This window comes from Acidovorax sp. Root568 (assembly GCF_001427445.1).
GTDB lineage: Bacteria > Pseudomonadota > Gammaproteobacteria > Burkholderiales > Burkholderiaceae_C > Acidovorax > Acidovorax delafieldii.
Genome location: NZ_LMGP01000015.1, coordinates 1 through 112,262, shown reverse-complemented (window position 1 = coordinate 112,262; position 112,262 = coordinate 1). Strand labels below are relative to the sequence as shown.

Here is a 112,262-nt window from a genome sequence, read left to right as displayed (position 1 = left end):
GTCGCTGGTGTGGCTGCTGGGGATTGGGGCGGTGCTGTTCAGCCTGGCGCTGGCGCGGTTTCGCAGGACGATTGCGCGCATGGCCTGAATGTCAGGATGACTTTGTGCTATTGAATATATAGCTGCAAAGGCATGTTCCACTAGCGCTTGAGGCTAGTTGGACGCAAAATCAACGCTGCCGGGCCGCCCAGGAAGGTGCAGCTGCGCCACGGGCGCCGGGCTGCTGGCCACCCGCTGGCCACGCCGCCACACACCCAGGCGCGTGGCCCGCAGGCGGATGGCGTCCACCGGGTTGCGCGCATGCAGTAGCACCAAGTCGGCATGGCAGCCGGGGGCGATACCGTAGCCCTCCAGCCCCAGCAGCTTGGCGGGATTCACCGTCACCGCATCAAAACACTGCCGCATGGCGGCCTGGCTGGTCATCTGGCCCACATGAAGGCCCATGTGCGCGGCCTCCAGCATGTCGGCGCTGCCGCCGCTGTACCAGGGGTCGAGCACGCAGTCGTGGCCAAAAGCCACCGTCAGGCCCGCAGCCATCAGCTCGGGCACGCGGGTCATGCCACGGCGCTTGGGGTAGGTGTCGTGGCGGCCTTGCAGCGTGATGTTGATGAGCGGGTTGGCCACCACGCCCAGGTCGGCCTCGGCCATCAGCGCCATCAGCTTGCTCACGTAGTAGTTGTCCATGCTGTGCATGGAGGTGAGGTGCGAGCCCGTCACGCGGCCCTGCAGGCCCAGGCGCTGGGTTTCGTACGCCAAGGTTTCCACGTGGCGCGAATGCGGGTCATCGCTCTCGTCGCAGTGCATGTCCACGCGTTTGCCGCGTTCGGCCGCCAGTTCGCAAAGGATCTTCACGCTCTCGGCCCCTTGGGCCATGGTGCGCTCGAAGTGCGGAATGCCGCCCACCACGTCCACACCCATGTCCAGCGCGCGTTTCAGGTTGGCCAGCCCTCCGGGCGCGCGCAGCACGCCGTCTTGTGGGAAGGCCACCAGTTGCAAATCCAGGTACGGCGCCACGCGCTGCTTTACCTCCAGCAGCGCCTGCACCGGCAGCAGGCTGGGGTGGCTGGTGTCCACATGGCTGCGGATGGCCAGCAGCCCGCGCGCCACGGCCATGTCGCAGTACTGCAGCGCGCGCTGCACGATGGCGTCGTGGGTCAGCGTGGGCTTGAGTTCGCCCCACAGCGCAATGCCTTCGAGCAGGGTGCCGCTCTCGTTCACGCGCGGCTGGCCGTAGCTCAGGGTCGAATCCATGTGGAAATGCGCGTCCACAAACGGCGGGCTGACCAGCAGGCCGCCGGCGTCCACCGTCTCATGCGCGGGGGCTTGCAGGCCTTTGGTCACTTCGGTGATGCGGCCGCCTTGCACGGCGATGGACATGTTCTGGCGGCCGTCGGGCAGGCTGGCGTGGGTGATGAGCAGGTCGAGCATGGTGGGGAAGTGTAGATATTCGTCGGGACGTGCAGGCACACTGCGGGGTCTCAAGAAGAAAGGGTCATCCGATGAACGCACATGAAAAGCTGAACTACGTCGAATTTGCCGCGCGCGATGTGCCCGCCACCAAGTCGTTCTTTGAAAAGGCCTTTGCATGGACCTTTGTGGACTATGGGCCGGAGTACACGGCCTTCTCGGGTCAGGGGTTGGACGGCGGCTTCTTCCGCGCCAGCCTGTGTTCCACCCCAGCCACTGGCGGCGCCTTGCTGGTGTTCTACAGCGCAGACCTCGAAGCTACCTTGGCCAAGGTGGAGGCGGCGGGTGGCCATGTGGTCAAGCCGGTGTTCGACTTTCCGGGAGGACGGCGCTTTCATTTCACAGAGCCCAGCGGCAACGAGTTTGCGGTGTGGTCCGACCAGAGGGTGTGAATGAATCGGGCGTGGTGGGCTCATTCGCATCTTCTCACCGCTCCCCCTTGCGGTAAGGCTTCATCAGCGCCTGTGGATACGCCGCCTTGCGTGCCACCAGCACCAGCGCCAGGATGGACAGCAGGTACGGCAGCATCAAATACACCTGGTAGGGCAGCCACGCATCGCCCGCCTGCTGCAGCCGCAGCTGCAGCGCGTCGAAGAACGCAAACAGCAGCGCACCCAGCAGCGCCTTGCCAGGCCGCCACGAGGCAAACACCACCAGCGCCACGCAGATCCAGCCGCGCCCGTTGATCATGTTGAAGAAAAACGCGTTGAACGCCGACAGGGTGAGGAAGCTGCCCGCCACGCCCATCAGCGCCGAACCGGCCACGATGGCGCCGGTGCGCATGGCCGCCACCGAGATGCCCTGGCCCTCGGCCGCCTGCGGGTTCTCTCCCACCATGCGCACCGCCAGGCCCAGGGGGGTGCGCATCAGCACCCAGGCCAAAAGCGGCACCAGCAGCAGGGCCAGCAGCGTGAGTGGGGTTTGTGCCGACAGGATGGGAATGCCCAGCCACTCCATCGGTGCAAAGGGCTCGATGGTGGGTGGCGTGTTCACCTTGGGGAAACTCACCCGGTAGCCGTAGTAGCTGAGCGCCGTGGCCAGCAGCGTGATGCCCAGCCCGGACACATGCTGCGACAGCGCCAGCCCCACGGTGAGCCATGCGTGCAGCAATCCAAACACTGCGCCGGTGAGCGCAGCCACCAGCACCCCGGCCCACAGTCCATGGCCCGTGTACACCGCGAGCCAGCCGGTGAAGGCGCCTGCGACCATGATCCCTTCAATGCCCAGGTTGAGCACCCCGGCGCGTTCGCACAGCAAAACCCCCAGCGTGCCCAGAATGAGCGGGGTGGCGACCCGCAGGGTGGCAATCCAGAACGCGGGGTTGGCGAGGATGTCGAGCAGTTCGGTCATGCGGCTGCTCCGTGGAAATTTGCTTTCATTTCGATAGCATTCGGCGCATGATTCACTAGCGCTTGAGGCCTATTGGGCTTGAAATTGTGGTGTGTTTGGGTTGTCATGGCTGCTTCACTTCCACCGCACGCGGTACTGCGTCAGCAGCCCGGCCACCAGCACCGCAATCAGCGAAGTCGCCACGATCACATCCGCAATGTAGGTGGGCACGCCCACCGCGCGGCTCATGCTGTCAGCCCCTACCAGCACGCCCGCCACAAAGGTGCCCGCCGCAATCACGCCCAGCGGGTGCAGTCCGGCCAGCATGGCGATCACGATGCCGCTGTAGCCGTAGCCGGGCGACATGTCGAGCGTCACATAGCCAGTGCGACCGGCCACTTCGATGGCGCCAGCCAGACCTGCGAGCCCGCCGGAGAGCAGGGCGACCAGCACCACCGTGCGGGTGATAGGCACGCCCGCAAAGGCAGCAGCGCGTGCATTGGCCCCCGCAGCACGAATGTCAAACCCCGGCACCGTGCGTGCCAGCAGCGCCCACAGCATCACGGCCAGCGACACGGCCCACAGCAGGCCCGTGTGCAGCCGCGTCTGAGGCACCAGCTTGGAGAGTTCCAGATCGCCCTGTAATGCCACGCTCTGCGGCCATCCCATGGAGAGCGGGTCTTTCATCGGCCCATCGAGCAGGGCAGAGACGAGCAGCAGCATGATGAAGTTGAGCAGCAGTGTGGTGACCACCTCATCCACGCCCAGCCGCGCCTTCATCAGCGCCGGGCCCAGCAGCAGCGCCGCGCCTGCCAGCGCGGCCGCCAGCATCATCAGCGGAAAGAGCACATAGGGCGACCACTCCAGCCCCGTGCCCCCATGCATGCCGCCCACGGCCACGGCGGCCAGCGCCCCGGCGTAAAGCTGCCCCTCGGCCCCAATGTTGAACAGCCGCGCGCGGAAGGCCACGGCCGCTGCCAGCCCGGTCAGGATCAGTGGCGTGGCGCGGGTGAGGGTTTCTGTCAGTGCAAACACCGAGCCGAACGCGCCCTGCAGCAGCAGCGCATAGGTCTGCCCCACGGGCGCACCAGCCCATAGCACCAGCAAAGCGCTGACGATCAGTGTGAACACCACGGCACCCACCGGTGCCAGCACGTAGGCGGCGGGGGAGGTGTGGTTGCGTTTTTCAAGTCTCATGCTGGGTTGTTCTTGTAGTTGTCGCTCAATGGGCAGCGCCCGCCATGGCCAGGCCGATGGCTTCGCGTGTCCAGTCTTCGGCGCGTCGCGCCTCGCTCAGTTGTCCGTCGTGCATGACGGCCACACGGTCACCCAGCGCCAGCACTTCGTCCAGATCGTCCGAGATCAGCAGCACGGCCGCTCCCGCATCGCGCGCGTTGATGAGTTGCTGCTGCACAAACATCACCGCACCAATGTCCAACCCCCAGGTGGGCTGGTGGGCCACGATGAGCTGGGGTGCAGGCGCGGTGTAGCCCGCTGCGTCCTTCGGCGGCATCAGCGCCCGGCCCAGGATGAGCTTTTGCATGTTGCCGCCCGACAGCGACCGGGCGGGGGTGTCCGGCCCGCCGCCGCGCACGTCAAAGGTCTCGGCCACGCGCTGTGCATGCTGGCGCGCAGCGCGGCGTTTGACCCAGAAGGCTCGGAACCACGGGTGCGCAAACCAGGGGCCGCGCAGGCGTTCGGCCACCGCGTTCTCCCACACGGGCAGGTCGCCCACCACGCCCACGGCGTGGCGGTCTTCGGGGATGCGGGCCACGCCCTGGCTTACTAGCCAGGCAGGCCGCGCTTGCAACGGTGCGCCGCGCAGCGTGACCTGGCCGGTGGAGGCGTTGCGCACGCCGCACAAGACATCGGCCAGCGCCACCTGGCCGTTGCCGCTCACGCCCGCAATCGCCACGATCTCGCCTGCGCGCAAGCTGAGGGACACACCGTTCAGCCGGTCGCGCCCCGTGGGGCCGGTGCTGACGTTGGTCAGGGTGCAGATGGGCTCGCCCACATTCTTGGCGGGGCGGCGCTCTGCCGCCTCAATCGCATGGCCCACCATCCATTGCGCGAGCAGCCCCTGGGTGGTGCCCTGCGCAGGCGCCTCGGCCACCAGCTTGCCCTGGCGCAGCACGGCCACGCGGTGCGATACGCGCAGCACCTCGCCCAGCTTGTGGCTGATGAAGATGATGGACAGGCCCTGCGCCACCATCTGCGCCAGGGTGTCGAACAGCGCCTCGCTCTCCTGCGGGGTGAGCACGGCGGTGGGCTCGTCCAGGATGAGGATGCGGGCGCCCCGGTACAGTGCCTTGAGGATTTCGACGCGCTGGCGCTCGCCCACCGAGAGGCTGCCGACCTTTGCATCGGGGTTCACTGGCAGGCCGAACTGCTGCGACACCGCCAGCAGCTTGGCGCGGGCATCGCTGCGGCGCGAGAAGGGCTGCCACAGCGGCTCGCTGCCCAGCAGCACGTTGTCCAGCACCGTGAGGTTGTCGGCCAGCGTGAAGTGCTGGTGCACCATGCCAATGCCCGCCGCCAGCGCTGCACGCGGCTGGCCGGGCGCCAGGGGCTGGCCAAAGACTTCGATGCTGCCTTCGTCGGCCACGTAGTGCCCGAACAGGATGGACATCAGCGTGGACTTGCCTGCGCCGTTTTCGCCCAGCAGCGCCAGCACTTCGCCGCGTGCCAGAGTCAGGTTGATGCTGTCGTTGGCGACGAGCTTGCCAAAACGCTTGGTGATGCCCGACAGTTTCAGGACGGGGGCGTTGGTGGAGGCCATCTACTTCCACGCCGCCAGAAACGCCCGCAACACCTTGGCCGAGTTGGCGGCCGCCAGGCCCATGAAGGTGCCCATTTCGTTCTCGCCATCACCACCACCGGCGAGATCGCTCAGCGACCGGAAGGCGATGTAGGGCACGCCGTTGCTGTGCGCGACCATGGCGGTGGCGGCGGTTTCCATGTCGAGCACGTTGGCCTCGAAGGTCTTGAAGGCGTATTCGCGGAAGGCCTTGTTGTCCACAAAGGCTTGGCCCGATACGCCGTTGCCGCCCACCACCAGTTGTGGGCGCTGCTTGAGGCAGGTGGCGGCCAGGCAGTGCTCCAGGCCCACGTTCTGCAGGCTGCGGGCGGTGGCCAGCATCTTGGGGTCGGCTTCGAACCAGAACTTCTTGCTGAGCTGGGGGTTTGCAGCCGATCGCACCTCCACCGGGCGCGGGTGCATCATGCCGAAGGCGGGCATCGTCAGCTCGCTTTTCATCCACGCGGGGGCGCTGTACTGGCCGGGCTGCTCTTCACGCGCCATCAGCCATTCCATGTACTGGCCCCACTGTGCGGGCACTGTCACGTCGCCAATGTGCAGGCTAGGGTTCACGCCGCCCGCAATGCCGCTGAAGACCACGTGGCTCACGTGGAAGCGGTCCAGCACCAGCTGGGTGTTCATGGCCGCGTTGGTCATGCTGATGCCCGACAGGAACACCACCACGGGTTTGCCCTCCAGCGTGCCGGTGGTGAACTCCACGCCGTTGATGCTGTGCTTGGCAGGCTGCTGCACCTGGGGCAGCAGCACGGTCAGCTCGGGCGCAAAGGCGGAGATGACGGCGATGCGGGGCGTGTCGTTCAGCCGCACGGCTGTTTTGCCAGGTGAGGTGGCGGCACAGCCCGCGACCACGGCGGCCAGAGCCAGGGCGCCCAGCAGGCGGGTGCACCGCGTTGTCAGAGTCGGCTTGGTGGTGTGGTGCGAAAACATGGTGGGTGAGCCTTGTCGGGGTGCAATAGCGATGAGCATCAAAACAAACAGGCCACCGCTTTGCTGGGGTGGCCTGTGCACAGAAGTTGAGGACGCAGGCACGGCGCCCGCTGCACCGGTGCTTACTTGGCCGTGGACTTGGGCTGGCTGTCGTCCACCTTCACGGTGAACTTGCCGGCCAGGATGTCGGCCTCCTTGGCCTTGACCTTGGCGACGATGTCGGCCTGCACCTTCTTCTCGAATGTGCCCAGGGGCGCGAGTTCGGAGCCCTTGTGTTTCATCATCGAGTACGGGCCGTAGTCCTCGGCGGTGAACTTGCCGTCCTTGACCAGTTTGAGCGCGCGCTCGATGCTGGGCTCCATGTGCCACAGGGCCGATGCCACCACGGTGTCGGGGTACTGCTCTTGTGTGTTGATCACGTTGCCGATGGCGAGCTTGCCTTTTTCCTTGGCCGCGTCGCTCACGCCAAAGCGCTCGGCGTAGAGCACGTCGGCGCCCTTGTCGATCATGGCGAAGGTGGCTTCCTTGGCCTTGGGTGGGTCAAACCAGCTGTTGATGAAGGTAATGGTGAACTCGACCTTGGGGTTGGTCTCCTTGGCGCCCGCCATGAAGGCGTGCATCAGGCGGTTGACTTCGGGGATGGGGAATCCGCCCACCATGCCGATCTTGTTGGTCTTGGTCATGCCGCCAGCCACCATGCCGCTGAGGTACGCGGGCTCCTGGATGTAGTTGTCGAACACGCTGAAGTTGGGCGCCTGCGGCTTGCCGGAGGAGCCGAGCAGGAACGAAGTCTTGGGGAAGTCCTTGGCCACCTTGCGGGCGGCGGCTTCTACCGCAAAGGCCTCGCCCACGATGAGCTGGTTGCCGCCGGTGGCGTACTCGCGCATCACGCGCTCGTAGTCGGCGTTGCTCACGTTTTCGCTGGCCTTGTATTCGATCTCGCCACGTGCCTCGGCGGCCTTGAGGGCCTTGTGGATGCGGCTGACCCATTGCTGTTCAAAAGGCACCGTGTAGATCGCCGCGACCTTGATCTTGGACTGTGCGAAGGCCAAAGAGGGCGCCATCGCCATGGCGGCCGAGAGGGCCATGGAGGTGCAGAGCAGGCGTCCGGTGAAGATGCGGCGAGTGGTCATGGTGGGGTTCCTTCAGACAAGCAAACAAGGAGGTTGGGGGTGCTGTTACCAAGCAAGGAGCGCGCCAGTCGGTGGCTGTGTAACTGCAAACCAGCGGCAAGTCTGCCAGAGGAAAGCCACCAGTTGGTAAAAAAATGGTGCATGCGTGCAGCGCATCCGGAAACCAGGCTGGGGCACCCCACCAGAGTAGGGCTCCCAATGGGCTGTTACGCAACGCAGGGAAGCCCGGTGATGAAAAAAAAGCCACCGCTGGGCGGCAGGCCCTGCGGTGGCTGGTGCACGGGCGCTGCCGGTGTGCGCTTATTTGGTGCCAAAAATGCGGTCACCCGCATCGCCCAGGCCCGGCAGGATATAGCCGTGGTCGTTCAGCTCGCGGTCGATGGCGGCGGTGAAGATGGGCACGTTGGGGTGGGCCTTCTGCAGCGTGGCCACACCTTCAGGGGCGGCCAGCAGGCAGACGAACTTGATGGAGCGGGGGTTGAGCTTCTTGAGGCGGTCCACACAGGCCGCGGCTGAGTTGCCGGTGGCAAGCATCGGGTCCACCACGATGATGTCGCGCTCGTCCATCTCGGACGGCATCTTGAAGTAGTACTCCACGGGCTGCAGCGTGGCCGGGTCGCGGTACAGGCCGATGTGGCCGACGCGGGCGCCGGGCACCACGTTGAGCATGCCGTCCAGAAAGCCGTTGCCCGCGCGCAGGATGGAGACCAGCACCAGCTTCTTGCCATCGATCATCTTGCCGGTCATGGTCTCCAGCGGGGTTTCGATCTGCACATCCTGCAGCGGCATGTCGCGGGTCACTTCGTACGCCATCAGCGTGGACAGCTCGCCCAGCAGGCGGCGAAAGCTGTTGGTGCTGGCGTCTTTCTTGCGCATCAGCGTGAGCTTGTGCTGGACGAGGGGGTGGGTGATGACGGTGACGTTGCTCATGGGGAACCTGAAAGGAGAAGGGCAGAGGCCTTTGCGCTGACGAACAGGCGCGCTCTGCCGCGCGGTGAGTGAAAAAGTGGGGGCTAGTCTGCCAGAAACCGTGCCAGGCGCGACAAATCGACGTTGCCGCCGCTGATGAGGATGCCGACGCGCGCTCCGTGGATGTCGACGTTGCCATGCTGTGCCCCGGCGAAGGCCAGGGCGCCTGTGGGCTCGACCACGATCTTCATGCGTTCGGCAAAAAAGCGCAGGGACTCGACCAGTTGCTCGTCGGTGGCGGTGACCATGTCGTCGGCCAGGCGCTGGATGATGGGGAAGGTGAGCTGGCCCAGCGCCTGGGTTTGTGCGCCGTCGGCAATGGTGTGTGGCGTGGGGATCTGCACCACATGCCCGGCCTTGACCGACTGCTGGCCGTCGTTGCCCGCTGCGGGCTCCACCCCTACCACCCGGCATTGCGGCGCCAGGGCCTCGGCGGCCAGCAGGCTGCCCGCAAGCAGGCCGCCGCCGCCGACGCAGACGAACAGGTAGTCCAGGTCAGGCACTTCTTCAAAAAGCTCCTTGGCCGCCGTGCCCTGGCCCGCGATCACATGGGGGTGGTCAAACGGGGGGACCAGCGTCATGCCGCGCTCCAGCGCCAGGCGGCGGCTGATGGCCTCGCGGTCTTCGGTGTAGCGGTTGTAGGTGACGACCTGGGCGCCATAGTCGCGCGTGGCGGCCATCTTGGAGGCGGGGGCGTCCTCGGGCATGACGATGGCGGCAGGCATGTCCAGCAGCCGGGCCGACAGTGCAATGGCCTGGGCGTGGTTGCCGGCCGAGAAGGCGAGCACACCGCGTTCGCGCTGCTCATCGGTGAACTGGGCCAGGGTGTTGAACGCGCCCCGGAACTTGAACGCGCCGGTGCGCTGCAGGTTCTCGCACTTGAAGAACAGCTGCGCGCCCAGCCGCTCGTCGGCGGTGTTGGAGCGCAGCACGGGTGTGCGGTGCGCCATGCCCTTGAGCCGGTGCGCGGCAGCGGCCACATCGTCGTAGGTGGGTGGGGTCAGGCTGGGCAGCGTCATGGTGGCGGCATCCTTGTGGACAGGGCTGGAAGACGGCCATACCTGGCCCAGCCCTTGAAGCCTGATGATAGCCCTTTGCCTCACCATTTCAAGCAAAAGGGCTTGCAAGCGCTAGTGCTGCATGCCTGGGCAGCTATACATTTTGATGTGGCACATGCCCGTGCGCGCACCACAATCCGGGCCGCATGGCGCGGCCCGGCGGCGCTCAGCCCAGCTCGCTGAACCGTTGCAATGGTGTGAGCGCCGGGAACTCGCCCGCGCGTTTTTGCTTCATGGCCGTGACCGATTCGCGCACATGCTGGTTGCTCCAGATGGCGCCTTGCAGCCACCCCATCTGGCGCAGGCTGTCCTCCACGCTGTGGTCGCGCGCGTAGTTCACGGCCTGCTTGGTGCCCCAGATGGCCACCGGGGGTTTGGACGCGATCTCCTTGGCGCACTGAAGTGCAGCAGCCAGCATGGCCTCTTGCGTGTCGAACACCTCGTTGACCAGGCCGTAGTCCAGGGCCTTGGCGGCGCTCAGGCGGCGGCCGGTGTAGGCCAGTTCTTTGACCACGCCCAGCGGAATGAGCTTGGGCAGGCGCTGCAGCGTGCCCACGTCGGCCACCATGCCGATGTTGATCTCCTGGATGCAGAAGAATGCATCCTGCGTGGCGTAGCGGATGCAGCCTGCGGTGACCATGTCCACCGCGCCGCCGATGCAGCCGCCGTGGATGGCCATGATCACGGGGATGCGCAGGTTGTCGATGCGGGTGAAGGTGGCCTGCATGTCAGTCAGCAGGTCGAAGATGGCGGCCCGGCCTTCGGGGCTCTGGTCGTCCATCGTGATGGCGCCGCCAAAGGTCTCCAGCGCCATCCCGGCGCTGAAATGTTTGCCGGTGCTGCTGATGACCAGCGCCCGCGCCTCGCCCGCCTGGTGCAGCTGGGCCAGCACCGTGTCCAGCTCGCGCCAGAAGGTGGGATGCATGGTGTTCATGGCCTCGGGTTTGTTCAGAACCAGATGGGCCACGTGGTCAGTGATGCTGAGGGAAAAGCAGGTGAGGGTGTTCATGGGGTGCCACTGTAGACCGGTGGGTGCAGGCCCGGTCGTCGCCTGGGTGACTGGGCATGATTTCGGGCCATTTTGGCTGCATGCGCTAGTGCATCATGCCTGGGTAGCTATCAAAAAGAGAGTGATTGGGGCTGGCGTTGTGCCGCCAACGGGGGCAGTTGGGCCGGTGGACCAGGCGCTCAGTCCCCGCCGCCACCACAGCCGCCGCCGTCGCCCCCGCCATCCCCGCCGCCGTCACTGCCTGCATCCGAACTCTCGGCGCCGCCAAAGTCGCCCGAGCTGCCGCTGTAGCTGCCGTCCGAAAAGCTGGTGCCGCAGTAGCTGTCGCCGCCGCTGCCGCCCGCATCGCTCTTGCGGGCAATGTCGGAGCAGTCGGGCACGTAGCTGAAGCCTCCGGCAATCGCGAACTTGGCGTCCAGTGCAAACAGCAGGGGCAGGCGGCTGGGCGCCTTGGGGTCGATGGATTCTTCCTTGCACACCCAGTACCAGCAGCGGCGCAGTCCGTCGTTGTGGCGCGCCTTGTGGCCCAGCGCCTCGGCGGGTGTGTGGTGCAAAAAGAAACCCAGTGCGTTCTGGCACCACAGTTTGTACGCCTGGGTGTGCAGGATGAATTCATGCCACAGCGCATCGACCGCCTTGGAGGGCATGGCCACAAACTGCTGGTTGCTGCGCAGGCAGGCCATGAAGAACTGGCGCAGGCCGCGTTCCACCAGTTCACAGTCGCGGGCGCTCAGGTGGGGGTAGGTTTCGCGCAGCTTGCGCTGCAGAAAGCGGGGCAGGGGAGCCTCGCGGATATAGCGCTGGCGCACTGCGTTGGTCCACTGGATCACCAGCGCCGTGAATATCACGGTGGCAATGAAGTACAGGACCCAGGCCCAGCGCAGGCGCCAGGCGCCTGCAAAGATCCCGAGGATGGCTGCCACCCACACCCCAATGGCCAGCAGCATGACCTTGCCGCCCCAGCGCAGCAGAACGTTTTCAATGCGTGTCATCGTCCCTCCTTCTTTTTGTTGTTGTGTATGGCGATTTCACGGCGGTCATGTGACTGATTTGTGACGAATTGCGCAGTGTCGCCAAACAGTCACAGGCGCCTGGTGATGCGCTTTGGCAGGGGAGGCAAGCCGCCAGGGGCGCAGGCGTGTTGTGGCGCCGGTCTGGGACACCTGGCGCCGTATCACCGAGGTCAGCGGCGCTTGCTGCCGCCGCCAAAGATGCCGCCGAGCACACCCCGCAAAATCTCCTTGCCGATCGTGGTGCCCATGGTGCGCACGGCGGACTTGGCCATGGTCTGCGCCAGGCCGTCGCGTTTGCCGCCGCGCGGGCCGGTGCTGCCAAACAGCACGTCGTTCAGCCCACCCAGCAGGCCGCCGCCTTCCTCGGCGGGCGCACCGGTGGCCACCTTGCCGTTGCCCCCGCCCGCTGCGTTACCCGCCTGCCCGCCGGCTTCGGCGGCGCGGCCCTTGAGTTTTTCGTAGGCCGACTCGCGGTCCACCACCTTTTCATATACGCCCGCGACCAGAGAACTGGCCATCAGGGCCTGGCGCTGCTGCGGGGTGATGGGGCCCAACTGGCTGCCGGGAGGCAATACAAACACGCGCTCGGTCACGCTGGGGCGGCCCTTGCCGTCCAGAAAGCTCACCAGCGCCTCGCCCACGGCCAGCTCGGTGATGGCGGTTTCGATGTCCAGGCCCGGCTTTTGCCGCATGGTGGTGGCAGTGGCCTTCACGGCTTTCTGGTCACGCGGGGTGAAGGCGCGCAGCGCGTGCTGCACGCGGTTGCCCAGCTGGGCCAGCACGCTGTCGGGTATGTCGAGCGGATTCTGGGTGACGAAATACACACCCACGCCCTTGGACCGCACCAGTCGCACCACCAGCTCGATGCGCTCGATGAGCACTTTGGGCGCCTCGTTGAACAGCAGGTGGGCCTCGTCGAAGAAGAACACCAGTTTGGGCTGCTCGGGGTCGCCGATCTCAGGCAGCTGCTCGAACAGCTCGGACAGCATCCACAAGAGGAAGGTGGCATACAGGCGCGGCGAATTCATGAGCTTGTCGGCCGCCAGGATATTGACCACGCCGTGGCCGTCCACCGTCTGCATGAAGTCCTGGATGTTGAGCATGGGCTCGCCAAAGAACTGCGTGCCGCCCTGCTGCTCGATCTGCAGCAGGCCGCGCTGGATGGCGCCCACGCTGGCGGCACTCACGTTGCCGTACTCGGTGGTGAAGTCCTTGGCGTTGTCGCCCACATATTGCAGCATGGCGCGCAGGTCCTTCAGGTCCAGCAGCAGCATGCCGTTGTCGTCGGCAATCTTGAAGACCAGGTTGAGTACGCCCAGCTGTGTTTCGTTCAGGTTGAGCATGCGGCCCAGCAGCAGCGGGCCCATGTCCGACACAGTGGCGCGCACCGGGTGGCCCTGTTCGCCAAACACATCCCACAGCGTGGTGGGACAGGCCAGGGGCGTGGGCAGGTCCAGGCCCCGCTCCTTGAGTACGCCGGCCAGCTTGTCGCCAATCTTGCCGGGCTGGCTGGCGCCCGTGAGATCGCCCTTCACATCGGCCATGAATACTGGCACGCCGATGCGCGAGAAGTTCTCAGCCAGGGTCTGCAGGGTGACGGTCTTGCCCGTGCCGGTGGCTCCGGTGATGAGCCCGTGGCGGTTGGCCAGGCCGGGAAGCAGGTGGCATTCAATCGTGTCGTGCTTGGCAATCAGCAGGGGTTCGGCCATTTCGGGTTTCCTCGGGGGTACGGGTTCGGCAAAAAGTAAAATCCACCGACTAGATTAAATCAATACAAAAGGACTTCTCGTGGCAGGACACAGTAAATGGGCGAATATCCAGCACCGCAAAGGGCGCCAGGATGAAAAACGCGGCAAGATCTGGACCCGCATCATTCGTGAAATCACTGTAGCCGCCCGTGCCGGTGGCGGCGACCTGTCTGCCAACCCCCGCCTGCGCCTGGCGGTGGACAAGGCCAAGGCGGCCAACATGCCCGCCGACCGCATCAAGTACAACATCGACAAGGCCACGGGCAACGCCGAAGGCCTGACCTACGAAGAAATCCGCTACGAAGGCTACGGCATTGGCGGCGCAGCCATCATGATCGACACCATGACCGACAACCGCGTGCGCACCGTGGCCGAAGTGCGCCATGCGTTCAGCAAACACGGTGGCAACATGGGCACCGAAGGCTCGGTGGTGTTCCAGTTCAAGCACTGCGGCCAGCTGATTTTTGCCCCCGGCACCAGCGAAGACAAGGTGATGGAAGTGGCGCTGGAGGCAGGCGCTGAAGACGTGGTGACCGACGAAGACGGCGCGGTGGAGGTGCTGACCGCCCCAGCCGACTTTGAAGCGGTAAAGAACGCGCTGGAGGCCGTAGGCCTGACGGCCGAGGTGGCGGGCGTGACCATGCGGCCCGAAAACACCATCGAACTGACCGGCGAAGATGCCGCCAAGATGCAGAAGCTGCTGGATGTGCTGGAAGACCTGGACGACACGCAAGAGGTCTACCACAACGCGGCGCTGTGACTTTGCATCCGTTGATCACCGCTTTTTTCTTGCCCTGACCTGTTTTCCGACTGATATTCCCCCGAATCCCGCCCAGCAGCGCAGCGCTGTGGGCCGGATTCACAAAAGGTTCCTATGAAAGTACTTGTGATTGGTGGCGGCGGCCGTGAACACGCGATGGCGTGGAAACTGAGCCAGTCCCCTAAGGTGACCAAGGTGTTTGTGGCACCCGGCAACGGTGGCACGGCCCTGAACCCCAAGCTCGAAAACGTGGCGATCTCCGACGTGCGCGAACTGCGCACCTGGGCCCAGGCCGAGAAGATCGCGCTGACGGTGGTGGGCCCCGAAGCCCCACTGGCTGCTGGCGTGGTCGATGAGTTCCGTGCCAACGGCCTGCGCATCTTCGGCCCCACCAAGGCGGCAGCACAGCTCGAAAGCTCCAAGGCCTTCTCTAAGGCCTTCATGCGCCGCCATGGCATCCCCACGGCCGACTACGACACCTTTACCGACCCGGTCGCCGCCCACGCGTTTGTGGACCGGCTAGGTGCACCCATCGTCATCAAGGCCGACGGCCTGGCAGCGGGCAAGGGCGTGGTCGTGGCCATGACGCTGCAGGAAGCCCACGACGCGGTGGACTTCATGCTGGTGGACAACAAATACGGTGTGACGCACAACGAAGGCGGCGCGCGCGTGGTGATCGAGGAATTCCTCGAAGGCGAGGAAGCCAGTTTCATCGTGCTGTGCGACGGCAAGAACGTGTTGGCCCTGGCCACCAGCCAGGACCACAAGCGCCTGAAGGACGGCGACGAAGGCCCCAACACAGGCGGCATGGGCGCGTATTCGCCCGCCCCCGTGGTCACGGCCGACGTGCATGCGCGGGCCATGCGCGAGATCATCCTGCCCACGATCCGAGGCATGGAAAAAGACGGCATTCCCTACACCGGCTTCCTGTATGCGGGCCTGATGATCGACGCCAAGGGCCAGCCCAAGACGCTCGAATTCAATTGCCGCATGGGTGACCCCGAGACGCAGCCCATCCTGATGCGCCTGAAGAGTGACTTCAGCGACGTGATGGCCGCTGCTGCTGACGGCAAGCTCGACCAGATGGAACTGCAATGGGACCGCCGCACCGCGCTGGGCGTGGTCATGGCCGCCCATGGCTACCCGGAGAACCCGCGCAAGGGTGACCCCATCACTGGCCTGCCTGCTGAGGCGGACGATGCCGTGGTGTTCCATGCGGGCACGCAGCTGAAGGATGGTGTGGTCAGCGTGACCGGTGGCCGGGTGTTGTGTGTGACGGTGCTGGCCGACAGCGTCAAGCAGGCGCAGCAACGTGCGTATGACGTGGCACGCGGCATCCAGTTTGATGGCGCGCAGTACCGCCGCGACATCGGCTTCCGTGCCCTGAAGAGCTGATGGCAGACGCTCAGACCTTGAACCCAGCCGACACGGTGACCCGCGTGCGCGGCTACCTGGTGGGCCTTCAGGCCCGCATCACCGATGCGCTGGAAGCCGTGGAAGCCGCTGAAGGTGAGGGCGGCGCACGCTTTCTGGCCGATGCCTGGAGCAAGCCGCCCGGCGAGCCGCTGCAGGGTGACGGCATCACCAAGATCATGGAAGGCGGCCGCGTGTTCGAGCGCGCGGGTTGCGGCTTCAGCCACGTACGCGGCCCGCAGCTGCCACCTTCGGCCACGCAGCACCGGCCCGAGCTGGCGGGTGCGCCGTTCGAGGCGATGGGCGTGTCGCTGGTGTTCCACCCGCGCAACCCGTATGTGCCCACGGTGCACATGAACGTGCGCATGATCGCCGCCGGCCACCCCGGTCAAGCGCCCACCTGCTGGTTTGGCGGCGGCATGGACCTCACGCCGTACTACGGGTTTGAAGAAGATGCGGTGCACTTTCACCGCACCTGCCGCGATGCGCTCAGCGCCTTTGGCGACGACAAGTACCCCCGCTTCAAGCAATGGTGCGACGAGTACTTTTATCTCAAGCACCGCAGCGAGCAGCGCGGCGTGGGCGGCGTGTTCTATGACGATTTCTCGGAGCTGGGCTTTGAACAAAGCCTGGCGATGACGCAGTCGGTGGGCGATGCTTTCCTCGGCGCCTACCTGCCCATCGTCGAGAAACGTCGGGGCATGCCTCACGGCGAGCGCGAACGCGACTTCCAGCTTTATCGCAGGGGCCGCTATGTCGAGTTCAACCTGGTGTGGGATCGGGGTACACACTTTGGCCTGCAGTCGGGCGGGCGAACCGAGTCCATTTTGCTGTCCATGCCACCGCTTGTGTCTTGGTCTTACCAGCGCTCTGACGCAGCCGATTCGGCCGAAGCCGACCTCACGCAGCGCTTTTTGGTGCGGCGCGACTGGCTGGCTGAAGGCCTTGGCGCAGCGCAGTCAATGGCCTGAAAAACGCAAAAGCTATAATTTCAATAGCTGCCAGCGCTTTTCACATGAGCGCAAGAGGTCAAAAACACCTCGCATTGCTGCAGCGCCCCAGCACAACACCCGCGCAACACTCAAGGCCCAGCCCGCTGGCTGCGCGATGCGTTGCACGCTATATTGATTCCATTCCCTCTCTATTCACCGCCTGATGACCACCTCCACCAAATCGGAAACCGCTGCCAAAAAAGACGTCACCAAACTCCAGCGCGCCATCGTTGATGGCCTGGAAGACGTCAAGGCGCAAGACATCCAGGTCTTCAACACCGAGCATCTCTCGCCGCTGTTTGAACGGGTGATCGTGGCATCGGGCACCTCCAACCGCCAGACCAAGGCCCTGGCCGCCAGCGTACGCGACGCGGTCAAGGAAGCTGGGTTCTCCAAGCCCCGCATCGAAGGCGAAGACAACGGCGAATGGATCATCGTGGACTGCGGCGCGGCTGTGGCGCACATCATGCAACCGGCCATCCGCCAGTACTACCGCCTGGAAGAGCTGTGGGGCGACACCCCCGTGCGCCTGAAGCTTGGCGCAGCCAAGCCGGTGTCCAGCGCGGCCACGGAGTTGGCCGAGAAGAAGTCGGCCCAGAAGGCGGCCAAGTCGGACGCCAAGGCGGCAGGCAAGGCGCCCGCCAAGAAGGCGGCGGCCCCCACCGTAGCCGCCCGTTCGGGCAAGGCCACCGTCAAGGCGGTCGCCAAGACCGCTGCGAAGACCGCTGCCAAAACAGCCCCCAAGCCCGCTGCAAAAACTGCGGCCAAGGCTGCACCTGCCAAATCGGCTGCCAAGACAAGCACCGCCAAGCCAGCCAGCAAGACCACTGGCGCAGTTGCGACCAAGAAGCCCGCAGCCACCAAGACCCCTGTCAAGACGGTGGTGGTCAAGCCCGGTGGCGCCAAGAAGCCTGCGGCCAAAAAGTCGCCAGCTGCCAAGTCCCCTGCGCGCGCAGCTGCCAAGCCAGCCTCCGCATCGGGCTCCAAGCCCGCGGCCAAGAAGGCACCTGCTCGCAGCAAGGGCTGATCCGTTTCAGCTGCTGCGCGCTCCATCGCTTGCGCGCGGCAGCGGTGACTCCCTCACGCATCCAGGTTGATCCATGAAGCTGCTGATAGTGGCGGTCGGTCAGCGGGTGCCCGACTGGGCGCAGACCGCGTACGACGATTACGCCAAACGTTTTCCACCTGAACTCAAGGTCGAGCTCAAGGCCGTCAAGACCGAGCCGCGCGGCTCCAAGACGCTGGAGACGCTCTATGCCGCCGAGCGCGAGCGCATCGAAGCCGCTATTCCGCGTGGCACGCGCGTGGTGGCACTGGACGAGCGCGGTACCAACCTCACCACCAAGGCCCTGGCCGAACGGCTCAAGGGCTGGCAACTGGGCGGTGACGATGTGGCATTGGTCATCGGTGGCCCCGACGGGCTGGACCCGGCCTTTCGCCAGGCCGCGCACGAACGCATTCGCCTGTCCGACCTGACCCTTCCCCACGCCATGGTGCGGGTGTTGCTCATTGAGCAGCTGTACCGCGCCTGGTCGGTGAATGCCGGGCATCCTTACCATCGTGAATGAAGCAGACCCTTTGCGATGATGGTCTGTACTACTCCTGTTTTCATAGCTGCTAGCGCTTGATGAATAAGCGTATGGGATGTCCTACATCACTCCCTGCGGTCTGTGATAGCGCGGCCTCGGGCAGTCCGCTGCGTTGCTTTTCTTGCCAATAGCCCGGCTATTGGCTGCGAAAAGACGCCTTGCGGCCTATCCCGATCCGCACTACCACCGACTTGCGAGGGTGATGCAGGACATCCCTAGCCGATTTTTATTCAAAATCCGTTCATGCCCGACTTCATCTACCTCGCCTCCCAGAGCCCGCGCCGCCGCCAGTTGCTTGAGCAGTTGGGCGTGCGCCACGAACTGCTGCTGCCCAACGTGGATGGCGATGAGCCCGAAGACGCTGAAGCCATCGAGGTGGTGCTGCCTGGCGAAGCGCCCACAGCGTACGTGGAGCGCGTGACGGCACTCAAGCTCGACGCGGCCGTGGCCCGGCGTGCACGGCGCCAGTTACCGGATGCGCCCATCCTGTGTTCCGACACCACCGTAGCCCTGGGCCGCACCATCTACGGCAAGCCAGACGATGCCGCCCATGCGACGCGCATGCTCACCGAGCTGGCAGGGCACGAGCACCGCGTGCTGACCGCCGTGGCTCTGCAGGTAGGTACCAAACGGCTGACGGCCCTGTCGGTATCGCGCGTCACTTTCGCGCCCATGGCACCTGCGCAGATCGAGGCGTATGTGGCTACGGGCGAGCCGCTGGGCAAGGCAGGCGCCTACGGCATCCAGGGCCGGGCGGCGGCTTATGTGGAGCACCTGGCGGGCAGCTATTCGGGCATCATGGGGCTGCCGATGTACGAGACCGCGCAGCTGCTGCGCGCAGCGGGCTTTGCGATCTGAGCGACGCCAACCAAAGACAACAACAACGCCATGCAACAAGACATCCTGATCAATTGGTCCCCCCAGGAAACCCGGGTGGCCGTGGTGGAGCACGGCGCGGTGCAGGAGCTGCACATCGAGCGCACGCTGGAGCGCGGTCTGGTCGGCAATGTCTATCTGGGCAAGGTCTCGCGCGTGCTGCCAGGCATGCAGTCGGCCTTTATCGACATCGGGCTGGAGCGTGCGGCCTTCTTGCACGTGGCCGATGTGTGGCAGCGCCAGCCCGATGGCGAGCCGCCCGCATTTGCCCGCAAGAACGAGCCGCAGGTACCGATCGAAAAGCAGGTGTTCGAGGGGCAGGCGCTGATGGTGCAGGTCATCAAGGACCCGATTGGCACCAAGGGTGCGCGGTTGTCTACGCAGATCAGCATTGCCGGTCGCTTGCTGGTATTTTTGCCGCAGGACGACCATGTGGGCGTGTCGCAGAAGATCCCGCCCGCCGAGCGCGATGCGCTGCGCGCGCGGCTGCAGGCGCTGGTAGGCGACAAATCCACGGGCGGTGGCGGCGGCTTCATTCTGCGCACCAACGGCGAAGATTCCACCGATGCCGAGCTGGCCGAAGACATCGCCTACCTGCGCAAGACCTGGGCGCGCATCAAGGAGGCATCGCTCAAGCTGCCCGCCATGTCGCTGTTGCACCAGGATCTGGACCTGCTGCAGCGTGTGCTGCGCGATCTGGTGGGCGACCACACGCAGACCATCCGCCTGGATTCAATGGAGCAGTTCCAGCGCCTGCGCGCGTTCGGGCAGGAGTTCATGCCCGCAGCCGCTGGCAAGCTGCAGCACTACAAGGGTGAGCGGCCGATTTTTGACCTGTACTCCATCGATGAGGAAGTGGCCAAGGCGCTGGGCCGCCGCGTCGATCTCAAATCGGGTGGTTACCTCATCGTGGACCAGACCGAGGCGCTGACCACCATTGACGTGAACACCGGCGGCTACGTGGGTGCGCGCAATTTTGACGACACCATCTTCAAGACCAACCTGGAGGCTGCACAGGCCATTGCGCGCCAGCTGCGTCTGCGCAACCTGGGCGGCATCATCATCGTGGACTTCATCGACATGGTGCGGGACGACCACCAGCAGGCCGTGCTGTCGGAGTTCAAAAAGCAGCTGGCCCGCGACAGGGTCAAGACCATGTCATCTGGCACCTTCTCGCAACTGGGTCTGGTGGAGATGACGCGTAAGCGCACCCGCGAATCACTGGCACACATGCTGTGCGAGCCCTGCGAGGTGTGCCAGGGCAAGGGCAGCGTCAAAACCGCGCGCAGCGTGTGCTACGACATCCTGCGCGAGATCCTGCGCGAAGCCCGCCAATTCAACCCGCGCGAGTTCCGCGTCGTGGCGTCCGCGCGGGTGGTGGAGCTGTTCCTGGACGAAGAAAGCCAGCACCTGGCCGGCCTCTCGGACTTCATCAAAAAGCCCATCTCGCTGCAGGCCGAAAGCGCAATGGGGCAGGAGCAGTACGACATCGTGCTGCTGTAGCAGCAGCGTTGATCGACCGCGCGCTCAGAGGCTGAGAGTTTTTTAGCCAAGCCCGAAAGGCGCGCGAAAACGCCTCGGATCGAGGCGCAAAGCACAGCCATAGCTCGGGCTATGGCGAGCATTTGCAACGAAGAGCCGGGGCGTTTTGGCGTGCAAGGCGGGCATGGATAGAAGACTCTTAGCCTCTCAGGCCTCGATTTGCATCGCAGGGCGCGCCTGCACCCGCGCCAGCCAGGCCTGCACATGCGGGTGTGCATTGACGGGTGCACCCAGGTACACGCTATAGCCCAGCACCGAGCCCACCACCAGATCCACCAGCGAATAGTCCGCGCCCAGCATCCAGGGCTGGGCGGCCAGGCGGGCATCCAGCAGGGTGAGCAGGTCGTTCAGCCCCGCTGTGGCTGCCTGTGCATGGGCAGGGCTGCGCAGCGCCTCTTCGCCCTGCGTGGCCAACTGCAGGCGCACCAGCACCGTGCCATAGGTCACGTACGCCCAGGTGCACCACGACAGCGCCTGCAGCGCCTCGGGCGTGCCGGCGGCAGGCCACAGGCCACGCTCGATGCCGTAGCGATGGCCCAGCCACAAGTGGATGGCCAGGGCCTCGAACATGGGCGCACCGTCCACCGTCAGCGTGGGGACCTTGCCGTTGGGGTTCAGGGCGAGATATTCGGGGCGGCGCTGCTCGCCGGTGCGGATGTCGATCTTCACGCGCTCGTGGGGCACGCCCAGCTCGGTGAGTGCGCAGGCAATCGGGGTGGCGCTGGACATGGGGTGCCAGTAAAGGACGATGGACATGGAAAACTCCTTGGTCGTGGTGGAAGAAAAGGTGGAGTCACTGTAAGAACCATTGCGGACAATTTCAGTCCTCGATTCAACGTACAGTGGCGGCATGCTCAGTTCTTCCACACGCCTGTTGCGCCTGCTGTCCCTGCTGCAAACCCGCAGCCACTGGATGGGCCCCGAGCTGGCCGAGCGGCTGGAAGTGCATCCGCGCACGCTGCGGCGCGACATCGACCGCCTGCGCCAGCTGGGCTACCCGGTGCAGGCCAGCAGTGGCGTGGCGGGCGGCTATGCCTTTCGCGCGGGGCAGGCGTTGCCCCCGTTGCTGCTCGACGATGAAGAAGCCCTGGCTGTATCGATTGCGCTGCGCACCGCCACTGCGGGAGCCGTGGGCGGCATTGAAGAGCCCGCCTTGCGTGCCTTGGTAAAACTGGAGCAGGCCATGCCCCTGCGGCTGCGTGAGCAGGTGGACGCGTTGCGCTCCACCATCCTGCCGCTGGACCGCACCGGGCCCGTGGTGGAGGCCTCGCTGCTGGCCACACTGGCGTCGGCCTGCCGCGACCAGTTGCGGCTTGGCTTCTCGTACGAAGACGGCAAGGGGCGCGCTACCCAGCGCTCGGTGGAGCCACAGGGCGTGGTGCACACCGGCATGCGCTGGTACCTGGTGGCGTGGGACTGCGACCGTGGCGACTGGCGCACCTTTCGCATCGACCGCATGGTGGCAAAGCCCGAAGTCGGCGCGCATTTTTCACCGCGCCCCGGGCCGGACGGCGGCGACCTCAAGGCGTATGTGTCCCGCTCCATCACCGCGGCGCCGCACCCCGACCAGGCGCGGGTGGTGCTGCATGCCCCTTATGCAGAAATGGCGCGGCGCATTCCGCAGTCGGCCGGTGTGGTCACAACGCTGGCCAACGGGCAGCAGTGCCAGCTGGAATGCGCGGCCAGCGATGCCCTGGTGTTCTGGCTCATGGCGCTGGACGTGGAGTTTGAGGTGCTGGCGCCCGCGTCGCTGCAGTAGCGGCTGCGCGTGGCGGGGGAGCGGGCGTTGCGTTGCACTGGTGCACGCAGTTCGTGAGTTGGCGTCAGGGTACGAACCGGTACCCGATACCCGCCTCGGTCCGCAAGTGCCGGGGCATGGAGGCGTTGTCCTCCACCTTCTTGCGCAGGTTGGCCATGTGCACGCGCACGTAGTGCGTGTCTTCAGCATGGCCTGGGCCCCACACGGCTTTGAGCAATTGGGCGTGGGTGATGACGCGGTCGGGCTGGGAGGCCAGGTAGGTGAGCAGCTTGTATTCGATGGGCGTGAGGTGCAGGGCCTCGCTGCCATCGCCTTCGCCATTGCTTTGCGTGCGGCGCTCTACCGTGCGGCGGGCCAGGTCCACGGTGATGGCGCCGAACTGGATGACGGGTGTGGCTTCGGCGCCGGATGTCCTTTGGCTGCGCCGCAGCTGCGCGCGCACGCGGGCCATCAGCTCGCCCGAGCCAAAGGGTTTGACCAGGTAGTCGTCGGCGCCGGCATCCAGCGCCGCGATCTTGCTGGCCTCGGCGCTGCGGGCCGAGAGCACGATGATGGGCATGGCCGACCAGGTGCGCAGGTCGCGGATCAAATCCACGCCATCCCCATCTGGCAGGCCCAGGTCCAGCACCACCAGGTCGGGGCGGCGGGTGCCCGCTTCGATCAGGCCGCGCTGCAGGGTGGCGGCCTCGTGCACGGTGTGGCCTTCGGTCTCCAGCGTCAGGCGCACAAAGCGGCGGATATCGGCTTCGTCTTCAACGATGAGGATGTGCGTGGGCAGGTCGGTCATGGCATGGCATGGATGCAAGGGTGTCAGGCGTCGGCGTCATCGCCCAGGTCGGTGGGCGGTGTGCCGCGTGGCAGCAGCAGCGTAAAGCGCGCCCCGGCAGCCTGGCCTTGAGCGTTCAAGATCGTATCGCCCCGGATGCTGCCACCATGCGCCTGAACGATGGCGCGGCAAATCGCCAGCCCCAGGCCCACACCGGGCGTCGCGCTCTCGCGGGCGCCGCGCTCGAACTTTTCAAACAGTAACTCTTCGCGGCCTTTGGGCAGGCCGGGGCCTTCATCGGTGATGGTCAGTGCCACCGCGTCGCTTTGGGGCTGCGCGCTGATGTGGATGGTGGTGTCTGCGGGTGTGTACTTGGCGGCGTTTTCCAGCAGGTTGACCAGCACGCGCTCCATCAGCACGGCATCGATCTGCAGCAGCGGCAGGTCGTCGGGTAGAGTCACTTCGACCCGGTGCGCCGCGATGGCCGGGGCGCTGGCGGCCAGGGCGCTGCCCACCACTTCTTCCAGCGGCTGCCAGGCCTTGTTGAGTTGCACGGCCCCAGCCTCCAGGCGGGCCATGTCCAGCAGGTTGTTGACCAGTGCGCTCATGCGCTGGGCCGATTGCTGGATGGCGCCGGTCAGCTCTTGTTGATGGGCAGGCAGGGGCGGCTGCACCATGGCCAGTGATTCGGCCAGGCCGACCAGCGAGGCCAGCGGCGTGCGCAAATCGTGCGAGATGGCCGACAGCAGCGAGTTGCGCAGCCGCTCGGACTCTATCTGCACGGTGCTCTTTTGCGCCACGTCGATGTAGTGGATGCGTTCGAGCGAAATGGCCAGCAGCGAGGCGCAGGTCTGCAGCAGGCGGCGGGGTTCCACGCCCGGCACCTGGCCTTGCGGCATCGCCACCACCAGCACGCCACGGATGCGCATGGGCGCCTTGAGCGGCAGCACCAGCGTGGGGCTGGAGTGCAAGGTGTCCGTGCCCCGGCCTGCGGGCTCGCCGCGCTCAAACGCCCATTGCGCCACGGCCATGTCCACGGGGGCGGTGCCTCCGGGCAGCACTTGCAGGCGGTTGTCATCGTCGGCCACCACCAGCGTGCTGCCTGCGCTGAACTCGCCCGTGATGAAGCGTGCGCCAATCTCGGCCACCTGTTCGGGCAGCAGGGCGGCAGACAGGTCACGCGCCATGTCGTACAGGCTGCGCACACGGTGCTCGCGGTCGGTGGCGGCCTCGGCCTGCACCTTGAGCCCGGCGGTGAGCTGGCCCACCACCAGGGCCACCACCAGCATCACCGCAAAGGTGACGACGTACTGCGCGTCGCTCACCGCAAAGTTGAAGCGGGGCGGCACAAAGAAGAAGTCAAAAAACCCCACGCCCAGGAACGCCGCCATGATGGCCGGGCCGCGACCAAAGCGCAGCGCCACCCCCACCACCACCAGCAAAAACAGCATGACGATGTTGGTCAGCTCCAGCACGTTGGCCAGCGGTGTGGCAATGACGGCGGCAATGCAGCAGGCCAGGGCGGCGGCGATGTAGCCGGGCCAGAATGCAGCGCGGGGGGCTGCGGTGCTGGTGCGGGTGGTTTTGCGTTCGGTGGTGTCGGCGCTGCGACTGGGCAGTGTGCCCACCTGCAGCAGGTCCAGGTCGCTGGCACTTTGTCCGATCTGCTCGGCCAGCGTGGCCTGCCACGGCCAGCGCCGGGTGCTGCGCCCCATGACCACGCGCACCAGGTTGTGTTCGCGCGCATAGCGCACCAGGGCCTGGGCGGGCTGGGCTGCGGGCAGCACGGCGCAGGCGGCGGCACCCAGTTGCTGCGCGATCTTCAGCGTGCGCTCCACCTGCGGGTGCAGGGTGGCCGACTGGCCTTGCTGCTCGGGCGTTTCCACATGCACGGCGTGCCACGGCAGGTCGAGCTGGGCGGCCAGGCGGGCGCAGCTGCGCACCACCTTTTCGGCGTTGTCGCCCGTGCCCACGCAGGCCAGCAGGGCTTCGCGGTTGGGCCACACGGCCTCTGGCATGGTTGTGCTCGCGCGGCGGTAGGCGCGCATTTCGTCGTCCACGCGGTCGGCGGTGCGGCGCAGGGCCAGCTCACGCAGGGCCAGCAAGTTGCCTTTGCGAAAGAAGTTGGCAGCGGCGCGCTCTGCCTGCTGGGGCAAGTAGACCTTGCCGGCTTTCAGGCGCGCCAGCAGCTCGTCGGGCGGCAGGTCGACCACCACCACTTCGTCGGCAGCGTCAAAAAACTGGTCGGGCACCGTCTCCCACACGCGGATGCCGGTGATGCCGCTGACGATGTCGTTCAGGCTCTCCAGGTGCTGCACGTTCATGGTGGACCACACGTCGATGCCTGCGGCCAGCAGTTCCTCGGCGTCTTGCCAGCGTTTGGGGTGGCGCGATCCGGCCACATTGCTGTGGGCCAGCTCGTCCAGCAGCACCAGGCCCTCGGGGTTCGCAGCGCCCCAGGCCAGGGCGGCGTCCAGGTCAAACTCGGGCAGGGTGCGGTCTTTGTAGGGCAGGGCGCGCAGCGGCAGGCGCGGCAGGTGTGCGGTCAGCGCCTCGGTGTCGGTGCGGCCATGCGTTTCGACCACGCCGATGGTGACGGGCAGGCCCTGCGCCTGTGCCGCCCGGGCGGCGGACAGCATGGCAAAGGTCTTGCCCACCCCGGCGCAGGCGCCAAAAAACACCTTGAGCCGCCCGCGCTGCTGCTGGGCCTGCTCTTGCTGGATGCGCTGCAGCAGCGCGTCGGGGTCGGGGCGATCCTGCATGGGCACAGTGTATCCACCAATTTGATGTCGAATAGGCCTCAAGCGCTAGTATCAATTGCGCTGATAGCTATTTATTTGATAGCGAATCGAGTGCCCGATTCAAGGCCAAAACGTTCACACGCGGCTCACCCAGCAGGCCCAGCCAGGGGGTGTCGGTGTGCTGCTGCACCAAGGCTTGCACTTGTCCCACGGGCAGGCCTCTGGCGCGGGCCACGCGTTCGCTCTGGTAGGCGGCGGCTGCCGGGCTGATGTGTGGGTCCAGCCCGCTGGCCGACGCGGTGACCAGGTCCACGGGCACGGGGCGGGTGTTGCCCGGGTCGGCGGCACGGAGCGCTTCAATGCGCGCCTTGACGGTATCGGTCAACGCCGGGTTGGTGGGGCCCAGATTGGAGCCACCCGAGGCCGATGCGTTGTAGGGCATGGGCGCTGTGGCCGATGGGCGGCCCCAGAAGTGGCCAGGCTCGGTGAACGACTGGCCGATCAGCTCGGAGCCCACCGCCTTGCCACCCTGGGTGATGAGGCTGCCGTTGGCCTGGTGCGGGAAGGCCGTTTGTGCCACGCCGGTCACGGCCAGCGGGTAGAGCAGGCCGGTGACGATGGACAGCACGACGAACAGCGTGAGGGCAGGGCGCAGCAGGCCGCCTGGGCTGGCGGGCACGTCGTCGCGGGGGATACGGATAGGCATACGATTTTCCTTTCAATGAAATTCCGGGAGCTGCGCATCAGACTGGCGCGGCCAAGGCCAGGGGACACCGAGCAAGGGCCGCCCCGCAGCGAGGGTGTCGTCCCCCTCCCCGCGTAGCGCAGCGAAGCGAGAGGAGGGGGAAGGCGCGAAGCGACACAGGGGGAGGTCCTGGTTCAGATCAACCCGGCTGCGGCCAACACCATGTCAATCAGCTTGATGCCAATGAACGGCACCACCATGCCCCCCAGCCCATAAATGGCCAGGTTGCGGCGCAGCAGCGCGGCGGCACCCACTGCGCGGTAAGCCACGCCCTTCAAGGCCAGCGGGATCAAAAAGATGATGATCAGAGCGTTGAACACCACGGCAGACAGGATGGCCGAGGAGGGGCTGGCCAGGTGCATGAAGTTCAGGGCCGACAGCTGCGGGTAGGTGGTGACAAACGCCGCCGGGATGATGGCGAAGTACTTGGCGATGTCGTTGGCAATGCTGAAGGTGGTGAGCGAGCCGCGCGTCATCAGCATCTGCTTGCCGGTCTCCACGATCTCGATGAGCTTGGTGGGGTTGCTGTCCAGGTCTACCATGTTGCCCGCCTCCTTGGCGGCCTGGGTGCCGGTGTTCATGGCCACGGCCACGTCGGCCTGGGCCAGGGCGGGCGCATCGTTGGTGCCGTCGCCGGTCATGGCCACCAGCTGGCCATTGGCCTGGTAGCTGCGGATGAGCTGCAGCTTGGCCTCGGGTGTGGCCTCGGCCAGGAAGTCGTCCACACCCGCCTCGGCCGCAATCGCGGCGGCCGTCAGGCGGTTGTCGCCCGTCACCATCACGGTCTTGATGCCCATGCGGCGCAGCTCGGCAAAGCGCTCCTTGATGCCGCCCTTGACCACGTCTTTGAGCTCCACCACGCCCAGCACATGGGCACCATCGGCCACCACCAGCGGGGTGCTGCCACGGCGCGATACATCGTCCACCGCCGTCTGCACGGCGGTAGGAAAGCGCCCGCCCAGGGCCTCCACATGCTTGCGAATGGCATCTGCCGCGCCCTTGCGCAGCAGGCGGGGGCCGGGCAAGTCCACCCCGCTCATGCGGGTTTGCGCCGTAAAGGGCACAAACACCGCCTGCAGGCTGGAAAGGTCACGTTCGCGCAGGTTGAACTTCTGCTTGGCCAGCACCACGATGCTGCGGCCTTCGGGGGTTTCGTCGGCCAGCGATGCGAGCTGGGCGGCATCGGCCAATGCGGCATCGGTCACACCTGGAGCAGACACGAACTGGCTGGCCTGGCGGTTGCCCAGGGTGATGGTGCCGGTCTTGTCCAGCAGCAGCACGTCCACATCGCCCGCAGCCTCCACCGCGCGGCCCGAGGTGGCGATCACATTGGCCTGCATCATGCGGCTCATGCCCGCCACGCCAATGGCGCTGAGCAAGCCTGCAATGGTGGTGGGGATCAGGCACACCAGCAGCGCCACCAGCACCACCAGGCTCACAGGCTCGCCCGCGCCGCTGGCCTGCACGCTGAACAGCGAGAACGGCAGCAGCGTAACCACCACACCCAGGAACACGATGGTGAGCGCCACCAGCAGGATGGTCAGCGCGATCTCGTTGGGTGTCTTGTGGCGTTTGGCGTTCTCCACCATGGCGATCATGCGGTCGACAAAGGTCTCGCCAGGGTTCACGGCCACGCGCACCACGATCCAGTCGGACAGCACGCGGGTGCCGCCGGTCACGGCCGAGAAGTCGCCGCCGGATTCGCGGATCACCGGGGCCGATTCGCCCGTGATGGCACTTTCGTCCACCGACGCCACCCCGTCGATCACCTCGCCGTCGGCGGGAATGGTGTCACCGGCTTCCACCAGCACCACGTCGCCCTTGCGCAGGTGGGCGGCCTCCAGCGGCAGCCAGGTCATGGCAGTGCGTGGGGTGGTGCGGTCAAACTGGCCGTCCAGCTTTTTGGCCCAGGTCTGCTTTTTCAGGCCGCGCAGCGAGGCCGCCTGGGCCTTGCTGCGGCCTTCGGCCATGGCCTCGGCAAAGTTGGCGAACAGGACGGTGAACCACAGCCACAGGGCGACTGCAGCCGTGAAGCCCTCGGGCTTGCTGGCCGCCAGCGCGGTGGTGAAGGCGCTGCCCACGTACACCACAAACATCACCGGGTTGCGCCATTGCACGCGCGGGTCCAGCTTCTTGAAAGCCTCCAGCAGCGCGGGGCGTACCAGGGCGGGGTCAAACAGGGTCAATGTTTTGCGAGTCATCACAATCTCCCAGCCATTTCTTAACGGGGTGTGAGCACGAGATGCTCTACCACCGGGCCCAGCGCGAGGGCGGGCACATAGTTCAGCAACCCCACCAGCAGCACCACGCCCGCCAGCAGCGCCACAAACAGCGGGCCGTGGGTGGGCAAGGTGCCATCGGTGGCGGTAGCGCGCTTCTTGGCGGCGAGGGACCCAGCCATGGCCAGCACCGGCACGATCACGCCAAAGCGGCCCAACCACATGGCCACGGCCAGCAGCACGTTGTAGAAGGGGGTGTTGGCCGACAGGCCAGCGAAGGCGCTGCCGTTGTTGTTGGCGGCGGAAGACAGCGCGTACAGCACCTGGCTGAAGCCGTGTGCGCCAGGGTTGGAGAGGCCTGCGCGGCCTGCCTCGCTCATCACCGCCACGGCCGTGCCCAGCAGCACCAGCAGGGGCGTGACCAGGATGGCGATGGAGACGAGCTTCATCTCATGCGTCTCGATTTTCTTGCCCAGGTACTCGGGTGTGCGGCCAATCATCAGCCCGGCGATGAACACCGCCATGATGGCGAACACCAGCATGCCGTACAGGCCCGAGCCGACACCGCCAAACACCACCTCGCCCATCTGCATCAGCACCATGGGCACCATGCCGCCCAGGGGTGTGAAGCTGTCGTGCATCGCAATCACCGCGCCGCAGCTGGCGGCTGTGGTGATGACGGCGAACAGGGCCGAGGTGGCGATGCCAAAGCGCGTTTCCTTGCCTTCCATGTTGCCGCCTGCCTGCAGGGCGCTGGCAGTTTGGTCTACACCCAGCGATGCCAGCAGTGGGTTGCCTTGCTGCTCGAAGGCGGTGGCAGCTACCACGGCGACCACAAACAGCAGACTCATCGTGGCCAGAATCGTCCAGCCCTGGCGCTCATCGCCCACCATGCGGCCAAACACCAGGCACAGTGCGGCGGGGATGAGGAAGATCGCCAGCATCTGCAACAGGTTGCTGGCGGCCGAGGGGTTCTCGAACGGGTGGGCCGAGTTGGCGTTGAAGAAGCCGCCACCGTTGGTGCCCAGCATCTTGATGGCCAACTGCGAGGCCACGGGGCCCATGGCCAGCGTCTGGGTGGTTTGTGTGGCGGGCTCGGTGACCGGAGCGCCCTGGGCGTCCAGCACCGGCTGGCCTGCGCTATCGAGCTTGGGGGCGTCGTAGTGGACAGGCTCCAGCGTCTGCACTGGCGTGTAAGGCGACAGGTTCTGGATCACGCCCTGGCCTGCAAACACCACCGCCAACACCAGCGACAGGGGCAGCAGCACCCAGAGCGTGGCGCGGGTCAGGTCGGCCCACACATTGCCAATGGATTGTGCTGAGTGCCTTGAAAAGCCACGCACCAGCGCTATGACCACCACCAAGCCCGTGGCGGCAGACAGAAAGTTCTGCACCGTCAGCGCCAGCATCTGCGTGAGGTAGCTCATGGTGCTCTCGCCGCCATAGCCTTGCCAGTTGGTGTTGGTGACGAAACTGATGGCCGTGTTGAAGGCCGAATCGGGTGCCACCCCAGCCATGCCCTGAGGATTGAGCGGCAGCACCGCTTGCCAGCGCTGCAGCGCATACACCGCCAGCACGCCCAGGCCGTTGAACACCAGCAGGCCCAGCGCGTAGCGCAGCCAGCCGGTCTCTTCATCGGGCCGCACGCCTGCCAGTCGGAACAGCGGGCCTTCCAGCCGCCGCCCGAGGGCAAAGCGTCCCGCCATCACGGTGTCGATGTAACGCGCCAGCGGCCAAGCCAGCACCAGCAGCAGTGCCATGAACACTGCCAATTGCAGCCAGGCACCGGTGCTCATGAAAAGTCCTCCGGCCGCAGCAGCACGGCGATCAGGTACACCAAAAGCGCAGCGGCGAGCACGGCCGCCAGAATCATCCAGCCGCTGGTCATGACCGTCCCCCTTGTGCTTGGCGTTGCAGCAGCGCGCAACCCTTGGCCAAGCCATAGACGGCCAGCCAGAGCAGGCCTCCCACCGCCATCAATATCCAGTCCATAGCGTCCTCCTTGAGACATGGACCGATGCTAGGAACGGCCGCATCAAGATGGGCGCAAGAGTGCGGTGTGGGGTATCAAGATCGCATCAAGATGCGCGGGCGCCAGGTCTGGCTGGCAGAAAGATGTATGGCAATTTGCTATTGAATTTATAGCTGTATGCGCATGATATTCAAGCGCTACAGACCATTTCTATTCAGAGTTTTGCCTTAAAGCGCGGGTTTACTGGTTCTCGCACCGGTTTCGGGCGTCAGCACGCCCGGCAGGTGTGGCGCACCTTGAGGTCTGTCCGTTCTCCCAACGGGTCATTAGAGAACGCTCACATTGGCCTGCAGCAAAAGCGCTCGCAAGCTGCGATCATCCCCACCCTGCATCACGCTTCTGTTCTCCATGACCCAGGCCACACCGCTCCGTCCCAGCGCTTCCAGTCCGCTCGATTCCCTCGTCCCTCTGCTGTTTGTGGCGCTCTGGAGCACCGGCTTTATCGGCGCCAAGCTGGGGCTGCCGTATGTGGAGCCGCTGACCTTTCTGGCGCTGCGGTTTGCCATCGTCATCGTGCTCATGCTCGCGGTGGTGGCCGTAGCGCGTGCGCCGTGGCCGCCTTCGGGCAGGGCCTGGCTGCACATCGGGGTGTCGGGCCTGCTGGTGCACGGTGTGTACCTGGGCGGGGTGTTCATGGCCATCGGGCACGGGCTGCCGTCGGGCATTACAGCGCTGGTGGTGGGGTTGCAGCCGCTGCTGACAGCCCTGGTGGCCGGGGCTTTGCTGGGCGAGAAGGTGCGGCCTGCCCAGTGGGCGGGCCTGGCCCTGGGCTTCACCGGCGTGGCGCTGGTGGTGGCCGGCAAGGTGGCTACCGTGCCGGCGGGTGCTTTGCTGGGCATGCTGCTGCCGGCGGTGGTCGCGCTGCTGGGCATCACGGCGGGCACGCTGTACCAGAAGCGGTTTTGCCCCTCGTTCGACTTGCGTACGGGCTCCGTCATTCAGTACCTGCCGTGTGCGGTGGCCATGGCTGCGGTCGCCTACGCCACCGAATCCATGACCATATCGTGGACCGGCGAGTTTGTGTTTGCGCTGGGCTGGCTGGTGCTGGTGCTCTCACTGGGGGCCGTGAGCCTGTTGAACCTGCTCATCCGCCGGGGCGGTGCGGTGAACGTTGCCAGCTTGTTTTACCTTACCCCCCCGACTACAGCGCTGATCGCGTGGGCTATGTTTGGCGAGACGCTCAGCGGCTGGGCACTGGCGGGGATGGGGTTGGCTGCGGCGGGTGTGTGGCTGGCGCGGCAGACAAGGTGAGGCGGGCGTTCACCGGAGTGCTTCCATTTTGAAACATGCTGGATTGCGCTGCTGTTTGAACTTCCAGGTGCTGAATTTGCTTCAGTATTTGTGGCTTTTTGCTCTTGATGGAAGGGCGCAAATGCCTGCTTTCAATCAATGAACTCAGCACCGGACGGCGTGGTGCCCTTCAGGCCGCGGGATACACGGCAACGATTTTCAGCGGCCCCGAAATAGAAAGCCCGCTGAAACCCATGGGGGACTCCAGCGCAGACACATGGCCGCCCTCCGCCCACACATCCACCAGCGTGTCTTTCGCTCCAAACTTGCAGGCAATGGTGGCGATGCGGAATGTGTCCGTGCGAGCAAACAGAAGCGGTGCCGGCCATCGGACCTGAAACCAGCGTTTGCACTGGAATTCGATGCGCTTCCAGTCGGATGGGCGGCGAATGTTGTTGATGCAGTCCACCTGCATCGCCAGTAGCACCGCCTCAGCCGGAGGCAGTGCGGAAGCGGCGGCTTGGAGCAGCGCTTTCTCGAACGGCAGCAGCTGGTTGGTGGGAGTCGGCGCGACGATGGGCCGGAGAGACCCGGTCAGTGCAAGCATGGCACGGCCTTAGAGTTTGCGCAGCCGCTCCAGCGCGGCGCGCAGCGTCTCATCCTTCTTGGCAAAGCAGAACCGCACCACGCGCTGGTCAAATCCGTCGCCATAAAACGCCGACAACGGAATCGCCGCCACGCCCACCTCGCGGGTGAGCCACTGGCAGAAATCGGCCTCGTTCAAATCGCTGATCGCCGAAATGTCCACGCACTGGAAGTAGCTGCCGGTGCTGGGCAGCAGCTTGAAGCGCGAGCCCGCCAAGCCCTCGCGGAACAGGTCGCGTTTGGCCTGGTAGAACGCGGGCAGTTGCAGATAGGGCGTGGGGTCTTGCAGGTAGGCCGCCAGGCCATGCTGCACCGGCGTGTTGACGGTGAACACGTTGAACTGGTGCACCTTGCGGAACTCGGCCGTCAGTGCGGCAGGGGCGGCCACGGTGCCGACCTTCCAGCCGGTGACGTGGAAGGTCTTGCCAAAGCTCGACACGATGAAGGCACGCGCGGCGAGGCCGGGAAAGCGCGCGGCGCTCTGGTGCTCGACACCGTCGAACACCATGTGTTCGTACACCTCGTCGCTGATGAGCAGGATGTCGGTGGGGGCGAGCAGGTCTTCCAGCTGGCGCATTTCCTCGGCCGTCCAGATGGTGGCGCTGGGGTTGTGCGGGCTGTTGATGAGGATGGCGCGGGTGCGGGGTGTGATGGCCGCGCTGATCTTGGCGAAGTCGGGCCGGAAGGTGCCGGGTGTGAGCGGTACGCGCACGGCCTTGCCGCCGGCCAGCTCGATGTTGGGCACATAGCTGTCGTAGCACGGGTCGAGCACGATCACCTCGTCACCCGGGTGCACGATGGCCAGGATGGCGGTGATGATGGCCTGCGTGGCACCGGCGGTGATGGTGATTTCGGTGTTGGGGTTGTAGGCGCGGCCATGCAGTGTCTCGATCTTGCGGGCCACGGCTTCGCGCAGGGCGGGCACACCGGTCATGGGCGGGTACTGGTTGTGGCCGGCTTGCATGGCGGCGGTGACAGCGTTCACCAGCTCGGGCGCGCATTCAAAGTCAGGAAAGCCCTGGCCCAGGTTCACCGCCTTGTGTTCGGTGGCCAGCGCCGACATCACGGTGAAGATGGTGGTGCCGACGTTGGGCAGCTTGCTGGGGAAGGCGGGTGTGCGGGCGGTGGTGGAGGTCATGGCGCAGCAGCTTGGAAAACGGGGGAATTCTGGAAGAGTCAGAAGGCTTCTGGTGGAGAGCGCAAGTCAGAGTTCGTAATCGTTGACGTGCCCAGTCATTGCACGGGCAATCAGCTCGCGGCTCAGGCGGTCGCTGAGCAGCTCGGCAAACTTGTAGACAAAGTTGCGCAGGTAGGCGCCGCGCTTGAAGGCCACGCGGGCCACGCTCTGCCCAAACAAGTGACCCACGGGGCGCACGGCCAGGTCGCCCACCGGGTCGTCGCGCATGGCCATCTCGGCCACGATGCCGATGCCCAGGCCCAGGCGCACATAGGTCTTGATCACGTCAGAGTCGATGGCTTCGAGCACGATGCGGGGCGTGAGCTTGCGCGCTGCAAAGGCGTGATCGATCTTGCCGCGCCCGGTGAAGGAGGGGTGGTAGGTGATCAGCGCTTCGTGCGCAAGGTCGTCCAGACCGATGCGTTCCTTTTGCGCCAGAGGGTGGTCGTTGGGCACCACCAGCACGTGCTGCCATTCGTAGCAGGGCAGGGTGACAAGTTCGGGGTAGTCGGCCAGGGATTCGGTGGCCATGCCGATCTCGGCCACCTCGTCGATGATCATGCGGGCCACTTCGTGCGGTGTGGCCTGGTGCAGGCTCACGTTGACCTTGGGGTAGGCCTCGCGCAGGCGGGCCACAGGCATCGGCAGCACGTAGCGCGCCTGGGTGTGGGTGGTGGCGATGCTGAGGGTGCCGCTGTCTTGCGCGCTGAACTGCTCGCCAATGCGCTTCAGATTGCCTACCTCGCGCATGATGACTTCGATGCTTTTGAGCACATGCTGGCCGGGTTCGGTGATGCGCTTGAGGCGTTTGCCGTGTCGGGCGAAGATGTCCACGCCCAGTTCTTCTTCCAGCTCGATGATGGCTTTGGAGACGCCTGGCTGCGAGGTATGCAGGGCCTTGGCGGCCTCGGTCAGGTTGAGGTTGCGGCGCGCAGCCTCTTGAACGAAGCGGAATTGGTGCAGATTCATATCGAATATCGCCTAAAAGATTGCATCATTATGCTGTAATCGTCTAAGCGAATGAACCGCACCGCAGAAATTTCAGAGCGGCGGGCTTTCGCAGGCGATCTCTGCCATCAAGGCCGTCATGCGTGGATCCTCCCCGATGGCGGCCTGGACGTGGAATTGCACGGCGGGGTGGGCGGTGCGCAGCTCCTGCACCAGCAGGGGCAAATCCTCCCGCGCGTGTTTGCCGGTGCCCAGAAACATCGGAACCACCGTGACGGCGGTGGCCCCATCGGCCACCAGTTGCCGGACGGCGTCCGGCAGGGCTGGTTCACACAGTTCCAGGTAGGCACAGATGGCTCGGCGGCCCGGACTTTGCGCTGCAATGCGCGTTGCGACTGCCTCCATAGGGGCGCGCCACAGGGGGTCTCGGGACCCGTGGGCAAACAGGACGATGGCGTGGGTCATGGGGCGGGGCGGGGCGAGGTCAGGGTGTCAGCGTCTCAGCACCAGCCAGCCAAAGGCCGCCAGCGAGAGCAGGGAGTAGATCAGGCCGGGCGCCGCCGCTGTCAGCCATGGCGACCAGTTTTGCAGGTTGCCCGCATAGCCAAAGACGTTGTTGAGCAGGAAGAAGCTGATGCCCGCCATCACGCCGCCGAACACGTAGCCCGCGATGCCGCCCGAGCGGAAATGCAGGTACGCAAAAGGCAGCGCCAGCACCACCATCACCAGACAGCTCAAGGGGTAGAACACCTTGCGCCAAAACTCGATCTCGTACTTTTGGGCAGACTGGCCGTTGGCGTTCAGGTGCCGGATGAACTGAAAGAGGTCCAGAGTGGCCATGCGGTCGGGCTTGAGCAAAGAGGCTGCCACCATGTCGGCACTGATCTTGGTCGGCCACTGCAGGGAGGGGCTTTCCAGGTGCTCCACGCGGGCCTCGTTCTTGTCGCTTTGCTGTTCAAAGTGACTGCGCTGCACCTTCTCCAGGGTCCACGCTCCATCCGAGCCGAACTGCCCTGACGCGGCCCGCGTCTGCGACGCCAGACGGCCCTTGTCGTCAAACTCGAAGATGCGCACGTCCAGCATGCCGCCATTGGGGGTGAGCGCGCGCACGTTGACGGCAAAGGAGTGATCTTCCTGCCGCTCTTTGAGCCATGCGCCCGTGGCGCCTGCTGTCAGCCGCCCCAGGTAGCGCACCTTGATGAGCTGGGCGGTGCGGTCCGTCAGGGGGGCCAGGTAGTCACCGACAGCAAAGGTCAGCAGCACGAAGACGCCACCCAGCGTGAGCAGGGTGCGCAGCGCCCGCCAGGGGCCCATGCCGCTGGTGCGCATGATGGTGAACTCCGAGCTTTGGGCCAGGCGGGCCATCACAAAGATGGTGCCGATCAGCACGGTGATGGGCAGCAGTTCATACAGATGGCTGGGAATGCTGAGCACCACAAACAGCAGCGCGTGCGATAGCTGGTAGCCATCCTCCCCCGCACGGCCCACCCAGCGGAGCTCATCCACCAAGTCAAAAAAGAAGAACAGGGCCAGAAAGCCCACTGTGACGAAGGTGACGGCGCCCAGCGCCTCACGGTGGATCAGGCGGCGGATGGTTTTCATGCGGACTGCCCTCCGGCGCGCACGGACTGCCATAGCCGGCCCATCGTCCATTGGTTGTGTCGGACAGCAAGCACCAGCAGTGAGGCCGCCAGCATGCCGCCATGCAGCAGCACCATGAAACTGGTCAGGCCCAGCCGGTCCGCGCCCACCCAGCTCTGGCCCAAGGTCATGAGGTTGTAGTACACGATGAAGGCAAACAGCGCAAACACCATGCTCGTGCTGCGCGCTGCGCGTGGGTTGACGCTGGCCACAGCCAGACCCAGCAGCACAAAGTTGAGCGCGGCCAGTGCCAGGCCCAGCCGCCAGCCCAGCTCGGCGCGGTAGGCCGGCAGCGGCCGCATCACGAGGTCGTAGGTCGTGCGTGTCTTCACCGCCAGTTCTTCCGCCGCACCTGGGGCTGCACTACCGATGCGGGTGCCGTACAGGCTGAACTCGCTGATCTTCACGCCAGGCTTGTCCCGCGAGGTCTCCAGGCGCTGACCGTCGCTCAGCAGGGCCATGCGTTCACCGCCCTGGGTCTCCAGCCGGGCGCTGCGGGCGGAGGTGACGGATTCGCGTTTGCCGTCATTGGCGGCAATGAAGACGTTGTTGGCGGCCTGCGTGTCTGGGGTGTCCTTGTCGATGAAGAACACCCGGCTGCCGTTGGACGACTCCTGGAACTCGCCCGGTGCAATGCGGTCGATGTCGCTGCGCTGCTCGTAGCGGGTCTTGAGTTCCTGGATCTGGGAGTTGGCCCAAGGCCACACCAGCAGCGACAGTACGGCAATCACCACCATCACCGGCCAGGCAAAGCGCAGCAGGGGTCGCACCAGACTGATCAGGCCGCGCCCGCTGGCGAACCAGATCACCATTTCGCTGTCACGGTACATGCGCGACAGCGTGCCGACCACCGCAATGAACAGACTGAGGCTGAGAATGGTGGGCAATTGCCCCAAGACGGTGAAGCCCATGACGAGCATCACGTCGGATGGGCTGACACTGCCCTTGGAGGCCTGGCCCAGCGTGCGGATGAGCATCATGGTCATGACCACGGTCACCAGCACCACAAGGGTCGCGCCGAAGCTGCGCGCCAGCTCCTTGCGGATGGATGAATCGAATAACATTGGCTGGAAGGAAAACACCAATTATGAACTTTGATCTCAAGACCCTTGAACTTGCTGCGGCAGCCTCGGAGAAATGCGACCTGCTGATCGTCCTGCTTCCCGAGGGCTTCAAGCCGGGCAAGGACGCGCTTTCTGCTCTGGCGGCCTTGGCACTCAAGAACGGAGATCTGACCACCAAGGCGGGCAAGCACCTACAGCTGTACCAGGTGCCTGCCGTTGCAGCCCGCCGCGTGGTGCTGGTGGGGTTGGGCGATGGATCGGCGCGCGCAACGCGCCAGGCGCTGCAGGCACTGGGTGGTGCCATCAAGGCGCCCCAGACCAAGCGCGTGGTGCTGTGTTTTGCCGGCGCAGCCTCGGCGGCGTCTGTCAGCGCTGCCGTGCAGGCGGTGGCAGACGTGAGCTATGTCTACACCACCACCAAGACCAAGGCGGAGGCACGCAGCCTGAGTCGCTGTGTGGTGGGTGTGCCCGATGCCGCCGGTGCGCATGACGGGTTTGACAGCGGGGTCGCTCTGGTCGCTGGTGTGGAGTTTGCGAGGGAGTGGGGCAACCGCCCAGCCAACCATGCCACCCCCAGCCAGCTGGCGGATGCGGCCAAAACCCTGGCCAAGCTGCCACGCATCCAGTGCAAGGTCCATGGCCCGGCAGAGGTGGCGCGTCTGGGCATGGGCGCCTTCATGGCTGTGGCAAAGGGCTCTGAAGAGCCCCTGCGTTTCATCGAGCTGCGCTACAACGGCGCTGCCAAGGACCAGGCACCCATCGTGCTGGTGGGCAAGGGCATCACCTTTGACACCGGCGGCATCTCGATCAAGCCCGCGCCCGAGATGGACGAGATGAAATTCGACATGTGCGGCGCTGCCAGCGTGCTGGGCACCTTCCGCGCGCTGGGCGAACTGCAGCCTGCCATCAATGTGGTGGGCCTGATCCCCGCCTGCGAAAACATGCCGGACGGGCGTTCTGTCAAACCTGGCGATGTGGTCACCAGCATGAGCGGCCAGACCATCGAGATTTTGAACACCGACGCGGAGGGGCGCCTGGTATTGTGTGATGCGTTGACCTATGCAGCGCGATTCAAGCCTGCCGCCGTGGTGGATATTGCGACGCTGACCGGCGCCTGCGTGATCGCGTTGGGGGGCGTACGCAGTGGTTTGTTTGCCAATAACGACGGTCTGGCGGAGTCCTTGCAGGCAGCTGGTGAGGCCGCGCAAGACCTCTGCTGGCGCATGCCGCTGGACGATGACTATGCAGATGGCTTGAAGAGCAACTTTGCCGATATGGGCAACGTGGCGGGCCGTGCGGGTGGCTCCATCACCGCTGCCAAGTTCTTGCAGAAGTTCGTCGGCGACATGCCCTGGGCTCACCTGGACATTGCGGGTACTGCCTGGAAGGGAGGCGCGGCCAAGGGTTCCACAGGACGCCCGGTTGGCCTGCTGGTGCACTATGTGCTGGAGCAGTCCAGGTCGCAGGTCCGACAAGCCAAGGCACCCAAGTCCGCGTCACGCTCCGTGACCAGGACGGCCGCTGCTGGAGCTGTGGGCAAGCCAGCCGCCAAGCGGTCCTCCAGCACCAAGGCTGCGTGACGCGTCATGACCGAGGTAGCCTTTCACTTCAACGCACCCGACAAGCTGGCCTACGCATGCCGGTTTGCGCGCAAGGTGCAGCGCAGCGGGGCTCGTTTGGTCATTGCCGCGCCTGCGGATGCGCTTCAGGCGCTGGACCGCATGCTCTGGTTGTTGGCCCCGCAGGACTTTGTGGCCCATTGCCACGCCGACTCGGACGAGGAGCTGGTTCAGGCCTCTCCGGTGTTGCTGGCGCAGGATGCACGCCTGGCACTGCATCACGAAGTGCTGTTGAACCTGAATGCGGAAGTCCCGGAAGGTTTTGGCCGGTTTGACCGTCTGGTCGAAGTGGTAAGCGCCCAAGACGAAGCTGACCGTGCCCAGGCACGTGCGCGCTGGCGCCACTACGCGTCCCGGGGTTACGCCATTACCCGCCATGATCTGGTGTTGAAAGCGGGATGATGGCGCTCCCACCCAAAACCCCTCCGCGGTTTGTACCCACGCTCACCGAAGTGGTGCAGGTGCCTGGCGTGGCGCCCCTCGCGCCGGGGGCTTCAAATCCGGCGGTCCGCACCACCGTCCTGTCGCCGTCGCAGTCTGTGGCGTTGGCCAGGCCTGCATTGCCCACTGCGCGACCGGCTGGTGCGGCGCAGGTCGCTGCGCCCCCCGCCACAGAGCGTCCTGTGGCCTCTCCGGTGGCTGCGCCAATCCCTGTGGCCGCTCCCCCGGCATCACGTTCTACGTTATCCCATGTCCAACCTCGCCCGGCGGTTCATGCTGCCACCCCTGCTGGCCCAAAGCCAGGGGCTGCGCCCGTTGCGGCCCGCGCCTTGCCAGATGGGATGGAGGAGTACATGGTGCACCGCGTCATGCAGCGCGTGGATGTAGTGCTGGACCAGCGCTTGCGCGAAGCAATCGCCACAGTGGTGCAGGAGCAGACGCGGTCAGTGCTTCCGCGTCTGCGCGAAGAGATCGAATCGGTGGTACGGCATGCGGTGTACGAGGCGGTGGCGGACGAGCTGGCTAGTGGTGCGCCCCCTGTGGCCAAGGGATGACAGGGTATTCCCCTGTGGTTTCTCTTGCGTTTAATCGTGTTCCCTAATGATCTGGCCCGTAAATTGCGATATGTTCGCCTGCGTTGAGACACAAGAAGATTCTCAGCGTTTATCTTTACTGGAGATTTGATATGCAATTGAAGTTGAAACTGACCGTGGTTGCTGCTATCGCGGCTGTTGCTGGTGTGGCCTCTGCACAAGAGCAGGTGGTCAAGATCGGCCACGTGGCTCCGGTTTCCGGCGCCCAAGCCCACTACGGCAAGGACAACGAAAATGGCGCCCGCATGGCCATTGAAGAGCTGAACGCTCAAGGCGTCACCATCGGCGGCAAGAAGATCAAGTTCGAGCTGCAGGCTGAAGATGACGCTGCCGATCCAAAGCAGGGCACTGCTGCCGCACAAAAGCTGTGCGACTCCAAGGTCGCTGGCGTTGTAGGCCACCTCAACTCCGGTACGACGATCCCCGCCTCCAAGGTGTACAACGATTGCGGCATCCCCATGGTGACGGGCGCTGCGACCAACCCCAACCTGACCAAGCCTGGCTACAAGACCACGTTCCGTATCATCGCCAACGACAACGCCCTGGGCGCTGGTCTGGCTTTCTACGCTGTGGACACGCTGAAGCTCAAGACCGTTGCCATTATCGATGACCGTACTGCTTACGGCCAAGGTGTTGCCGACGTGTTCAAGAAGACCGCTACGGCCAAGGGCATGAAGGTGGTGGACGAGCAGTTCACGACCGACAAGGCCACGGACTTCATGGCCATCCTGACCGCCATCAAGGCCAAGAACCCTGATGCCGTGTTCTACGGTGGTATGGACCCTCAAGCCGGTCCCATGCTGCGCCAGATGGAACAGCTGGGCATGGCCAACGTCAAGTACTTCGGTGGTGACGGCGTCTGCACGTCCGAAATCGCCAAGCTGGCTGCCGGTGCCAAGACCCTGGCTAACGTGATCTGCGCGGAAGGCGGCTCCTCGCTGGCCAAGATGCCTGGCGGTACGGCCTGGAAGGCCAAGTACGACGCCAAGTACCCCAACCAGTTCCAGGTGTACAGCCCCTACACCTATGACGCCACGTTCCTGCTGGTGGACGCTATGAAGCGCGCCAACTCCGTGGACCCCAAGGTGTACGTGAACGAACTCGCCAAGTCCAACTTCAAGGGCGTGACCTCCACCATCGCCTTCGAACCCAACGGCGAAATGAAGAACCCAGCGATCACGCTGTACGTCTACAAGGACGGCAAGAAGACACCTCTGTAATTGGAGTGTTGCTTTCTGCTGCGGGGCATTTCGGTGCCTTGCAGCAATCGCAAAAAAGGCTTCCCTCGGGAAGCCTTTTTTAATTGCGCGGTGTAGTCAGCGTTGCCAACGCCGCAACGGTTTGATCGGTTAGCGCCTGACTTGTAGCGAGCCAGGATTCACGATGTTGGTAGGCGTGCCTTTGATGAAATTCACCACATTGTCGAAAGCTGCACCAAAGTAGAGCTCGTAGCTGTCCTGCTCCACGTACCCGATGTGTGGCGTGCAGATGCAGTTTTCCAGGCGGAGCAGGGCGTGGCCTTGCAGGATGGGTTCGCTCTCAAACACGTCCACGGCCGCCAGGCCCGGGCGACCCCGGTTGAGTGCTGCGATGAGCGCGTCGGGTTCAATCAATTCTGCACGGGACGTGTTGACCAGCAGCGAGGTGGGCTTCATGCACGAGAGGTCTTCAAGCGAGATGATGCCGCGCGTTTCGTCGTTCAGGCGCAGGTGCAACGAGATCACGTCGCACTGCGAAAAAAACTCTTCGCGCGTGGCGGCGGCCTGGTATCCATCCGTCAGCGCCTGCGCGCGCGAGGCTTCACGCCCCCAGACGCGCACGTTCATGCCAAACGCCCGTCCATAGCCGGCCACCAGTTGTCCGATGCGGCCGTAGCCCCAGATACCCAGTGTTTTACCCCGCAGTACGCTGCCGACTCCGAAGTTGGGGGGCATCGATGCGGTCTTGAGACCGGACTGCTGCCAAGCGCCATGCTTGAGGTTGGAGATGTATTGGGGCAGGCGGCGCATGGAGGCCATCACCAGGGCCCAGGTCAGCTCGGCGGGAGCCACAGGGGAGCCGACCCCTTCTGCCACGGCGATCCCCCGCTCAGTACATGCCGCTACATCAATATGGCTCCCAATCTTGCCAGTTTGGGCGATGAGCTTGAGGCGCGGGAGCTTTTCGACCAGTTGGCGTGTGATCTGGGTCCGTTCGCGGATCAGCACAATGATGTCGGCGTCTTTGAGTCGCACCGAAAGCTGCCCCAGCCCTTTGACCGTGTTGGTGTACACCTTGGCGGTGTATGCGTCGAGCCGAGAGGCGCAATGCAGCTTGCGCACTGCATCCTGGTAATCGTCGAGGATCACAATATTCATGCCGACATTGTGCCTTGGCGGGCGCAGCGGAATGCCACAGGGGCCGTGCTGGGCATACCAAAGCCTGCGGTTTTTTGGTGACTGAGTGCTGCATGGGCCCCGTGGACGTACTTCTTGCACTGCGCGTGCACGGAAGTCCGGACTCAGAGAGTGCCATGCACCACGACTGCTGCAGCCTGGTGCTGTTTTTTGGACCTGCCGGTGCCCCGGTGTTAGACGTTTGCGGATCGAGCACTGCCTGACATTGCCGCAGCCTTGGTGCGCGGGGCGTAGAAGAGGGCTTGGCGCTCGTGGCGCCTGCTGTGCTCTGCGAATCAGGCCCGGAGCGCCTCGGATGCTGCCAGGCGGTCCAGCTCTGCGCACACATCGGCCATGCGGCCGGCAATTACCAGGCGGCAGGTGCCTGCGTCAGAGGCCCGGCGCAGCACCCGGGTGGATTGTGGTGGGCAGTTGTCTGCACCCACTGACGCCAAAAAGGCCTGACGTTTGCTGCCGGCCATGTGTGTTGGCAGGAAGGAGCGGTGGGTGGCAGCGGATCTGGTCGGGCTTTCTGGCGTTTGTACTGGAGGTTTGGCGGTAAAGGGCCAATTTCCGCGCAATGGACGTTGTGCCAGTGGCTCTGTGGAGTTGCTGGGGACCAGGGTTTGGGCGTCGTCGCTGCGGGAGGCCGATGCTGGGGCGTTGCCTGGCCTGGCACGTCTCATGCCGACTGGCAGTGCCTGCAGGTCCAGTCGGTCTTTGGGTGCACTGGCTGGGTTGGCAAGCAGCTTTTTAAGACTGCGAAGAGGGTTCTGCACAGCAGACAGGGTGAACAAAGCAATTCCCATGTGAAAACTCCGAAAGTCGGGGGTTGAACATAGGCAGGATTGCAAAGTGGTCGAACACCAGTGCAGACAGACGCAGTGCGAGTTGATCCCTCGACCGTGCAGACAGCTGCTCCGCCGATCCATCAAGCATTGCCTGAGAGGCCTTGGCATTCAACGGGACCTGCACCGCAGGGCTGGTGAATCGGTTGTATCCGTTCACCAAACGCCCGCCACCCACGGTGCGGCCCCTGGGGCACACGCTACATCAGCATGGTGTTGCGGATAAGTCCCACTGCCAGTCCTTCGATTTCGAAAGGCTCGCCGGGCTGCACCACGATCACGGGATAGTCGGGGTTTTCGGGCAGCAACTCGATGGCAGTGGCCGTGCGGCGAAGTCGCTTGACGGTGACATCATCGCCCAGGCGGGCCACGATGATCTGACCATTGCGAGCCTCACGGGTGGACTGCACGGCGAGCAAGTCACCGTCCATGATGCCGGCGTCGCGCATGGACATGCCCCGCACCTTGAGCAAGTAGTCGGGCTTGTGTTGGAAGAGGCTGTTTTCCACACTGTAGGTCTGGTCCACATGTTCCTGCGCGAGAATGGGCGACCCCGCAGCCACCCGACCTACCAGGGGCAAGACCAGCTGCGACAGACCCGGGATGGGCAGACTGAATTGGTTGCCACGGGCTGCGTTGATGGAGCGAACTGTGTCTCCGCGCAAGCGGATGCCGCGCGAGGTGCCGCTGACCAGTTCGATCACCCCTTTGCGGGCTAGGGCCTGCAGGTGCTCTTCGGCCGCGTTGGCTGACTTGAAACCCAGCTCGGCCGCGATTTCTGCGCGGGTGGGAGGCGCGCCGGTGCGTGCGATAGCGGTCTGGATGAGATCCAGAATCTGCTGCTGGCGGGCGGTGAGTTTGGGGTTGTCGAGCATGGTGGTTTCCGGTGCAGGCGGTTACAGTGGCGAACAACTGTTTTTTAATCCAGTAACTGTATTTTTCACCAGTTTTTCGGAGTATGCAAGTGAGTGGGCAAAAAATTGTGGTTTTGGGCACCGGTGGCACGATTGCGGGCACCTCTGCACAGGCGGGAGACAACATCGGCTACACCGCTGCCCAGGTGGGGGTGGAGCAACTTCTGACGGCCGTGCCAGGCCTGCAGGCATTGGCAGGGGGCGCCTTGGCTGCTGAGCAGGTGGCGCAGATCGACAGCAAGGACATGGATTGCGAGGTGTGGCGCACGCTGGCTCTGCGGTGCGCGCACCATTTGAGCGACCCGGAGGTGAGAGGTGTGGTCATCACCCATGGCACGGACACCCTGGAAGAGACCGCGTGGTTTTTGCACGAGGCGCTGGATGCGCGCAAGCCCGTGGTGCTCACCTGCGCCATGCGGCCCGCCACAGCCCTGACCCCCGATGGACCCCAGAATCTGCTGGACGCTGTGGCAACGGTATTGGCACCCGGTGCCACAGGTGTGCTGGCTGTTGCGGCGGGTGAAGTGCATGGCGCACGGCATGTGCAAAAGGTGCATCCCTACCGCGTCAATGCCTTCAGCTCGGGCGAGGCCGGTCCTTTGGGATGGGTGGAAGAGGGCGTGGTCCGCTGGGCATGCAATAGCCCGGTAGCGCATGTCAATCATGCCGATAGCGCTATGAATAATATAGTGAACGCTGTGGCTTGGCCGTGGGTGGAAATCGTCATGAACCATGCGGGGGCATCGGGCAGGGCGGTAGATGCGCTGGTGCGAGAGGGCGTGCAGGGCCTGGTGGTGGCCTGCACCGGCAATGGCACGATCCACCACGATCTGGAGGCCGCTTTGGTGCGTGCGCAGGACGCCGGGGTGCGGGTGGTGCGCTCCACCCGCTGCGCGGAGGGGCAGGTGCTGCCCAAGCCGGGGGATGCGCTGCCCGCCTCGCAGGGCCTGTCGCCGGTCAAGGCGAGGGTTGCTCTGATGCTGGATTTGCTGCGGGCGGATTGATCGAAAAGGACTGCCAGCCGTGTTCACCGCACTCAAGACACACGCCTGGGCTTATCCCGCGCTCGAAGTCGTCCACATTGTGGGCATTGCGCTGTTGCTGGGCAATCTGGTGTTGCTGGAGTTGCGGGTGTTTGGGCGCGGTGCGGCCTTGCCGATGAAAGACCTCGCGCGGCTGGGTCTGACTTTGGCCGTGTGCGGCTTTGGATTGGCGGCAGTATCGGGTCTGTTGATGTTTGCCACCCAGCCTGCGGAGCTGCTCAGCAACCGCGCCTTTACCTTGAAGATGCTGTTGTTAATGCTTGCGGGCTGTAACGCGGCGTGGTTTCATGCACGCGGTTCGCTTGCACGCCTGGACGGGTTGGCACGTCTGCAGATGCTGGTGTCCACCGTGATCTGGCTGTCGGTGGTGGCCTGTGGCCGCTGGATTGCGTACCTTTGATATGGCCCCTTGAACCGGGTTTTATTCCTACGGGAGTCTTTATGGGCTTGCAACGTCGTCATGTGCTGATCGCCGCCAGTGCCTTGCCTTTGGGGGTGCACGCCCACCATGGCTGGAGCAGTTTCGATGCAGACCGACCGCTGTATCTGGAGGGCACAGTGCGCAAAGTGCGCTGGCAAAACCCACACGCAGAGCTGGAGCTGGAACCGCCCGCAGCGCTCCGGTTGCCAGCGGACCTTGCGCAACGTGCCATCCCTGCGCAGACAGCGCCCGTGGATGGCCGCGCGCTGCTGGCTAGAACGGTGCTCCCCACCCGCAAGGACCGCGTCTGGGAGATTGAGCTGGCGCCTTTGACCCGCATGCAGGCGTGGCAGGTGCCAGAGATCAAGCCAGGCACCGCCGTATCAGTCGTGGGTTTTGGCCTGCGGGACGAAAAGGGCGAGGCGGTACTGCGCGCCGAGTACCTGTTTGTGGACGGCAAAGCCTACGGCCTGCGGTCCAGTCCTGCCTGAGTCAACGCACACGCCCGCAGCAGGCGGCTGTCGCGGCTGCCGTGCTTCAAGGCGGCCCATGAAAAAAGCGACGCCCTGGTGCGGTGCGTCGCTTTGATGGGGCTTGACCGCCCAACGTGTGTCAGGCGGTTTTTTGCTCCTGGTTCAATGTATCAGCTGGCCAGCGCCTGCAGCGCGCGTGCGGTGATCTCGTCCACACTGCCGGTTCCGCTGATGGCGCGGTACTTGGGCGCTACAGCGGGTTCATCCTTGGCCCAGTTGCTGTAGTAATCCACCAGAGGGCGCGTCTGGTCGCTGTAGACCTGCAGGCGCTTCTTGACGGTTTCTTCCTTGTCGTCTTCGCGCTGGATCAGTTCTTCGCCGGTCACGTCGTCCTTGCCTTCCACCTTGGGGGGGTTGAACTTGACGTGGTAGGTGCGGCCGCTGGCGGGGTGCGAGCGGCGGCCGCTCATGCGTTCGATGATGGCGTCAAAGGGCACATCGATTTCGAGCACATAGTCCAGCTTGACGCCTGCGACCTTCATGGCGTCGGCCTGGGGAATGGTGCGGGGGAAACCGTCGAACAGGAAGCCGTTGGCACAGTCTGCCTGCGTGATGCGCTCTTTAACGAGACCGATGATGATGTCGTCACTGACCAGGGCGCCCGAATCCATCACTGCCTTGGCCTGCAGGCCCAGGGGGGTGCCGGCCTTGACCGCTGCGCGCAGCATGTCGCCGGTGGAGATCTGGGGGATGCCGTACTTCTGGCAGATGAACGTGGCTTGCGTGCCCTTTCCGGCGCCAGGCGCGCCCAACAGAATCAGTCTCATGGATGTCCTCGAAGGTTAGAAATCGGGTGGCGCCGCTGGCGGGGACGTTCGAAGGGCGCCTGAAGCCGTTCTGTGCGCCCGGGATGCGGTGCTCTCGTTACAGTTGAGGATAGCATGTGACCACCTTGCGCTGACTTACATGGGTGACCGTTTCTAGGTCAGCGCCTCCACGTGCCCACCACGGCGCCCCGCTGTACGTCCCCAGTGCGTTGAAAGTGCGTCCGCCGAGCACACCGCACGGCGGCGCCAGAGAGATTTCAGCGAAACAGCGCGCGCACCCGCTCCAGGTCCTCCGGCGTATCCACGCCAGGGCCGGGCGCTGCGTCTGCCAGGTGCACGGCGATGTGGTGGCCATGCCAGAGTGCGCGCAGCTGCTCCAGGGCCTCCACCGCCTCGGTCGGTGCTGGCGCCAGCTGCGGAAATTTCCGCAAGAACCCTGCGCGATAGCTGTAGATGCCCACGTGCCGCAGCGGTGCAAAGCCTTGCAGTGCCTTGACGCCGGGCTGGGCGGCCTGTGCCGCGCCCTCCCACCAGGCCGTGCCCGCGTGGTCGCGGCCAAAAGGGATGGGTGCACGGCTGAAGTAATGGGCCAGACCCCGCGCGTCCAGCACCACCTTCACCACATTGGGGTTGGTGTAGTCGGCCAGGGACGCAATGGCATGGGCAGCGGTGCCCATGCTGGCTTCAGGGCGCGTTCCATCTCGGCCTTGCAGCAGGCTTGCCACTGCATTGATGAGGCCGGGGTCTATCAGCGGCTCGTCACCCTGCACATTGACCACGATGTCGTCGCCGTCCAGCCCCAGCTGTATGCAGGCCTCGGCCAGCCGGTCGCTGCCGCTGGCGTGGTCGGCGCGCGTCATGACGGCATCCACGCCATGCACTGCGCAAGCTTGCAGGATGCGTGCATCGTCGGCCGCCACCACGACGCGGGTTGCGGCGCTCTGCGCAGCACGCTGGGCCACGCGCACCACCATGGGCAGGCCCGCAATGTCGGCCAGAGGCTTGTCTGGCAAGCGGCTTGAAGCCATGCGTGCCGGGATCAGCACGGTGAAAGGGGGGTGGGCTACGGCGGGCACGGGTGCGCTCACTGCTCCAGTTCCCCGTCGGTCAGGGTGCGTGCTTCGTTTTCCAGCAACACCGGAATTCCGTCGCGCACCGGGTAGGCCAGCCGCGCGCTGCGCGACACGAGTTCCTGCGCCTCGCGGTCATAGGTCAGGGGTCCTTTGGTGACGGGGCAGACCAGCAGTTCAAGCAGTTTGGGGTCCATGGGGGAGGAGCTTTCCGAGAGGGTTCGTTCAGGCAGGGGCAGATGATAGCGGCGGCCTTTGGGCTCCTGGGCCGGTCGCAATTCGATGGAGCCAGGCATCGAGGGCGGTAAAAAATTGCGGGTCCATCTGCGCGACCAGGGGAACAGCCAGTGCGTCAGGATGGCGGGTCCAGAGCTTCACGGCGTCTTTTTCAGTGCAAACAAGCTGCATGCGCTGGTCGGATGTGCGCTGCCAGCTATCAAAATCATAGTGATCTGGCAGGGCCTCGGTGCGCTCCAGCGCCAGGCCCTGGGTGCGCAGCATGGCAAAAAACTCGCTGGGCCTGGCCACGGCTGCCACCGCATGCAGCGGTTGCCCCTGCAATTGGGCCAGTGGCACCTGCTGGCCGTTCGACCGCAGGGCATAGGGCCCCAGGCTACGCTGCAGCTCAAATGCAGGCGCCTTGGTCCCGTGCGGCGGCGCACTGCCTGCGTGCAGCACGATGTCCACGGCGCGGGGCCAGGGCTCCCGCAGCGGGCCGGCAGGCAGCAGAAATCCGTTGCCGATGCCCTGGTCATTGAAGATGCAGATCTCCAAGTCCCGCTGCAGCGCCAGGTGCTGCAAGCCGTCATCGCAAATAAGAACGTCGGTGTCAGGGTGCGCGGCCAGCAGCGCGCATGCAGCAGCGATGCGGCGCGGGGCCACAAACACAGGCACTGTGCCACCCGCTGCCACGCTGCGGGCAATCAGGGCGGGCTCGTCGCCCACCTCACTGGCCAGGCTGTCAGGCAGCACCGCACGGCAGTCGTGCGTGCTGCGGCCATAGCCGCGCGAAATCACGCCCACGCGCAGGCCGCGCGCCTGCAGGTGTTTGGCGAGTGCGATGACTACCGGGGTCTTGCCGGCGCCTCCGGCAATCACGTTGCCCACCACGACGACGGGGCGGCCCGGGTGTTCGGAGCGAAGCCAGCCCCTGCGATACAGCCAGTGGCGCAGCGCCACCAACGCGCCATACATCAGGGAAACGGGCCACAGTGCCCAAGCCGCTGGACCCCGGGACTGCCAGATGTTGTGAAGCCGTTGTTCGGCCGTGGGCAGAGAGACCTGCGGGGCCGAAGCCCGGGGCGGCTGCGGCCCGGAAGCGGCCATGCCCGTCAGCGGCTGGCCGCGCGTCCCGACGCGGACGACTGCGTGGCAAACGTGATCTGCGTGAGGCCCACGCGGCGCGCGGCTTCCATCACGGTGACCACGGACTGGTGTGGCGACATGGCGTCGGCGCTGATGATGACCACGCTGTCGCGGCCTGCGGTGGCAGCACTGCGCAGAGCCTGGGCGATGGCATCCACACTCTTGCCTTCCACGCCGGTCTTGTTGACGGCGTAGCGGCCGTCTGAGGCCACCGACACGATCACTTCCTTGGGATGGTCGCGCTGCTGCTCGGCATCGGCCACGGGCAGGGTGAGTTGCAGCTCCGTGAACTTGCTGTAGGTGGTGGTGAGCATCAGAAAGATGAGGATCACCAGCAGCACGTCGATGAACGGGATCAGGTTGATCTCGGGCTCATCCTTGGCGCGGGGACGAAAGTTCATGGCGCTTACTTGGCTTTGCGCAGGCGCAGGATGTGGCGAACAAATTGCTCCGACGCCAGCTCCAGCGTGAGCAGATACGCGTCCACGCGGGCCCGGAAGTAGCGCCAGAAGATCAGCGAGGGGATCGCCACGATCAGGCCAAACGCGGTGTTGTAGAGCGCGATGGAGATGCCATGCGCCAGCTGGGCCGGGTTGCCGCCACCCATGGCCTGGCCCACACCGCCGCCGCCAGCCTGCGAGCCAAAGATTTCGATCATGCCGATGACGGTGCCTAGCAGGCCCAGCAGCGGCGCGGCTGAAGCGATGGTGGCCAGGGCCGACAGGTACTTCTCTAGCCGGTGCGCCACCGCGCGGCCGGTGCCTTCCATGGCGGCGCGCAGGTCGGTTTCGCTGCACTGGGGGTTGCTGTTGAGGGTACGCAGGCCGCTGGCCAGCACTTCACCCAGGGCCGAGTTCTGGGCCAGCTGGTTCACCACGTCGGGGGTGGGCAAGGCCTTGGACGACACCGTGATGGCTTCGTCGAGGAGTTTGGGGGGGGCCACGCGGGCCGTTTTCAGGGCCAGAAAACGTTCAAAAATCAGTGCCAGTCCCAGGACGGAACACGCGATCAGGGGCCAGATGGGCCAGCCTGCGGCTTGTATGATGGACAGCAAATCTCTCTCCGCGCAGATGAAAGCAATCGGCGATTATGGCCTAGCTTGCGGCGGCCACCGCGTCACAAACCGTTACGTTATCGCGCACGCCACCCATCACCGCGCTCACCCACAAAAACTGTGGATAACTTTGTGGGCAACCCATATCCACAGCCTCGCAAAGTGGCTTCGCGCCGTGCTTGCAACAGATTGATGAAAAATTGTGCAGTGAAAAATGTATATAAATCAACAACTTGCACGTGTTCTCGTGTTTTGCAGCCGATTGGGGTGCCCAGTTTGAAGGCAACTCCCGCTGGCTCGAAACTGTGGAGTACTCGCCGGGGGGGCGCGGCGCCAACGCGCGCCGTTTCTCATGTTTGATCGCTCAAGTCCAGCAGCGGCGCCCCGTATCTGGGAAGTTGGCGCGCTGTGCCGCGCCATTGCTGATGCCCTGGAGGCGCGCTTCAATCCTGTCGCGGTGCGCGGCGAGATCACGGGCTTCTCGCGCGCGTCCAGCGGTCATTGTTATTTTTCGATCAAGGACGCCAACGGGCAGTTGCGCTGCGCCATGTTCCGCCGCGCAGCCACGCTGCTTGACTTTTCGCCGCGCGATGGTGAATTGGTGGAAGTGCGCGGGCGTCTCGGTGTGTATGAGGCACGTGGCGACCTGCAGTTCATCGTGGAAAGCATGCAGCGCGCGGGGCAGGGCGCGTTGTTCGAGCAGTTCCTGCGGCTCAAGGCGCAGCTTGACGCCGAAGGCCTGTTCGACACGGCGCGCAAGCGCCCGCTGCCGCTGCAGCCCCGCGGCATTGGCCTGGTCACGTCAGCCGGCGCAGCCGCGCTGCACGATGTGGTCACGGCGTTGCGCCGGCGTGTGCCGCACATTCCGGTGGTGCTGGTGCCAGCGCAGGTCCAGGGTGTGGCAGCCCCGCCGTCGATCATTGCGGCGCTATCAAAACTGTATCTGCTCGCGCAAGCGGGGCAGGCGCCTGGGGCTGATTCGAACCGGCATCCGCCCATTGACGTGATTTTGCTGGTCCGTGGAGGTGGCTCCATCGAGGACCTGTGGGCCTTCAACGACGAGCAACTTGCCCGCACCATCGTGCAAAGCCCGGTGCCCCTGGTCAGCGGGGTGGGGCATGAGACCGATTTCACCATCGCTGACTTTTGCGCCGATCTGCGTGCACCCACCCCCACTGCGGCGGCCGAGCTGGTGGCCCAGCCGCGCGAGGTCTGGCTGGGCGCGCTGGGGTTGCTGGCAGGCCGCCTCAGCGATGGTGTGCAGCGCCAACTGGATACCCGCCACCAGCGTCTGGACCAGGCTGCAGCCCGCCTCGGCCGTCCCTCAGGGCTGGTGGCGCGCCAACAGCTGCAACTGGCGCGCCTTGCGCAGCGCATGCGCCATGGGGTGCTCCTGAAAATGCAGCGCCTGGCGCAACGCCAGCAAACACTGGAAACCCAATTGCCCCAGGCTCTGCAACGCAGTGCTGCGCAGCACGCCGAGCGGCTGGACCGTGCTGCCTTGCGGTTGGAGCTGCTGGACCCACGCTTGGTACTGCAGCGCGGTTATGCGCTGCTGACCGACACCAGCGGCCAGGCGGTGACCAGCGTGCGCCAGGCCCAGCCGGGCGACGCGCTGCGGGCCACGCTGGCCGACGGCGCTGTGGATGTGACGGTGTCGCAGCCACGGTTGCTGTGAGCGGATTGCGGAGGGCGAGGGCTGCAGGGCTTTTTTGTAGGACAGCGGCGGTTTGTGGCGTTGCGGGTGGGGAACCGGGAGCCCACATGCTGCACAGGTCACCTGATGTTCCTACAATGCCCCCTTCGCGCTGTGTCCGACTGCATTGCTCAGGAAAGCCCGCGTTGCAGACGGCATCCCAGAATTTCAAACCACGAGGAAACACCACCATGGAACACACTCTTCCCCCGCTGCCCTACGCCATCGACGCCCTGGCCCCGCACTACAGCCAGGAAACCCTGGAGTACCACCACGGCAAGCACCACAACGCCTACGTGGTGAACCTCAACAACCTTCAAAAGGGCACCGAGTTCGAATCCCTGACGCTGGAAGAGATCATCAAGAAGGCCAGCGGTGGCATCTACAACAACGCTGCGCAAATCTGGAACCACACCTTCTTCTGGAACTGCATGGCTCCCCAGGGTGGCGGTGAGCCTTCTGGCGCGCTGGCCGCAGCCATCAACGCCAAGTGGGGCAGCTACGCCGCCTTCAAGGAAGCCTTTGTGAAGTCCGCCGTGGGCAACTTCGGTTCGGGCTGGACCTGGCTCGTGAAGAAGGCTGACGGCAGCGTGGACATCGTCAACACCGGCGCCGCTGGCACGCCCCTGACCACCGCCGACAAGGCCCTGCTGACGGTGGACGTGTGGGAACACGCGTATTACATCGACTACCGCAACATGCGTCCCAAGTTCGTCGAAACCTTCCTCGACAAGCTGGTGAACTGGAAGTTTGCTGAAGCCAACTTCGCCTGATCGCTCCAGACAGTCGCGGTGTGACCTCGCACCGCGCAGGCAACAAAAAACGGCCCGAGGGCCGTTTTTTGTTGCACGGCAGAAAATTTGAAGTGTTTCCGACTGGATGCGTTAGTGAATTATGGTTCTGTTGCTATTGAATGTGTAGCATCAGAAGCCCTTGACGTCACTGCCGGGCAAACGGAGTCCCACTGAGTTTGGCCCCGGCCTTGATGCCTTTCTTGGCAAACCAGCCCTGGTTCATCTCCAGCACGTAGCGCACGGGCTTGGCCGAACAGTGTGAATCCAGTGTCTGGGGCTTCATGTCCTCCAGGTTCACGATGGTGCCGTCATCGGCAACGAAGGCCGCCGTCAGGGGCAGCAAGGTGTTCTTCATCCAGAAGCATTGCTGGGAGGGCTGCTCAAACACAAAGAGCATGCCTTCGTGCGCGGGCATTTCCTTGCGGTGCATCAGGCCGGTCTGGCGCTCCTGGGGGGTGAGGGCGACCTGGGCGTCGATGCGGTGCATGCCGGCCGTCAGTTCCACGCGCCGCAGGTTCATCTGCGGGCCTTCCTGCGCCTGGGCGACCCCAGCGGGCGCGGCCAGTGCACATGCCGCCAGCCAAACCCCCCAGGCCCCGACGGCGCGGCGGGCACGGCTGGGAACACCGGTCGCCCCGCGCAGTGCGGGAAGCGGGAAGGCTGGGAGGGCGCGTGAGGCGGTCATGGGCGGGACTTTCTGGCAAAAAAGACAACACAGGGTGCGGCAGCTGCGCCAGGGACGGACTGCAGCGCTCGCAAAAAGTTCAGGCGGTGCGCAGAGCATGCGCAGCACCAAAGAAAACGCCCGCAGGAGCGGGCGGTTTTTGAATCAGCGAAGGCCTGAGGGCCCCGTGGTGGGTATGTCAGGCCTTGCGATGTTTCAGGCGGCCTTGTGGGCGGTTTTCTTCTTGGCGACCTTTTTGGTGGTCTTTTTCTTGGCGACCTTCTTGGTGGCCGGTGCTGCTGCCTGGGCCGTCATGGGAGCGGCTGCGGGAGCGGTGGTGGCAGGGGCGGCTGCGGGTGCCTGTGCAAAAGCACCAGCAGTGAACAGACCGGCCACGAGGACAGCGAGGAGTTTTTTCATATATGCCGTTTCCAGTGTGAACGAAGGTTGAAGGGCCGGACGAATTCCGTACGGCTCCACTCGCAACGATAGCAGCGCGCGGCCCGTTGACAGGGTCTTGGACGAAATTTTTTGTCATTAGAATGGTTTGAAACCACACTGGCGCGCCTGCGGCGGTGCTTCTTTTCCTCGCTTTGCCCCTCATCGACCGAATCAGACTCGGCGCACATCGGAGACTCCCCACCCATGACCACCTACCAGCACATCGTGGTGCCTGCCGAAGGCCAGAAAATCACCGTCAACGCCGACATGTCCCTGAATGTGCCGGACGAGCCCATCATCCCCTTCATCGAAGGTGACGGCACCGGCTTGGACATCACGCCCGTCATGATCAAAGTGGTGGACGCAGCCGTGGCCAAGGCCTACGGCGGCAAAAAGAAAATCCACTGGATGGAGGTGTACGCGGGCGAAAAGTCCACCAAGGTGTACGGTCCCGATGTGTGGCTACCCGATGAAACCCTGCAGGTGCTGCGCGAGTACGTGGTGTCCATCAAAGGCCCGCTGACCACGCCCGTGGGCGGCGGTATCCGCTCGTTGAACGTGGCGCTACGCCAGGAGTTGGACCTGTATGTGTGCCTGCGTCCCGTGCAGTATTTCAAGGGCGTGCCCTCGCCGCTGAAGGAACCCGAAAAGACCAACATGGTCATCTTCCGCGAGAACTCGGAAGACATCTACGCCGGCATCGAGTTCGAGGCCGAGTCGGACAAGGCCAAGAAGCTCATCAAGTTCCTTCAGGACGAGATGGGGGTAAAGAAGATCCGCTTTCCTAACACGTCCGGCCTGGGCGTGAAGCCCGTGTCCATCGAGGGCACGGAGCGCCTGGTGCGCAAGGCCATCCAGTACGCCATCGACAACGACAAGCCCAGCGTGACCATCGTGCACAAGGGCAACATCATGAAGTACACCGAAGGGGGCTTTCGCGACTGGGCCTATGCCTTGGCACAGACGGAGTTCGGTGCTGAGCTCATCGACGGCGGGCCCTGGTGCCGTCTCAAGAACCCCAAGAACGGCAAGGAAATTACCATCAAGGACAGCATCGCCGATGCCTTCCTGCAGCAGATCCTGCTGCGCCCGGCCGAGTATTCGGTCGTGGCCACGCTGAACCTGAATGGTGACTACATCTCTGACGCGCTGGCGGCACAGGTGGGCGGCATCGGCATTGCCCCCGGCGCCAACATGTCCGACTCGGTGGCCTGCTTTGAAGCCACCCACGGCACGGCGCCCAAGTACGCGGGCAAGGATTACGTCAACCCCGGCTCCGAGATCCTGTCGGCCGAGATGATGTTGCGCCACATGGGCTGGACAGCGGCTGCCGACCTGATCATCAGCTCGCTGGAGAAGTCGATCGCATCCAAGAAGGTGACCTACGACTTTGCCCGCCTGATGGAAGGTGCCACGCAGGTCAGCTGCTCGGGGTTTGGGCAGGTCATGATTGACAACATGTAGTCGCATCCGCCTTGGCTTCGGGGCGGTTCAAAACGTCTCCATAAAAGAAGAACCCTGGTGCGTCATTCGGACCAGGGTTTTTTGTTTGCGCCTCAGCGTCCCAGCGCGCGTACCAGATAGTCGATGAGCACCCGCACCCGCAGGGGCATGTGCCGGTTGCCTGGGTAGATCAGCGAAAACGGGCGTGACGCGCCCGCATGCCCCGCCAGCACTTCGACCAACTGGCCGTTGCGCAGATCCTCCTCCACCAGAAAACGGTACGTTTGTACCAGGCCTGCTCCTGCGCGGGCCAGCGTGACCTGACCCAGGATGTCATCAGCACAGCGCAACTTGCCCTGGGTCGGCCATTCCAGGGTCTGGCCCTCGTGCACCAGCAACCAGGGAACGACCTGCCCGCTGCTCGGCAGCACGAACTGCACGCATTCATGTAGTTCCAGCTCGTCTGGCGTAGCGGGTGCGCGGTGGCGTTTCAGGTAGGCCGGGGCTGCGACAACGATCAAGGCCGCGTCCTCCAACTTGCGAGCCACCAGGCTCGAATCTGGCGGTGTTCGGCCACGGATGGCGAGGTCAAAACCTTCCTCGGTGAAGTCCACGTTACGGTTGGACAACTGCAGTTCTATCTCTATGTCGGGGTACTTCTTGCTGAACGCGGGCAAGAGAGGCAGTACGCGATGGTGGCCGTACGAAGTGGGCAGGCTCATCCGCACAAGGCCTGCTGGCTTGAGTTGCTGGCCCGACGCCTCACGCTCTGCCTCGCTGAGTTGCGTCAGCGCCTGGCGGCATTGGTCGTAATAGCGCTGCCCAACCTCCGTCAGGCGCACTTGGCGCGTAGTGCGCATGAGAAGGCGCACGCCCAGACGCTCCTCCAGCCGTGCCACTGAACGGCTCACGGCAGCCGCGGTGAGTCCTGTGGCCTTGGCTGCCGCAGTGAACCCCTGGTGCTGCGCCGTCAGGCAGAACAACTCAATGCTGCCCAGGCGAAGGTTGTCGAATTGCCGGTTCATTGTTGATTCTTATGTAATTAGTGATTTGAAATGAATCTAGTTTATTGTCAATTTCATCGCAAATACAGTTGCTGCATCACCAACCACGGACATAAGGAGTCCCAAGATGCAGAACTCGATCAAGCTTTACTACTCTCCCGGCGCATGCTCGCTGGCGACGCACATTCTTCTGCGCGAAACCGGCACGCCATTCACGCTGGAGAAGGTGGATACCCACAAACACACCACCAGCACTGGCGGCGACTTCTATGCCATCAGCCCCAAAGGCCAGGTGCCTGTGATCGAACTTGCTGATGGGACACGGATCACCGAAGGGCCGATAGTTGCTCAATATGTGGCGGACCGGGCGGACGCACGCACCCTGATGCCCCCCGCAGGCAGTCTGGAGCGCTACCGGGTCATGGAGTGGCAGAACTACGTGACGGCGGAACTGCACAAGTCTTTCACCCCGCTGTTCCACAGCGATGTGGATGCCAATGCCAAGAAGGCGCTGGCTGCTGTGCTTTACAAGAAGCTGGTCTGGCTCGACGGACAACTGGCTGGCAAGAGCTACCTCACGGGCAGCGATTTCACTGCCGCTGATGCCTATCTGTTCGTGGTGCTGGGCTGGGCCAAGTTTGTTCAGATCGACCTGGGGGAACTGCAGCACATCGGCAGCTTCATGGCGCGTGTGGCAGCCCGCCCCGAGGTCCGTGCCGCGATGCAGACCGAAGGCCTCGTAGCCTGAGGAATACTCCCATGCCTTACATCAAGATCCAGATCACCCGCGAGGGTGCATCGCGCGAGCAAAAGGCCCAGCTGATTCGGGGCGCTACCGACCTTGTCGTGCAGGTGCTCGACAAGAACCCTGCCACTACTTTTGTTGTGATCGAAGAAGTGGATACCGACCACTGGGGCATCGCTGGCGAAACCGTGACCGTGCTGCGTGAGCGGGCGAAGAAAGGCGGTGCGCAATGAGTAGCGCCGCTGACTTTGCCGCCATCCATTCGGTGCTGGAGCTGTACCTCGACGGCCTTTACCACAGCGACACAACGCGCCTGGCCAAGGTGTTTCATCCGCAGGCCCTGTACGCCACGGCGGTGGGAGAGCAACCCATCTTCTGGCGCATGAACGAGTACTTCCCGGTGGTGGATGCTCGCCCAGCCCCTGCGGCGAGCGGCCAAGCGCGCACCGACCGCGTGCTCTCCATCGACCTGGTAGGCCCCGTCACGGCACTGGCCAAACTCCAGTGCTCCATTGCGCCCAAACATTTCATCGACCTGCTGACGCTGCTCTGGCTGGACGGACGCTGGCAGATCGTCTCCAAGGTCTTTCATTACGACATCAGAGATTGACATGAATATTCTTCGACCTTTCTCCAAGCCGTTTCTCTCTTCAGTGGGCGGGCTGGCGCTGTATTGCGTCACTGCATTGCTGCTGGGTTTTTCTGCCAGCGCATCGGCTCACCAAGAGTGCGCGGCCCCAGGGTGTGCTGCTTCGGAGCCTTACCATGGAATGCCCGCGATTGCGGCCATTGGAGCACGCACCGGCAAGTACATGGAAATCCCCGAAGCTGCCAAGGGGCCCAGCATTGACCCCGCGAAGGGTTATCGAATCCAGGAACTGGGGCGCGGCCTGTACATGGTGACCGACAACGTCTACCAGGCGATGTTTGTGGTGCACGAAAAAGGCGTAGTGCTGGCTGACGCACCGCCCCCGCTGGCCGGTTTTATCGCGAAAGCCATCCGTGAAGTCACGGGCAAGCCGATCACACACATCATTTACAGCCATGCCCATGTTGACCACATCGGTGCAGCAGGGGAGTTGCTAGCCACGCTGCCGCGCCGACCTGTGATCATTGCGCACGAAGAAACCCAAACCATCCTGGCGCGTGCACGTGATCCCAAACGCCCGCTGCCCGGCGTCACCTTCCGCGACAAGTACACCCTCAAAGTGGGCGGGCAGCGCCTGGACCTTTCGTACCACGGCAATGGTCATGAGCCGGGGAACATCTTCATCCTGGCACCTGAGCAACGTACGTTGATGGTGGTGGACGTCATCTTTCCCGGATGGATGCCGTGGAGACGCCTTGCGCTGGCGCAGGACATCCCGGGCTACTTCAAGCAGGTCGAGAAGATCAAGTCGATGGACTTCGACTGGCTGGTTTCTGGCCATGTTGCACGCGCCGGTACCAAGGCCGACGTCGCCATGCAACACGAGTTTTTGCAAGATCTCAAGGAGGCTGCCGGCAAGGCACTGCAGAACACTGCCTTGGGCGAGGGCATGGATGCCCGCGACCAATCCAACCCCTGGGCCGTCTTTGACAATTACATAGACCGCGTGGCGGCCCAATGTGTGAACGCGTTGACACCCAAGTGGGCTTCTCGCCTGGCGGCTTTTGATGTGTACATCTGGGACCAGTGCTTCACCATGGAGCAGAGCCTGCGGCTGGATTGAACATGGTACTCAGAAACTACATCTACCTCATGTTGCTCGCGCTGGCCGTTGGGCAGCCGATGGCGGTAGTAGCCCAACCATTGACAGAGTCTGTGGACGCATTGGAGGCGTTGTTTGGCAAACACGCTGGCGTGCGTCGTACGCAGACGAAGGGGCTGTGTGCGAAGGGCTTCTTCATCGGAACTGCCGAGGCACGAGCACTGAGCAAAGCGACTGTTTTTTCGGGAGCCCAAGTGCCAGCCCTCGCTCGGTTTTCGGTGGGTGGGGGCAATCCCGGCACGTCGGACAAAAGCCGCTCAACACGTGGTCTGTCGCTCAAGCTGGACCTTCCCGATGGGGCAGTCTGGATGCAGGCCAACCTGTCTGCTCCGGTATATTTTGTGAAGGACCCGGCGGACTTCGCTCCGTTTGTCCGATCCCGCGTCCCGGACCCGGTGACCGGCAAACCGTCTCCAGAACGCTTGGCAGCATTCAACCTGGCTCACCCCGAGTCGTTGCGCCAGGGGAAATATCTGGCCGAGCGTTCTGCGCCTGCGAGTTATGTCACGACTCCTTATTGGGGCGTGAACGCATTCATCTTCCGGGCTCCGGATGACCAACGCCGCTTTGTGCGTTGGCGCTTTGAGCCGGAGGCGGGAGAGCAGCGGCTGAGTGAGGAGCAGAGCATGCAGCTACCCGACGATTTTCTCGCGGCAGAGCTGAAGGAGCGACTTGCCAGAGGACCCGCTTCCTTCCGGTTTTTGGTGCAGTTGGCTGAAGACGCCGACGATCCCAGCGACCCGACCGTCGCGTGGCCAGAACAGCGTCGGCAGGTCACTGCAGGGCGTCTGGTGATTGAGAGCTTGTCCGAGTCTTCGACCTGCGAGCCCGTCCTTTTCAATCCCCTGGCTCTGCCGGATGGCATCGAACCTTCTGCCGACCCGGTGCTGCTGGCGCGTCCAGCCGCATATGGGATTTCATTCGGGCGCCGAATGGCGGAGCGCCAATGAACGCCGCCGCCAGCGAGCGACACCGCTTGGTGTTTGTGGGAGACCCCATGTGTTCATGGTGCTACGGCTTCGGACAAGAACTGTCCGAGGCACTGGCCCAGCGGCCCGAAATGCAGCTCGACATCGTCACTGGTGGTCTGCGTGCAGGGGCTACTGAGGTATTGGACGATGCCGGCAAGCGCTTGAGGTTGTTTCACTGGGCGAAGGTGGAAGCACAGACAGGCCTGAGCTTTGACCGAGAGGCCCTCCTGGCTCGGCGAGGCTTTGTATACGACACAGAGCCTGTCTGTCGCGCGGTGGTTGCCGCTCGGCTCAGTCAGCCGGGTGCAAACCTGTTGGCCATTTTTCGGGCGCTGCAAAAGGCTTTTTATGCCGACGGCTTGGACACGACCGATCCAGAAGTGCTGATTGCTGTAGTGACTCAGGCGCTGTCGGTACAGGCGTTGGATGCCCAGGGGCTGCAGGAGTGCTTCGTGGCCGATGCCACCCTCCAGGTGACTCAGAGGGACTTTGCGCAAGCGCGTCGCTGGGGCATCACCAGCTTTCCCGCACTTCTGGGCAAACATGGCGAGCACCTGGTCCGCCTGGTGGATGGCTTTGCCAAAGCGCCCGTGTTGCTTGCGACCATAGATCGTTGGATGGATCAGACATCGATGACAGTCACACCCCGGGGCTAGCGGGGGAAAGTGTATGCAACGCCACAGATGGTGAGGCCCACTTTGTGCAGCAGTGCTATTGATCAGCCCCTGTTGCATGCTTTCCGATTCTTCCCACAACCTGCATGATCGCGCTGGCAATTCAGAGTTGGCTTTTTGAATCTTTCCCTCCTAAGATGGCCTGACGCTTCGGCATTGCTGGCATAAGCCTGATGTGTGCTTTGCAGAATGTGGCGAGCGTTGAAGGTCCCTGGAGCGCCTGACTCTCCAGGAAGCAGAAAGCGAGAGGGCTGCATGGCGACTGACTTTTCTGCCGGGTACTGGGAGCAAAACCCCGATGCATTGCTGGTGCTATCACCCCAGGGCGTGGTGCTGGAGTGGAACCCGGCGGCCGAGCTGATCTTTGGCTATTCGCAGGCCGAAGTGCAGGGGCGCTCCATCCTCGACCTGATCGTGCCCCAGGGCCGCGCACACGAAGAGGACCTTTTCCGCGCCGAGGCCCTGCGACTGGGCACTTCGGTGCAGGAGGCTGTGCGCCGCCGCAAGGACGGCTCGCTGGTGCATGTCAATGTATCGACCAAGGCCGTGTGCGATGCGGCCGGGCAGGTGCTGTACTTCTTGTCGAGCAAGAAGGATGTCACCCAGCTCAAGGTGCAGCGCGATGCCAAGCTGCTGGAGGCGCGGTTTCGCGACCTGCTCGAATCCACCCCCGACGCAATCGTGATGGTCAACGTGACCGGGCGCATCGTGCTTGTCAACTCGCAGGCCGAGCGCGTGTTTGGCTACCCCCGCTCCGAGTTGTTGGGCCAGGCGGTGGAGGTGTTGTTACCCCACCGCTACCGGGGTGCCCACCTGGGCCACCGCAGTGGGTTTTTTGGCCAGCCGCGCACGCGCACCATGGGCGCGGGCCTGGAGCTGCATGGCCTGCGCAAGGACGGTGGCGAGTTCCCGGTCGAGATCAGCCTGAGCCCCATCGACACCGAAGAGGGCACCATGGTGATGAGCGCCATCCGCGACATCACCGACCGCAAGCGCGCAGACCAGAAGTTCAAGGACCTGCTCGAGGCCGCACCCGACGCCATGGTCATCGTCAATCGCGAAGGGCGCATCGTGCTGGTCAACTCCCAGGCGGTCAAACTGTTTGGCTGGAGCCGCGATGAGCTGCTGGGCCAGCCCATTGAGTTGCTGGTGCCCCAGCGCTTCAGCGCCCGCCACCCCGACCACCGGCGCAACTTTTTTGCCGAACCGCGTACCCGCTCCATGGGCGCAGGGCTGGAGCTGCACGGTTTGCGCAAGGACGGCAGCGAGTTTCCGGTCGAGATCAGCCTGAGCCCGCTGGAGACGGAGGAAGGCCTGTTTGTCTCCAGTGCCATCCGCGATGTAACGGAGCGCAAGCGCATCGAGCAGGTGCTGCGCGACAAGAACCTGGAGCTGGAGAACGCAGCGCTGGTGAAAGACCGTTTTTTGGCCAGCATGTCCCACGAGCTGCGCACACCGCTCAACGCCATCATTGGCTTTACCGGCACGCTGCTCATGAAGCTGCCCGGCCCGCTCAATGCTGAACAGGACAAGCAGTTGCGCATCGTGCAGACCGGCGCCAAGCACCTGCTGTCGCTCATCAACGACCTACTCGATGTGGCCAAGCTCAGCGCCAACAAGGTCACGCTGAACCTGGAGCCCGTGGACTGCAAGACCCTGATCGAAGAAGTGTCTGCGACACTGGAACTGGAGGCGCGACGCAAGGGCTTGGCCTTTGCCGTGCATGCGCCGCCGGTGGATGTCTTGCTGCTCACCGACCGGCGCGCGCTCAGTCAGATTCTCATCAACCTCGTGGGTAACGCCATCAAATTCACGCAACAGGGGAGGGTGGATGTGGTGCTGCAGGAGTTGCTGCTGCCCACCGGCCGCGCCGTTCAGCTGCGGGTGCAGGACACCGGGCCAGGCATACCGCTGCAGGAGCAGCCCCGGCTGTTCGAGGCGTTTTCGCGGGTCGAGAGTGCGGACCGCCGCCACCATGAGGGCACAGGCCTGGGCTTGCACCTGAGCCGCAAGCTGGCCGAAGCACTGGGAGGCACCCTGGGTTTTGACAGCACCGAAGGCCTGGGCAGCACCTTCACTCTGCAATTGCCGGAGCCCCAGGCATGACAACCACCATCCATCCCGCCACCATTCTGGTCATCGAGGACGATGACGCAAGCCGCCTGCTGGTCACCTACCTGCTGGAAGCCGCTGGCCACCGCGTGCTGGCGGCCGAAAACGGTGCCGTGGGGCTGGACCTGGCCCTGGCCGAGAGTCCGGACATTGTGTTGTGCGACCTGCAGATGCCGGTGATGAACGGCTACGAGGTGGCTCGCGGCCTGCGCGCCAGCCCACGCTGGCGGGTGGTGCCACTGGTGGCGGTGACTGCGTTCTCAATGCCGGGCGACCGCGAGAAGGCCCTCGAAGTCGGCTTTAATGAACACCTGTCCAAGCCCATCACGCCCGAGACCTTTGTGCAGCAGATCGAGGCGTTTTTGGCTGGTGCCCACCCGGCTCCGCCCCAATCAGGTTGAATATCCAGCACGTACAGCATGGCAAAGATCCTCGTCGTCGATGACCTCCCCGCCAACCGCGCCCTGGTGGTGACCCTCATCGGGCACAGCGGCCACCAGGCGCTGGAGGCGGCTGATGGCGCCGAGGCGTTGGCCGTGGTCCGTGCCGAACGCCCCGACCTGGTGATCTCCGACATCCTGATGCCGACCATGGACGGCTTTGAGTTCGTGCGGCAACTGCGCTCTGAACATGGCCTGGCGGCCACGCAGGTGATCTTTTGCAGCGCCCACTATCACGAGGAAGAAGCCCTGCGCCTTGCCAAGGCCTGCGGTGTGACCCAGGTGCTGTTCAAGCCTTGCGAGCCGCAGGACATCCTGGCCGCCATCGAGCAGGCGCTCACGCAGATCCTCCACCAGCCATCGGTGGCGTTAGAGCACAGTTTTCAGACCCGCCACCTGCAACTGATGACTGACAAGCTCACCGGCAATATGGCCGAGCTGGAGGCCATGAACCGGCGCCTGTCCGCGCTGACCGATCTGAACCTGCAGCTGGCCTCCGAGCGCGATCCGCAGGTGCTGCTGGCCAATGTGTGCCGGGGTGCGCGCGAGCTGGTGGGTGCGCAGTACGCCGTGTTGTGCGTGGTGCGCAAGCACAGCGACGGTGCCATCACCTGCACCAGCGGCATGGAACCGGCCCTGCAGAACGGACCGCTCGATCTGCCTGTGGTGTCGCATGGACTGTTGGGGCAGCTGCGGGCCGAACGCCGCCCGCAGCGCCTGGTCAATGCCGGCGGCGACCCTGTAGCGCTCGGCTTGCCCGCAGGCTATCCCCCGGTGCACACGGCAGTGATCGCACCCATCGTGTCGTTGTCGTTCTCCTATGGCTGGCTGTGCCTGGCCAACAAGCTGGGGGCCGATGCCTTCAGCGCCGATGACGAAAAAGTCCTCGCCATCCTGGGCGCCCAGGTGGGCCGCATTTATGAGAACGGCAGTCTCTACCTGGAGATCCAGCAGCACGCCGACCAATTGCAGGTGCAGGTGCAAGAGCGCCAGCGGGCCGTGGATGCACTGCGTGCCAACAAGGCCAGCCTGCGCCGGGCCCAGGCGCTGGCCAAGATATCCCACGTCATCAGCGGGCCCGATGGCGCCTTCGAAAGCTGGCTCGATACCTTGCCCGACATGCTGGGCCTGGACGAAAGCGCCATGCCCCGCTCGGCCCGCGAATGGCTGGCACTGGTGCACCCCGACGACCGCGACATGTTCCGCCGCCATGCGCTGCAGGCCGCCCACCTGGGCGCGCGCATGGATTTCACCTACCGGGTCCTGCGTGGCGACGGCCAGCCACTGTACTTGCGCCAGGTGATGGAGCCGCTGGAGGACGAGGCGGGCCGTGGGGAGCTGGGCCGCTGGTTCAACACCATCCAGGACATCACCAAGGAAAAGCGCGCCGAGGAAGAACTGCACGAAAGCGACCGCCGCTTCAACGACATGCTCGACAAGGTCGAGATGATCTCGCTGATGCTTGACTGCGAAGGGCGCATCACCTACTGCAACGACTACCTGCTGCGCCTGACGGGTTGGCAGCGCGACGAGGTGTTTGGCCGCAACTGGTTCGATCTGTTCGTTCCACCCGAGATGGGCGATGTGCGCAGTGTTTTTGCTGACGTGCTGGCCGATCGGCCGTCGGCGTGGCACTACGACAACGAGATACTGACCCGCTCTGGCGGGCGGCGCCTGGTGCACTGGAACAACACCGTGTTGCGCTCGGTGGGCGGGCAGGTGACCGGGGTGGCAGCCTTGGGAGAAGACATCACGGCGCGCCGGGATGCCGAGCGGCGCATCAAGCGCCTCAACCGCGTGTACGCCGTGCTCAGCGGCATCAACACCTTGATCGTGCGCGTGCGCCAGCGCGACGAGCTGTTCCGCGAGGCCTGCCGTGTTGCGGTGGAGCACGGCCAGTTCAAGATCGCCTGGATCGGCCGCGTGGACCATGCCCTGCAAGAGGTGGTGCCGGTGGCGCTCGCCGGGGCCGGAGCGGAGTTCCTCATGCATGTGCGGCGCCGGTTGTGGCTCAGCGAAACCCCCAGGGAGGGCGAAAGCCTGAGCGCCAGCGTGGTGCGCACCCAGCAGGCCGCGGTGTGTGAAGACATTCAGAGCGACCCGCGCATTCTGGTGCCACAGGAGCTGGCTGCGCGCGGCGTGGCATCCATGGCCGTGTTGCCCCTGCTGGTGGCGCACGAGGTGGTGGGCGTGATCGCCCTCTTTGCAGACGAAGCCGGGTTCTTTGACGATGACGAGATGCACCTGCTGACCGAGCTGGCGGGGGACATCGGTTTTGCCATGGACCACCTCGACAAGGAAGAGCGGCTGAACTACCTGGCGTACTACGACGACATCACAGGTCTGCCCAACCGCACCCTGTTCCTGGAGCGCAGCGGCCAGCACCTGCGGCCGCGCGAAGGGGCCAAGGCGCTGCTCGGCATGGGGCTCATGGACATCAGCCGGTTTCGGTTCGTCAACGACACCCTGGGGCGCCAGGAGGGGGACGAACTGCTCAAGCAGGTGGCGCAGCGGCTGCAGCAAGCGGCGGGCGACGCGTACGACGTGGCGCGCATTGGCGTCAACAGCTTCGGCATCGCCGTGACCGATGCGCGTGACGCGGGCGCGGTGGCGCTGGCGCTGGACGGGTTGATGCGGGCCTGTTTTGGTACCCCCTTTGTGCTGGGCGGCACCGAGCTGCGCATGGCCGCCAAGGCCGGTGTCGCGCTGTACCCCATGGATGGTGCCGATGCAGAGACCCTGCTGCGCAACGCGGAGGCAGCCCTCAACAAGGCCAAGGCCTCGGCCGACAGCCTGCTGTTCTACACCTCGGAGATGAACACCCGCGTGGCGGAGGCCCTGAGCCTGGAAGGCCGCCTGCGCGACGCATTGGAGCAGGGCCAGTTCGTGCTGCACTACCAGCCCAAACAGCACCTGGCCACGGGTGCTATCGCCGGGGCCGAGGCCCTGATCCGCTGGAACGACCCCCGCCGGGGGCTGGTGCCACCCGCGCAGTTCATCCCCATTCTGGAAGAAACCGGCCTGATCTACGACGTGGGTCGCTGGGCGCTGCGCCAGGCCCTGGCCGACAACCTGCGCTGGCGCCAGGCGGGGCTGGCGCCCCTGCGGGTCGCCGTCAATGTGTCGTTCTTGCAGCTGCGGCACCGGGGCTTCATTGCCGAGGTGCGCGACGCCGTGTCCCACGACGCAGGGGCGGCCGCTGGGTTGGAGCTGGAGATCACCGAAAGCATGGTCATGGACGATGTGCAGCACAGCACCGCCAGCCTGCATGCGCTGCGCGAGATGGGCATCACCATTGCCATCGACGACTTCGGCACAGGTTTCTCGTCACTGAGCTACCTGGCCAAACTGCCGGTCGATACGCTCAAGATCGACCGGTCCTTCATCCTGAACATGGCCTCAGGCCCGCAGGGCGTGGCGCTGGTGTCCACCATCGTCAACCTGGGGCACTCGCTGGGCCTCAAGGTAGTGGCCGAAGGTGTGGAGACCGAGGACCAGTCCCGGCATCTGGCGCTGCTGGGTTGCGACGAGATCCAGGGGTATCTGCTGAGCAAGCCGGTGCCTGCCGAGGTGTTTGAGGCGCAGTTTCTTCAGTCAGCGGTGGCCGATTGACAGAGCATGTCTTCGGCATGTTTGCGCTTTAGTCCACAACGGGCTGTCTGGTCATCTGTTAAGGCGATTCGCGCATATGCAGCGTGTGCGTTGCAACGACATTTGCCAGCGCCTCATCATGGGTGACCAACACTAAAGCAGCCCCGGATTCGTGTACGGCATCTAGCAGTACCTGTATAGCCTCTTGCTGCGTGATCGGGTCCAGGCGCGAGGTCGGCTCATCGGCAAACAGCAGCGCCGGTTGCGCCACCAGCACGCGCGCCAGCGCAATGCGCTGCAGCTCGCCGCCCGACACTTGGTCGGGCCTGCGCGCCAGCAGGTCCTCGGGCACGCGCAGTTGGGCCAGGCGCTGTTGCACCGCCTTCCAGTTGCAGCGGTGCAGGCGGGCGGCATCGCGCAGCGACTGGGCCAGGCTGATGTGTGGGGCAAACGAACTGACCGGGTCTTGGTAGAGCTTTTGGAACGCATGCGGGCGCAGCCGGGCGCTGCGCTCCACACGACCTGTGTCGGGCGCCACCAGGCCCAGCAGCACATTGCCCAGTGTGCTTTTGCCGGTGCCGCTGGGGCCTTGCACGGCGATGCGTTCGCCGCTGTGCAGCGTCAGGTCCAGCGGCGCAAACAGCTTCTGCGCACCATAGGCTTTGGAGATGCCATGTGCCTGTACGACGGGTTCCCCCAGCGTGGGCTCGGCAAACGGCAGCCAGTGGGCCGGGTCGGCCTGAAGCAGCTGGCGGGTAAAGGCGTGCTGCGGCGCGGCGGCCACGGTGTGGATGTCGCCTTGCTCCACTGCCTGCCCGTGGCGCAGCACGATGACCTGGCCGCCCAGCGCCTGCGCCACCTGCATGTCGTGGGTGATGGTGAGCAGGCAGCCGCCTGCCTGCAGCACCCCCCGGAACAACTCCACCATGCGGCCGCGCCAATGCGCGTCCAGGCCCTTGGTGGGCTCGTCCACCATCAGCACCGGGGCGCCCCCGGCCAGGGTGATGGCGGCCACCGCGCGCTGGGCCATGCCGCCCGACAGTTGCCAGGGGTAGTGGCTGCCTGCGCCGCCCAGGCCCGCAGCGCCCAGCACCTGTTCGGCCTTGGCGCTGGCGGCGCTGGGGGGCTGCTGGTGCAGCAGGCGGTACACCTCGGCCAGCTGCGGTGCCACGCGGGCCAGGGGGTTGAGCGCCAGCGAGGGCTCTTGCGGCAGCAGCGCCAGCTTGCGGCCCCACAGGGCGCGGCGCGCGGCGGCGTCCTGGGCGCGGGTGGTGGCGCCATCCAGCGTGATCTGGCCCGTGGCCTGCAGCGCAGGCGGCAGGTTGCCCATGATGGCCTGGGCCAGCAGCGACTTGCCTGCGCCGCTTTCGCCCACCAGGGTCAGCGCCTCGCCCGGCCGCAGGCTGAAGCCGATGTCGCGCAGCAGCCGCTTGCCGCCCACCTGGATGCCCAGGCCCTCCACGACCAGCAGGGCGTCAGATTTCAAAGGCGTGGTCATGCGGTCTCCCGGTCGGGGTTGAGCAGCATCATCGCGGCCACCAACCACACCAGCAGGGCGGTGGGGGCGGCAATGAGCCACGGGGATTCTTCGTAGTAAGGCATGGCCTCGGTCATCATCAGTCCCAGCTCGGGCGTGGGCGGCTGCATGCCCACACCCACAAAACCCAGCGCGGCCAGCGCCAGCACGGCTTGCGATGTGGTGAAGGCCAGCAGCGTGCCCAGCGTGGGCGCGAGCGCAGGCAGCAGGTGGCGGCGCAGCACGTATCCGCGCCCAAAACCCAGCAGGCGCGATGCCTGCACCGCATCACCTGCCAGCACGGGCCGGGCCACCGCGCGGCTCACGCGGAAGTATTCGACCCACAGCGCCGCCGACAGGCCCGCATACAGCGCCCACAGCGCTCCGGGCGCCAGGGCCGCGATCAGCAGCACCAGCAGCAGGCCGGGGATGGCGAGCACCGAGTCCGACAGCATGAGCAGCGCCCGCTCGGTGCGCCCGCCGCGCCACGCGGCGACGATGCCCAGCAGCGTGCCGGGCACGGCGGCGCTCACGGCCGCCAACAGCGCCATGCCCAGCGACAGCTGTGCCGCATGCGCCAGCCGCGCCAGCGCCGATCGGCCCAGCACATCGGTGCCCAGCCAGTGCTGGGCGCTGGGGGGCGCCAGGGTGTTGCGCAGGTCTTGCACCACCGGGCTGGCGCCCACCAGCCAGGGGCCGAGCAGGGCAAACAGCGCCAGCAGGCCGAGCATGGCTAGGCCCAATGTGGTGCGCAGCGGCCAGCGGGGCTGGGCCACTACGGCGCCTGTGGGCGATGAAAGGGTGGAAGGCACGGCACTCATGCAGCCACCTTTTGTGTGTGTCGGGGGTCCAGCGCCAAACACGTCGTATCCACCAGCAGGTTGAACACTACAAACAGCACGCCCATGCACAACGCCGTGCCTTGCACCACGGGGATGTCGCGCCCGAACACGGCGTGTACCAGCGCGTGGCCAATGCCGGGCCAGGCAAACAGCGTCTCCACCACCAGCGCGCCCTCCACCAAGAACAACGCCTGCACGCCCAGGTAGGCCGTTACCGGCACGGCGGCATTGCGCAGGCCATGGCGCACCAGCGCCTGCCAGTCGGTCAGGCCCTTGGTGCGCGCAAATTCGAAAAAGGGCGATACCACCACCTCGCGCATCGCGGCGCGGGTCACGCGCGCCAGCCCGGCGGCCAGACCCAGCCCCAGCGTGAGCGCGGGCAGCACCAGGCTGGTCTGGCTCTCGTCACCGCCCGCAGGCAAAACGCCCCACTGCACCGCCACCAGCAGGATGAGCAGCACCGACAGCAAAAACGGCGGCAGCGCGCGCAGCACCACGGCCATCAGCCAGCTGGCCTTGTCCACCCAGCCCTGGGGCCGCAGCCCGGCCCACACGCCCAGCGGCACACCCACGGCAAAGGCAATGGCCAGCGCGGCAGCCGACAGGCGCAGCGTGGCGCCCAGGTGGTGCGTGACCTCGTGCCACACCGATCGCTGTGACGCCAGCGACTGGCCCAGGTTGAACGTGGCCATGTCGCGCCACCAGTGCAGCAGCGCCAGCCAGCCGGGTCGGTCCAGCCCCAGCTCCGCGCGCACCGCGTCGGCGGCAGCGTTGCTCACCAGGTCATAGCCATAGCGGCCCGCCGCCACGCGCATGGCCAGGTCGCCCGGCAGGGCGCGCACCATCAAAAAGCACAGCGTGCCGATCAGCAGGGACACGGCGAGCACCTGCACCAGCCTGCGGCCGAGCAGGGCGGCCCAGGGTTTTGAAATCAAGGGGTTCATGGGTTGTTCCACTCCATGCCGGTCAGGCGGTAAGAACGCTCCAGCGGGTCCAGCGTGACGCCCGCCAGCCGGGGGGCCACGGCCACATGCTGGCGGTACCACGCCACGGGGATCACGGGCAGCTCCGTTTGCAGGGTGTGCGTGATGGATTGCCGCAGCGCGCGCGTGCGCTCGGGCGGCGTCTGGGTGCGCGTCAGCTCTTGCAGGGCCTGCACCACGGTGTCGCTGTGCCAGCCCATGGCGCCCCAGTCGCCGCCCTGGGCGGCAAAGTCGCCCGCCAGCGTGCCTGTGGGGTCGGGCACGTTGGCGTAGTTGCGTGCGGCCAGGGCCAGTTGCAGGCTGCCGTCGCAGTGGCCCCGGGGCACGTCGCCCGAGTTGCCAATGCTCACCTTCACTGCCATGCCCGCCAGCCGCCATTGCTCCTGCAAGGCGGTGGCAATCAGCGGCAGCTCGGGCCGGTCCACAACGGTGCGGATCACCAGGTGCAGCGGCTGGCCCTCGGCATCGCGCAGACCGTCGCTGTGGCGCTGCCAGCCAGCGGCCCGCAGCAGGCGTGCGGCGGCTTCGGGGTCGTGCTGCAGCGGGGGCAGGTGCGGGTTGTGCCACGCGCCCAGCGTGGGCGGCAGCAGCTGCGTGGCGGCCAGCGCCTCGTCGCCCATCAGCGCCAGGGCAATGCCCGCGCGGTCGATGGCCAGGCTCAGCGCCTGGCGCACGCGCACGTCGCGCAGCGCGGGCAGGCCCGCATTGAGCTTGACGATGACGGTGCGCGGCAGCGTGACCGAGGCAATGCGCACTGCGGTGCGGCGCGCCAGAGCAGGGTTTTGGGCATGGCGCTGCAGCCGCCGCAGGCTGGCCGGGTCCAGCCCATAGGCCAGGTCGGCCTGGCCGCTCTCCGCCATCAGCGCGCGGGTTTCGGCACGGCTGGCGGCCAGGTAGCGCACGGCGGCAATCGCGGGGCGCGGGCCGTCGTAGGCATCAAACACCACCGTTTCGACCTGCTGCGGCGGCACCAGCACCGCAACGCGATAGGGGCCGCTGCCAATGATGCTGCGCACCTTGCCGTCGGCCCCATAGCTGGCCGGGGCCAGCACCATGGTGCTGGAATGCGCCAGCAGCGCGGGCAGGGCGGTATGGGGGCGCTGCAGGCGCATGAGCACCGTGCCTTCGTCAGGCGCGGTGATGGACTCGATGGGCGCCTGGCTCAGCAGTGCGGGCGCCACCTGCGCGGCCTGCAGGCTACGCACCACGGCGGCGGCAGTCACAGGTGTGCCGTCGTGAAAACGCGCCCCGGGCCGCAGCTCAAAGTGCCACACCAGCCCATCCGCCGACCGGCGCCAGAGCCGCGCCAGCGCGGGCCGTGGCTGGCCATCGTCTGCAGCGTCCAGCAGGGTTTCGGTGACCTGCAGGCGTGTGAACACATAGCCGCTGCTGGCGGGCGCCAGGCCGCTGATCTCCCACGGGCCGACGATTTGCAGCGGTGAGAGGGCGGAAGCGGGTGGTGCGCCCTGCGCCGAGGCAGCGGGCAGGGCGCCCGCCGCCAGCGCGGCCACGGGGGCCTGCAAGGCGCGGCGCCGCGTCAGCGGCCTAAGAAAAGTCGAGGAAGTGTTCATTTTTCAGTTTTCCATAGCCCTGCGCGTTCGCCGCAACCGACGAAACTGGCGCTGCCAAAGACCAGTGCCCCCGCGCAAGGGCCGCCCCGCCGCGCTGGGGGCGTCCCCCTCCCGCGTAGCGAGAGAGGGGGAAGGCGCGAAGCGACTCAGGGGGTGCTTCATCAAAACTTCGCCTGCAGCCCGACGGTGACTGTGCGCGCCGCCCCCGGCGCCACCCACACGCGGCTGTACGAGCTGGTGTAGTGCACCTTGTCAAACACGTTGTCCACGTCCAGCGACAGGTTCAGCGTGGGGCTCAGGCGCCAGTACGCCATCAGCTTGGCCGTGGTGTAGCTGGGCAGTTCAAACGCAGCCGTGCCCGCATTCGCCTCGGCCTGCGTGCGGGCCTGGCCCAGGCGTTTGCCCATGTGCGTCATGCCACCGCCCACGCCGTAGCGCTGGCCGTTGGCCAACTGGTTTTCGTACACCGCCAGCACGCTGCCGTTCACACGAGGCACGTTCAGCAGGCGGCCGCCCACCTCCAGCGTGTTGTCGCGGGTCACTTCCACGTCGTTGATGACCAGGCTGGCATTTACGCGCCAGTGGGTGTTCAGGCGGCCGGCCAGGTCCAGTTCCAGCCCCCGGCTGCGCACCTCGCCTGCAGCGGCGGAGAAGCCCGCGTTCAGCGGGTCGCTGGTCAGCACATTGCGCTTGGTGATGTCGAAAAGCGCCGCTGTGGCGCCCAGGCGCTGGTCGGCGCTCTCCCACTTGGCGCCCAGCTCTAGCGCACGGGATTTTTCGGGATCAAAGCCATTGCCCGCCACATTGCTGCCCGTGTTGGGGCGGAACGAGCTGCCCGCATTGGCATACACCGTCCACCCCGGCGTGGGCAGCCAGCTCACGCCCAGGCGCGGCGACACGGCCGAGGGGCTTTGTGCCGTGGTGCGGTTGGTGATGCGGTTTTGCAGGCTCTGGTCGTAGTTGTCGGCCCGCAGCCCGGCCATCACGCGCCACTGCTCACCCAGCTTGAGGGTGTCTTGCACATACAGCGCGGTGTTGCGCTGCTTCTCCAGTGTGTCGGTATTGCGCCCCGGCGTGGGCTGCGCCTGGCCGTACACGGGGTTGAAGATGTCGATGGCATACGGCGCCGTGGCGCTGGGGTTCACCCGCAGCATCACCGAATCCATGCTGAACCGGTAGCTCTCCACCCCCACCAGCAGCTCATGCTCCAGCCCGCCCGTGCGCAGGGTGCCCTGCAGCTCGGCCTGCACGGCCACATCGTCCGACTGGAAGTCGCGGTACCGCCGCTGGCGCGTCAGCGTGCGGCCATTGGCCTGCAGCGCCGTGGCTTCGGTCGAGAAGCCTTCCATCCCCGTCTCGCGGTACGACAGCCCCACGCGGCTGCGCCAGTCGGGGTTCCACTCGTGCGACAGCACCAGTTGGTGCGTCTGGTTGGTCACCGTCACATCGCCATCGGCAGGCTCGCCCAAAAAGCGGCTGGCGGGCACCGCGCCCAGACGGTTGTTGACCGCCACCACGCCCCGGTCCAGCGGCGTGGCGTGGCGCAGAAATTCAGCCGTGTACTCCAGCACCGTATCGGGCGAGAGCTTCCAGGTGATGGCCGGGGCCACCACCTGCCGCTGCGCGCGCACATGGTCGCGAAAGCTGCCCTTGTCCTCCACCGCCACGTTCAAGCGGTAGGCCAGCCGGTCGCTGATGGGGCCCGTGGTGTCCAGCGCCGCCCGGCCCAGGCCGTAGCTGCCCGCATAGGCCTCCACCGAATGGGCGGCCTTCCACAGCGGCTTCTTGCTCACGATGTTGAGCGTGCCGCCGGGCTCGCTGCTGCCATATAGCGCGGCGGCGGGGCCCTTGAGGAACTCCACCCGCTCCACCCCCGCCAGGTCACGCGGCGCGTTAAAACCCCGGTTGGACGAAAAGCCGTTGAGCAGCGTCGCCATGCCCGTGTTCTCGTTGCCCGGCAGGCCCCGGATGGCGATGTTGTCCCACAGCCCGCCAAAGTTGTTCTGGCGCGAGACCCCGCCCACATAGTCCAGCACATCATCCAGCCGCGTGGCGCCCAGGTCGTCCAGCGTCTGGCGCGACATCACGCGCACGGACTGCGGCAGCTCGCGCAGCGGCAGGCTGGTCTTGGCGCCCTCCGCTTCGTCGGCGTAGTAGGTGCCCGAGGCACTGCGGCCCACCACGTCCACGGCAGACAAGGTGGGCGGCGTGACCCCATCGCCGTCTGCGGCCCAGGCGGGGTGGAGGGAGGCTAGCAGGGCGGCGGTAGCCATGGCCGTCAAGGTGGGGCGTGGCAGGGCGGCAGGGCGTGAAGAAGAAACAGAAGCAGAGGAAGAACGCATGGCAAACCAGTCCAAAAGCGGTGAATGCAAAAGCCAGGAGCAACGCGGCTCACACCCGCCTGGGAGTTGGCAGGTGCACATGGCCGCGCGCCCACACCCACCCCACGGGGGTGAATGCAAGGGCAAAAACGGAAAGGGGATGCGCTATAGAGCGCAGGCTGGCTGGGGCCCGACGCGTGTCAGGCCCGCTGGGCTGGCGGAGGATCGCGTGCAGCAAACGGCCAGCGCACCTGCTGGGCCGTGATGGGGTCTGCGCCTTGCGGCGCGATGGCGCCGGGTTCTGCGGGGAGTTGCGGTTGGCGGGCCGGTGCATGCGCCAGCCCCGCTTCCAGCGCGTGGGTCAGGCACCAGGCGCAGGTGGTGTGTGTCTCTTCGCTGTGTTCGTCGCTGGCTGTGGCGTTGTTTGCCAACGCATCCACATCGCCTGCGCTTGCCGAGGCTGTGGCGCTGCGCATCAGCTCCTGAATGTGCCGCGCCTCATGCAAGGGCGCGCCCGCCAGGGCGTTGAACAACGCCACCAGCAGAAGCACGATGTGGAAAGGCAGGGCGGGGATGGTGCGGCGCAGCATGAGGGGATGCGAATCATACTCAAGTGCGGGCTGATGACTGGTGGGCAAGTCTGAAGTGAGTTGGAATCACCGTCGACTTAGCGCGCGAAGCAACCGGCTGGCTGTAGGCCGCTCAGTTTGAATTCCGGTTAGGAATGAAATCCATGTTCAAAGTGCCCAAGCAAGACGCCTTCTGCTTTCAACCAGTCTTGCATATGTTTATAGAGAAAGGGGCCAAGGGCCATTCCGGTCGTAGTGGGCTGCCCTACTTGGCTAAAAACTATAGCCGTCGACGAATAAGCATTAAATTTGCAAAGGTCGATTAAAAAATACTTTAAGAAAAGGTGGCAGACGTTGATTGAGCAAACGGCGTGCGCTACTGTGAAGTATGTTGAGATTAATGGAATATTTAGTGATTTAGAGGTCGGAGCTGCTCCAACGAATGCCCCATTGTCAATTGATTTCCATTCAAGAGCTTGCGCTCTTGAATGAACAAATCTATTCCTCACTTGAAACAACTCATTGAAATGTTGGACCGTGTGCAAAGAGTAATCAATGCGTTCACCAAACTTCGTTTGTGCAAAAAATTCAAACTTCTGCGCGACTGGAAATTTGTCAATTTTTTTAAGCAAATGCTCAGAAATTTCAAGGGTATCGAGGCATGCATTTGCAGAAGCCTCCAAAAACATCGTTGTGGCCAAAAAAGAAGCGCGAGCGAGCGCTCTACTGGCCATTTCGTGTGAAGCTATGGTCGCTTCGTAGCAAAGGTGCAGACTATCCTCGCACAGCGTCTTTGTAGCCCGATCAAATATCTTGGGGAGATCGTTATTCATATCTAACGTTTGATGTGAAGAGCCGCTCTAGCGGCGACGCTGCTAAGGAAGTCTAAGATCGCAGCTTGCGGGCAGTCCCTCTCGATGGAATGGTTCGACACACGAACCAGCTATTTTTCTACCTTGTTGTTGGCAGACTTCGCTGACCCGAAAGTGTTCTTTGTTTTTCGCTGTTGGTCTGCCAATTCGGTAATGATCTGTTCGTAGGTCCATCCAGGGGAAATGACGGCGATGCCCGCTTGGAGTGCCTTTTTTTTAATATCGTCTTCACCCTTCTCTGGAAGAATTATGCAAACAAGATCTCCAAGTTTGAAGTCAAGTGATTTTGTGGTTCTCCATTCTCGTTCCCAAGTGAAATCGTATTGCTCATGCATGGCATTCATGAATGGCACAATACGCCTCAAAATCTTATGTTCGTCGGAATCAGTTGCTACTGAGAAAAGATGATCAACTGCTTCTCGAACGCGAACATTGCCGTCATAGCTGTTGATGTAGATAGCGGGCTGTCCACCTTTGCTGGCAATGAAATCCTTAGTGAAGACAACGCCATACGGCTCTAACTTTATTTTTCGGCCGGCGATTTCTTGAACAAGAAGATGCAGCTGACTGAGTGGGACTTCTGTGAAACATGCAACGCGATACCCTGCCTGCTGATGCTCAGTGAATTTCGATATCTTTTCGTTGTAAATACAGTGAGGTTTTATCGCCCAAATGCTCTTATTCTTCAGTATCTGGAGCAAGTTGTCGCGTGCAGATGCACCGTTTGTGAACGATTTGCGATCGTCACGAGTTAAGTGCACAATGCATCGGGAGTAGTCTGTTCGATGCTGAGTTGCGGCTTTAGAGGAATTAGTAGCCATGGATATACGTAACTAGTAATGGATGACATCACAACTGCAGCCGTGTGTCGAATAAAAAATTCTGACGTCAGTATCTCCTGAAAGATTCATCCAAGATCTCGTTTAGTCAAACCTAAAAAATCTAGGTCGAAACCACAACGGGCGCTGTAACGACATGCTACAGCGCCCGTTCTAATCCGTGAAGACGAAGCTAGCGCAAATCAAGCCCCCTTCTGCACCATCTTAATAATGCTAGAAAAATCCAGCGCCCCATGCCCCGCCAAGCTGTGCGCCGCATACAGATTGCGCGCCATGCCACCCAGCGGCGTGGCAGCCTTCACCGCCATCGCGTTCTCTTGCGCCAGGCCCAGGTCCTTGAGCATCAGGTCCGTGCCAAAGCCGCCCGCATAGCCCTTGCTGGCAGGCGCGGTTTCCATCACGCCGGGGAAGGGGTTGTACTTCTCCAGCGCCCAATTGCCGCCCGAGCTGCGGCGCATGATTTCGCTCAGCACTTTGGGGTCCAGGCCGTTGGCTACGCCCAGGGCAATGGCCTCGCTGGTGCCGGCCATCAGGATGCCCAGCAGCATGTTGTTGCAGATCTTGGCCGTCTGGCCTGCGCCCACGCTGCCCGCGTGGAAGATGTTGGCGCCCATTTTTTCGAGCACGGGGCGGGCGCGCTCCAGGTCGGCGGCGTCGCCGCCCACCATGAAGGTCAGCGTGCCCGCAATGGCGCCGCCGGTGCCGCCCGACACGGGCGCGTCAATAAAGGCCACGCCCTTGGCTTTGGCGGCTTCGGCCACTTTGCGGGAGGTGGCGGCAGCGATGGTGGAGCAGTCAATGATCAGCGTGCCCGCAGGCAGCTGGGCCAGCAGCTCGCCCGCGCCGAGGAACAGGCCTTCGACATGCTGGCTGGCGGGCAGCATGCTGATGACGACTTCGGCGCCCGCCACGGCCGCCTTGGCATCAGTGGCGATGAGCACGCCGTCTGCGGCCAGCTTGTCGCGGGCGGGTTGCGAGAGGTCAAACGCGCGCACTTCGTGGCCTGCCTTGTGCAGGTTGTGTGCCATGGGGCCGCCCATGTTGCCGAGGCCGATGAATGCGATTTTCATGGTGTGTTGCTCCTGGATGTCGTTGTGATGGTGAAAGGGAATGGGTACGGTTTTGGTATGAATTTGATAGCTAGAAAGGCTTGTCCATCGCGCGGTGGTGGCCTAAAAAGTTTGAAATCTAGGGGCTGATGTCGGCCCCACGGCTTGCCAGCTCAGCGCGCAGCACCGAGCGGTGGCAGCGGGCTTCGTCCTCGCAGTAGCAGCCCAGCGACATTGCGCCGTGGTGCGACAGCGCGGCCAGCAAGTCGAGCGTGCGGCTGGCCTCGGGCTGGGCCAGTTCCTTGCGGAACTGTTTGGCGAAGGCCTCCCACGCCTTGTCGCCTTCTTTGCCTGTGGGCACCTGCTGGCCCTGTGCCATGAGGTCGGCGCTGGGGGAGAGCAGGGGGTACCACACGTCGTAGTAGTCGCGGCTGGCGAACTCGGCCTTGGGCACGCCACGCGGCGGGCGGCGCACGGTGCCGATGCGGGTGCCTTCCCCGGCGGCGCGCGGGGTGCCAAGGCGGACGATGCGAAGGGGCATGGTGGTGGGCTCCGGGTTGGGTGGGGCAGATCAGTCGTCGGCTTCGAAGATGCTGTGCTTCTTCGCGGCGGCTTTTGTCTTCGGCTTGGTGCCGGTGCTGGCGGGTGCTTTCTTCGCTGCAGCTGGGGTGTTGGCTGTTTTCTTCTTGCGCGGAGAGGCCTTGGCCAGTGGGTTGTAGGCAAGGGCTTCTTCAACCCAGTAGTTCCACTGCGCGCGCGTGGCGTAGCCGTTGGGCTCCACCCAGAAGTAGCCCTTCATGCCGCCGCCGGCCGAGAGTTCGCGGGTGTTCTGCATCTCCTGCAGTTCGCCGTGGCGGTCGGGTGGCAGGCGCACCAGCAGCTCTTCACCTTTGATGCCAATGCACAGCTTGCCGTCCACAAAGAAGCAGTAGCAGCCGAACATGGTCCGTTCTTCCACGTCGCTGCGGTGCGCGAGCGCCGTGCTCACGGCGTCGATCAGGTGCAGCGTTTCGTCGGAGAGGGGGCGGGTGGGCATGGCTTCTGATTCAAATGTGCAGCTACCGCCCGTTGGATAAGCGCTGGCAGCTATGAAAACAGGAGTAAGCGCTCAGCGAATCACCTCCGTCGCGTCCCCGTCCAGCATGCGCCGCGCAATGATGACCCGCATGATTTCGTTGGTGCCTTCCAGGATCTGGTGCACACGGGCGTCGCGCAGCAGGCGCTCCAGCGGGTATTCGCGGATGTAGCCGTAGCCGCCGTGCAACTGCAGGGCGTCGTTGATGACGGTGAAGCCTGCGTCGGTGGCAAAACGTTTGGCCATGGCGCAGTAGGTGGATGCGTCGCGCGCACCGGCGTCGAGCTTGCTGGCGGCCAGGCGCACCATCTGGCGGGCGGCCACCAGTTCCGTCGCCATGTCGGCCAGCTTGAACTGCAGGGCCTGGAAGCTGGCGATGGGTTTGCCGAACTGCTTGCGGTCCTGCATGTACTGCTGGGCGGCGTTGAGCGCGCCTTGCGCCGCGCCCACGGAGCAGGTCGCGATGTTGATGCGGCCGCCGTCCAGGCCCTTCATGGCGATCTTGAAGCCCTCGCCCTCGCGGCCCAGCAGGTGGTCGGCGGGGATGCGCACGTTGTCGAAGCTGATGGTGCGCGTGGGCTGGCTGTTCCAGCCCATCTTCTGTTCCTTCTTGCCGTAGCTGATGCCGGGCGCATCGGCGGGCACGGCAAAGGCGCTGATGCCGCTGGCGCCCGATGCTGCATCCCCAGTGCGGGCCATGAGCACCAGCACGTCGGTGCTGCCTGCGCCGCTGATGAAGGCCTTGGCGCCGTTGATGACGTATTCGTTGCCCACCAGCTCGGCGCGGGTCTTGAGCGAGGCGGCGTCGGAGCCTGCGCCGGGCTCGGTGAGGCAGTAGCTGGCGAGCTTTTCACCGGTGGTGAGCAGCGGGCCCCAGTGGTCGCGCACTGCGGGCGTGGCCCAGGTGCCCAGCATCCAGGTGGCCATGTTGTGGATGGTGATGAAGGCGGTGGTGCTGGGGTCCACAGCCGCCATTTCTTCAAACACCAGCGTGGCGTCCAGGCGGGGCAGGGCGAGGCCGCCGGCGGCTTCGGGCGCGTACAGGCCACAAAAGCCCAGCTCGCCCGCCTTGGCGATGGCTTCTTTCGGGAAGATGCCTTCCTCGTCCCAGTGCGCGGCGTGGGGTGCGAACTCAGCTTGTGCAAAGTCGCGGGCCGTCTGGGCAAAGGCGCGTTGTTCTTCGGTGAGTTCAAAGTCCATGGTGTTCTGTCTCGTCGTCGGTTTTTGTTGTTCTGGGGGCCTTGCTCAGGGCTTGGCGGACGGGTGGTCCAGCGTGAGCCAGCGCATCAGGCCTTTGCGGCGCGCCTGGGTTTCGGCCGTCAGGCACTCGTGGTACAGGCGCGGCCACTGGGGTTGCGATTCGTTGCTGCGCTGCGCCTGCTTGCAGCGCGTGGTGCGCTCACGCTGCCAGGCGGTGTGCTCCTGCCGCAGCTGGGGCCGTTCGTGGGCCGACAGGGCGCGCATCACGTCTCCGTAGAGGATGGCGATCTCGGTATCGGCTGCCTGGAAGGCTTGCACGGCGCAGGCGTTGGTTTCTTCCACCGTGCCGCCGGGTTTGCAGGCAGCACCGGCCCGTGCGTGGGCATCGGCACCCATCAGCATCGCGCAAGCAGCACCGAAGACCATGGCCCATCCCCGCATCGTTGTCAGATCAATTTGCATGCCCCGCTTTTACCACCGCGCGCAGTCGTTGAAACTGGTGCGGCCCAGGCCAGTGCCACCGTGCAAGGGCCGCCCCGCCGCAAGGGTGGCGTCCCCCTTCCCGCGCAAAGCGCGAGGGAAGGGGGAAGGCGCGCAGCGCCTCAGGGGGATGTCACTTCAAGCTAATCGTCGTGTTCACACCATGCGAGATGGTGCTGTCGTCAAACCAGCGTGCTGTCACGGTCTTGGTCTGCGTGTAGAACAGCACGACCTGCTTGCCGTAGGGGCCCAGGTCGCCCAGCTTGGAAGCGCGCGAGCCCGAGAACGAGAACAGGGGCACGGGCACAGGGATTGGCACGTTGATGCCGACCTGGCCCACGTCGATTTCTTCCTGGAACTTGCGCGCTGCAGCGCCCGACTGGGTGAAGATGGCAGTGCCGTTGCCGTTGGGGTTGTCGTTGATGAAGGTAATGGCTTCATCGATGTCTGCCGCAGCCGACAGGCACAGCACGGGGCCAAAGATTTCCTGGTCGTAGATGCTCATGCCGGGCTTGACGCCGCTGAACACCGTGGGCCCCACAAAGTTGCCCTTTTCGTAGCCAGCCACCACGGGGTTGCGGCCGTCCAGCTCCAGCGTGGCGCCGTCGGCAATGCCGCGCTCGATCAGGCTCTGCACGCGGTCCTTGGCGGCGCAGGACACCACGGGGCCCACGTCCGTGCCCTTTTCGACACCGGCGCTCACCTTCAGGGTCTTGGCCTTGGCCACCAGCTCGGGGATCCACTTTTGCGCCTCGCCCACCAGCACCACCACCGACAGCGCCATGCAGCGCTGGCCTGCGGCACCGAAAGCAGCACCGGCCAGGGCATTCAGGGTCTGTTCCTTGTTGGCGTCGGGCATCACGATGGCGTGGTTCTTGGCGCCCATCATGCATTGCACGCGCTTGCCGTTGAGGCTGGCGCGGTTGTAGACATGGGTGCCCACCTTTGTGGAGCCCACGAAGCTGATCGCCTTGATGTCCTTGTGGTCGCAGATCGCGTTCACAGCGGCTTCGCCACCGTGGATCACGTTGAGCACGCCAGGGGGGATGCCGGCTTCGAGCGCCAGCTCCACAAGGCGCATGGTCACCATGGGGTCTTGCTCGGAGGGCTTGAGCACGAAGGTGTTGCCCGTGGCAATGGCCATGGGGAACATCCACAGCGGGATCATGGCCGGGAAGTTGAAGGGCGTGATGCCCGCGCACACGCCCAGCGGCTGCAGCAGGGTGTAGGTGTCCACGCCGCCGGCCACGTTGTTGGCCAGCTCACCCAGCTGCAGGTTGCCAATGCTGGCAGCGTGTTCGACCACTTCCAGGCCACGGAACACATCACCTTCGGCGTCCGGCAGGGTCTTGCCTTGCTCTGCCGTGAGGATGGCGGCCAGCTCGGCCATGTTTTCGCGGATGAGCTGCTGGTACTTGAGGAAGATGCGGGCGCGGGTGCCGATGGGGGTCTTCTTCCAGGTCTTGAACGCTTCCTTGGCCGAGGCCACTGCGGCATTGATTTCATCGGCCGTGGCAAACGGCACGCGGGCCAGCACTTCTTGCGTGGCGGGGTTCACCACGTCACGCCACTCGGTGGACTTGGATTCGACGAATTTGCCGCCGATCAACAGCTTGACGGTGGGGGCCAGTACGGCCGTGGAAGTGGGTGCGTTCATGGGTTTGTCTCCGGGGGTTGCAAAGGGCCCGCAGCGCAGGCCTGTCCACGCATGTTATCCGTGCAAATTTGTAATTACAATGCTGTGATTTGCAAGTTCAATGTGCTTTTATGCACATTTCTGCGGTTGCCATTTCGGCAGCGGCATACCCCGCGGGGCGCCATTACCCCATGCGGAGGGGGCCAGGTTAGGCGCCAGAAAACAAAAAGGGCAAACACAAGCGTTTGCCCTTGTTTGCACCTGCTGTCGCGGGTCGGTTTCGCTCAGTTTCTGGACGGAAATACGCCTTGCACTGCGATGATGTAGTTCATGCCCAAGTGGGGTTGCATGACGGAAATGGGAGAATTGTTGCCCGTGGCGCCAGTGGCCAGGCTGGTCACCGGCAGGGTGGTGTCGGCGCTGGCACCAGGAGCATACTGTGCGTTGCGCTGGTTGGATGCAGCAGGCACCGCGCCGGAGCCGGGCCCGGTCAGTGTGCCTATGCTGGTGGAAGCGGAGACGCTGCCTGTCACCGTGTGGTTATGTGATGGCAGATTGTTAATTGTCAGCGTCTGAGTTGGCGTGCCAGCAACTTCTCCTAAGTCCATGCTGGGCAGCCCCGGACCTTGACCGGTGCCAACAGGTACTCGGCCGCGTAAGTCAGGCAGGGCGAAAGTTGATACGCCGTTGCCACCGTACGTGGTTCCGAGGATGGCAAATAAGGCGCTGTTCTGTGAAATGCTAAGAAGCTGGCCTTGGCAGAACATCCAGTTCTTTGGGGCGAAGTTGCCCGCAAACATTTTGATCTCACCCATTATTGGAGCTGTCGCCATAAAACGTCCTTATCAAGTCAAAAAGTATCCCGTGACCCAGCCGCCAGGTGCAGCGCTGTGGGCGGTGAATTGAGGGTAGGCTTGGCGTCGGCGCCAAGCGTCGGTATTTTGTACAGAACCTTCCCACAGCGGACCGGCGCTGTCCACGGCAGTACTGGTCCACTGGCGTTCTCCGCGTGGGCCGGAAAGAGGCGTTTTACGCAGCGCAGCCCATAGCTCATGGACGCTTGACGTATCGGATGCTGCCGCGAGGGCCTTTCCTACGCTGGCACCTGCTTCCGCTCCCAGCAGCGCTGCTGCCGTCCACCCAAGGCCTGCCTGCGCGAAACGGGCCTTCCAGCCGGACTCTGCCACCTCGGCGGCAGGCCAGCTAGCGACGGTCCATGCATGGACCCCCTGTGTGTGTTCGGCCAGCCAGGGAAAGCCCGCCAACTCGGTGCGGAGAGACGTTGAATGGACCTGCCACCACTGGGTGAAGCGCTGCGCTTGCGGACCCGAGTAGAGTGCAACCACCACATCGGGCTGATGGGACACGATAGACCGCTTCAAATCCTCGAATTCAGAGGAGAGCCCTGGCAGGTTTGCAACATGGCGCCCCACGACGTTGCCGCCTAGTGCTTGCCAGCGGTTCTGGAAAGACTGCAGAAAGTCGAAGCCTGACTCATGCCGTCCCATGGACAAGAAGGCTCGCGGACCGCATTGCGCATACACCTTGTCGGCAATAGCGGATGCCATCGCGCATAGCTCCAGACTATGGCGAACCGTCAGTGAGTGGGCCTCGGCGGTCGAAACTATGTCCGCGCCCGTATCACTTATCCACAGAGGCACACCGGCTTTCCGGGTTGCTGGGGAAATTCTCTTTGCCAGCAAGGGGGGAATCCAGCCCATTACGACGTCAATTTTGCTTTCCTGTAGCGCCAAGTTGATCACCTTGGCAGGCGCCGATGGTATGGGCCCAGCGGACAGCCAGTTCAATTCAAGCAAGGCGGTGGCGCCGGCCTGGGCCAGTCCGAGCTCCACGCCTTGGCGGTAGTCTTCGGCCAGCTGGGGCATTTTCTCGGAAGTAGGTGCTATGCCAAGTACGCGCCACCGGGGGCGTATCGCACCAAGCGAGGACAGGGCGGCAGCCGAAGCCTGCACACTTGTGACTGCCGCTGCTCCACCCGTTGCCAGGAAATGTCGTCGATGCAGCGTTGCGATCATTGCAGCGCCTCCTCGGGCTTGATGGAGACATAGGTACGCAGTGGGTCGTGGAGCCTCTGGTAGTGAGGTGCGATCCATTGCGCAGCCAGGGACTGAAGGAGGTCGCTTGCCATGCTATGTTTTGTTTCTGTATCGGGGACAAAGACTTGGTGAGGGTGCTTGCCATGCCGCGACGCGCGTTCACACATTCTTGCGCGCTCCTCTGCCGAGACCTGCCAGCGCATATGGGGGAGTACCTGTGACTCGATGGCCTCGGGCAGTTGGGAGTGGTCGAGCAACAATGCGCGCGAAGGTGCGAACTCTCGGGCCATGGCTTCGTAAATGTTCCCAAGCACCCGGGCGCAATAAAGTTCAGGGGGCATGAGGGCCAATTCGTGGGGGCTGAGGCCATCTACACCGCAGCCTGCCATGCCGGGGATCAGGAAGAACGCACGTTCCCGCATCTGCGACACCAGCACCGACAGCGGTTCCCGGGTAAGGAATACCCAGGGGGCGTCCGGCCACGCTTTTGCAAAGAGCGGTGCCTTGTCTGTGTTCCACGCATCGAGCTTGATGCTCATGGATTGCAGCGGTGGGCTGTCGCTGTCGCAGCGTTGCGCCCAGGCACTGGTCCAAGCGCGCAGCGCGCGCACCACCTGTGCTTCGTCAATCAGTCCGCTGGACAGTGCCTGCCGCACAAGGAAGTCCACGGGACCGGGCTCCGACAACTGGAGATGGTGTGCGCTTTCAGCGAGCGTTTGCGTGATGAGCGTGGAGCCGCAGCGCGAGACGTGGAAGATGACTAGAGATGGATCAAGGCCTGGTGATTGCTCATGCCAGGCCAGCAGGTCGCTGAGCGGCGTCTGGCGCCGGAACGCCAGATGGAAAGGGCGCAGCATATGACTCTGGATGCCATGCTGGAAGAAGGGCTCGCGCAGTGGTTCATCGAGCAGGCGGATCCAGTCCACCATCACCTGGCCTTTGGCGATGTAAAAGCGGATAGGGCGCCAGCCGCTGAAGTTCACAGAATCCATTGTTCCACCCACGCGCGGCGCCCGGCCTTCATGGCCGACTCCACATCTGATGCGTCAAATTGAAAGCCTGCGTCCTGCCCCATACGCACCGATTCCTGCACGAACTCGGCAGAGTTGGTGATGGCGCTGAGCCTTGTGGAACGCTCTGCATCCGCCCCCACGAAGTCGCGAAACCGGATGAATTGGCTCCACGGGTCGCTGGGGTCGGACAAAGGCTCGCCGCCATCGCTGGCGCGGAAGGCCTCGAACAGGCGCATGTCCACCGAGGCGTCCGCCACCAGGTGCACCCGGTTTTGGCTGCCACGGTTGCGCACACGGTGCGGCAGCGACACATCCACGTACCAGCACTCGCCAGCTCGCAGCGGAATGCGCTCACCATCGACATGGAAGAACACCTGCTCGCCGGTTTGCAGCGGCACGTGCAGGCGGGCTTCGCCGCGCGCAGCACACACACCCGCATCGATATGCTCCTTGATTTCGCAGCCGGGCAGCAATTGCATGAGCCGTACGGATTTCCAGGGCAATGCCATGGTTTCCAGCATCGCGCGCAGCGAAGGGCATTGTTCCAAAGCCGGCGTGTCGGCATAGCCCGATGCTGGCACATCAATGGGAACGACATCGATGGGAGCCTCGGGCGCGGAACGCAGTGCAAGTGCCTGCCAACCTCCGTCATGGCGGCCTTCATTGAAATGGGTACGCCAGAGGGAAGCTGGCAGGGCATTCACCTCGGCCAGGGCTGTGGCCGCGTCAAAACGCCAAGGCAACCTGGCGGTCCGCATGCCCTGCACCATCAGGCCATGGGGTTGCAGGTCGGCAAGCGACGAGTCCTGATACGTCATTGCGCGCAGATGGCGTAAGAACTGCAGGCTGTGGTCAACGAGGGTACGCGGTAGGAGTTGAGGAGTCGAACCGACCAGCCCTGGACTCCGGCCGCACAAGCACCGCCCTCGACGGGGCGGTTGGCCGCCACATACACAGCGTCAGCGTCAATTCCGGCAGCGCCGCTTGCGCCCTCGTACCCGCCGCCGACGACTTTTTCACCCACGTTGCAGCAGGAGGTCACTGCGCAGCTGTCTGCCGACCCACTGCCACTTGCAGTTCGAATATTGATGGCAATGGAGTTACTCCCCGCTGGACCTTGGGGGCCTGTCGCGCCTGTAGCTCCGGCAGGACCGGTGGCGCCCGTGGCTCCGGTAGCGCCAGTCAGGCCCGCTACGCCTTGTGCACCAGGGGTTCCTGCTGGTCCGGTAGCACCTGTTGCACCGGCGGATCCAGTGGCCCCAGACGGGCCGGTGGCACCCGTTGCACCCGTCAGGCCGGCTGGACCCGTCGCGCCGGTGGCACCCGTAGCTCCCGTGAGACCTGCCGGGCCTGTGGCACCAGTAGCACCCGTTGCGCCTGTTGTTACTCCGGGGGCGCACTGGCCTAGGCGCCCCGTAGGCCCGTCAAAACACAGCACGCTGGCATTGTTGTTGGCCGTGCCTGACAGACTGGGAACCCTCACTTCGCCGGAGTCTTGCACACGCAGGCGCTCGGTATTGGCGGGTCCCTTGACCACGAATCCGCCGCCGGGAGGCGGTGTGATGCTCACGTCCGCTGCGTGGACGGAAAAAGTTGCCAATGCCAGGCAGGCTTGACCGGCCCACAGCGATTTGTAACGAAAAGTGGTGCGTTTCATAAAGGTCAGGGACTAAGGATGCGGATGGACAACGCAAGCCGGCGCAGGGCCTGCGGCGCAAAAAAAGGGAGGCAGTGTGCCAGTGCCTGTGGCCATGGCTAAGTGCGGCAGGTGACTTGCCCTGCGTGTGGCATGTGCATGCCAGCGGACAGCCTCTGGGGCTGCACAAATGTCTTCATTTTTCCTCCCTCGCACTTGACTATTGCTGGCAACCGCTGCGGGTGCCTTGGCCCAATGGGCTCTGGTTATTGCTCGCTGTTCCATTGTTGCGAGCTTCGGCGCGAGCGCAGTGTGCAATAGAAAATATGCGGTGTAAATTATTTTTGTGCGATTTATCTCCCGATGCCCTTGGGCCGTCGCCGGGTTGCGTCTTTGGTCGGCTTTTTTGACCGGTCGTGCGAGTGCACCAGCGCCTGATTTCCGGGTTGTCTCGGCCCGGGGCGCCACAATCCGGATATGGATTGGGATCATTTCCGTTATTTTCTGGAGTTGGCGCGCGCAGGCACGCTTGCGGGCGCCGCGCGCCGCCTAGGTGTGGAGCACACCACGGTGTCGCGTCGCTTGCAGGCGCTGGAGAACCAGATGGGCTCGGCCCTTTTTTCCCGTGAGCCAGGAGGGCATCGGCTGACAGAGGCCGGCCGGCAGCTGATGCCTCAGGTGGAGGCGATGGAGGCCGCTTTTCTTGTGGTCGAAAGTGCCGCTCCCGGTGTACACCAGGGTCTGCATGGATTGGTGCGTATCGGCACCACTGAAGGTTTTGGCAACCTGATCCTGGCGCCCCAACTGGCCCGGTTCGCGTCGGAACACCCCGGTTTGGTGGTGGACCTTCTGGCCCTGCCGCGCCTGGTGCACCTGTCGCGCCGCGAGGCAGACATCGTCATCTCGCTGGAGCGACCGGCCCGCGGCGCGGTGGTGGTCGTGAAGCTGACCGACTACGTGCTGCAACTGTATGGAGCGCGCAGCTACCTGCAGCGCCATGCCCCCATCCACACGCCAGATGACCTGCGGGGCCACACCTTCATCAGCTACGTGGACGACCTGCTGTTCAGCAAGGAACTGCAGATCCTGGACGAACTGCACCGCCCCGCGCATTTCGCGCTGCGCAGCACGAGCATCCTGGCCCAGTACGAAGCCGCCCGCGTGGGGGCCGGGCTGGCTGTGCTGCCCGCCTTTGTGGCAGCGCAAGACCCGTCGCTGGTACCCGTGCTGCCGGGTGTGGCACGGTTTCAGCGCACCTTCTGGATGTCCATGCCGGGCGACAACAAGCACGTGGCCCGCATGCAGGCCACGTGGGCGTTTTTGCGGGAGGCGGTGGCGGCTCAGCAGGGGTTGTTGTTGCCTGCGGTAGTTGCTACTTAATTGATAGCTGATAAGTCAATTTCGACTAGCACTACAAGCCCGTTGGATTCCATTTCCTGATTTTTGGGGCGCTACCTGTGCGGCTGGAGTTCATGGCCCAGCACAGGTTTCGAGGGTGCTCGTGTCGGGGCGGGTATTGGGTGTTTGTCCCCAGCTTTTGGGCCGACCTATCGACGCAACACTTGCCCCGGCGTCCGCCACTGCAGCGGTACCAGGTCATACAGCGGGCTGGGCTCGCGCTGCCAGCCGCTGGTGGGTGCTGCGGTGGTCGTGCCGGTGGACAAGCCGTTGGTGCCGATGTGAAGACCGGCGAGCTGCTGCATCCACGCGACGTCGATGGCGCCGCCTTGCAAGGGTCTGGAGAAGATCAGCTCCAGCATCTTGCGGCCCTGTGGGTCGCCGCTGCTGGCTGCTACCTGGTACAGGCGCACGGCCTCGGTGTAGTTGGCAGGTACGCCGTCGCCGCGGTGGTAGCGCTGGGCCTCCGCGTACCAATCTGCAGCGCTGTAGCGGGCTGATCGGGTGTGGGCGTTGGGACCGCTCTGGATGCGGCGGGCCAGAAGGCGGGCGTTGGCGGCGGCGGCCTCGGATTTTGCAGACGCTGATTGAAACTGGACCATCGCCTGTTCGAGATCGCCGCTGGCGATGAACTCCAGCCCCAGTTCGTTGCCGGCCTGCGCGTTGCCGGCCCGTACAGCTTGCGTCAACAGTTTTTGAAGCGATGGGCTGGTCGTCGCTGGGGCCGCTGAGCCGGGATATCGGTCTGGTGAGGGCAAACGGGGCTCGGCCAATGGAGCCAATGCCTTGGCCGCATGCCATTCGAGGTATTTGGCAAGCCCCGGATCAGAACGGCCCACCAGCGCAATCCAGTGCATGGCGGTTGAAGGATTGGGTGCTGCCACGCACCCGCTGAGCTGGCACCACGCAAGGCCCGCAGGAGCCAGGGGGTGGCTGAGCATTTGCGCACGTTCAAACCAGTGCTGGGCCTGCGCCGGGTCAGCGGGCATGGCCAGGCCATGCAACGCCAGCAATCCCAACAGCCACGCCGCATCGGCAGGCGTCAGGTCGCCCGTTGATCGCGTTGTAGGGGCAGGGGGGGCGCGCGGCTTGCGCGTCGGCACCCCATCGCGTTGCGCGGTGCTGCGAAGTTTTTGCAACATCTTCTCCTGCGTGGGGTCGTCAGACCCGGGCACCTGGGGGGACGCCGCGTTCAGGCTGGCGCGATCGATGTCGGTGATTTTCGCAGGCGTGGGAAGCGCCCGCACCGATGCCAGCGCAGGTGCTGCAGTCACCACCGCCAAGACCAGGCACGCTGCACCCGAGGCCTGCGCCACGGCGCCATGGGTAGCGCGCCATATGCCCTGCGGTGCATGCCCACCCATGGTGGAATGCGTGGTCGCCGTGGTCGCCGTGGTCGCCGTGGTCGCCGGGGTGGTGGTCATCGCGTTCGCCTGCGCAGTGCTTTACCGACGGTGTGTCACTTGCGTGGGGCGGGTTGGGCAGGCGCACTGGCTGCGGCGGGTAGGGCGCGGCGTGGAATGACTTGCCAGTACACGGCATTGCCGGTGTAGCCATCGGTGCCCCAGGCGGTGGCGAAGGCTTCGTTCAAGCGCTCCAGCGCCCGGTAGTTCGGGATGGGCTTGAGCGGCGGTCCGCGCAGCGCCTCGGGCAAACGGGGCGTGCTGTCCTCATCGGTGGCAAAGCAGGCCACACCCTCGGTGCCGGGGCTGGCTGCGTCCATGATGAAGCCGGGGTTGGGGCTCATCCAGTCGGGGATGCGTATGGCCTGGTTGGCAGACACCCAGCCGGTGGTGTTGGCCTGGTTGGGCAGCAGGCGAATGACGGTGCCGGTGGCATCGGCCAGAAAACACTGCAGGTAGGATGCGCGCGACACGGTGGCCGACAGGAAGACCTGTTCCCCCACCTCGAATGCGGTGCGCTCCAGCAACACGTTCTCGATCTGCAGATCAATGGTGCGCTCAGGCGGTGGGTCTCCGTACTTGGCAGCCCCCGGATTGGTGCTCACCACCTGCACTGCAGCATCGCGAGTGGCGGGACTGGCGGCGATGTGCGGCACAGGCTCGGCGTGTGTGCTGGCCCAGCCAATGCGGGCCAGGGTGCCGTCAGCGGACAGCCCGACAAAGTGGCGCAGCGCCCGTTCGTAGGTCGCAAAGTCCACCACGCCCGTCACCACCATGCCGTTGTCCGCCTGAAAGCGCGCCAGGGCTTTGCGCAGCGCCGGGTCGTTGTCCGGCAGGGGTTGCGCGACGGGGGCGAGGTAGCCCCGGCTGATCAGCGAGCGTGTGATGAGCTGGGTGCGCACGGCGGGCGAGCCTTCGTCAAACCAGTCGCGCAGCTGCCGCTGAAAGTCCGGGTGGTTTTGCTCCAGCGTCAGGCATTGCCAGTAAGGCACCCGGGCCCATTTGCCAATGAGTTCGATGGTGGCCAGGTCCACCAGTGTGCGCACCGCACTGCCAGAGCCCTGGGTGTAGTCGCGCCCCACGTTGAACTGAACGCCATAAGTGCCGATGCGCCCGGCCAGGTCCACGCCCTGTCCGCCGTTGCCAATGATGACTTCGTTGGCTGAGTCCAGGCCGGGAATCAGCGTGCGGGTGCGAAAGTCGCCCAGGTGCATCTCCAGGCCGATGATGGTGGCGTTGCGGCTCTGGCTGTAGCCCATGTCGATGCGGGGGCCGGAGAGCCCGGTGTCAAACCGGTTGTTGATCACGTTCTGGTCCACGAACGAGATGGCGCCCGACAGGTACAGCGCGGGCCGCTGCAGCTGCATCTGGTTGTTGTTGAGCAGGATGGTGGTGAGGTTCTGCACCGTGTCCTGGCGCGCGATGTCCACTTCGTAGTCCACAAAGCGGAAGGCATTGCTCAGGCGCGACATCTGGGACAGGGCCGTGATCACCATGTCTTTGGTGGCCACGGTGACGCGGGTGGAGTAGTCGGGAATCTGCTTGCTCGTGATCAGTGTGGTGGGCAGCTGTGCATCGCGCAGCATGTGGTCCATGCACATCAGCGAGTCGGAGAAGCTGGAGATGGAGCGTGTGGGTCGCACCACGGGGCGGTCGGTGATGGAAGCCAGGCTCTGAAAGGCCTGGTCCTTGCGCGGGTCCCTGGGCGTGGCACAGCCAGCCAGTCCCAGCCCGACGACAAACCAAAGCGCTCCATGGATCGCGCGCATCACAGGGTGTGGGGAGCGTGGGCGCTGGGGGCGAGAGCATGCAGGCATGGCGGGGCTCGGCGGGGTGGGCGGCATGTTCTCTCTCCTGGCGGCCGGGCGCATGGCGCCTGGCCTGTTATTTGCAGATATTGACGAGATCGCCGCGCAGCACCACCACCTGCGGCGCCTGGTTGGGACCGTACTTGGCCGATCCCGTGGTGTTGGCAGACACGGTGTTGCTGCCCACCTCCTGGACGCAGGTCTTTTGCATGCCCTGTGCATTGGCAGTGGTGACCACGTCGTTGTTGGTCAGCACGCCAGTGGTGTCGTCTGAGAAAGCCTTGGCTTCGTAGCGGGCGATGCGGGCGCGTAGCCAGGATGGCATGGTGTTGCTGCCGTCCAGTCCCGTCGAGGCTGCCACTGGCCCTGTGGGCTGCATCTGGACCGAGAGCTTCTTGGTCAGGATGACCGGGTCTTCCCCGGGGGCCTGTGCCCACGCGGGGCTTGGCATCAGGCCGCAGACCGTGAGCAAAGCTGTGCATGGCGCCAGAAAACGTGTGTTCATGGAACACCTCCTATGGTGAGAATGAGGGGCCCACCCGCGCTGCTGTTTGCAGCCTTGCCGGTGTGCCCCTGGCACGAACTCATCCGGGCACTGATGTGTTGCCGGAATCAGACCCTCGCAGGTCTATTCACCAGCCGAGCTGGTGCCGATCTCAGTAGGGCCAGCCGGCGGGCTTGGTGGGCTGGCAGGTGAAGCAGGCGTTGTTGGAGGCGATGTTTTGCACCGCCTTGCTGTTGCTGCCGCTGGAGAGGTTATTGACCGACGAGTTGATCATCGAGGTGAATTGGCTGGAGTTGCCAATGATGGTGACTTCGCCCACGTTGGATGACAGGTTCTGGCTGGCGTAGGCTTCGCTGCCGCTGGCGGTGTTGGTCAGATTGCCGCCAAAGCCCGTTACCGTCTGGGTCGAATTGCCACTGATGGTGACGTTGCCGGTGTTGGAGGCCAGGTTCTGGAAAGCTTCGCTCTTCGAGCCCGTCGAGTTGTTGTTGACGGACACCGACGTCAGGGATACCGACTGCGTGGAATTGCCGGTGATGGTGATGTCCGGAGTGGAAGGGACCGGACCGGTGGCCATGGCGGCGGAGGCGATGACGCTGAGCGTGATGAAAGCAAGGGTTTTCATGACAGATCCTTCAAGGATGACTTCTACACTGGCTGCAACCGCAGCGAACCTGCGGTGCAGAGGGGGTTGGACGGCGCTTTCAGGCCTGGTTTTTTGAGAACCGGTGGCCGTTAGGCGCTGTCGGAGTTCAGTGTGCGAGCCGATGCGATTCGTGCGAATACGCCGGGCGGGCTACCTCATACAGCGGAGCGGTTCAACCCTTGGACCCGCGCAAAGCCTTTGCCAGCGCGGCTTGGCCGCCCGCACCACATGAGATCGGCCGAACAAAGTCAGGTAGTAACCAATTGCTACTTGGGCAACATTGCCAAATATATTTGGACCTTGAAATTTATTTGGCGCACTGTGTGCGCTGCCGTACAGAGGGGCATGAGTGCGTTGGAGAACATGCATGTGAACGCAAGAGTTGCATGCAGATGCGTCCACCGAAAGACCCAGTCCATCGGGGCCCACCACCACGTCCGCAGGAGTTCACCCATGAGCAGCAGTTGGCAGGTCGATACACCATCGCAAACGTTGACGTCTTCAGCGTTGCTTTCAAAGCAGAGTGCGCGCGACCTTGCATCGCTTCCCTCGGGCCGGTTTGAAACCTATTCCAATCCGCCATCGGTCTGGCCCGCCTTCCTCACTGGGCAGGAGGCCAACCCGGTGCGGGTCTTGCTGGTGGACGACGATCCGCACATCCGCCTGGTGATTGCACAGGAGCTCATGGCCGATGCCCGCACGTTGCTGGTGGCGCAGGCGGGCAGTGTCCGCGAGGGGCGCAAGGCCATCAAGAATCACGATTTTGATGTGCTCCTGGTGGACCTGAACCTGGGCGACGGTGACGCCTTTGACCTGTTGCACTACGTGAAGCCTGTGCGCCCATCGGCCCAGACGGTCGTGATCTCGGTCATGGAAAACGACGAGCAGGTCCTGCGGGCCTTTGAACTGGGGGCCACGGGGTATGTGGGCAAGAACTCGTGGTTCGGCAACTATTCGCAAGCCGTGTTGCAGGTGGCCAATGGTGGCGCCTCCATCACCCCCAACCTGGCGCGGCGGTTGCTGCAGCGGTTTGACCGCACCCACTCAGCCGAAAACAAGCGACGGCAGCCCGATGAGGCAGATCGGCTGTCCACACGGGAAAAGGAAATCCTGCGCATGGTGGCCAGCGGCTACACCAGCGTCGAGGTGGGTGCGCGCCTGCTCATCAGCAGCATGACGGTCAACACCCACTTGCGCAACATCTACCGCAAGTTGCAGGTGCGCACCCGTGCCCAGGCGGTGCGCTTCGCCTCGCTGCGGGGGCTCTTTTGACGGAGTGATGCAGGTGGCTGCCGCGTGTGTGGGTTGTGCGGTCACCAGGTGTGCTCTCGGTTGCCCACGCCACCTAGAAAGCCAGGATTGAGCGGTGTTTCGCACACGTCCCCCGTTGTTCGCCATCGCTTGCATGTGCATGTGGCTGCTGCAATGGGCGCTCCTTGCGACGGCGTTTTATGGCTATGACGAGGAGAGGCCGTCGGATCGGCAATGGTGGGAGCTGGCCGCCCTGGTGATCTCGGTGGGCCTGGGGGCCCTGCTGCTGGTGCAACTGCCGCGGGCCCTGCAGTGGCGCCCCCGGCTGCGGCTGCGCGCCAGTGCTGAGGTGACGGCAGAGCGGCGGCGCATTGCGCAGGATTTGCATGACAACTTGGGCGCACAACTGGTCTTTGCCATGGCGCTGCTGGAGACCGAGCCGCCCGCAGTGCGTGAACTCCGTTCGCTGCTCGACAAGTGCATGCTGGACCTGCGACTCGTGGTGGACTCCATGGATGCGGCGGACGAGCCATTTGCTGACCGCCTGGCCCGGCTCCGGCACCGCATCCAGCCCGTGCTTGATCGGCGTGGCATTCGCATGGTGTGGGATGTGCAAATTCCGCCGTTGTCCAGTTTTCCGTATGCCGACAGTGCCATGCACCTGGTTGCCATTGTTCAGGAGGCCTTGAGCAACGTGTTGCAGCATTCGGGCGCCACCGAGGTCTCGGTGGGTGTGCGTTACCGTGCGGGTGCCGAGTCCTGGTGTGCCGAGGTCAGCGACAACGGGCGCGGCATGCTGCTTCACGCTGGCGAAGGCAGCCCACTGGGAGGCCATGGGGTGGCAGGCATGAACCACCGCGCCCAGATGGCGGGCGGTGACTTGCTGGTGCTGCAGCGTCCGGGTGGGGGCACCTGCATTCGGGTGGTGATGCCGGGCAGAGGGAGTGCCTAGGATCGCGTGCGACTGCCGGGCTCGCAGCCTCCAGCCCGCTGTCCATTCGCAAAACTGGCGTGAAAACTGTTGGCTTATTCGCCCACCGTACGGGCTGCTGCCCGCTACCCTTGGTGCATCTGGGCGATGCGGTGACTTGCGGACAGGTCAAAGGTACCGGGCTGTCGCCACACAGGAGTTCATGGCGATGTCCCCTCTCATTTCCGGCCTCGCATCGGTGGCGTCGATGATTTTCAATGCCGCCTCCAGTGGCGCGGGCAAGGCGTCCGCGCGGCGTGGGGGTGAGGCGGCGTCGCCCGAGCCCTCGGCCGTGGTCACGCTGAGCCCCGAGGCGCAGACGCTGGCGGGAATGGCCGGGCAGGGCGCTCTGGCGACCCAGGGCCAGCCTTCTGGCGCGGGGATGGCCGTGGGGCGTTCGTCCGGTCAGGCCACTGCGGCATTGCCCGGTGGCCGTGCGGCAGGGGCCGTGTCCAAGGACGATTTCCAGGCGTTGCTGACCCGGTTTGGTGCCACCGAAGATCAGAAGCAGCAGCTCACGGCGGGCTTTGACGCGGACAAGGATGGTGTCATCACCCACGATGAATTCCTCAAGGGGCTGGCCCGCACCAAAGGCCAGCAGGCGGGCAGCGATCCGTTTGCGCAAGCCGTGCTGCAGGTGATGGACCGTGCGGGTAACGCCGATGGCACCGTGGCCAAGGACGAGTTTGCAGCGCTGACTTCGGCGTTTGCTCTGGCAGAGTGGCGTGCGCCCTCGACACGGACTGCCTGAACAGCCTGAACCGTGAGGGTGCACCGGTACCTGCCACCTGTGCTGTGAGCACGCGTGTTGGGGCTGGAGCTGTATCAGGTGACCTTGGGCAGCGGCAGCGACACCCAAAAGCTGCTGCCCTTGCCCGGTTCGCTCTCCACCCCCAGGCTGCCCCCCATGCCCTCGACGAGGCGTTTGCACAGCGCCAACCCCAGTCCCGCACCCTCAAAGCTGCGCGTGGATGACCCGTCGACCTGTTCGAACAACGTGAAGATGCGGTGCTGGTCACCGGCCGCAATGCCAATACCCTCGTCCGTCACGCGCAGCCGCCACACCGTCGCATCAGGGGTGTCCTGCTCGGTCTCCAGGGTCAACTGGATGTGACCCGAGAGGCTGAATTTCACGGCGTTGTCCAGCAGGTGGACCAGCACCTGCTGAATACGGTCTGCGTCCCCCACGTGGCTGGCGTCGGTGCCCACGCCATCGAGGGCCAGGAATATCTGCAAGCCTTTTTGGCGCGCCTGCGGCTCCAGCAGTTGCACCGCATCTGCGGCCAGCTCTGGGACCGATAGCGGTGCAAACTGGAACGCCACCTGGCGTGTTTCCAGCGCAGCCAGATCGATCAGGTCGTTGAGCATGCGCATGAGGCCTTTGGCCGCATCCATCACATTGTTCAGCACGGGCTTCAGGCGCTCATCCTGCGAGCGGTTGCGCACCAGTTCGGTCATCCCCAGGATCAGTGTCATGGGGGTACGCAACTCGTGCCCAATGTTGGCGAGAAAGATGCTCTTGGTGCGCAGGGCAGCCTCTGCGGCTTCCTTGGCGACGGACAACGCTGCGGTGCGCTCCTTGACCCGAGCCTCCAGGTGCTGCCGCTCTGCCTGCAAGGCGCGCTCCAGCTCCCGTCGCCCGGTCACGTCGCGGCCAATGCTGTGGTATCCGGCTGGCTGGCCCCGGGCATCGCGGTACAGGCGGCTGGACATCTCAAACCACCGCACGCCGCCATTGGCACAGCGCATTGGCAGCGTCAACAGCGGCTGCCGGTCACGCACCGCCTCGCGCAGTGCCTCAGCGCCCTCGGGTGTCAGTGTCTTGTAGATCGAGCGGCCGATGACCTCATGCGCGGGGACGCCGCGCGCCCGCTCGTCAGAGGGGCTCACATACGCCACCGTCATGTCGGGGTTGATCCGCCAGATCACTTCTTCTGCGCCTTCCGTGAGCAGCGTGAACTGTTGATCCCGCTCGGACAGGTGCTGGTACATGCGCAGCGCCTCTCCCACAAACAGGTAAAAGCACACGCTGCTGAGCACCAGTGCCAGCGTGAAGGTGATGAGTGCGTGCGGCGAATACGGCAGCCTTTGCAGGCCACTGCTGCCCAGCATCAGCGCCACCGTCACCAGGGTGTAGCCAATGCCTGCTGCGCGCCCCAGCAACAGGTAGGCCGCACCCACGCCAATCAAGAACCATACGGCGCGCAACTCGTGCCCCAGCGGCTGCCAGAGCGCATAGGTGAACAGCGCCAGCCCGGCGATGGTTTGAACGAGCGCCACCGACACATACACCTGGGGCCGACAGCGCAGCGCCACCCACAGCGCCATCATCAGCAAGGTGCCAGCCCCGATGGCCAGGCTCCATGTGCCCGGCGTGGGAATCAGCCCCCATGCCCCCACCCCCAGCAACAGAAGCCCCAGCGCGATGTTGGCCAGCAACATGCTCTGAAGCAGGCGGACCTGAAACTGCCGCATGTTGCCGACGGTGGAGATGGGGAGAGGCATGGGCGCTGGGCGCGTAGGTAGTCAAACAGAGGTATCGTTTGTATCAAATAAATTATAAAAATGCAATTAACATCAATTTAATTGTATTTTTGGGCGCGAATTGATCATTTGGTTGGGTTGTGTCTGCCGCCGGCTGGCTTGTTTGCCAGTGGTGCCGGCGAGCCATTCACAACGCGGCGCCCAAAACAAAGGGCCCTCGAAAGGGCCCTGGGTGAGTGCTCCGTAGCGGACGGGGCGCGAGCAGTGTTGCCTCGCGCCCCACACCTGCGTGGAAGGTTCAACAACCGGTCATATCCGGCCCATCAGCAGCAGAATCACCAGGATCAGCACCACCAGGCCAATCCCGCCGCTGGGTCCATAGCCCCATGAGCGGCTGTGGCCCCAGGTGGGCAGGGCGCCGACCAGGATGAGGATCAGAACGATCAGAAGAATCAGCGAGAGTGACATGGCAGTTCCTTGTTGGAGTGGTTTGCGGTGAGTGCATTGTTGGGTGCACCCCGCTAACTGCCCGCAGGTGCCGCGCCCGCCGCTGGGTCAGGGATTTCCGACACCCGCTGTGGGATGCGCGGGTTGTACCCGGACGAGACACCGCAGATTCATGTCAAAAATGATAGCTGCAGGCGCATGTTTGACTAGCGCTTGCAGCTGTTTTTTCTCCAAACCTGTGCCGAAGCCTCTCAGTGGGCCCCCGCTGCGTCTGCCGCGCCCGCGCCGCCGGTGCGCGCAGGGCGCTTGGTCAGCCAGATCAGCCCAATCAGCAGCAGGAACAAGCCGGCCGAGCCCAAAAAGATGTCGTTGGCCGCGCGGGTGAACGCCTGCTGGTCGATCAGCCGGTTGATCTGCGCCAGCGCCTGCATCTGCGTGAGGCCCGACGCCACTAGGCCGTCCAGCGTCTGCGCGAACACCCCCTGGCCTTGCACCAGCCCTTCGGTCAGGTGCGCGTGGTGCATGGCGGCGCGGCTCTCCCACAGCGTGGTGGCAATCGACGTGCCCATGGCACCGGCGGTGATGCGCACAAAGTTCGACAAGCCTGCTGCCGCCGGGATGCGGTCTGGCGACACACCCGCCAGCGTCAGCGTGGTCAGCGGGATGAAGAAGAACGCCATGGCCGCGCCCTGCAACAGCGTGGGGATCAGGATGTGGATGAAGTCCGTCTGCACCGTGAACTGCGAACGCATCCACAGCACCGTGCTGAACACGATGAACGCACCCGTGGCCATGCGGCGCGGGTCCCACTGGCCGACCTTTTTGCCCACCAGCGGCGTGAGCAGGATGGCGAACACGCCCACCGGCGCCAGCGCCATGCCGGCTGAGGTGGCCGTGTAGCCCATCCACTGCTGCAGCCACAGTGGCAGCAGCACCACGTTGCCGAAGAACAGCGCATAGGCCACCGACAGCGCCAGCGCACCAAAGGTGAAGTTGCGGCCCTTGAAGAGCTTCAGGTCCACCACCGGGTGCTTTTCGGTCAGCTCCCACACCAGAAAGACAGCAAACGCCACCACCGCAACCACGGCCATGGTGATGATCTCGCCCGAGGCAAACCAGTCCAGCTCCTTGCCCTTGTCTAGCATGAGCTGCAGCGCGCCCACCCACAACACCAGCAGGCTGAGGCCCACGGTGTCAATCGGCAGCTTGCGGATGGGGGTCTCGCGCTTGCGGTAGATGCCCCAGGTCAGCACTCCGGCCAGCAGGCCCACAGGCACGTTGATGTAGAAGATCCACGGCCACGAGATGTTGTCGGTGATCCACCCGCCCAAGAGTGGCCCCACCACCGGCGCGACCAGCGTGGTCACGCCCCACAGCGCCAGGGCAGTGCCCGCCAGAGCGCGCGGGTAGCTTGCCAGCAGCAGCGTCTGGCTCAGCGGAATCATCGGCCCGGCCACCAGGCCCTGCAGCACGCGGAAGAAGACCAGCATCTCCAGCGACGACGCAAAGCCGCACAGCCAGGAGGTCAGCACGAACAGCAGCACGCTCATGGTGAACAGCCGCACCGCGCCAAAGCGCTGGGTGAGCCAGCCGGTGAGCGGCACCGAGATCGCATTGGCCACACCAAAGCTGGTGATGACCCAGGTGCCCTGGCCGGGGCTCACGCCCAGGTCGCCGGCAATGGCCGGGATGGAAACGTTGGCGATGGACGAGTCCAGCACGTTCATGAACGTGGCCAGCGACAGCGACAGTGTGCCCAGCAACAGGGCGGTGCCCTGCAGCGGCGGATAGGCAGCAGGCGGCCCGGGGGGGGCTGCTGGTGGCGACACCGCAGCAGGCGCCGCCGGAGCGGGGGCCTGGCCTGCGGTGTCTGCAGTGGGGTTGGCGGCAGTCATGCTCGGTCAACCCCGCTTACTGCACCACCGGGGACTGCACAGCGGGCTGCGCCGGGGCCGATGCATGCTTTTGCGCCTGCACTGCGGGCTGGCTGCTCACCTTGGGCGACGCCACTGCCACGGCGGCCTTGCCATTGCGGCCCAGGTTGGCGGCGATGATGTGCGCCACTTCGTCGTCGGCGGCCTTGAACTGCTCGTCGAACACAGCGGTGGCGGCCACGGGCGTGGTGCGCTGGGTGTCGGCCAGCGTCTTGCCGCTCTGGTCGGCGGTGTCCACCTTGACTTCCATCGACAGGCCCACGCGCAGCGGGTGCTCTGCCACTTCCTTGGGGTCGAGCGCAATGCGCACTGGCACGCGCTGCACCACCTTGATCCAGTTGCCCGTGGCGTTCTGTGCGGGCAGCAGCGCAAAGGCAGCGCCAGTGCCTGCGCCCAGCCCGGTCACCGTGCCGTGGTACGTGACCTTGGTGCCGTACACGTCGGCTTCCAGTTCGGCGGTCTGGCCGATGCGCAGGGTCTTGAGCTGGCTTTCCTTGAAGTTCGCGTCCACCCACAGGTCGTTCAGCGGCACCAGCGTCATCAGCGGGGCGCCGGCCTGCACACGCTGACCCACTTGCACGCCGCGCTTGGCCACGTGGCCGTCCAGCGGTGCCACCAGTTGCACGCGCTGCACGGCCAGATAGGCCTCGCGCACGCGGGCCGAGGCGCGCTGCACATTGGGGTGCTGCTCGATGGAGGTGCCTTCTGTCTGTGTCTGGCTGGCGGCCAGTTGTTCTTGTGCGGCCAGCACGGCCGACTGGGCGGCGGCCACGGTGCTCTTGGCGGCTGCCAGCTGCGCGGTGGCGTGCTGGAACTCTTCCTTGCCCACGGCACCGCTGGCCATCAGCGGGGTGCGGCGGTTCACGTCGTCCTGGGCGCGGGCAGCATCGGCCTGGGCACGGGCCAGGTCGGCGCTGCGCAGGCTGACCTGGGCCTTGAGCGTGGAGTTGTTGGCATACAGGGTGCGCACTTCGCGCACCGTCTGGGCGAGCTGGGCCTCGGCCTGCTCCAGCGCCACGCGGGCGTCGGCAGGGTCGAGCTTGACCAGCAACTGGCCGGCCTTCACGTAGTCGGTGTCGTCAGCGCCGATGGACACCACCGTGCCGCCGATCTGTGGCGTGATCTGCAGCACGTTGCCTGCCACGTAGGCGTTGTCGGTGGTCTCGACATGGCGGCCGTTGGCCCAGTGCCAGCCACCCCAGCCGATGGCCACCAGCGCGACGGCGGCGGCGATGAGGGTGAGGCCGCGGCGGCGGGCGGTGTTGGCTTCGTTGGCGGTGAGGGGTTCGCTGTTGGCGGTCATGGCTGTGGTCTTTCAGGAATGTGTTGTTATGTGTTTTTGAATGAGTGCGGTGCGGTGCGGTGCGGTGCGGTGCGGTGCGGTGGGCCGGTCAGTGCGCGGCGGCGGTGTGCAGCACGGCCGTGTCGTCCGTCCAGCCGCCACCCAGGGCCTTCATCAGCACCAGGCGGGTGTCGAGCTGGCGGGCGCGCAGGTCCACGGCCAGGCGGCGCTGGGCCAGCACCTGGCTTTCGGTGGAGAGCACCACCAGGTAGTTGCCCAGGCCTGCGCGGTAGCGCTCCTGCGCAAAGCGGTAGGCTTTTTCGGCACTGGCCACGGCCTCGTCCTGCAAGGCCTGCTGGCGGGTGAGCGACTGGATGGAGGCCACGGCATCGCCGGCTTCCTTCACCGCATCGAGCACGGCGCCGTTGTACTGGGCGATGGCCACGTCCAGCTCGGCGGCGCGGCCGCCCAGCTGGGCGCGCAGGCGGCCCCCGTCAAAAATGGGCAGGCGCAGCGCGGGCGTCACGCCCATCTGGCGCGAGCTGCCGTTGAACAGCCGGTCCAGCCCCAGCGAGTTCAGGCCAATGAACGCGCCGATGTTGATGTTGGGATAGAACTCGCTGCGCGCGCTGTTCACACCTTGCGTTGCAGCTTCCACGCGCCAGCGCGCGGCCACCACATCGGGGCGGCGGCCCAGCAGGTCGGCACCCAGCACCTCGGGCACGGCAGTGGTCTGCAGGGCGGCAAGGCGGGGCGTGAGCCGGGGCAGGGCATCGGGCGCCTGGCCGGTCAGCACGGCCAGTTGGCGGCGGCCCAGGGTGATCTGTTCTTCGAGCGCTTCGATTTGTGTGCGGGCGTCGGGCACAGCGGCCTGGGCCTGGGTCAGCTCGACCTGGCTGTCCAGGCCTGCAGAGGTGCGCTCTTGCGTGAGCTTGCGCTGTTCTTCCCGTTGCTCCAGCGCGCGCGTCGCCACGTCGCGCTGGGCCACAAGCCGGGCCAGCGCCACATAGCTGCGCCCCACCTGGGCGGCCAGGGTGTTGGCGGCGGCGGCCGCATCGGCCTGGGCGGCGCGGGCCTGGCCCAGCGCGGCCTGCAGCTCGGCAGCGTGCTGGCCAAAGAAGTCGGGCGACCAGCTCAGCGTGGCCTGCACGGTGCCGCTGTTGTATGTGTTGCCGGCCACCGGGGCAGGCACCAGCCCGTTGGCGGTGTAGCGCTGGCGGGTAGCGTCCACGCCCAGGGTGGCTTGGGGGCCGTTGGCGGCCTCGCGCACCTGGCTCAGGGCCACGGCTTGCTCCAGGCGGGCACGGCTCACGGCCAGGCTGGGGTTACCTTGCAGGGCGGTGTCGATCAGGGTGTTGAGCTGCTCGTCACCCAGCGCTTTCCACCACTGGCTGGGGGCCACCACGTCGGTGGTGGTTGCGGTCAGGCCAGCGGCGGCCGGGGTGGCTTGCGCCAGCGGTGTGTGGGCCGGGCCGGGGTTGGCGCAGCCCACCAGCAGCAGCGCGGCGGCCAGGGCAACGGCCGATACCGCCAGATGGGCGGCGAGGGCAGAGCGGGTGGACAGGGAGGTGGGGGCAGTGGCAGTCACGGAAATCTCCAGGGGGCAGGGCAACAGGGCGGGGTCAACCGGCTGCGGGTTCGGTGGGTGAGGGGGGCTGCTGGCGCAGCGCTTCGCCGTTGGCCAGCATGCGGCGCAGCATGGACAGCAAAAGCTGCCACTCGTCATGGCTGAAGTCGCTGAGGTGGCCGTTGAGCACGTCGGCCAGCACGGGGGGCACCAGGGCTGCAATGCGCTGGCCTTCCGGTGTGAGCCTGAGCTGCACGACGCGGCGGTCCACGGTGGAGCGCTCCCGCACCACCAAGCCCTTGGCTTCCATGCGGTCGAGCGACCGGGTCATGGAGGCGGGGTCGGTCTCCAGGTCACGCGCCAGGCTGGCCACGGTGGCGGTCTCGCACAGCGACAACTTGAACAGTGGCAGCCACTGGGCGTAGGTGAGTTCGTGCAACGCCAGCTGGGCATCGGCCTGCGTGCGGATGGACGACATCACCTTGCGCATCAGGTAGCCGACGCTGTTTTCGGGCACCAGCTTGCTGGGGTCGTAGTGCTCGGCGTTATAGAACGCGGGGGCTTGGCTGGGTTCGGGAGGGGCTGACATGGGTGGGAAATTTAATTGACTAGACAATTATTGTCTTTGCATTGATTAAATTCCTGACACAGGAGAGGGGCCTTTGAGCGGGGTGGGAGCCCACGAACGGGAGGTAACGGACGGGGGTTCGCGGTGCTGGAAATGGCGCGAGTGAAGGGAGTGCGCCCCTGCAAGCAGCTTTACAGAAAGTCAATTTGCTACGTATTTAATAGCTAGTAAGGCACGTCCGACTAGCACATCAGCCCAAAAACCCTTGATTTTTGGTGCGCAGGCTGCCGCCGATATAGTGGGGCGCCTTGTGACCGACCCTTCTGTGCCTTGCCCACCGGGACACCGCCATGACCGCTGCTGCTGATTCATCTGCCTCCCTGCCCACTGCCTTGGACATTGCACCGCCCCTGCGCTTTGCCGTGATGGGCGCGGGTGCGGTGGGCTGCTACTTTGGTGCCTTGCTCGCCCGCGCGGGCCATGCCGTCACGCTCATCGGGCGGCCCGCCCACGTGCTGGCCGTGCGTGACAACGGTCTGCGGCTGCAGACGGCGGCGATGGATGTGCAGGTGCCCCTGGCGGCCAGCACCGAGGCCAGCGCGGTGCACGGCGCGGACGTGGTGCTGTTCTGCGTGAAGTCGTCCGACTCGGAAGACGCCGCGCAGCAGATTCGTCCCCACCTGGCCCCTGGCGCGCTGGTGCTGACCTTGCAGAACGGTGTGGACAACGACGAGCGCGTGCGCGCCGTGCTGGACGCCAGCACCCCCGTGGCAGCCGCGGTGGTCTATGTGGCCACTGCCATGGGCGGCCCCGGGCATGTGGTGCACCATGGCCGGGGCGAGCTGGTGATTGCGCCTTCGCCACGCAGCGACGAGGTGGCCCGCCAGCTCACGGCGGCGGGCATTCCCACCCAGGTGTCAGACAATGTGCGTGGCGCGCTCTGGGCCAAGCTGCTGCTCAACAGCGCCTACAACGCGCTGTCGGCCCTGTCGCAGCAGCCCTACGGCCCGCTGGTGCAGGTGCCCGGCGTGACGCAGGTGATTGCCGACATCGTGGCCGAGTGCCTGGCGGTGGCGGCGGCTGACGGAGTGACGATTCCGGGCGATGTGCAGGCGGCGGTGCGCGGCATTGCCAGCACCATGCCCGGGCAGTATTCGTCCACCGCGCAGGACCTGGCGCGGGGCAAACCCACCGAGATCGACCACCTGAATGGCTACGTGGTCAAGCGCGGCGCCGCCTTGGGCGTGCCGACGCCGCTGAACCACGCGCTGCAGGTGCTGGTGAAGCTGGCCGAGATGAAGCGCGCTGCGGGCTGAACCGGGGGGGGCCGTCAGGCCAGCGCCGCCTCTTCCAGCAACCGCTCGCGCACTTCCTGCGCGGCCTGCACCATGTGGCGCAGGGCGGCTTCGGTCTCGGGCCAGCCCCGGGTTTTGAGGCCGCAGTCGGGGTTCACCCACAGGTGCTCCACGGGCACGACCTCGGCGGCTTTTTCCAGCAGCGCAGCCATCTCCTGCACGCCAGGCACGCGGGGCGAGTGGATGTCGTACACGCCAGGGCCGATCTCGTTCGGATATTTGAAGTCGCCAAAGCCCTGCAACAACTCCATGTCCGACCGGCTCGTCTCAATCGTGATCACATCGGCATCCATGGCCGCGATGGCGGGCAGGATGTCGTTGAACTCGCTGTAGCACATGTGGGTGTGGATCTGCGTGTCATTGCGCACGCCGCTGGCACTGATGCGGAAGGCGCGCGTGGCGCGCTCCAGATAGCTCTTCCACCCCGCGCGGCGCAGCGGCAGCCCTTCGCGGATCGCGGGCTCGTCGATCTGGATGATGGCGATGCCGGCGGCTTCGAGGTCGCACACCTCGTCGCGGATGGCCCAGGCGATCTGGTCGGCCGTGGTGGCGCGGGGCTGGTCGTCGCGCACAAAGCTCCATTGCAGGATGGTGATGGGGCCGGTGAGCATGCCTTTCATGGGTTTGGCGGTGAGGCTCTGCGCGTACTGCGTCCAGGCCACGGTCATGGGCGTGGGACGGGCCACGTCGCCGTAGATGATGGGCGGCTTCACGCAGCGCGAGCCATAGCTCTGCACCCAGCCGTTGGCGGTGAAGGCAAAGCCGTCGAGCTGCTCGCCAAAGTACTCGACCATGTCGTTGCGCTCGGCTTCGCCGTGCACCAGCACGTCAATGCCCAGGGCTTCCTGCTTGCGCACGGCCAGGGCAATTTCAGCTTCCATCTTCTGTTGGTAGTGGGCCGCATCCAGTGCCCCGCGCTTGAAGGCGGCGCGGGCCGCGCGGATCTCTGCCGTCTGCGGGAACGAGCCAATCGTGGTGGTGGGCAACAGCGGCAGCTTCAGCCGTGCGCGTTGGGCCTTTTGCCGGGCAGGGAAGGCGCTGGCGCGCTGATCGGCCCCCGGCGCGGCGGCTGCGATGCGGGCGGCCACGGTGGCGCGGTGCACACGCGGGCTGGCACGGCGTGCGGCCAGGGCGGTGCGGGCAGCGTGTAGTTCGTCGTCTGCCGCCGCTTCGCCTTGTGACAAGGCGGTGGCAAGCACGCGCAGCTCGTCCAGTTTTTCCACCGCAAACGCCAGCCAAGACTTCACCTCGGCGTCCAGCTGTGTTTCGGCCTCCAAGCTGAACGGCACATGCAGCAGCGAGCACGACGGTGCCAGCCACAGCTCGCCCTGGTGCTTGTCGACCACGGGCCGCAGCTTTTGCAGCGCCGCATCCAGGTCGGTGCGCCAGATGTTGCGGCCGTCCACGATGCCCACCGACAGCACTTTGTGCGAGGGCAACCAGTCGGCCACGCCCACCAGTTCGTCGGGCGCGCGCACGGCGTCCACATGCAGGCCGGCCACGGGCAGCTGGCAGGCCAGGCGCAGGTTCTCGGCCAGCGGCGAGAAGTAGGTGGCCAGCAGCAGCTTGGGCGCGCTGCGCGCCAGTTGCCAGTAGCTGGGCTCGAACGCATGGCGCCAGGTGTCGGGCAGGTCCAGGCCCAGAATGGGTTCGTCGATCTGCACCCATTCCACGCCTTGGGCCTTCAGGCGTGCCAGCACGGCCTCGTACACGGGCAGCAGTTGCTCCAGTAGGCTGAAGCGGTCAAAGCCCGCCGCCTTGGATTTGCCCAGCCACAAAAAGCTCAGCGGCCCCAGCAGCACGGCCTTGACGCGGTGGCCCAGCGCCTGGGCCTCGGCCACCTCGGCAAACAGGCGCTCGCTGGCTAGGTGGAACTGCGTGTGGGCGCTGAACTCGGGCACGAGGTAGTGGTAGTTGGTGTCGAACCACTTGGTCATTTCCAGTGCGGGCTGGCCTGCGGTGTGGTGCGTAGCCTGGCAACCGGCGCTGCAACCCTGGTGGTCGTCGGCGGCCTTGGCCGATACGCCCCGCGCCATTGCAAAGTAGCGGGCCAGCTCGGGCGTGTGGGCATCAAAGCCAAAACGCGCAGGCTCGCAGCCCAGCAGCTGGATGTGGTTGGCCACATGGTCGTACAGCGCAAAGTCGCCCACGGTCACACAACCCAGGCCTGCATCGGCCTGCGCCTGCCAGTGTTGCTGGCGCAGCTGGGCGGCGGTGGCTTGCAGCTCGGGCTCGGTGCTGTCGCCCCGCCAGAAGGATTCGAGCGCGAATTTCAGCGCACGCTGCGCCCCCATGCGCGGAAAGCCCATGGTGTGCGTGCGCACAGGGCGGCGGGTGGCGGCGGTTACGGCGACTGCGGCGAGCGACATGGTGATTTCCTTCTTCTGAATAGAGCAATGCAATGAAGGCACCGATGGTCGCGCGGGCTCGTTTATTATTCAAACGAAAGTTTTAGTCGATCAACTTGAAAATTAATAATGAATCAGTCGATTCTGGAAGTGCGCCACCTGCGCACGCTGGTGGCCTTGCGCGACAGCGGCAGCCTGGTGCGGGCTGCGCAGCTGCTCAACCTCACGCAGTCGGCGCTGTCGCACCAGATCAAGCTGCTGGAAGACCGCTACGGCCAGCCGCTGTTTGAGCGCAAATCGGTGCCACCGCAGTTCACCGCCGTGGGCGAACGCCTGCTGGCGCTGGCCGATGCCGTGCTGCCGCAGGTGGAAGGGGCCGAGCGCGACATTGCCCGCCTGGTGCTGGGGCAGGGCGGGCAGATGCGCATTGCGGTGGAATGCCACACCTGCTTTGACTGGCTGATGCCCGCGATGGACGCGTTTCGCACCCGCTGGCCCGAGGTGGAGCTGGACATCGTGAGCGGCTTTCATGCCGACCCCGTGGGCCTGCTGCACCAGGGCCGGGCCGATGTGGCGATCGTGTCCGAGGTGGATGCCGACGAGGCGGGCGTGGACTATCACGCGCTCTTTGGTTTCGAGATCCGCGCGCTGCTGGCCAACACGCACCCGCTGGTGGCCAAGCCGCATCTGGTGGCGCAGGACTTCGCCGGCCAGACCATCATCACTTACCCCGTGCCCGACGAAATGCTGGACCTGATCCGCCAGGTGCTGGAGCCCGCCGGCGTGCGCCCCCCGCGCCGCACCACCGAGCTGACGGTGGCCATGCTGCAGCTGGTGGCCAGCGGGCGCGGCGTGGCGGCGCTGCCGCTGTGGGCGGTGCAGAGCTACCTGGACCGGGGCTATGTGACGGCGCGGCCCATCGGTGAAAAAGGCCTGCGCGGCGAGCTGCACGCCGCCTGCCTGCCCAGCCTGTCGGCCAAGCCGTATCTGCAGGACTTTGTGCAGGTGACGCGCGAGACCAGTTTTGTCACGCTCAAGGGCGTGGAGTTGTTGTGACTGGCTCAGGCGCGTACTTGTCGCCCACTTCTTCGCGCAGCGGGTGGGTGTCGTAGACGATGTTCATGTCGCGGATGCGGGTGCTGCCCGCGTCGAACGTGAACACATCCACGCAGGTGAAAGTCACCTCGCGGCCATCGTTCAAGGTCCAGTCGTAGCGGAAGTAGGCGGCGACCCGCACGGCGCCGCCGTTGTCTGGCTGGGCGGAGACAAACAGATCCAGCACGGTGATCACGCTGCGGCTGGAGGCCTGGGCGAGCTTTTGGAAAAAGTCGCTCGCGCGCATGGTGCCCAGGAAGGGCGAATGCACCACGCCATCGTCTTCAAAGCAGGCAATCAACCCGTCGGTGTGGCTGGCGTGCAGGTGGGCGAGGTAGGTGCGGACGGTGTCGATGGGGGTGTGGCTCATACGTGGCGATGCAAAGGGCGCGGAGTGGAGTGCGTAGCTTCGCCAACTCCGCGCCGCACGACAAGAGACAATGGTGGCTTATACATAAAAGGTGTTTATGTATCTGCGCTACCTGCAATACCTCCACGCGGTCATCGAAAAGGGCTCGTTCGCCTTGGCGGCCAAGGCCTGCGGCGTGTCGCAGCCTGCGATCAGCCATGGCATGAAGGCGCTGCAAGCCCACTTCGCGCAGCCCTTGCTGGTGCGCGAGGGGCGCCGCCATGTGCCCACCGATCTGGCCCGGGCCGTAGCCGCGCAGGCCCTGCCCTTGGCACAAGGGGTTGAGGCGCTGCCCCGCGCGTCAGTGGCTGCGGCAGACCGCCATCTGCTGCGGGTGGGGCTCACGTCTTCAGCGGCGCTGGTCTGTGGACCGCTGCTGTATGCCAGCTGGTGCCTGCCCAATGCCCGGCGCTCGCTGGAGATGGCGACGGCCGATGAAGGCAGTCTGCTGGAAGGCCTGCTGCAGCAGCGATTTGATGCGGTCATTGCCCCCAAGCCGCGCAAGTTTGCGCATCCTGACGTGGTGGAGCGGCGCCTGTACGAGTTGCATCCCCAGGTCTATGCGCGCAAAGGCCACCCTATGGCCCAGGCTCGGTCACTGGCGCAACTGCAGGGCGCCGCGTGGGCGTGTGTGGGGCCCAGTGTCAGCGGGCCGGTGGATGTGCTGACGGAAGCGCACCGTGTGCGCCGCATGCCCGCGCCCAAGATGTCCGTGCGCTGCCCCGACTTTGCCAGCCTGTTGCACCTGGTGGCGCAGTCCGACCTGCTGGCGGTTGTGCCGCACCCTGCGTTGCTGGGCGGCGCGTCCACGCTGGTGGCGCCCCTGCGACTGGCGGAATCTCTGCCGCTGTATGGCATGTGGCTGTTCGAACCCCGGGGCCACAAGTCACGACTGGGCCCCGAGGTGTTTGCGCCTGCGGGCTGAGTCTGGCGCGCAGGCGCTGACCGAAACATTGCAAGGAGGATCAGTGTTTGAAATTGGTGTTGCAAGACTCCATAATCGCTTTCCTCATTCCTTCACCGAGCCTTTGCACCATGCACCATCCGCAGCGCCGCCCACACTCAGCCCCTTCGTTTGTCCGCCCCCTGATGGCCTCGCTGGCGCTGGCGTTTGCCGCCGCCGTGGCCCACGCTGCGCCGGTGGCTGATGTCCATGCGCTGGCCCAGAAGGAGCAGCAGCCGCTGCTCGACACCCTGCGCGACCTGGTGCATATCGAGTCGGGCAGCAAGGACATCGAAGGCCTGAATCAGATCGCCGAGCGCATTGCCAGCCAGCTCAAGCAACTGGGCGGCACGGTGGACGTGCTGCAAACCAGCGATATCTACCGCCTGGACGACACCCCCGAGAAGGTGGGCCCTGCTGTGCAGGCCGTGTTCAAGGGCACGGGCAGCAAGAAGATCATGCTCATCGCGCACATGGACACGGTGTACCTGAAAGGCATGCTCAAGGGCCAGCCTTTCCGCATCGATGGCGACAAGGCCTATGGCCTTGGCATCTCGGACGACAAGCAGGGCATCGCGCTCATCATCCACACCGTGGCCTTGCTACAAAAGCTCAACTTCAAGGACTACGGCACGCTCACTGTGTTGATCAACGGCGACGAAGAAATCAGCTCTCCCGGCTGGCGCAGCACCATCACCCGTGTGGCGTCTGAGCAGGACGTGGTGTTGTCGTTCGAAGGCGGCGGCACCGACGGCACGCTGCGCCTGGCCACCAGCGGCATTGGGGCGGCCTACCTTACGGTGCAGGGCAAGGCGTCGCACGCCGGGGCCAAGCCCGAGGATGGCGTGAACGCGCTGTATGAGCTGTCGCACCAGCTGCTGCAAATGAAGGACTTGTCCAAGACCGACGAGGGCCTCAAGCTGAACTGGACGGTGTCCAAGGCGGGCACCAACCGCAACGTGATTCCGGCCGAAGCCACGGCCCAGGCCGATGCGCGCGCGCTGCGTGTGGCCGATTTCGACGGGCTGGAGAAAGGCCTGCAAGAGAAGGTCAAGAGCAAGCTGCTGCCCGCATCCAAGGTGGATGTGAAGTTTGAAGTGCGCCGCCCGCCGCTGGAGGCCAGCGACGCATCCCGCCGCGTGGCGGGTTACGGCAAGGTCATCTACCAGGAGCTGGGGATGTCGCTCAATGTGGTGGAGAAAGCCACGGGCGGCGGCACCGACGCAGCGTTTGCGGCGCTCAAGACCAAGGGCGCGGTGGTGGAGGGCATGGGCCTGTCGGGCTACGGCGCGCACTCCAACGATGCGGAGTACGTGCAGATCAACACCATCGTGCCGCGTCTGTACCTCGCCACGCGCATGATCATGGACATCTCGCGCGACCGCGTGAAGTGACACGCTGAGCTGCTCCACACCCTCCCTGTGAGGGCAGCCGTGTAACACAGGGCGCCGTGGCGGGCTCAAGCGCCCGGCGTGCCCGGCACCGGCGTGCGCACGGTGCCGGTCGCAAAGAAGGATGCCAGGTTCTCCAGCACCAGGTCTGCCATGGCGCGGCGGGTTTCGTGGGTGGCGCTGGCGGTGTGCGGGGTCAGCACCACGTTGTCCAGCGCCATCAGCGCGGCGGGCACGCTGGGTTCATTCTCAAACACGTCCAGCCCGGCGCCGGCAATGCGGCGCTCGGTCAGCGCATCGATCAGTGCCGCCTCGTCCACCACAGTGCCACGCGCCACATTGATGAGAAATCCGTTGGCGCCCAAGGCCTCCAGCACATCGCGGTTGACGAGGTGGCGCGTTGCGGCGCCACCTGCAACGGTGAGCACGAGGTAGTCGGCCCACTGCGCCAGCGCGGTCACCGACTCGAAGTAGGGCAGTGCGCATTCCTGCGCCGGGCGGCGGTTGTGGTACCCCACCTCCATGCGAAAGCCGCTCGCACGCTCGGCCACGGCCTGCCCGATGCGGCCCATGCCCACGATGCCCAGCCGCTTGCCGGACACGCGGGTGCCCAGTGCGTATCTGGCCTTCGGCCATTCACCACGGCGCACAAAACGGTCGCTGGCGGCCACGTGGCGTGACACATCCAGCATCAGCGCAAACGCCATGTCGGCCACACAGTCGTTGAGCACGCCGGGTGTGTAGCCCACCTGCACACCACGGGCCTTGGCTGCATCGATGTCCAGCGCATCAAAACCCACGCCAAAACTGCTGATGACCCGAAGGTTGGGCAATGCCGCAATGACTTCGCCCTTGAGGCCGATGGCTGCGGTGGTCACCACCCCCGTGAACTCCGCACCGTGCGACGCCAGAAAAGCCGCCGGATCGGTCTGGTCGGCCAGGCAGGCGACGCTGTAATGGGCAGCCAGTTCGACTTCCAGTGCAGGAAGGGGCAGGCGGCCGATTTGCAGGATGCGAGGGGGAGTCGTGGTCATGGTTTCGTGGGGCAACAGTGCCAAAAAATGCAAGGGGCGGCATACGGCGGCACACAGCCGCCCCGATGTGTCTACATCATGCCGCGACGCGCACGGCCTGGCGCGCCAGCAGCTTCCACTGGCCACCTTGCTGTTGCCACACGCCCAGGATCTTGATCTGCACCTTGCCGGGCTTGCCCGAGTCGTTGGTGTCGGCCGTGAGGGTGTGGCGCACGATGGCGGTGTTACCCACCACCTTGATGGTCTGGTCGGTGATGGCGATGGTCACGAAGTCGGACTTGCCAGCGATCAGGTCGCCGATGAAGCTGTCCTTGGTGTCCACGCGGCCGCCCGAATGGCCGTAGCTCAGGTCGTCGGCGACGAGGGCGGTCAGTGCAGCGGGCGTGGGGTCGATCATGGCCACGCGCAGCTTTTCTGCGGCGGCAGCCACTGCCTGTTCGGTCGATGCCGAGGAGGCTGTGGCTGCCGCACCCGTGGCGCAACCTGCGAGCGCGGCAATGGTCACGGCAGCGGCCGCGGCGAGAACGATTTGCTTGAACATTTTGTCTGTCTCCGTTGTTGTGTTGGGGTTTTGGGAATGGGCGTGCCACGACTGCCTCCGGACCTGTGCACGGCCGGGCCCGGGGTGTAGGGGTGTCTGCAATGGGAGCAAAAAACGAGGGCCTGGTGAACCAGGCCCTGCGCCAGGCCGCGCTTACTGCGGCCCGAGCTTGTCAATCAGCGCCTTGAGCTCTTGCATCTCGTGGGGCTTGAGGTCCGTCAGCGGCGCCCGCACCGGCCCGCCGT

At 64.8% G+C, this 112,262-nt stretch carries 106 protein-coding genes (1 of these 106 running past the window's edge); 38 read left to right on the top strand and 68 right to left on the bottom strand.

Translation table 11 applies throughout. The annotated features are described in order from the left end of the window. On the top strand, positions 1-88 hold the final stretch of the coding sequence (locus tag ASD75_RS12390; RefSeq protein ID WP_056746071.1) for an ABC transporter permease. It extends 1,046 nt beyond the left edge of the window; the window shows 88 of its 1,134 coding nt (coding positions 1,047-1,134); its start codon lies beyond the left edge, outside the window; the stop codon is at positions 86-88. Between the two features lie 65 nt (positions 89-153). Here the strand turns inward: ASD75_RS12390 and ASD75_RS12385 are convergent, their stop codons facing one another. Then, positions 154-1,428 (bottom strand): amidohydrolase family protein, encoded by a 1,275-nt coding sequence (locus ASD75_RS12385; protein ID WP_056746069.1) that lies wholly within the window; start codon positions 1,426-1,428, stop codon positions 154-156. A 71-nt stretch (positions 1,429-1,499) separates the two neighbouring features. On the opposite strand from ASD75_RS12385, the gene ASD75_RS12380 reads away from it, so the two are divergent. Then, entirely contained in the window at positions 1,500-1,859 is a 360-nt protein-coding gene (locus ASD75_RS12380; protein WP_056746067.1) for a VOC family protein, read from the top strand. A 34-nt stretch (positions 1,860-1,893) separates the two neighbouring features. Here ASD75_RS12380 and ASD75_RS12375 read toward each other — a convergent pair whose 3' ends face one another. From ASD75_RS12375 to ASD75_RS12330, 10 genes are all read right to left on the bottom strand, one after another. Continuing rightward, entirely contained in the window at positions 1,894-2,817 is a 924-nt protein-coding gene (locus ASD75_RS12375) for an ABC transporter permease (RefSeq protein ID WP_056746065.1), read from the bottom strand. Between the two features lie 114 nt (positions 2,818-2,931). After that, entirely contained in the window at positions 2,932-3,993 is a 1,062-nt protein-coding gene (locus ASD75_RS12370) for an ABC transporter permease (protein ID WP_056746064.1), read from the bottom strand. 25 nt (positions 3,994-4,018) lie between these two features. After that, the gene (locus ASD75_RS12365) at positions 4,019-5,575 is read right to left on the bottom strand and encodes an ABC transporter ATP-binding protein (protein ID WP_056746062.1); all 1,557 of its coding nucleotides are present in this window, start codon (positions 5,573-5,575) and stop codon (positions 4,019-4,021) included. Then, positions 5,576-6,541, bottom strand: a complete 966-nt coding sequence (locus ASD75_RS12360) for a 5'-methylthioadenosine/S-adenosylhomocysteine nucleosidase (RefSeq protein WP_099730113.1) — start codon at positions 6,539-6,541, stop codon at positions 5,576-5,578. A 122-nt stretch (positions 6,542-6,663) separates the two neighbouring features. Continuing rightward, positions 6,664-7,674 (bottom strand): BMP family protein, encoded by a 1,011-nt coding sequence (locus tag ASD75_RS12355; RefSeq protein WP_056746059.1) that lies wholly within the window; start codon positions 7,672-7,674, stop codon positions 6,664-6,666. Positions 7,675-7,974: 300 nt separating this feature from the next. Beyond that, positions 7,975-8,604, bottom strand: a complete 630-nt coding sequence (gene upp / locus ASD75_RS12350) for a uracil phosphoribosyltransferase (protein WP_056746056.1) — start codon at positions 8,602-8,604, stop codon at positions 7,975-7,977. 83 nt (positions 8,605-8,687) lie between these two features. Next, entirely contained in the window at positions 8,688-9,662 is a 975-nt protein-coding gene (locus tag ASD75_RS12345) for a threo-3-hydroxy-L-aspartate ammonia-lyase (RefSeq protein ID WP_056746055.1), read from the bottom strand. A gap of 205 nt (positions 9,663-9,867) precedes the next feature. Further along, positions 9,868-10,710, bottom strand: coding sequence for an enoyl-CoA hydratase-related protein (locus ASD75_RS12340; RefSeq protein WP_056746054.1), 843 nt, complete (start codon positions 10,708-10,710; stop codon positions 9,868-9,870). A gap of 179 nt (positions 10,711-10,889) precedes the next feature. Beyond that, the gene (locus tag ASD75_RS12335) at positions 10,890-11,702 is read right to left on the bottom strand and encodes a hypothetical protein (RefSeq protein WP_056746052.1); all 813 of its coding nucleotides are present in this window, start codon (positions 11,700-11,702) and stop codon (positions 10,890-10,892) included. Between the two features lie 191 nt (positions 11,703-11,893). Then, complete coding sequence (locus ASD75_RS12330) at positions 11,894-13,432, bottom strand: helicase HerA-like domain-containing protein (RefSeq protein ID WP_056746049.1); 1,539 nt, start codon at positions 13,430-13,432, stop codon at positions 11,894-11,896. Positions 13,433-13,511: 79 nt separating this feature from the next. Here ASD75_RS12330 and ASD75_RS12325 point away from each other — a divergent pair, with 79 nt between their 5' ends. The 7 genes from ASD75_RS12325 (at position 13,512) to rng (ending at position 20,604) form a co-directional block, all read left to right on the top strand. Then, a complete protein-coding gene (locus tag ASD75_RS12325; protein ID WP_056746047.1) occupies positions 13,512-14,231 on the top strand; it encodes a YebC/PmpR family DNA-binding transcriptional regulator in 720 nt (239 codons plus the stop codon). A gap of 114 nt (positions 14,232-14,345) precedes the next feature. Beyond that, entirely contained in the window at positions 14,346-15,626 is a 1,281-nt protein-coding gene (gene purD / locus ASD75_RS12320) for a phosphoribosylamine--glycine ligase (protein WP_056746045.1), read from the top strand. Continuing rightward, positions 15,626-16,615: an oxygen-dependent coproporphyrinogen oxidase gene (hemF, locus tag ASD75_RS12315; RefSeq protein WP_056746043.1), complete on the top strand. Its 990-nt coding sequence runs from the start codon at positions 15,626-15,628 to the stop codon at positions 16,613-16,615. The genes purD and hemF overlap by 1 nt, the downstream gene beginning before the upstream one ends. A 184-nt stretch (positions 16,616-16,799) precedes the next feature. Then, complete coding sequence (gene rsfS / locus ASD75_RS12310) at positions 16,800-17,663, top strand: ribosome silencing factor (protein ID WP_056746041.1); 864 nt, start codon at positions 16,800-16,802, stop codon at positions 17,661-17,663. 73 nt (positions 17,664-17,736) lie between these two features. Then, positions 17,737-18,204, top strand: coding sequence for a 23S rRNA (pseudouridine(1915)-N(3))-methyltransferase RlmH (gene rlmH, locus ASD75_RS12305; RefSeq protein ID WP_007858784.1), 468 nt, complete (start codon positions 17,737-17,739; stop codon positions 18,202-18,204). 264 nt (positions 18,205-18,468) lie between these two features. Then, on the top strand, positions 18,469-19,083 hold the full coding sequence (locus ASD75_RS12300; protein WP_056746040.1) for a nucleoside triphosphate pyrophosphatase: 615 nt from the start codon (positions 18,469-18,471) through the stop codon (positions 19,081-19,083). Positions 19,084-19,113: 30 nt separating this feature from the next. After that, a complete protein-coding gene (gene rng / locus ASD75_RS12295) occupies positions 19,114-20,604 on the top strand; it encodes a ribonuclease G (protein WP_056062322.1) in 1,491 nt (496 codons plus the stop codon). Between the two features lie 186 nt (positions 20,605-20,790). Here the strand turns inward: rng and ASD75_RS12290 are convergent, their stop codons facing one another. Beyond that, a complete protein-coding gene (locus ASD75_RS12290) occupies positions 20,791-21,399 on the bottom strand; it encodes a glutathione S-transferase family protein (RefSeq protein WP_056746038.1) in 609 nt (202 codons plus the stop codon). Positions 21,400-21,493: 94 nt separating this feature from the next. On the opposite strand from ASD75_RS12290, the gene ASD75_RS12285 reads away from it, so the two are divergent. After that, a complete protein-coding gene (locus ASD75_RS12285) occupies positions 21,494-22,402 on the top strand; it encodes a YafY family protein (RefSeq protein ID WP_056746037.1) in 909 nt (302 codons plus the stop codon). A 64-nt stretch (positions 22,403-22,466) separates the two neighbouring features. Here the strand turns inward: ASD75_RS12285 and ASD75_RS12280 are convergent, their stop codons facing one another. The 6 genes from ASD75_RS12280 to kdpF all read right to left on the bottom strand — a co-directional run bounded on the left by ASD75_RS12280 (position 22,467) and on the right by kdpF (position 30,761). Next, the gene (locus ASD75_RS12280; RefSeq protein ID WP_056746036.1) at positions 22,467-23,189 is read right to left on the bottom strand and encodes a response regulator; all 723 of its coding nucleotides are present in this window, start codon (positions 23,187-23,189) and stop codon (positions 22,467-22,469) included. A 23-nt stretch (positions 23,190-23,212) separates the two neighbouring features. Then, positions 23,213-25,930, bottom strand: coding sequence for a sensor histidine kinase KdpD (locus tag ASD75_RS12275; protein WP_056746035.1), 2,718 nt, complete (start codon positions 25,928-25,930; stop codon positions 23,213-23,215). Between the two features lie 67 nt (positions 25,931-25,997). Beyond that, on the bottom strand, positions 25,998-26,615 hold the full coding sequence (kdpC, locus tag ASD75_RS12270; protein ID WP_056746034.1) for a potassium-transporting ATPase subunit KdpC: 618 nt from the start codon (positions 26,613-26,615) through the stop codon (positions 25,998-26,000). A gap of 173 nt (positions 26,616-26,788) precedes the next feature. Then, complete coding sequence (kdpB, locus tag ASD75_RS12265) at positions 26,789-28,855, bottom strand: potassium-transporting ATPase subunit KdpB (RefSeq protein WP_056746033.1); 2,067 nt, start codon at positions 28,853-28,855, stop codon at positions 26,789-26,791. A 20-nt stretch (positions 28,856-28,875) separates the two neighbouring features. Further along, the gene (gene kdpA / locus ASD75_RS12260; RefSeq protein ID WP_056746032.1) at positions 28,876-30,669 is read right to left on the bottom strand and encodes a potassium-transporting ATPase subunit KdpA; all 1,794 of its coding nucleotides are present in this window, start codon (positions 30,667-30,669) and stop codon (positions 28,876-28,878) included. Beyond that, positions 30,666-30,761, bottom strand: coding sequence for a K(+)-transporting ATPase subunit F (gene kdpF / locus ASD75_RS12255; protein WP_056062349.1), 96 nt, complete (start codon positions 30,759-30,761; stop codon positions 30,666-30,668). Before kdpF ends, kdpA begins: the two co-directional genes overlap by 4 nt. Before the next feature lie 492 nt (positions 30,762-31,253). On the opposite strand from kdpF, the gene ASD75_RS12250 reads away from it, so the two are divergent. After that, complete coding sequence (locus tag ASD75_RS12250; protein WP_056746030.1) at positions 31,254-32,156, top strand: DMT family transporter; 903 nt, start codon at positions 31,254-31,256, stop codon at positions 32,154-32,156. A 169-nt stretch (positions 32,157-32,325) separates the two neighbouring features. On the opposite strand, the gene ASD75_RS12245 is transcribed toward ASD75_RS12250, so the two are convergent. The 6 genes from ASD75_RS12245 to lptF form a co-directional block, all read right to left on the bottom strand. Further along, on the bottom strand, positions 32,326-32,742 hold the full coding sequence (locus tag ASD75_RS12245) for a hypothetical protein (RefSeq protein WP_056746028.1): 417 nt from the start codon (positions 32,740-32,742) through the stop codon (positions 32,326-32,328). A gap of 9 nt (positions 32,743-32,751) precedes the next feature. Next, positions 32,752-33,918, bottom strand: coding sequence for a pyridoxal phosphate-dependent aminotransferase (locus tag ASD75_RS12240; RefSeq protein ID WP_056746026.1), 1,167 nt, complete (start codon positions 33,916-33,918; stop codon positions 32,752-32,754). Positions 33,919-33,984: 66 nt separating this feature from the next. Next, positions 33,985-34,926 (bottom strand): CysB family HTH-type transcriptional regulator, encoded by a 942-nt coding sequence (locus ASD75_RS12235; RefSeq protein WP_056746023.1) that lies wholly within the window; start codon positions 34,924-34,926, stop codon positions 33,985-33,987. A gap of 72 nt (positions 34,927-34,998) precedes the next feature. Beyond that, positions 34,999-35,370: a sirohydrochlorin chelatase gene (locus ASD75_RS12230; protein WP_056746021.1), complete on the bottom strand. Its 372-nt coding sequence runs from the start codon at positions 35,368-35,370 to the stop codon at positions 34,999-35,001. 27 nt (positions 35,371-35,397) lie between these two features. Further along, entirely contained in the window at positions 35,398-36,507 is a 1,110-nt protein-coding gene (lptG, locus tag ASD75_RS12225) for an LPS export ABC transporter permease LptG (protein ID WP_056062363.1), read from the bottom strand. Continuing rightward, the gene (gene lptF, locus ASD75_RS12220) at positions 36,504-37,610 is read right to left on the bottom strand and encodes an LPS export ABC transporter permease LptF (protein WP_056746020.1); all 1,107 of its coding nucleotides are present in this window, start codon (positions 37,608-37,610) and stop codon (positions 36,504-36,506) included. Before lptF ends, lptG begins: the two co-directional genes overlap by 4 nt. Positions 37,611-37,633: 23 nt before the next feature. Here lptF and ASD75_RS12215 point away from each other — a divergent pair, with 23 nt between their 5' ends. The 4 genes from ASD75_RS12215 to ASD75_RS12200 all read left to right on the top strand — a co-directional run bounded on the left by ASD75_RS12215 (position 37,634) and on the right by ASD75_RS12200 (position 41,483). Continuing rightward, entirely contained in the window at positions 37,634-39,190 is a 1,557-nt protein-coding gene (locus ASD75_RS12215) for a leucyl aminopeptidase (RefSeq protein ID WP_056746018.1), read from the top strand. 6 nt (positions 39,191-39,196) lie between these two features. After that, a complete protein-coding gene (locus tag ASD75_RS12210) occupies positions 39,197-39,631 on the top strand; it encodes a DNA polymerase III subunit chi (RefSeq protein ID WP_056746016.1) in 435 nt (144 codons plus the stop codon). Beyond that, the gene (locus ASD75_RS24300) at positions 39,631-40,224 is read left to right on the top strand and encodes a hypothetical protein (protein WP_082565027.1); all 594 of its coding nucleotides are present in this window, start codon (positions 39,631-39,633) and stop codon (positions 40,222-40,224) included. Before ASD75_RS12210 ends, ASD75_RS24300 begins: the two co-directional genes overlap by 1 nt. A gap of 131 nt (positions 40,225-40,355) precedes the next feature. Then, positions 40,356-41,483, top strand: a complete 1,128-nt coding sequence (locus ASD75_RS12200; protein ID WP_056062370.1) for a branched-chain amino acid ABC transporter substrate-binding protein — start codon at positions 40,356-40,358, stop codon at positions 41,481-41,483. A gap of 129 nt (positions 41,484-41,612) precedes the next feature. Here ASD75_RS12200 and ASD75_RS12195 read toward each other — a convergent pair whose 3' ends face one another. The 3 genes from ASD75_RS12195 to lexA form a co-directional block, all read right to left on the bottom strand. Continuing rightward, positions 41,613-42,620, bottom strand: a complete 1,008-nt coding sequence (locus tag ASD75_RS12195) for a D-2-hydroxyacid dehydrogenase family protein (protein WP_056746014.1) — start codon at positions 42,618-42,620, stop codon at positions 41,613-41,615. 314 nt (positions 42,621-42,934) lie between these two features. Continuing rightward, positions 42,935-43,120: a hypothetical protein gene (locus ASD75_RS12190; protein WP_056746012.1), complete on the bottom strand. Its 186-nt coding sequence runs from the start codon at positions 43,118-43,120 to the stop codon at positions 42,935-42,937. Positions 43,121-43,686: 566 nt separating this feature from the next. Continuing rightward, positions 43,687-44,361 (bottom strand): transcriptional repressor LexA, encoded by a 675-nt coding sequence (gene lexA, locus ASD75_RS12185; RefSeq protein WP_056062380.1) that lies wholly within the window; start codon positions 44,359-44,361, stop codon positions 43,687-43,689. A gap of 83 nt (positions 44,362-44,444) precedes the next feature. Here lexA and ASD75_RS12180 point away from each other — a divergent pair, with 83 nt between their 5' ends. Genes ASD75_RS12180 through ASD75_RS12170 form a run of 3 tightly spaced genes read left to right on the top strand, consistent with a single transcriptional unit; the run spans position 44,445 to position 46,355 of the window. After that, on the top strand, positions 44,445-45,404 hold the full coding sequence (locus tag ASD75_RS12180; protein ID WP_056746010.1) for an asparaginase: 960 nt from the start codon (positions 44,445-44,447) through the stop codon (positions 45,402-45,404). Positions 45,405-45,423: 19 nt separating this feature from the next. Beyond that, complete coding sequence (locus ASD75_RS12175; protein WP_056062387.1) at positions 45,424-45,843, top strand: hypothetical protein; 420 nt, start codon at positions 45,424-45,426, stop codon at positions 45,841-45,843. A gap of 41 nt (positions 45,844-45,884) precedes the next feature. After that, complete coding sequence (locus tag ASD75_RS12170; RefSeq protein WP_056746008.1) at positions 45,885-46,355, top strand: DUF6152 family protein; 471 nt, start codon at positions 45,885-45,887, stop codon at positions 46,353-46,355. Between the two features lie 152 nt (positions 46,356-46,507). Here the strand turns inward: ASD75_RS12170 and adk are convergent, their stop codons facing one another. The 6 genes from adk to ASD75_RS12140 all read right to left on the bottom strand — a co-directional run bounded on the left by adk (position 46,508) and on the right by ASD75_RS12140 (position 50,653). Then, positions 46,508-47,164, bottom strand: coding sequence for an adenylate kinase (gene adk / locus ASD75_RS12165; RefSeq protein ID WP_056746006.1), 657 nt, complete (start codon positions 47,162-47,164; stop codon positions 46,508-46,510). 257 nt (positions 47,165-47,421) lie between these two features. Beyond that, a complete protein-coding gene (kdsB, locus tag ASD75_RS12160; protein WP_082565010.1) occupies positions 47,422-48,252 on the bottom strand; it encodes a 3-deoxy-manno-octulosonate cytidylyltransferase in 831 nt (276 codons plus the stop codon). Next, positions 48,249-48,431 (bottom strand): Trm112 family protein, encoded by a 183-nt coding sequence (locus ASD75_RS12155; RefSeq protein ID WP_056746004.1) that lies wholly within the window; start codon positions 48,429-48,431, stop codon positions 48,249-48,251. Before ASD75_RS12155 ends, kdsB begins: the two co-directional genes overlap by 4 nt. Before the next feature lie 28 nt (positions 48,432-48,459). After that, positions 48,460-49,560 (bottom strand): tetraacyldisaccharide 4'-kinase, encoded by a 1,101-nt coding sequence (gene lpxK, locus ASD75_RS12150; RefSeq protein WP_056746002.1) that lies wholly within the window; start codon positions 49,558-49,560, stop codon positions 48,460-48,462. Between the two features lie 5 nt (positions 49,561-49,565). Next, the gene (locus ASD75_RS12145; protein WP_056746000.1) at positions 49,566-50,000 is read right to left on the bottom strand and encodes a biopolymer transporter ExbD; all 435 of its coding nucleotides are present in this window, start codon (positions 49,998-50,000) and stop codon (positions 49,566-49,568) included. 5 nt (positions 50,001-50,005) lie between these two features. Next, the gene (locus ASD75_RS12140; RefSeq protein ID WP_056062406.1) at positions 50,006-50,653 is read right to left on the bottom strand and encodes a MotA/TolQ/ExbB proton channel family protein; all 648 of its coding nucleotides are present in this window, start codon (positions 50,651-50,653) and stop codon (positions 50,006-50,008) included. A 352-nt stretch (positions 50,654-51,005) separates the two neighbouring features. Here ASD75_RS12140 and xseA point away from each other — a divergent pair, with 352 nt between their 5' ends. Both xseA and ASD75_RS12130 read left to right on the top strand, forming a co-directional pair. Beyond that, positions 51,006-52,331, top strand: a complete 1,326-nt coding sequence (xseA, locus tag ASD75_RS12135) for an exodeoxyribonuclease VII large subunit (protein ID WP_056745998.1) — start codon at positions 51,006-51,008, stop codon at positions 52,329-52,331. 209 nt (positions 52,332-52,540) lie between these two features. Continuing rightward, positions 52,541-53,122, top strand: coding sequence for a superoxide dismutase (locus ASD75_RS12130; RefSeq protein ID WP_056062412.1), 582 nt, complete (start codon positions 52,541-52,543; stop codon positions 53,120-53,122). Positions 53,123-53,288: 166 nt separating this feature from the next. Here the strand turns inward: ASD75_RS12130 and ASD75_RS12125 are convergent, their stop codons facing one another. Both ASD75_RS12125 and ASD75_RS12120 read right to left on the bottom strand, forming a co-directional pair. Further along, positions 53,289-53,828 carry a DUF192 domain-containing protein gene (locus ASD75_RS12125; RefSeq protein WP_099730139.1) on the bottom strand — a complete coding sequence of 180 codons (540 nt, stop codon included), beginning with the start codon at positions 53,826-53,828 and terminating at the stop codon, positions 53,289-53,291. Positions 53,829-54,023: 195 nt separating this feature from the next. After that, positions 54,024-54,227, bottom strand: a complete 204-nt coding sequence (locus ASD75_RS12120; RefSeq protein ID WP_056644838.1) for a hypothetical protein — start codon at positions 54,225-54,227, stop codon at positions 54,024-54,026. A 225-nt stretch (positions 54,228-54,452) separates the two neighbouring features. On the opposite strand from ASD75_RS12120, the gene icd reads away from it, so the two are divergent. After that, on the top strand, positions 54,453-55,712 hold the full coding sequence (gene icd, locus ASD75_RS12115) for an NADP-dependent isocitrate dehydrogenase (RefSeq protein WP_056745996.1): 1,260 nt from the start codon (positions 54,453-54,455) through the stop codon (positions 55,710-55,712). Between the two features lie 92 nt (positions 55,713-55,804). Here icd and ASD75_RS12110 read toward each other — a convergent pair whose 3' ends face one another. Then, entirely contained in the window at positions 55,805-56,716 is a 912-nt protein-coding gene (locus ASD75_RS12110; RefSeq protein WP_056745994.1) for a LysR family transcriptional regulator, read from the bottom strand. Between the two features lie 106 nt (positions 56,717-56,822). Here ASD75_RS12110 and gstA point away from each other — a divergent pair, with 106 nt between their 5' ends. From gstA to ASD75_RS12065, 9 genes are all read left to right on the top strand, one after another. After that, positions 56,823-57,443, top strand: a complete 621-nt coding sequence (gstA, locus tag ASD75_RS12105) for a glutathione transferase GstA (protein ID WP_235511613.1) — start codon at positions 56,823-56,825, stop codon at positions 57,441-57,443. 11 nt (positions 57,444-57,454) lie between these two features. After that, complete coding sequence (locus ASD75_RS12100; RefSeq protein WP_056062421.1) at positions 57,455-57,673, top strand: 4-oxalocrotonate tautomerase family protein; 219 nt, start codon at positions 57,455-57,457, stop codon at positions 57,671-57,673. Beyond that, a complete protein-coding gene (locus ASD75_RS12095) occupies positions 57,670-58,050 on the top strand; it encodes a nuclear transport factor 2 family protein (protein WP_056745992.1) in 381 nt (126 codons plus the stop codon). Before ASD75_RS12100 ends, ASD75_RS12095 begins: the two co-directional genes overlap by 4 nt. A gap of 1 nt (position 58,051) precedes the next feature. Then, positions 58,052-59,152: an MBL fold metallo-hydrolase gene (locus ASD75_RS12090; RefSeq protein WP_200947592.1), complete on the top strand. Its 1,101-nt coding sequence runs from the start codon at positions 58,052-58,054 to the stop codon at positions 59,150-59,152. A 2-nt stretch (positions 59,153-59,154) separates the two neighbouring features. Then, positions 59,155-60,141 (top strand): catalase family peroxidase, encoded by a 987-nt coding sequence (locus tag ASD75_RS12085; protein WP_056745988.1) that lies wholly within the window; start codon positions 59,155-59,157, stop codon positions 60,139-60,141. Then, on the top strand, positions 60,138-60,818 hold the full coding sequence (locus ASD75_RS12080; protein ID WP_056745986.1) for a DsbA family protein: 681 nt from the start codon (positions 60,138-60,140) through the stop codon (positions 60,816-60,818). The genes ASD75_RS12085 and ASD75_RS12080 overlap by 4 nt, the downstream gene beginning before the upstream one ends. A 273-nt stretch (positions 60,819-61,091) precedes the next feature. Further along, the gene (locus ASD75_RS12075) at positions 61,092-62,942 is read left to right on the top strand and encodes a PAS domain S-box protein (RefSeq protein ID WP_056062435.1); all 1,851 of its coding nucleotides are present in this window, start codon (positions 61,092-61,094) and stop codon (positions 62,940-62,942) included. Further along, entirely contained in the window at positions 62,939-63,349 is a 411-nt protein-coding gene (locus ASD75_RS12070) for a response regulator (RefSeq protein WP_056062437.1), read from the top strand. Before ASD75_RS12075 ends, ASD75_RS12070 begins: the two co-directional genes overlap by 4 nt. 18 nt (positions 63,350-63,367) lie before the next feature. Beyond that, complete coding sequence (locus ASD75_RS12065; protein WP_056745985.1) at positions 63,368-67,000, top strand: EAL domain-containing protein; 3,633 nt, start codon at positions 63,368-63,370, stop codon at positions 66,998-67,000. A gap of 58 nt (positions 67,001-67,058) precedes the next feature. Here ASD75_RS12065 and ASD75_RS12060 read toward each other — a convergent pair whose 3' ends face one another. The 18 genes from ASD75_RS12060 to ASD75_RS11985 form a co-directional block, all read right to left on the bottom strand. Next, the gene (locus ASD75_RS12060) at positions 67,059-68,477 is read right to left on the bottom strand and encodes an ABC transporter ATP-binding protein (protein WP_056745983.1); all 1,419 of its coding nucleotides are present in this window, start codon (positions 68,475-68,477) and stop codon (positions 67,059-67,061) included. Beyond that, positions 68,474-69,316, bottom strand: coding sequence for an ABC transporter permease (locus ASD75_RS12055; protein ID WP_056745981.1), 843 nt, complete (start codon positions 69,314-69,316; stop codon positions 68,474-68,476). Before ASD75_RS12055 ends, ASD75_RS12060 begins: the two co-directional genes overlap by 4 nt. Then, on the bottom strand, positions 69,313-70,281 hold the full coding sequence (locus tag ASD75_RS12050; protein ID WP_056745979.1) for an ABC transporter permease: 969 nt from the start codon (positions 70,279-70,281) through the stop codon (positions 69,313-69,315). The genes ASD75_RS12055 and ASD75_RS12050 overlap by 4 nt, the downstream gene beginning before the upstream one ends. Continuing rightward, complete coding sequence (locus ASD75_RS12045) at positions 70,278-71,891, bottom strand: ABC transporter substrate-binding protein (protein ID WP_056745977.1); 1,614 nt, start codon at positions 71,889-71,891, stop codon at positions 70,278-70,280. Before ASD75_RS12045 ends, ASD75_RS12050 begins: the two co-directional genes overlap by 4 nt. Before the next feature lie 161 nt (positions 71,892-72,052). Continuing rightward, on the bottom strand, positions 72,053-74,164 hold the full coding sequence (locus tag ASD75_RS12040; RefSeq protein WP_056745975.1) for a TonB-dependent siderophore receptor: 2,112 nt from the start codon (positions 74,162-74,164) through the stop codon (positions 72,053-72,055). Between the two features lie 248 nt (positions 74,165-74,412). After that, a complete protein-coding gene (locus ASD75_RS12035; RefSeq protein ID WP_056745974.1) occupies positions 74,413-74,802 on the bottom strand; it encodes a DUF2946 family protein in 390 nt (129 codons plus the stop codon). A 128-nt stretch (positions 74,803-74,930) separates the two neighbouring features. Then, positions 74,931-75,614, bottom strand: a complete 684-nt coding sequence (locus tag ASD75_RS23715) for a hypothetical protein (protein ID WP_156401013.1) — start codon at positions 75,612-75,614, stop codon at positions 74,931-74,933. 110 nt (positions 75,615-75,724) lie between these two features. Continuing rightward, complete coding sequence (locus ASD75_RS23710) at positions 75,725-76,474, bottom strand: hypothetical protein (RefSeq protein WP_156401012.1); 750 nt, start codon at positions 76,472-76,474, stop codon at positions 75,725-75,727. Between the two features lie 200 nt (positions 76,475-76,674). Continuing rightward, positions 76,675-77,604, bottom strand: a complete 930-nt coding sequence (gene mmsB, locus ASD75_RS12030) for a 3-hydroxyisobutyrate dehydrogenase (protein ID WP_255356275.1) — start codon at positions 77,602-77,604, stop codon at positions 76,675-76,677. A 76-nt stretch (positions 77,605-77,680) separates the two neighbouring features. Beyond that, complete coding sequence (locus tag ASD75_RS12025) at positions 77,681-78,082, bottom strand: DUF488 domain-containing protein (RefSeq protein WP_056745970.1); 402 nt, start codon at positions 78,080-78,082, stop codon at positions 77,681-77,683. Between the two features lie 30 nt (positions 78,083-78,112). Next, positions 78,113-78,577: a TfoX/Sxy family protein gene (locus ASD75_RS12020; protein WP_056745969.1), complete on the bottom strand. Its 465-nt coding sequence runs from the start codon at positions 78,575-78,577 to the stop codon at positions 78,113-78,115. Positions 78,578-78,649: 72 nt separating this feature from the next. Beyond that, positions 78,650-79,816, bottom strand: coding sequence for an acyl-CoA dehydrogenase family protein (locus tag ASD75_RS12015; protein WP_056745967.1), 1,167 nt, complete (start codon positions 79,814-79,816; stop codon positions 78,650-78,652). A 45-nt stretch (positions 79,817-79,861) separates the two neighbouring features. Then, positions 79,862-80,278: a lysozyme inhibitor LprI family protein gene (locus ASD75_RS12010; protein WP_056745965.1), complete on the bottom strand. Its 417-nt coding sequence runs from the start codon at positions 80,276-80,278 to the stop codon at positions 79,862-79,864. A gap of 151 nt (positions 80,279-80,429) precedes the next feature. After that, positions 80,430-81,953, bottom strand: coding sequence for a CoA-acylating methylmalonate-semialdehyde dehydrogenase (locus tag ASD75_RS12005; RefSeq protein ID WP_056745962.1), 1,524 nt, complete (start codon positions 81,951-81,953; stop codon positions 80,430-80,432). A 263-nt stretch (positions 81,954-82,216) separates the two neighbouring features. Further along, a complete protein-coding gene (locus ASD75_RS12000) occupies positions 82,217-82,765 on the bottom strand; it encodes a phage tail protein (protein WP_056745960.1) in 549 nt (182 codons plus the stop codon). Between the two features lie 12 nt (positions 82,766-82,777). Next, positions 82,778-83,818 (bottom strand): ABC transporter substrate-binding protein, encoded by a 1,041-nt coding sequence (locus tag ASD75_RS11995; protein ID WP_056745958.1) that lies wholly within the window; start codon positions 83,816-83,818, stop codon positions 82,778-82,780. Positions 83,819-83,964: 146 nt separating this feature from the next. Beyond that, the gene (locus ASD75_RS11990) at positions 83,965-84,981 is read right to left on the bottom strand and encodes a hypothetical protein (protein ID WP_056745956.1); all 1,017 of its coding nucleotides are present in this window, start codon (positions 84,979-84,981) and stop codon (positions 83,965-83,967) included. Continuing rightward, on the bottom strand, positions 84,969-85,820 hold the full coding sequence (locus ASD75_RS11985) for an aspartyl/asparaginyl beta-hydroxylase domain-containing protein (RefSeq protein ID WP_056745954.1): 852 nt from the start codon (positions 85,818-85,820) through the stop codon (positions 84,969-84,971). The genes ASD75_RS11990 and ASD75_RS11985 overlap by 13 nt, the downstream gene beginning before the upstream one ends. A gap of 1,295 nt (positions 85,821-87,115) precedes the next feature. Between ASD75_RS11985 and ASD75_RS11980 the strand changes: the two genes are divergently transcribed. Continuing rightward, on the top strand, positions 87,116-88,018 hold the full coding sequence (locus ASD75_RS11980; protein ID WP_056745952.1) for a LysR family transcriptional regulator: 903 nt from the start codon (positions 87,116-87,118) through the stop codon (positions 88,016-88,018). A gap of 167 nt (positions 88,019-88,185) precedes the next feature. Here the strand turns inward: ASD75_RS11980 and ASD75_RS11975 are convergent, their stop codons facing one another. From ASD75_RS11975 to ASD75_RS11960, 4 genes are all read right to left on the bottom strand, one after another. Then, positions 88,186-89,460, bottom strand: coding sequence for an SEL1-like repeat protein (locus ASD75_RS11975; protein WP_056745950.1), 1,275 nt, complete (start codon positions 89,458-89,460; stop codon positions 88,186-88,188). Positions 89,461-89,495: 35 nt separating this feature from the next. Next, entirely contained in the window at positions 89,496-91,208 is a 1,713-nt protein-coding gene (locus tag ASD75_RS11970; protein WP_056745948.1) for a DUF4384 domain-containing protein, read from the bottom strand. A gap of 115 nt (positions 91,209-91,323) precedes the next feature. After that, a complete protein-coding gene (locus ASD75_RS11965; RefSeq protein ID WP_056745947.1) occupies positions 91,324-91,752 on the bottom strand; it encodes a hypothetical protein in 429 nt (142 codons plus the stop codon). Between the two features lie 151 nt (positions 91,753-91,903). Beyond that, the gene (locus tag ASD75_RS11960; RefSeq protein WP_056062488.1) at positions 91,904-92,377 is read right to left on the bottom strand and encodes a hypothetical protein; all 474 of its coding nucleotides are present in this window, start codon (positions 92,375-92,377) and stop codon (positions 91,904-91,906) included. A gap of 474 nt (positions 92,378-92,851) precedes the next feature. On the opposite strand from ASD75_RS11960, the gene ASD75_RS11950 reads away from it, so the two are divergent. The 3 genes from ASD75_RS11950 to ASD75_RS11940 all read left to right on the top strand — a co-directional run bounded on the left by ASD75_RS11950 (position 92,852) and on the right by ASD75_RS11940 (position 95,370). Further along, complete coding sequence (locus tag ASD75_RS11950; protein WP_082522434.1) at positions 92,852-93,670, top strand: response regulator transcription factor; 819 nt, start codon at positions 92,852-92,854, stop codon at positions 93,668-93,670. 115 nt (positions 93,671-93,785) lie between these two features. Further along, on the top strand, positions 93,786-94,601 hold the full coding sequence (locus ASD75_RS11945; protein WP_146870983.1) for a sensor histidine kinase: 816 nt from the start codon (positions 93,786-93,788) through the stop codon (positions 94,599-94,601). A gap of 187 nt (positions 94,602-94,788) precedes the next feature. Then, positions 94,789-95,370, top strand: coding sequence for an EF-hand domain-containing protein (locus ASD75_RS11940; RefSeq protein ID WP_056745944.1), 582 nt, complete (start codon positions 94,789-94,791; stop codon positions 95,368-95,370). A gap of 74 nt (positions 95,371-95,444) precedes the next feature. Here ASD75_RS11940 and ASD75_RS11935 read toward each other — a convergent pair whose 3' ends face one another. The 6 genes from ASD75_RS11935 to ASD75_RS11915 all read right to left on the bottom strand — a co-directional run bounded on the left by ASD75_RS11935 (position 95,445) and on the right by ASD75_RS11915 (position 102,922). Further along, positions 95,445-97,124, bottom strand: coding sequence for an ATP-binding protein (locus ASD75_RS11935; RefSeq protein ID WP_056745942.1), 1,680 nt, complete (start codon positions 97,122-97,124; stop codon positions 95,445-95,447). A gap of 288 nt (positions 97,125-97,412) precedes the next feature. Beyond that, the gene (locus ASD75_RS23345) at positions 97,413-97,571 is read right to left on the bottom strand and encodes a DUF3309 family protein (RefSeq protein WP_007856361.1); all 159 of its coding nucleotides are present in this window, start codon (positions 97,569-97,571) and stop codon (positions 97,413-97,415) included. A gap of 230 nt (positions 97,572-97,801) precedes the next feature. Continuing rightward, positions 97,802-99,445 carry a DHA2 family efflux MFS transporter permease subunit gene (locus tag ASD75_RS11930; RefSeq protein WP_056745940.1) on the bottom strand — a complete coding sequence of 548 codons (1,644 nt, stop codon included), beginning with the start codon at positions 99,443-99,445 and terminating at the stop codon, positions 97,802-97,804. A gap of 16 nt (positions 99,446-99,461) precedes the next feature. Then, on the bottom strand, positions 99,462-100,787 hold the full coding sequence (locus ASD75_RS11925; protein ID WP_056745939.1) for an HlyD family efflux transporter periplasmic adaptor subunit: 1,326 nt from the start codon (positions 100,785-100,787) through the stop codon (positions 99,462-99,464). Between the two features lie 88 nt (positions 100,788-100,875). Beyond that, positions 100,876-102,354, bottom strand: coding sequence for an efflux transporter outer membrane subunit (locus tag ASD75_RS11920; protein WP_082565026.1), 1,479 nt, complete (start codon positions 102,352-102,354; stop codon positions 100,876-100,878). A 34-nt stretch (positions 102,355-102,388) separates the two neighbouring features. Continuing rightward, positions 102,389-102,922 carry a MarR family winged helix-turn-helix transcriptional regulator gene (locus tag ASD75_RS11915; RefSeq protein ID WP_056745937.1) on the bottom strand — a complete coding sequence of 178 codons (534 nt, stop codon included), beginning with the start codon at positions 102,920-102,922 and terminating at the stop codon, positions 102,389-102,391. Between the two features lie 329 nt (positions 102,923-103,251). On the opposite strand from ASD75_RS11915, the gene ASD75_RS11910 reads away from it, so the two are divergent. Further along, the gene (locus ASD75_RS11910; protein ID WP_056644779.1) at positions 103,252-104,217 is read left to right on the top strand and encodes a ketopantoate reductase family protein; all 966 of its coding nucleotides are present in this window, start codon (positions 103,252-103,254) and stop codon (positions 104,215-104,217) included. Positions 104,218-104,231: 14 nt separating this feature from the next. Here ASD75_RS11910 and metE read toward each other — a convergent pair whose 3' ends face one another. Next, entirely contained in the window at positions 104,232-106,625 is a 2,394-nt protein-coding gene (metE, locus tag ASD75_RS11905) for a 5-methyltetrahydropteroyltriglutamate--homocysteine S-methyltransferase (protein ID WP_056745935.1), read from the bottom strand. A 108-nt stretch (positions 106,626-106,733) separates the two neighbouring features. Here metE and ASD75_RS11900 point away from each other — a divergent pair, with 108 nt between their 5' ends. Then, complete coding sequence (locus ASD75_RS11900; protein ID WP_056745933.1) at positions 106,734-107,660, top strand: LysR family transcriptional regulator; 927 nt, start codon at positions 106,734-106,736, stop codon at positions 107,658-107,660. Here the strand turns inward: ASD75_RS11900 and ASD75_RS11895 are convergent. Continuing rightward, positions 107,638-108,069, bottom strand: coding sequence for a nuclear transport factor 2 family protein (locus ASD75_RS11895; protein ID WP_056062519.1), 432 nt, complete (start codon positions 108,067-108,069; stop codon positions 107,638-107,640). The genes ASD75_RS11900 and ASD75_RS11895 overlap by 23 nt on opposite strands. A 97-nt stretch (positions 108,070-108,166) precedes the next feature. Here ASD75_RS11895 and ASD75_RS11890 point away from each other — a divergent pair, with 97 nt between their 5' ends. Beyond that, positions 108,167-109,033, top strand: a complete 867-nt coding sequence (locus ASD75_RS11890; RefSeq protein WP_056062521.1) for a LysR family transcriptional regulator — start codon at positions 108,167-108,169, stop codon at positions 109,031-109,033. A gap of 110 nt (positions 109,034-109,143) precedes the next feature. Then, complete coding sequence (locus ASD75_RS11885; RefSeq protein WP_056062523.1) at positions 109,144-110,445, top strand: M20/M25/M40 family metallo-hydrolase; 1,302 nt, start codon at positions 109,144-109,146, stop codon at positions 110,443-110,445. 65 nt (positions 110,446-110,510) lie between these two features. Here the strand turns inward: ASD75_RS11885 and ASD75_RS11880 are convergent, their stop codons facing one another. Further along, complete coding sequence (locus tag ASD75_RS11880) at positions 110,511-111,476, bottom strand: 2-hydroxyacid dehydrogenase (protein ID WP_056064978.1); 966 nt, start codon at positions 111,474-111,476, stop codon at positions 110,511-110,513. 76 nt (positions 111,477-111,552) lie between these two features. Further along, on the bottom strand, positions 111,553-112,017 hold the full coding sequence (locus tag ASD75_RS11875) for a nuclear transport factor 2 family protein (protein WP_056062526.1): 465 nt from the start codon (positions 112,015-112,017) through the stop codon (positions 111,553-111,555). Between the last annotated feature and the right edge of the window lie 245 nt (positions 112,018-112,262).

Bases quoted from the DNA above. Each gene is read 5' to 3' on its own strand.
- ASD75_RS12385 (WP_056746069.1), bottom strand. From the start codon at position 1,428: ATGCTCGACCTGCTCATCACCCACGCCAGCCTGCCCGACGGCCGCCAG.
- ASD75_RS12380 (WP_056746067.1), top strand. From the start codon at position 1,500: ATGAACGCACATGAAAAGCTGAACTACGTCGAATTTGCCGCGCGCGAT.
- ASD75_RS12375 (WP_056746065.1), bottom strand. From the start codon at position 2,817: ATGACCGAACTGCTCGACATCCTCGCCAACCCCGCGTTCTGGATTGCC.
- ASD75_RS12370 (WP_056746064.1), bottom strand. From the start codon at position 3,993: ATGAGACTTGAAAAACGCAACCACACCTCCCCCGCCGCCTACGTGCTG.
- ASD75_RS12365 (WP_056746062.1), bottom strand. From the start codon at position 5,575: ATGGCCTCCACCAACGCCCCCGTCCTGAAACTGTCGGGCATCACCAAG.
- ASD75_RS12360 (WP_099730113.1), bottom strand. From the start codon at position 6,541: ATGTTTTCGCACCACACCACCAAGCCGACTCTGACAACGCGGTGCACC.
- ASD75_RS12355 (WP_056746059.1), bottom strand. From the start codon at position 7,674: ATGACCACTCGCCGCATCTTCACCGGACGCCTGCTCTGCACCTCCATG.
- upp (WP_056746056.1), bottom strand. From the start codon at position 8,604: ATGAGCAACGTCACCGTCATCACCCACCCCCTCGTCCAGCACAAGCTC.
- ASD75_RS12345 (WP_056746055.1), bottom strand. From the start codon at position 9,662: ATGACGCTGCCCAGCCTGACCCCACCCACCTACGACGATGTGGCCGCT.
- ASD75_RS12340 (WP_056746054.1), bottom strand. From the start codon at position 10,710: ATGAACACCCTCACCTGCTTTTCCCTCAGCATCACTGACCACGTGGCC.
- ASD75_RS12335 (WP_056746052.1), bottom strand. From the start codon at position 11,702: ATGACACGCATTGAAAACGTTCTGCTGCGCTGGGGCGGCAAGGTCATG.
- ASD75_RS12330 (WP_056746049.1), bottom strand. From the start codon at position 13,432: ATGGCCGAACCCCTGCTGATTGCCAAGCACGACACGATTGAATGCCAC.
- purD (WP_056746045.1), top strand. From the start codon at position 14,346: ATGAAAGTACTTGTGATTGGTGGCGGCGGCCGTGAACACGCGATGGCG.
- hemF (WP_056746043.1), top strand. From the start codon at position 15,626: ATGGCAGACGCTCAGACCTTGAACCCAGCCGACACGGTGACCCGCGTG.
- rsfS (WP_056746041.1), top strand. From the start codon at position 16,800: ATGACCACCTCCACCAAATCGGAAACCGCTGCCAAAAAAGACGTCACC.
- rlmH (WP_007858784.1), top strand. From the start codon at position 17,737: ATGAAGCTGCTGATAGTGGCGGTCGGTCAGCGGGTGCCCGACTGGGCG.
- ASD75_RS12300 (WP_056746040.1), top strand. From the start codon at position 18,469: ATGCCCGACTTCATCTACCTCGCCTCCCAGAGCCCGCGCCGCCGCCAG.
- rng (WP_056062322.1), top strand. From the start codon at position 19,114: ATGCAACAAGACATCCTGATCAATTGGTCCCCCCAGGAAACCCGGGTG.
- ASD75_RS12290 (WP_056746038.1), bottom strand. From the start codon at position 21,399: ATGTCCATCGTCCTTTACTGGCACCCCATGTCCAGCGCCACCCCGATT.
- ASD75_RS12285 (WP_056746037.1), top strand. From the start codon at position 21,494: ATGCTCAGTTCTTCCACACGCCTGTTGCGCCTGCTGTCCCTGCTGCAA.
- ASD75_RS12280 (WP_056746036.1), bottom strand. From the start codon at position 23,189: ATGACCGACCTGCCCACGCACATCCTCATCGTTGAAGACGAAGCCGAT.
- ASD75_RS12275 (WP_056746035.1), bottom strand. From the start codon at position 25,930: ATGCAGGATCGCCCCGACCCCGACGCGCTGCTGCAGCGCATCCAGCAA.
- kdpC (WP_056746034.1), bottom strand. From the start codon at position 26,615: ATGCCTATCCGTATCCCCCGCGACGACGTGCCCGCCAGCCCAGGCGGC.
- kdpB (WP_056746033.1), bottom strand. From the start codon at position 28,855: ATGACTCGCAAAACATTGACCCTGTTTGACCCCGCCCTGGTACGCCCC.
- kdpA (WP_056746032.1), bottom strand. From the start codon at position 30,669: ATGAGCACCGGTGCCTGGCTGCAATTGGCAGTGTTCATGGCACTGCTG.
- kdpF (WP_056062349.1), bottom strand. From the start codon at position 30,761: ATGACCAGCGGCTGGATGATTCTGGCGGCCGTGCTCGCCGCTGCGCTT.
- ASD75_RS12250 (WP_056746030.1), top strand. From the start codon at position 31,254: ATGACCCAGGCCACACCGCTCCGTCCCAGCGCTTCCAGTCCGCTCGAT.
- ASD75_RS12245 (WP_056746028.1), bottom strand. From the start codon at position 32,742: ATGCTTGCACTGACCGGGTCTCTCCGGCCCATCGTCGCGCCGACTCCC.
- ASD75_RS12240 (WP_056746026.1), bottom strand. From the start codon at position 33,918: ATGACCTCCACCACCGCCCGCACACCCGCCTTCCCCAGCAAGCTGCCC.
- ASD75_RS12235 (WP_056746023.1), bottom strand. From the start codon at position 34,926: ATGAATCTGCACCAATTCCGCTTCGTTCAAGAGGCTGCGCGCCGCAAC.
- ASD75_RS12230 (WP_056746021.1), bottom strand. From the start codon at position 35,370: ATGACCCACGCCATCGTCCTGTTTGCCCACGGGTCCCGAGACCCCCTG.
- lptG (WP_056062363.1), bottom strand. From the start codon at position 36,507: ATGAAAACCATCCGCCGCCTGATCCACCGTGAGGCGCTGGGCGCCGTC.
- lptF (WP_056746020.1), bottom strand. From the start codon at position 37,610: ATGTTATTCGATTCATCCATCCGCAAGGAGCTGGCGCGCAGCTTCGGC.
- ASD75_RS12215 (WP_056746018.1), top strand. From the start codon at position 37,634: ATGAACTTTGATCTCAAGACCCTTGAACTTGCTGCGGCAGCCTCGGAG.
- ASD75_RS12210 (WP_056746016.1), top strand. From the start codon at position 39,197: ATGACCGAGGTAGCCTTTCACTTCAACGCACCCGACAAGCTGGCCTAC.
- ASD75_RS24300 (WP_082565027.1), top strand. From the start codon at position 39,631: ATGGCGCTCCCACCCAAAACCCCTCCGCGGTTTGTACCCACGCTCACC.
- ASD75_RS12200 (WP_056062370.1), top strand. From the start codon at position 40,356: ATGCAATTGAAGTTGAAACTGACCGTGGTTGCTGCTATCGCGGCTGTT.
- ASD75_RS12195 (WP_056746014.1), bottom strand. From the start codon at position 42,620: ATGAATATTGTGATCCTCGACGATTACCAGGATGCAGTGCGCAAGCTG.
- ASD75_RS12190 (WP_056746012.1), bottom strand. From the start codon at position 43,120: ATGGCCGGCAGCAAACGTCAGGCCTTTTTGGCGTCAGTGGGTGCAGAC.
- lexA (WP_056062380.1), bottom strand. From the start codon at position 44,361: ATGCTCGACAACCCCAAACTCACCGCCCGCCAGCAGCAGATTCTGGAT.
- ASD75_RS12180 (WP_056746010.1), top strand. From the start codon at position 44,445: ATGCAAGTGAGTGGGCAAAAAATTGTGGTTTTGGGCACCGGTGGCACG.
- ASD75_RS12170 (WP_056746008.1), top strand. From the start codon at position 45,885: ATGGGCTTGCAACGTCGTCATGTGCTGATCGCCGCCAGTGCCTTGCCT.
- adk (WP_056746006.1), bottom strand. From the start codon at position 47,164: ATGAGACTGATTCTGTTGGGCGCGCCTGGCGCCGGAAAGGGCACGCAA.
- ASD75_RS12155 (WP_056746004.1), bottom strand. From the start codon at position 48,431: ATGGACCCCAAACTGCTTGAACTGCTGGTCTGCCCCGTCACCAAAGGA.
- lpxK (WP_056746002.1), bottom strand. From the start codon at position 49,560: ATGGCCGCTTCCGGGCCGCAGCCGCCCCGGGCTTCGGCCCCGCAGGTC.
- ASD75_RS12145 (WP_056746000.1), bottom strand. From the start codon at position 50,000: ATGAACTTTCGTCCCCGCGCCAAGGATGAGCCCGAGATCAACCTGATC.
- xseA (WP_056745998.1), top strand. From the start codon at position 51,006: ATGTTTGATCGCTCAAGTCCAGCAGCGGCGCCCCGTATCTGGGAAGTT.
- ASD75_RS12130 (WP_056062412.1), top strand. From the start codon at position 52,541: ATGGAACACACTCTTCCCCCGCTGCCCTACGCCATCGACGCCCTGGCC.
- ASD75_RS12125 (WP_099730139.1), bottom strand. From the start codon at position 53,828: ATGACCGCCTCACGCGCCCTCCCAGCCTTCCCGCTTCCCGCACTGCGC.
- ASD75_RS12120 (WP_056644838.1), bottom strand. From the start codon at position 54,227: ATGAAAAAACTCCTCGCTGTCCTCGTGGCCGGTCTGTTCACTGCTGGT.
- icd (WP_056745996.1), top strand. From the start codon at position 54,453: ATGACCACCTACCAGCACATCGTGGTGCCTGCCGAAGGCCAGAAAATC.
- ASD75_RS12110 (WP_056745994.1), bottom strand. From the start codon at position 56,716: ATGAACCGGCAATTCGACAACCTTCGCCTGGGCAGCATTGAGTTGTTC.
- gstA (WP_235511613.1), top strand. From the start codon at position 56,823: ATGCAGAACTCGATCAAGCTTTACTACTCTCCCGGCGCATGCTCGCTG.
- ASD75_RS12100 (WP_056062421.1), top strand. From the start codon at position 57,455: ATGCCTTACATCAAGATCCAGATCACCCGCGAGGGTGCATCGCGCGAG.
- ASD75_RS12095 (WP_056745992.1), top strand. From the start codon at position 57,670: ATGAGTAGCGCCGCTGACTTTGCCGCCATCCATTCGGTGCTGGAGCTG.
- ASD75_RS12090 (WP_200947592.1), top strand. From the start codon at position 58,052: ATGAATATTCTTCGACCTTTCTCCAAGCCGTTTCTCTCTTCAGTGGGC.
- ASD75_RS12085 (WP_056745988.1), top strand. From the start codon at position 59,155: ATGGTACTCAGAAACTACATCTACCTCATGTTGCTCGCGCTGGCCGTT.
- ASD75_RS12080 (WP_056745986.1), top strand. From the start codon at position 60,138: ATGAACGCCGCCGCCAGCGAGCGACACCGCTTGGTGTTTGTGGGAGAC.
- ASD75_RS12075 (WP_056062435.1), top strand. From the start codon at position 61,092: ATGGCGACTGACTTTTCTGCCGGGTACTGGGAGCAAAACCCCGATGCA.
- ASD75_RS12070 (WP_056062437.1), top strand. From the start codon at position 62,939: ATGACAACCACCATCCATCCCGCCACCATTCTGGTCATCGAGGACGAT.
- ASD75_RS12065 (WP_056745985.1), top strand. From the start codon at position 63,368: ATGGCAAAGATCCTCGTCGTCGATGACCTCCCCGCCAACCGCGCCCTG.
- ASD75_RS12060 (WP_056745983.1), bottom strand. From the start codon at position 68,477: ATGACCACGCCTTTGAAATCTGACGCCCTGCTGGTCGTGGAGGGCCTG.
- ASD75_RS12055 (WP_056745981.1), bottom strand. From the start codon at position 69,316: ATGAGTGCCGTGCCTTCCACCCTTTCATCGCCCACAGGCGCCGTAGTG.
- ASD75_RS12050 (WP_056745979.1), bottom strand. From the start codon at position 70,281: ATGAACCCCTTGATTTCAAAACCCTGGGCCGCCCTGCTCGGCCGCAGG.
- ASD75_RS12045 (WP_056745977.1), bottom strand. From the start codon at position 71,891: ATGAACACTTCCTCGACTTTTCTTAGGCCGCTGACGCGGCGCCGCGCC.
- ASD75_RS12040 (WP_056745975.1), bottom strand. From the start codon at position 74,164: ATGGCTACCGCCGCCCTGCTAGCCTCCCTCCACCCCGCCTGGGCCGCA.
- ASD75_RS12035 (WP_056745974.1), bottom strand. From the start codon at position 74,802: ATGCTGCGCCGCACCATCCCCGCCCTGCCTTTCCACATCGTGCTTCTG.
- ASD75_RS23715 (WP_156401013.1), bottom strand. From the start codon at position 75,614: ATGAATAACGATCTCCCCAAGATATTTGATCGGGCTACAAAGACGCTG.
- ASD75_RS23710 (WP_156401012.1), bottom strand. From the start codon at position 76,474: ATGGCTACTAATTCCTCTAAAGCCGCAACTCAGCATCGAACAGACTAC.
- ASD75_RS12025 (WP_056745970.1), bottom strand. From the start codon at position 78,082: ATGCCCCTTCGCATCGTCCGCCTTGGCACCCCGCGCGCCGCCGGGGAA.
- ASD75_RS12020 (WP_056745969.1), bottom strand. From the start codon at position 78,577: ATGCCCACCCGCCCCCTCTCCGACGAAACGCTGCACCTGATCGACGCC.
- ASD75_RS12015 (WP_056745967.1), bottom strand. From the start codon at position 79,816: ATGGACTTTGAACTCACCGAAGAACAACGCGCCTTTGCCCAGACGGCC.
- ASD75_RS12010 (WP_056745965.1), bottom strand. From the start codon at position 80,278: ATGCAAATTGATCTGACAACGATGCGGGGATGGGCCATGGTCTTCGGT.
- ASD75_RS12005 (WP_056745962.1), bottom strand. From the start codon at position 81,953: ATGAACGCACCCACTTCCACGGCCGTACTGGCCCCCACCGTCAAGCTG.
- ASD75_RS12000 (WP_056745960.1), bottom strand. From the start codon at position 82,765: ATGGCGACAGCTCCAATAATGGGTGAGATCAAAATGTTTGCGGGCAAC.
- ASD75_RS11995 (WP_056745958.1), bottom strand. From the start codon at position 83,818: ATGCCCCAGCTGGCCGAAGACTACCGCCAAGGCGTGGAGCTCGGACTG.
- ASD75_RS11990 (WP_056745956.1), bottom strand. From the start codon at position 84,981: ATGGATTCTGTGAACTTCAGCGGCTGGCGCCCTATCCGCTTTTACATC.
- ASD75_RS11985 (WP_056745954.1), bottom strand. From the start codon at position 85,820: ATGACGTATCAGGACTCGTCGCTTGCCGACCTGCAACCCCATGGCCTG.
- ASD75_RS11980 (WP_056745952.1), top strand. From the start codon at position 87,116: ATGGATTGGGATCATTTCCGTTATTTTCTGGAGTTGGCGCGCGCAGGC.
- ASD75_RS11975 (WP_056745950.1), bottom strand. From the start codon at position 89,460: ATGACCACCACCCCGGCGACCACGGCGACCACGGCGACCACGGCGACC.
- ASD75_RS11970 (WP_056745948.1), bottom strand. From the start codon at position 91,208: ATGCGCGCGATCCATGGAGCGCTTTGGTTTGTCGTCGGGCTGGGACTG.
- ASD75_RS11965 (WP_056745947.1), bottom strand. From the start codon at position 91,752: ATGAACACACGTTTTCTGGCGCCATGCACAGCTTTGCTCACGGTCTGC.
- ASD75_RS11960 (WP_056062488.1), bottom strand. From the start codon at position 92,377: ATGAAAACCCTTGCTTTCATCACGCTCAGCGTCATCGCCTCCGCCGCC.
- ASD75_RS11950 (WP_082522434.1), top strand. From the start codon at position 92,852: ATGAGCAGCAGTTGGCAGGTCGATACACCATCGCAAACGTTGACGTCT.
- ASD75_RS11940 (WP_056745944.1), top strand. From the start codon at position 94,789: ATGTCCCCTCTCATTTCCGGCCTCGCATCGGTGGCGTCGATGATTTTC.
- ASD75_RS11935 (WP_056745942.1), bottom strand. From the start codon at position 97,124: ATGCCTCTCCCCATCTCCACCGTCGGCAACATGCGGCAGTTTCAGGTC.
- ASD75_RS23345 (WP_007856361.1), bottom strand. From the start codon at position 97,571: ATGTCACTCTCGCTGATTCTTCTGATCGTTCTGATCCTCATCCTGGTC.
- ASD75_RS11930 (WP_056745940.1), bottom strand. From the start codon at position 99,445: ATGACTGCCGCCAACCCCACTGCAGACACCGCAGGCCAGGCCCCCGCT.
- ASD75_RS11925 (WP_056745939.1), bottom strand. From the start codon at position 100,787: ATGACCGCCAACAGCGAACCCCTCACCGCCAACGAAGCCAACACCGCC.
- ASD75_RS11915 (WP_056745937.1), bottom strand. From the start codon at position 102,922: ATGTCAGCCCCTCCCGAACCCAGCCAAGCCCCCGCGTTCTATAACGCC.
- ASD75_RS11910 (WP_056644779.1), top strand. From the start codon at position 103,252: ATGACCGCTGCTGCTGATTCATCTGCCTCCCTGCCCACTGCCTTGGAC.
- metE (WP_056745935.1), bottom strand. From the start codon at position 106,625: ATGTCGCTCGCCGCAGTCGCCGTAACCGCCGCCACCCGCCGCCCTGTG.
- ASD75_RS11900 (WP_056745933.1), top strand. From the start codon at position 106,734: ATGAATCAGTCGATTCTGGAAGTGCGCCACCTGCGCACGCTGGTGGCC.
- ASD75_RS11895 (WP_056062519.1), bottom strand. From the start codon at position 108,069: ATGAGCCACACCCCCATCGACACCGTCCGCACCTACCTCGCCCACCTG.
- ASD75_RS11890 (WP_056062521.1), top strand. From the start codon at position 108,167: ATGTATCTGCGCTACCTGCAATACCTCCACGCGGTCATCGAAAAGGGC.
- ASD75_RS11885 (WP_056062523.1), top strand. From the start codon at position 109,144: ATGCACCATCCGCAGCGCCGCCCACACTCAGCCCCTTCGTTTGTCCGC.
- ASD75_RS11880 (WP_056064978.1), bottom strand. From the start codon at position 111,476: ATGACCACGACTCCCCCTCGCATCCTGCAAATCGGCCGCCTGCCCCTT.
- ASD75_RS11875 (WP_056062526.1), bottom strand. From the start codon at position 112,017: ATGTTCAAGCAAATCGTTCTCGCCGCGGCCGCTGCCGTGACCATTGCC.